Source organism: Cobetia sp. QF-1, assembly GCF_002213105.1.
GTDB lineage: Bacteria > Pseudomonadota > Gammaproteobacteria > Pseudomonadales > Halomonadaceae > Cobetia > Cobetia crustatorum.
Genome location: NZ_NBVS01000001.1, coordinates 171570 through 286912, shown reverse-complemented (window position 1 = coordinate 286912; position 115343 = coordinate 171570). Strand labels below are relative to the sequence as shown.

General features: G+C 57.4%; 94 protein-coding genes, 1 tRNA gene and 1 pseudogene (2 of these 96 cut by a window edge). 74 read left to right on the top strand and 22 right to left on the bottom strand.

Annotated elements, in window-relative coordinates:
• The 5 genes from CFN46_RS01270 to CFN46_RS17685 form a co-directional block, all read left to right on the top strand.
• Positions 1–2085: the 3' portion of a GldG family protein gene (locus CFN46_RS01270; protein ID WP_088742497.1), read on the top strand. Its footprint begins 606 nt before the window's first position; 2085 of the gene's 2691 nt are visible here — the last part of the coding sequence; the start codon falls outside the window, past its left edge; it ends in the stop codon at positions 2083–2085.
• Positions 2082–3326, top strand: a complete 1245-nt coding sequence (locus CFN46_RS01265; RefSeq protein WP_088742496.1) for a DUF4340 domain-containing protein — start codon at positions 2082–2084, stop codon at positions 3324–3326. Before CFN46_RS01270 ends, CFN46_RS01265 begins: the two co-directional genes overlap by 4 nt.
• Before the next feature lie 133 nt (positions 3327–3459).
• Positions 3460–4344, top strand: a complete 885-nt coding sequence (locus CFN46_RS01260) for an alpha/beta fold hydrolase (protein ID WP_088742495.1) — start codon at positions 3460–3462, stop codon at positions 4342–4344.
• Positions 4341–5279 (top strand): alpha/beta fold hydrolase, encoded by a 939-nt coding sequence (locus CFN46_RS01255; protein WP_088742494.1) that lies wholly within the window; start codon positions 4341–4343, stop codon positions 5277–5279. Before CFN46_RS01260 ends, CFN46_RS01255 begins: the two co-directional genes overlap by 4 nt.
• Positions 5280–5347: 68 nt before the next feature.
• Entirely contained in the window at positions 5348–6652 is a 1305-nt protein-coding gene (locus tag CFN46_RS17685; RefSeq protein ID WP_246116402.1) for a patatin-like phospholipase family protein, read from the top strand.
• A 108-nt stretch (positions 6653–6760) separates the two neighbouring features.
• Here CFN46_RS17685 and CFN46_RS01240 read toward each other — a convergent pair whose 3' ends face one another.
• Positions 6761–7606 (bottom strand): transporter substrate-binding domain-containing protein, encoded by an 846-nt coding sequence (locus tag CFN46_RS01240; protein WP_217897768.1) that lies wholly within the window; start codon positions 7604–7606, stop codon positions 6761–6763.
• Positions 7607–7678: 72 nt separating this feature from the next.
• Positions 7679–8284: a Smr/MutS family protein gene (locus CFN46_RS01235; protein ID WP_024950727.1), complete on the bottom strand. Its 606-nt coding sequence runs from the start codon at positions 8282–8284 to the stop codon at positions 7679–7681.
• 208 nt (positions 8285–8492) lie between these two features.
• On the opposite strand from CFN46_RS01235, the gene prmB reads away from it, so the two are divergent.
• From prmB to CFN46_RS01205, 6 genes and pseudogenes are all read left to right on the top strand, one after another.
• Positions 8493–9455 carry a 50S ribosomal protein L3 N(5)-glutamine methyltransferase gene (gene prmB, locus CFN46_RS01230; protein ID WP_088742493.1) on the top strand — a complete coding sequence of 321 codons (963 nt, stop codon included), beginning with the start codon at positions 8493–8495 and terminating at the stop codon, positions 9453–9455.
• A gap of 87 nt (positions 9456–9542) precedes the next feature.
• Positions 9543–10634, top strand: coding sequence for a chorismate synthase (aroC, locus tag CFN46_RS01225; protein WP_088742492.1), 1092 nt, complete (start codon positions 9543–9545; stop codon positions 10632–10634).
• Between the two features lie 253 nt (positions 10635–10887).
• Complete coding sequence (locus CFN46_RS01220; RefSeq protein WP_088742491.1) at positions 10888–11400, top strand: DUF6489 family protein; 513 nt, start codon at positions 10888–10890, stop codon at positions 11398–11400.
• 178 nt (positions 11401–11578) lie between these two features.
• Positions 11579–12043, top strand: coding sequence for a phasin family protein (locus CFN46_RS01215; protein ID WP_176426390.1), 465 nt, complete (start codon positions 11579–11581; stop codon positions 12041–12043).
• Between the two features lie 540 nt (positions 12044–12583).
• Positions 12584–14314: pseudogene (gene phaC, locus CFN46_RS01210) on the top strand (class I poly(R)-hydroxyalkanoic acid synthase); the annotation flags it as partial.
• Between the two features lie 865 nt (positions 14315–15179).
• On the top strand, positions 15180–15920 hold the full coding sequence (locus CFN46_RS01205; RefSeq protein WP_088742488.1) for a hypothetical protein: 741 nt from the start codon (positions 15180–15182) through the stop codon (positions 15918–15920).
• A gap of 27 nt (positions 15921–15947) precedes the next feature.
• Here the strand turns inward: CFN46_RS01205 and CFN46_RS01200 are convergent, their stop codons facing one another.
• Positions 15948–16832, bottom strand: a complete 885-nt coding sequence (locus tag CFN46_RS01200) for a LysR family transcriptional regulator (protein ID WP_088742487.1) — start codon at positions 16830–16832, stop codon at positions 15948–15950.
• A gap of 321 nt (positions 16833–17153) precedes the next feature.
• On the opposite strand from CFN46_RS01200, the gene leuC reads away from it, so the two are divergent.
• The 15 genes from leuC (at position 17154) to CFN46_RS01125 (ending at position 35689) form a co-directional block, all read left to right on the top strand.
• Entirely contained in the window at positions 17154–18605 is a 1452-nt protein-coding gene (leuC, locus tag CFN46_RS01195; protein ID WP_088742486.1) for a 3-isopropylmalate dehydratase large subunit, read from the top strand.
• 11 nt (positions 18606–18616) lie between these two features.
• On the top strand, positions 18617–19270 hold the full coding sequence (gene leuD / locus CFN46_RS01190; protein ID WP_088742485.1) for a 3-isopropylmalate dehydratase small subunit: 654 nt from the start codon (positions 18617–18619) through the stop codon (positions 19268–19270).
• A gap of 112 nt (positions 19271–19382) precedes the next feature.
• Positions 19383–20465: a 3-isopropylmalate dehydrogenase gene (gene leuB / locus CFN46_RS01185; protein ID WP_088742484.1), complete on the top strand. Its 1083-nt coding sequence runs from the start codon at positions 19383–19385 to the stop codon at positions 20463–20465.
• Between the two features lie 195 nt (positions 20466–20660).
• The gene (gene asd / locus CFN46_RS01180) at positions 20661–21782 is read left to right on the top strand and encodes an aspartate-semialdehyde dehydrogenase (protein WP_088742483.1); all 1122 of its coding nucleotides are present in this window, start codon (positions 20661–20663) and stop codon (positions 21780–21782) included.
• A gap of 464 nt (positions 21783–22246) precedes the next feature.
• Complete coding sequence (locus CFN46_RS01175; protein WP_176426389.1) at positions 22247–24973, top strand: FimV/HubP family polar landmark protein; 2727 nt, start codon at positions 22247–22249, stop codon at positions 24971–24973.
• Complete coding sequence (truA, locus tag CFN46_RS01170; protein WP_024950715.1) at positions 24973–26067, top strand: tRNA pseudouridine(38-40) synthase TruA; 1095 nt, start codon at positions 24973–24975, stop codon at positions 26065–26067. Before CFN46_RS01175 ends, truA begins: the two co-directional genes overlap by 1 nt.
• Positions 26068–26107: 40 nt before the next feature.
• Entirely contained in the window at positions 26108–26737 is a 630-nt protein-coding gene (locus CFN46_RS01165; RefSeq protein WP_024950714.1) for a phosphoribosylanthranilate isomerase, read from the top strand.
• Between the two features lie 272 nt (positions 26738–27009).
• Entirely contained in the window at positions 27010–28044 is a 1035-nt protein-coding gene (gene accD / locus CFN46_RS01160; RefSeq protein ID WP_024950713.1) for an acetyl-CoA carboxylase, carboxyltransferase subunit beta, read from the top strand.
• A complete protein-coding gene (locus tag CFN46_RS01155) occupies positions 28037–29494 on the top strand; it encodes a folylpolyglutamate synthase/dihydrofolate synthase family protein (RefSeq protein ID WP_088742481.1) in 1458 nt (485 codons plus the stop codon). The genes accD and CFN46_RS01155 overlap by 8 nt, the downstream gene beginning before the upstream one ends.
• A 49-nt stretch (positions 29495–29543) precedes the next feature.
• The gene (locus tag CFN46_RS01150) at positions 29544–30212 is read left to right on the top strand and encodes an SPOR domain-containing protein (protein ID WP_088742480.1); all 669 of its coding nucleotides are present in this window, start codon (positions 29544–29546) and stop codon (positions 30210–30212) included.
• The gene (locus CFN46_RS01145; protein WP_088742479.1) at positions 30209–30946 is read left to right on the top strand and encodes a CvpA family protein; all 738 of its coding nucleotides are present in this window, start codon (positions 30209–30211) and stop codon (positions 30944–30946) included. Before CFN46_RS01150 ends, CFN46_RS01145 begins: the two co-directional genes overlap by 4 nt.
• A gap of 203 nt (positions 30947–31149) precedes the next feature.
• Positions 31150–32664, top strand: a complete 1515-nt coding sequence (gene purF / locus CFN46_RS01140) for an amidophosphoribosyltransferase (protein ID WP_088742478.1) — start codon at positions 31150–31152, stop codon at positions 32662–32664.
• Positions 32665–32857: 193 nt separating this feature from the next.
• Entirely contained in the window at positions 32858–34072 is a 1215-nt protein-coding gene (locus tag CFN46_RS01135; RefSeq protein ID WP_088742477.1) for an O-succinylhomoserine sulfhydrylase, read from the top strand.
• Positions 34073–34484: 412 nt separating this feature from the next.
• Positions 34485–35027, top strand: coding sequence for a cytochrome b (locus CFN46_RS01130; RefSeq protein WP_088742476.1), 543 nt, complete (start codon positions 34485–34487; stop codon positions 35025–35027).
• Between the two features lie 62 nt (positions 35028–35089).
• Positions 35090–35689, top strand: coding sequence for a YceI family protein (locus tag CFN46_RS01125; protein ID WP_024950709.1), 600 nt, complete (start codon positions 35090–35092; stop codon positions 35687–35689).
• 111 nt (positions 35690–35800) lie between these two features.
• Here the strand turns inward: CFN46_RS01125 and CFN46_RS01120 are convergent, their stop codons facing one another.
• Positions 35801–36418, bottom strand: coding sequence for a LysE family translocator (locus CFN46_RS01120; RefSeq protein WP_024950708.1), 618 nt, complete (start codon positions 36416–36418; stop codon positions 35801–35803).
• Positions 36419–36605: 187 nt separating this feature from the next.
• Between CFN46_RS01120 and dkgB the strand changes: the two genes are divergently transcribed.
• Positions 36606–37427 (top strand): 2,5-didehydrogluconate reductase DkgB, encoded by an 822-nt coding sequence (gene dkgB, locus CFN46_RS01115; protein ID WP_088742475.1) that lies wholly within the window; start codon positions 36606–36608, stop codon positions 37425–37427.
• A gap of 254 nt (positions 37428–37681) precedes the next feature.
• Here dkgB and CFN46_RS01110 read toward each other — a convergent pair whose 3' ends face one another.
• Positions 37682–38548: a 2OG-Fe dioxygenase family protein gene (locus tag CFN46_RS01110; protein WP_024950707.1), complete on the bottom strand. Its 867-nt coding sequence runs from the start codon at positions 38546–38548 to the stop codon at positions 37682–37684.
• 449 nt (positions 38549–38997) lie between these two features.
• On the opposite strand from CFN46_RS01110, the gene CFN46_RS01105 reads away from it, so the two are divergent.
• Positions 38998–41013 carry a bifunctional diguanylate cyclase/phosphodiesterase gene (locus CFN46_RS01105; protein WP_254918371.1) on the top strand — a complete coding sequence of 672 codons (2016 nt, stop codon included), beginning with the start codon at positions 38998–39000 and terminating at the stop codon, positions 41011–41013.
• A gap of 433 nt (positions 41014–41446) precedes the next feature.
• Here CFN46_RS01105 and CFN46_RS01100 read toward each other — a convergent pair whose 3' ends face one another.
• Positions 41447–42433 carry a LysR family transcriptional regulator gene (locus CFN46_RS01100; RefSeq protein WP_254918370.1) on the bottom strand — a complete coding sequence of 329 codons (987 nt, stop codon included), beginning with the start codon at positions 42431–42433 and terminating at the stop codon, positions 41447–41449.
• Between the two features lie 251 nt (positions 42434–42684).
• On the opposite strand from CFN46_RS01100, the gene trpB reads away from it, so the two are divergent.
• Positions 42685–43926, top strand: a complete 1242-nt coding sequence (gene trpB, locus CFN46_RS01095) for a tryptophan synthase subunit beta (RefSeq protein ID WP_024950704.1) — start codon at positions 42685–42687, stop codon at positions 43924–43926.
• Positions 43927–44036: 110 nt separating this feature from the next.
• On the top strand, positions 44037–44885 hold the full coding sequence (gene trpA, locus CFN46_RS01090) for a tryptophan synthase subunit alpha (protein ID WP_024950703.1): 849 nt from the start codon (positions 44037–44039) through the stop codon (positions 44883–44885).
• Positions 44886–45010: 125 nt separating this feature from the next.
• Here the strand turns inward: trpA and CFN46_RS01085 are convergent, their stop codons facing one another.
• On the bottom strand, positions 45011–46042 hold the full coding sequence (locus CFN46_RS01085; RefSeq protein ID WP_088742474.1) for an alpha/beta fold hydrolase: 1032 nt from the start codon (positions 46040–46042) through the stop codon (positions 45011–45013).
• Positions 46043–46399: 357 nt separating this feature from the next.
• Between CFN46_RS01085 and CFN46_RS01080 the strand changes: the two genes are divergently transcribed.
• The 3 genes from CFN46_RS01080 (at position 46400) to CFN46_RS17545 (ending at position 49443) form a co-directional block, all read left to right on the top strand.
• Positions 46400–48751, top strand: coding sequence for an EAL domain-containing protein (locus CFN46_RS01080; RefSeq protein WP_141103613.1), 2352 nt, complete (start codon positions 46400–46402; stop codon positions 48749–48751).
• A gap of 67 nt (positions 48752–48818) precedes the next feature.
• Positions 48819–48895: transfer RNA gene (locus tag CFN46_RS01075), tRNA-Arg, on the top strand.
• Between the two features lie 392 nt (positions 48896–49287).
• On the top strand, positions 49288–49443 hold the full coding sequence (locus CFN46_RS17545) for a hypothetical protein (RefSeq protein WP_176426388.1): 156 nt from the start codon (positions 49288–49290) through the stop codon (positions 49441–49443).
• Positions 49444–49841: 398 nt separating this feature from the next.
• On the opposite strand, the gene CFN46_RS01070 is transcribed toward CFN46_RS17545, so the two are convergent.
• Positions 49842–50975, bottom strand: coding sequence for a glycosyltransferase (locus tag CFN46_RS01070; RefSeq protein ID WP_176426387.1), 1134 nt, complete (start codon positions 50973–50975; stop codon positions 49842–49844).
• A gap of 562 nt (positions 50976–51537) precedes the next feature.
• On the opposite strand from CFN46_RS01070, the gene CFN46_RS01065 reads away from it, so the two are divergent.
• Together CFN46_RS01065 and CFN46_RS01060 are read left to right on the top strand one after the other, a co-directional pair.
• Complete coding sequence (locus CFN46_RS01065; RefSeq protein WP_024950699.1) at positions 51538–52380, top strand: methyltransferase domain-containing protein; 843 nt, start codon at positions 51538–51540, stop codon at positions 52378–52380.
• Between the two features lie 81 nt (positions 52381–52461).
• Positions 52462–53517: a methyltransferase gene (locus tag CFN46_RS01060; RefSeq protein ID WP_024950698.1), complete on the top strand. Its 1056-nt coding sequence runs from the start codon at positions 52462–52464 to the stop codon at positions 53515–53517.
• Between the two features lie 23 nt (positions 53518–53540).
• Here the strand turns inward: CFN46_RS01060 and CFN46_RS01055 are convergent, their stop codons facing one another.
• Positions 53541–54080, bottom strand: a complete 540-nt coding sequence (locus tag CFN46_RS01055) for a GreA/GreB family elongation factor (RefSeq protein ID WP_084487911.1) — start codon at positions 54078–54080, stop codon at positions 53541–53543.
• Positions 54081–54258: 178 nt separating this feature from the next.
• Here CFN46_RS01055 and CFN46_RS01050 point away from each other — a divergent pair, with 178 nt between their 5' ends.
• The 6 genes from CFN46_RS01050 to cysN all read left to right on the top strand — a co-directional run bounded on the left by CFN46_RS01050 (position 54259) and on the right by cysN (position 60076).
• Positions 54259–54942, top strand: coding sequence for a hypothetical protein (locus CFN46_RS01050; protein ID WP_024950696.1), 684 nt, complete (start codon positions 54259–54261; stop codon positions 54940–54942).
• A gap of 165 nt (positions 54943–55107) precedes the next feature.
• On the top strand, positions 55108–55746 hold the full coding sequence (locus CFN46_RS01045; RefSeq protein WP_024950695.1) for an NUDIX domain-containing protein: 639 nt from the start codon (positions 55108–55110) through the stop codon (positions 55744–55746).
• 280 nt (positions 55747–56026) lie between these two features.
• A complete protein-coding gene (locus CFN46_RS01040; protein ID WP_024950694.1) occupies positions 56027–56473 on the top strand; it encodes a DUF1249 domain-containing protein in 447 nt (148 codons plus the stop codon).
• A gap of 119 nt (positions 56474–56592) precedes the next feature.
• The gene (locus tag CFN46_RS01035) at positions 56593–57327 is read left to right on the top strand and encodes a metallophosphoesterase (RefSeq protein WP_088742472.1); all 735 of its coding nucleotides are present in this window, start codon (positions 56593–56595) and stop codon (positions 57325–57327) included.
• A 270-nt stretch (positions 57328–57597) separates the two neighbouring features.
• Entirely contained in the window at positions 57598–58509 is a 912-nt protein-coding gene (gene cysD, locus CFN46_RS01030; RefSeq protein ID WP_088742471.1) for a sulfate adenylyltransferase subunit CysD, read from the top strand.
• Between the two features lie 115 nt (positions 58510–58624).
• A complete protein-coding gene (gene cysN / locus CFN46_RS01025) occupies positions 58625–60076 on the top strand; it encodes a sulfate adenylyltransferase subunit CysN (RefSeq protein WP_088742470.1) in 1452 nt (483 codons plus the stop codon).
• 181 nt (positions 60077–60257) lie between these two features.
• Here cysN and CFN46_RS01020 read toward each other — a convergent pair whose 3' ends face one another.
• Entirely contained in the window at positions 60258–61460 is a 1203-nt protein-coding gene (locus CFN46_RS01020; RefSeq protein WP_088742469.1) for a globin domain-containing protein, read from the bottom strand.
• A 261-nt stretch (positions 61461–61721) separates the two neighbouring features.
• On the opposite strand from CFN46_RS01020, the gene norR reads away from it, so the two are divergent.
• Entirely contained in the window at positions 61722–63476 is a 1755-nt protein-coding gene (gene norR, locus CFN46_RS01015) for a nitric oxide reductase transcriptional regulator NorR (protein WP_088742468.1), read from the top strand.
• A gap of 29 nt (positions 63477–63505) precedes the next feature.
• On the opposite strand, the gene cmoB is transcribed toward norR, so the two are convergent.
• Together cmoB and cmoA are read right to left on the bottom strand one after the other, a co-directional pair.
• Positions 63506–64534, bottom strand: coding sequence for a tRNA 5-methoxyuridine(34)/uridine 5-oxyacetic acid(34) synthase CmoB (gene cmoB / locus CFN46_RS01010; RefSeq protein WP_088742467.1), 1029 nt, complete (start codon positions 64532–64534; stop codon positions 63506–63508).
• A 32-nt stretch (positions 64535–64566) separates the two neighbouring features.
• Entirely contained in the window at positions 64567–65313 is a 747-nt protein-coding gene (cmoA, locus tag CFN46_RS01005) for a carboxy-S-adenosyl-L-methionine synthase CmoA (RefSeq protein WP_088742466.1), read from the bottom strand.
• Positions 65314–65517: 204 nt separating this feature from the next.
• Here cmoA and pgi point away from each other — a divergent pair, with 204 nt between their 5' ends.
• The 6 genes from pgi (at position 65518) to CFN46_RS00975 (ending at position 74315) form a co-directional block, all read left to right on the top strand.
• Entirely contained in the window at positions 65518–67224 is a 1707-nt protein-coding gene (gene pgi, locus CFN46_RS01000; protein ID WP_088742465.1) for a glucose-6-phosphate isomerase, read from the top strand.
• A 156-nt stretch (positions 67225–67380) separates the two neighbouring features.
• Positions 67381–68115 carry a YqiA/YcfP family alpha/beta fold hydrolase gene (locus CFN46_RS00995; RefSeq protein WP_088742464.1) on the top strand — a complete coding sequence of 245 codons (735 nt, stop codon included), beginning with the start codon at positions 67381–67383 and terminating at the stop codon, positions 68113–68115.
• A gap of 133 nt (positions 68116–68248) precedes the next feature.
• On the top strand, positions 68249–70129 hold the full coding sequence (gene parE, locus CFN46_RS00990) for a DNA topoisomerase IV subunit B (RefSeq protein WP_024950686.1): 1881 nt from the start codon (positions 68249–68251) through the stop codon (positions 70127–70129).
• Between the two features lie 106 nt (positions 70130–70235).
• Entirely contained in the window at positions 70236–72497 is a 2262-nt protein-coding gene (parC, locus tag CFN46_RS00985) for a DNA topoisomerase IV subunit A (protein ID WP_088742463.1), read from the top strand.
• Between the two features lie 91 nt (positions 72498–72588).
• Positions 72589–73800 carry a phosphoserine phosphatase SerB gene (gene serB / locus CFN46_RS00980; protein ID WP_024950684.1) on the top strand — a complete coding sequence of 404 codons (1212 nt, stop codon included), beginning with the start codon at positions 72589–72591 and terminating at the stop codon, positions 73798–73800.
• 266 nt (positions 73801–74066) lie between these two features.
• Positions 74067–74315, top strand: a complete 249-nt coding sequence (locus tag CFN46_RS00975) for a TIGR02647 family protein (protein WP_024950683.1) — start codon at positions 74067–74069, stop codon at positions 74313–74315.
• A gap of 174 nt (positions 74316–74489) precedes the next feature.
• Here CFN46_RS00975 and CFN46_RS00970 read toward each other — a convergent pair whose 3' ends face one another.
• Entirely contained in the window at positions 74490–74849 is a 360-nt protein-coding gene (locus CFN46_RS00970) for a 5-carboxymethyl-2-hydroxymuconate Delta-isomerase (protein WP_024950682.1), read from the bottom strand.
• Positions 74850–75024: 175 nt separating this feature from the next.
• The gene (gene epmB, locus CFN46_RS00965) at positions 75025–76131 is read right to left on the bottom strand and encodes an EF-P beta-lysylation protein EpmB (RefSeq protein WP_088742681.1); all 1107 of its coding nucleotides are present in this window, start codon (positions 76129–76131) and stop codon (positions 75025–75027) included.
• A 93-nt stretch (positions 76132–76224) separates the two neighbouring features.
• Between epmB and efp the strand changes: the two genes are divergently transcribed.
• Both efp and epmA read left to right on the top strand, forming a co-directional pair.
• The gene (gene efp / locus CFN46_RS00960; protein WP_024950680.1) at positions 76225–76791 is read left to right on the top strand and encodes an elongation factor P; all 567 of its coding nucleotides are present in this window, start codon (positions 76225–76227) and stop codon (positions 76789–76791) included.
• A 110-nt stretch (positions 76792–76901) separates the two neighbouring features.
• A complete protein-coding gene (gene epmA, locus CFN46_RS00955; protein WP_088742680.1) occupies positions 76902–77957 on the top strand; it encodes an EF-P lysine aminoacylase EpmA in 1056 nt (351 codons plus the stop codon).
• A gap of 446 nt (positions 77958–78403) precedes the next feature.
• On the opposite strand, the gene asd (CFN46_RS00950) is transcribed toward epmA, so the two are convergent.
• Positions 78404–79279: an archaetidylserine decarboxylase gene (gene asd, locus CFN46_RS00950; RefSeq protein ID WP_088742462.1), complete on the bottom strand. Its 876-nt coding sequence runs from the start codon at positions 79277–79279 to the stop codon at positions 78404–78406.
• A 173-nt stretch (positions 79280–79452) separates the two neighbouring features.
• The gene (locus CFN46_RS00945; protein ID WP_088742461.1) at positions 79453–80328 is read right to left on the bottom strand and encodes a sulfurtransferase; all 876 of its coding nucleotides are present in this window, start codon (positions 80326–80328) and stop codon (positions 79453–79455) included.
• A 327-nt stretch (positions 80329–80655) separates the two neighbouring features.
• Here CFN46_RS00945 and CFN46_RS00940 point away from each other — a divergent pair, with 327 nt between their 5' ends.
• Entirely contained in the window at positions 80656–82005 is a 1350-nt protein-coding gene (locus CFN46_RS00940) for an NCS2 family permease (RefSeq protein WP_088742460.1), read from the top strand.
• Positions 82006–82136: 131 nt separating this feature from the next.
• On the opposite strand, the gene rsgA is transcribed toward CFN46_RS00940, so the two are convergent.
• Positions 82137–83147 (bottom strand): small ribosomal subunit biogenesis GTPase RsgA, encoded by a 1011-nt coding sequence (gene rsgA, locus CFN46_RS00935; RefSeq protein WP_024951741.1) that lies wholly within the window; start codon positions 83145–83147, stop codon positions 82137–82139.
• A 184-nt stretch (positions 83148–83331) separates the two neighbouring features.
• Here rsgA and orn point away from each other — a divergent pair, with 184 nt between their 5' ends.
• Positions 83332–83904 (top strand): oligoribonuclease, encoded by a 573-nt coding sequence (orn, locus tag CFN46_RS00930; protein WP_088742459.1) that lies wholly within the window; start codon positions 83332–83334, stop codon positions 83902–83904.
• A 14-nt stretch (positions 83905–83918) separates the two neighbouring features.
• On the opposite strand, the gene queG is transcribed toward orn, so the two are convergent.
• Positions 83919–84989, bottom strand: a complete 1071-nt coding sequence (gene queG / locus CFN46_RS00925) for a tRNA epoxyqueuosine(34) reductase QueG (protein WP_088742679.1) — start codon at positions 84987–84989, stop codon at positions 83919–83921.
• Between the two features lie 299 nt (positions 84990–85288).
• Between queG and CFN46_RS00920 the strand changes: the two genes are divergently transcribed.
• The 19 genes from CFN46_RS00920 to CFN46_RS00830 all read left to right on the top strand — a co-directional run bounded on the left by CFN46_RS00920 (position 85289) and on the right by CFN46_RS00830 (position 108520).
• Positions 85289–87097: an NAD(P)H-hydrate dehydratase gene (locus tag CFN46_RS00920; protein ID WP_088742458.1), complete on the top strand. Its 1809-nt coding sequence runs from the start codon at positions 85289–85291 to the stop codon at positions 87095–87097.
• On the top strand, positions 87078–87563 hold the full coding sequence (gene tsaE, locus CFN46_RS00915) for a tRNA (adenosine(37)-N6)-threonylcarbamoyltransferase complex ATPase subunit type 1 TsaE (RefSeq protein WP_024951737.1): 486 nt from the start codon (positions 87078–87080) through the stop codon (positions 87561–87563). The genes CFN46_RS00920 and tsaE overlap by 20 nt, the downstream gene beginning before the upstream one ends.
• Positions 87564–87702: 139 nt before the next feature.
• The gene (locus CFN46_RS00910; protein WP_254918369.1) at positions 87703–89151 is read left to right on the top strand and encodes an N-acetylmuramoyl-L-alanine amidase; all 1449 of its coding nucleotides are present in this window, start codon (positions 87703–87705) and stop codon (positions 89149–89151) included.
• Positions 89152–89294: 143 nt separating this feature from the next.
• Entirely contained in the window at positions 89295–91553 is a 2259-nt protein-coding gene (gene mutL / locus CFN46_RS00905) for a DNA mismatch repair endonuclease MutL (RefSeq protein WP_088742457.1), read from the top strand.
• 246 nt (positions 91554–91799) lie between these two features.
• Positions 91800–92783, top strand: a complete 984-nt coding sequence (miaA, locus tag CFN46_RS00900; protein WP_024951734.1) for a tRNA (adenosine(37)-N6)-dimethylallyltransferase MiaA — start codon at positions 91800–91802, stop codon at positions 92781–92783.
• Positions 92784–92898: 115 nt separating this feature from the next.
• Complete coding sequence (gene hfq, locus CFN46_RS00895; RefSeq protein WP_024951733.1) at positions 92899–93147, top strand: RNA chaperone Hfq; 249 nt, start codon at positions 92899–92901, stop codon at positions 93145–93147.
• A gap of 15 nt (positions 93148–93162) precedes the next feature.
• Positions 93163–94533: a ribosome rescue GTPase HflX gene (gene hflX, locus CFN46_RS00890; RefSeq protein ID WP_024951732.1), complete on the top strand. Its 1371-nt coding sequence runs from the start codon at positions 93163–93165 to the stop codon at positions 94531–94533.
• A gap of 277 nt (positions 94534–94810) precedes the next feature.
• Positions 94811–96052 carry an FtsH protease activity modulator HflK gene (gene hflK, locus CFN46_RS00885; protein ID WP_088742456.1) on the top strand — a complete coding sequence of 414 codons (1242 nt, stop codon included), beginning with the start codon at positions 94811–94813 and terminating at the stop codon, positions 96050–96052.
• Positions 96049–96930 carry a protease modulator HflC gene (hflC, locus tag CFN46_RS00880; protein WP_024951731.1) on the top strand — a complete coding sequence of 294 codons (882 nt, stop codon included), beginning with the start codon at positions 96049–96051 and terminating at the stop codon, positions 96928–96930. The genes hflK and hflC overlap by 4 nt, the downstream gene beginning before the upstream one ends.
• A 362-nt stretch (positions 96931–97292) precedes the next feature.
• Positions 97293–98477, top strand: a complete 1185-nt coding sequence (locus CFN46_RS00875) for an ATP phosphoribosyltransferase regulatory subunit (RefSeq protein WP_024951730.1) — start codon at positions 97293–97295, stop codon at positions 98475–98477.
• 114 nt (positions 98478–98591) lie between these two features.
• Positions 98592–99887: an adenylosuccinate synthase gene (locus CFN46_RS00870; protein WP_024951729.1), complete on the top strand. Its 1296-nt coding sequence runs from the start codon at positions 98592–98594 to the stop codon at positions 99885–99887.
• A gap of 379 nt (positions 99888–100266) precedes the next feature.
• Positions 100267–100794: an SUF system Fe-S cluster assembly regulator gene (locus CFN46_RS00865; RefSeq protein WP_024951728.1), complete on the top strand. Its 528-nt coding sequence runs from the start codon at positions 100267–100269 to the stop codon at positions 100792–100794.
• 108 nt (positions 100795–100902) lie between these two features.
• Entirely contained in the window at positions 100903–102345 is a 1443-nt protein-coding gene (gene sufB, locus CFN46_RS00860; protein ID WP_024951727.1) for a Fe-S cluster assembly protein SufB, read from the top strand.
• A 77-nt stretch (positions 102346–102422) separates the two neighbouring features.
• Entirely contained in the window at positions 102423–103172 is a 750-nt protein-coding gene (gene sufC, locus CFN46_RS00855) for a Fe-S cluster assembly ATPase SufC (protein WP_024951726.1), read from the top strand.
• Positions 103172–104584 carry a Fe-S cluster assembly protein SufD gene (gene sufD / locus CFN46_RS00850; RefSeq protein ID WP_024951725.1) on the top strand — a complete coding sequence of 471 codons (1413 nt, stop codon included), beginning with the start codon at positions 103172–103174 and terminating at the stop codon, positions 104582–104584. The genes sufC and sufD overlap by 1 nt, the downstream gene beginning before the upstream one ends.
• Positions 104581–105825 carry a cysteine desulfurase gene (locus tag CFN46_RS00845; protein ID WP_088742455.1) on the top strand — a complete coding sequence of 415 codons (1245 nt, stop codon included), beginning with the start codon at positions 104581–104583 and terminating at the stop codon, positions 105823–105825. Before sufD ends, CFN46_RS00845 begins: the two co-directional genes overlap by 4 nt.
• A gap of 169 nt (positions 105826–105994) precedes the next feature.
• A complete protein-coding gene (sufT, locus tag CFN46_RS00840; protein ID WP_024951723.1) occupies positions 105995–106570 on the top strand; it encodes a putative Fe-S cluster assembly protein SufT in 576 nt (191 codons plus the stop codon).
• Between the two features lie 255 nt (positions 106571–106825).
• A complete protein-coding gene (locus tag CFN46_RS00835; protein ID WP_024951722.1) occupies positions 106826–107431 on the top strand; it encodes a YceI family protein in 606 nt (201 codons plus the stop codon).
• A gap of 168 nt (positions 107432–107599) precedes the next feature.
• Positions 107600–108520 carry a vancomycin high temperature exclusion protein gene (locus tag CFN46_RS00830; protein WP_088742454.1) on the top strand — a complete coding sequence of 307 codons (921 nt, stop codon included), beginning with the start codon at positions 107600–107602 and terminating at the stop codon, positions 108518–108520.
• Between the two features lie 122 nt (positions 108521–108642).
• Here the strand turns inward: CFN46_RS00830 and CFN46_RS00825 are convergent, their stop codons facing one another.
• The 4 genes from CFN46_RS00825 to CFN46_RS00810 form a co-directional block, all read right to left on the bottom strand.
• Positions 108643–109101, bottom strand: a complete 459-nt coding sequence (locus tag CFN46_RS00825) for a hypothetical protein (protein WP_088742453.1) — start codon at positions 109099–109101, stop codon at positions 108643–108645.
• Positions 109102–109355: 254 nt separating this feature from the next.
• Positions 109356–110264: a 30S ribosomal protein S6--L-glutamate ligase gene (gene rimK, locus CFN46_RS00820; protein WP_088742452.1), complete on the bottom strand. Its 909-nt coding sequence runs from the start codon at positions 110262–110264 to the stop codon at positions 109356–109358.
• Positions 110265–110459: 195 nt separating this feature from the next.
• A complete protein-coding gene (locus CFN46_RS00815; RefSeq protein WP_088742451.1) occupies positions 110460–110969 on the bottom strand; it encodes a RimK/LysX family protein in 510 nt (169 codons plus the stop codon).
• A 519-nt stretch (positions 110970–111488) separates the two neighbouring features.
• The gene (locus tag CFN46_RS00810) at positions 111489–112613 is read right to left on the bottom strand and encodes a DUF3549 family protein (protein ID WP_088742450.1); all 1125 of its coding nucleotides are present in this window, start codon (positions 112611–112613) and stop codon (positions 111489–111491) included.
• Between the two features lie 880 nt (positions 112614–113493).
• Here CFN46_RS00810 and CFN46_RS00805 point away from each other — a divergent pair.
• The 3 genes from CFN46_RS00805 to CFN46_RS00795 all read left to right on the top strand — a co-directional run.
• Positions 113494–114201, top strand: coding sequence for an amino acid ABC transporter substrate-binding protein (locus tag CFN46_RS00805; RefSeq protein WP_246116424.1), 708 nt, complete (start codon positions 113494–113496; stop codon positions 114199–114201).
• Positions 114202–114441: 240 nt separating this feature from the next.
• Positions 114442–115116, top strand: a complete 675-nt coding sequence (locus CFN46_RS00800; RefSeq protein WP_024951716.1) for an amino acid ABC transporter permease — start codon at positions 114442–114444, stop codon at positions 115114–115116.
• On the top strand, positions 115113–115343 hold the 5' end (the start) of the coding sequence (locus CFN46_RS00795) for an amino acid ABC transporter ATP-binding protein (protein ID WP_024951715.1). The gene runs 534 nt beyond the window's last position; 231 of the gene's 765 nt are visible here — the first part of the coding sequence; it begins with the start codon at positions 115113–115115; its stop codon lies off the right edge, out of view. Before CFN46_RS00800 ends, CFN46_RS00795 begins: the two co-directional genes overlap by 4 nt.

The window sequence follows — 115343 nt, the reverse complement described above, 5'->3', positions numbered from 1 at the left end:
TTGCCGGCTCACCTGACGCCCTTTAGTGAAGGTCGCCCTGCGCTGATCGATGCTGGCTACTTTGTACTGCTGGCTGTTGCCGGCCTGATATTGCAGGCGCGTGGTCTCAAGCAGGAACGCCACGCTAGCGGTCGCGCGCCACAGTGGCTGGCGACGCTTGCCGTGGCGTTCGGCATGATAGCGATTCTGCTGGCATGCCAACGACTTCCGACCATGTTCACGCCGAATGGGCAGAACCCTCTGAGGGCCGCTCATGATCTGACCGAGACTCGCCAGCACAGCTTGAGTCCTGCCAGCCGTCTGTTGCTGTCACGGCTCGATGCGCCTGTCACATTGACCTTTGCCTATAGCGAGCGCTTTGCCGCCGACTTGCCACAGCTACGTGAACTGGCAGCACGCATCGAGACACGCCTGGCCGCTTTCGGACGCCAGCCACAGGTGCGTCTGCGTCGTCTTGACCCTGAGCCGGACAGTGACGGCTTTGCAGACCTTGAAGCGCAAGGGTTGACGGCGTTGTCACTGCCGGGCGGTGAGCGGATGCTGTTCGGCCTGATGGTGGATGGCCCTTATGCTGAGCGTCGTGCCATTGCGCTGCTCAAGGCGGCCGATATCAATGGGCTCGAAGCCCATGTTGCACGCTTGATTCAGGAAGTCTCGCGAACACAGCCACCACGTTTGGGGGTGCTCTCCAGCCTGCCAGTGATGGGGCAGCCCAGTCTTGAGCAAGGGCGGGCGCTGGGTAGCTGGGGGCTGATGGATCATCTCAATGCCCGCCTGCGTATCGACTGGTTATCTGGCGGCGATGACCCCGCGCGGCCTATCAAACATCAGGATGCACTGTTGGTGATCGCACCACGCTTGCTGCCGGGTGCCACGCTTGAGGCGATCAGCGACTATCTGGATCGCGGCGGACGCGTACTGATGCTGCTTGACCCGCTTCCTGAGATGCTCGATCAACCAGCGCCTGCTTCACAAGCGCTCAAAACGCTGTTGGCACGTGCAGGTGTGCGCTCGGAGGCTGGTCAGATCGTGGCGGATTCGCAGCTGGCACTGCCGATTGGTTTGATGGATGGCACTCGAGCATTGAGCCCAACTCTCCTGAATGTGGGGGCGGGGCAGCTTTCCGATGCCGCGCTCAACCTGAATGTCGATCAGCTGGTGATGTCGAGTGCTGGCTGGCTATCGCCGCTCGCACCTACTGCAAAGGCCACCCGAGAGGCTCAGCCGTCAGCTCCCTTGCAGTGGCTGATTCGTGGCACTGACAGTACGCGCTTGCTGCCAGCTGAGCGTGTGTATACCAGCCGCATGGACCCACGCCCGCTGTCTGGATTGACAGGAGAGAGGGTTGGTGAGGGTGGTCTCGCAGTTCTCGCACGCTGGCCAGATGCCACGCTACCAGCGCACAAGGCCACGGCTCAGGAGTTGGACAAGGCCGCCACGGGCGGGCAGTTGCTGATAGTCAGTGATGTGGACATGGCCAGTGACCGCCTATGGCGACGCGAGGCAGCCGATGGCAGTGAACGCGCATTGAATGCCAATGCTCGCTGGCTGGAAAATGCGATTGACCTGCTCGCCGGTAGTCCAGAGCTGGTAGCGCTACGCGCACGGGCCCATCAGGTACGTGAGCTGACGCGCTTGCACACCTTGGCAGACCGTCAGTCCGCGGTTGAAACACAATTGCGTAACGATTGGCAGGCGCGGTTGAGCGCTCGTGGGGCGGAACCTGCTGAGGGCAAGGCTGCCGTTGCAGAAAAGCGCGATGCACTCGATGAGATGCAGAGAGCCTTTGATGCCGAGCTCTCACGACAGCAACGTCAAGCGACCGCCGAACGCGATATTTTCTATCGTGAATTACGCCTGTGGACACTGCTGGCGCTGCCGCTGGTATTGAGTGTGCTAGGAGGATTGATCTGCTGGCGCCGCAAGCGTCTTGGTCGTCGTCAGCCCAGTCGTCCGCTGGGTCATCAGCAGCCCAGTCGTCCGCTGGGTCATCAGCAGCCAGGCCTGCGCTCTGGAAGGCGTTTGTCCGGCCATCATCAGCCCAGTGCTCAACATTCCATTCCCGGTCGCGGAGGTGATGCATGAGCGGCTTCAATCGATGGGGCTGGTCGTTGGCAGCAGTGGCATCACTGCTGGCGGCTGGCGTACTGACGCTTGGGCCACGGGCGTTGGGCATGGATGAATGGCAGGCGTTACTGGTCCGCGAAGATGAGGGGCTGTCTGAAAGTACTGTCGATACGTCGCCCAATAGCGCATTAGGTACGCTGCCGTTGATTTCACGCATTACGCGCCAGGCCCGCGAAATCCGGATTGAGCATGCTGATAGTCACACGCAAAGCCAAGGGCAGGATCAACACCTGCGTCAGCCAGCCTGGTTGAGCCTGTCACATGATGCGCAGGGGCATTGGAAGATCACCTCTTTGGCTGATTGGCCAGCACGTCAAGACAAGGTGACGGCACTGCTTGGTGCGCTAGCCGAAGCGCAGCTGCGTGAACGTAAGCCGAGCACTGACAAGACATTGGCGGCACTCGGCCTCAATGACAGTGCACCGATATTGACGGTGGCCAGCGCCAGCGGTGAGATACGTTTGCAGCTAGGCGATAAACCCAGTGCTGCTCCCGTCGCCCATAGTGCTGGTGCAGCAAAAGCACTGCCAGGTCGTTATGTTCGCTGGCTATCGTCAGAGGATGCACCAGTACTGGAGCTATCACGAGACATCGGGCTGCCAGATTGGCGTGGCGGCATGGCAACCTCACAGGTAATAGATCTAGCGACATTGCGTCCATTGGCCGTGAGTCGAATGGAAATTTCGATGGCGGCTCAGGCTGCTATTGGCATGGCAGCGATGACACGTGGGCTTGCCCCGGATAGCGCTGTGGCCGATCACTTGGTGGCAGCGCTATCACCGCTGAAACAGAATGATCTGCGTCTACGGTCTGACGGCGACGATTGGCAAGCTGCTGTAACACTCAGGCTGCACTGGCCGCAATTGCAGGACCACGATCAGCAACAACTGACCCTTGCCATTGAGGCGGGTAGCAAGCCTTGGGCACGCCTGACACTGGTCGGTTCTGGCTGGCCGGTTCCGCTCGCCAAGCGGCTTAGGGCTGTCGAAATACAGGTCAATGGCGCACTGCGCGAACAGTTGATCGCGCTAGTCGCAGTGGTAGAGCCACCAGCGCCACTATCTGAGGTTGCCATTGCAGCTGCTCTTGGCGTTGTCACTGCTATCCCTTCTGCATCTACCAGCTCTTCTGTTGCCGACGCCATAATGATGAATGATGAGTCGGGAGCGCTAAAAGGAGCAGTGAAAAGAGAGGAGTGAGGCGCAGAGAGCGGCGAAGGGAGCATAGCGTGCAAGCTGCAGCGCTGGCATGCTGCTGGAAAGAATTTAAACAACTGTTTGTTTCGGGGTGCAAGGTCTGGCACGGACACCCCCGTTGTGAGGAGAGCCAGCGATGACCACATTACCTGCTTCCGACCCCGTGACGGTTGATCGGCTCGCTCAACTTCCGGGTGCTGAGCGTCCGACCTTGGCCTTTGCGCATGCCAATGGCTTTACGGGCGCCTGCTATACCAGTCTGCTGGCCCCGCTGGCGGCTCAGTTTGATCTGCTGCCGGTAGACCGACTGGCGCATGATCCGGCTTACCCGGTTGGGCGCAACCTGACAGCGCTGCGTGATGAGTGGCTGGCATGTCTCGACACTGCACTGGGGCCGGTGACTGCCAGCAGTCATCGCAAGGTGATCGGCGTCGGCCACTCGCTGGGCGGTGTGCTTAACTACATGGCTGCGCTCAAGCAGCCGGAGCGTTTTCACTGCGTCATCCTGCTCGATCCGCCATTGATGCTGGGCCGTGATGCGATGGGCCTCAAGATCGCCAAACGCTTCGGTTTCATTGATCGTGTCACACCAGCAGGCCGAACCCGTGGGCGCCGTGCCCGCTGGGATTCACGTCAGGCGATGCACGACTATCTACGTCGCCGCTCGCTATTTTCACGCTTCACCTCCGAGGCGCTGGATGACTACATTGATCACGCCACACATCGCCACGACGACGGTAGCCTGTCGTTGAGCTTCGATACTCGCCATGAGGTTGATATCTTCCGCCATCTGAGTGACCACCTGACAGGCTCGCCAGCACGCTTGGCAGTCCCGGCATTGATTCTGGCCGGCGAGCACTCTGATCTGTTAACCGCGCCACGGCAGACGCGTCTGCGCCGTGCAGGACTTGAGGTACTCACCGTACCAGGCGGGCACATGTATCCCTTCGAAAATCCTGAAGAGACGCGCGTGGCCTTGCTCGCCGCGATTGAGCAGCTGATGCCGCAGGTGCTGGCATGAGTCCCTTGGCGTTGAATCTCGCCCGGCGTAGCGGCGGCACTATTGCAGCGCTGGAGTGGACTCCACCCACGCTCGCACCTGCGAGGGGAGAGGTAGCAAGTCTCGCTCGTCCGCCGACCTGGTTGGCGCTACATGGCTGGCTGGATAATGCAGCCAGCTTCAGCCGTCTGGCACCATTGCTGTGCGCGCGGCTGGGTATTCGCATCGTCGCGATCGACATGGTGGGGCATGGCCATTCCAGTCCGCAGGGACCAGAGGGGGACTACGCCGTCTGGGATTACTGCCACGATGTGGTTGAGGCTCTGGATGCATTGCGTCTGGCGGGTATGGGAGAGGGGCCGGTGACGGTGCTGGCCCATTCACTCGGCGCCGCAGTGGCAGGGCAAGTAGCGGCAGCGCTACCCGAGTACGTGAATCGGCTGGTGTTGATTGATGGCATCGGCGCACTGTCAGTGCCAGCGTCTGATGTCGTGTCTCAGCTACGCCGTGGCCTGTTGGCACGTAATGCCAGGCCAGTCAGTCGCACCACGCGCCGTGCTCACTACCAGAGCATTGATGATGCCGTGGCGGCACGTGTCGCAGGAGGGGTGACGCCGATTGATGCCGACACGGCACGACCTGTTGTCGAGCGCAATCTGGAAGCACTTGAGGACGGCGGTTGGCGGCTCAGAAGTGACCGCCGCCTGCTACGTCCCTCGTTGATGCGCTATACCCCGGAGCAGGTGCTGGCGCTGCTGGCCTCTCTACAACAACCGGTACTCTTGGTGGAAGGTGAGCAGGGAATTCTCAGAGAGTTGGCTGAGGCACAACAGGCGCGTGCTGCCGTCAATGGGCTTGAGCGTCGTGTGTTGCCGGGTGGCCATCATCTTCATCTGGAGCCAGCGCGTGTGGCAGCAGTTGCAGACAACATTATCGAGTGGGTTTCGCTCAGTTAAGGCACCATGGCGTCCTGCTGGATTCATTCTTTTTTTAACGATTTCATTTGATCACCAGGAGTCATGTCATGGCCAAGCGCAAGACAATCGCCCTGGCACTCGGTAGTGGTGGTGCTCGGGGTTATGCCCACATCGGTGTTATCGAAGAAGTGCTGGCGCGCGGCTACGACATACGCGCCATCTCTGGATGCTCGATGGGCGCGCTGGTCGGGGGTGTCTATGCCGCTGGTCAGCTCGACGCCTATCGTGATTGGGTGTGCGAGCTGGATTATTTTGATGTGCTGCGGCTGATAGATGTCACCTGGAGCCCGATGGGCGCCATTCGGGCCCGCCGTATCATGGATGAGCTGGAAGCCTTGATTGGTGATATCCGCATTGAGGATTTACCGATTGCGGTCACGACAGTGGCCACTGACCTGATTGCGCAGAAGGAAGTGTGGTTCCAGAGCGGCAACCTGCTTGAGGCGATTCGTGCCTCCATCGCCGTACCGGGAGTGATCACGCCGGTGCAGCGTGATCGCAAGGTGCTAGTGGATGGTGGCCTGATGAATCCGTTACCGATCACGCCGTTGGTCGCCGCGCATGTGGATCTGGTGCTGGCGGTGAACGCCACTGCGCACTCGCCGCGCAATCAGACGCTTGAGCAGATGCTGCCGCCGGCCGAGGCCGCTGAAGAAGAAGCGCGTGAAGCCGCGCTGGAAGCGCGTGGTGGTGGCTTCAATAGCTGGCTGAGCGGTATTCGTCGTAGTGCCGAGCGCATGTTCAGTGCTGAGAAAGACCAGGAGTCGGAAGAGAATTCTCCCACGCACGCCAGTCCGATTGGCGGGGTGCCGCTGCCTCCGGGGGGCGCTGCGCGTACGCAGCTTGATGCCATGCAGGCACCAGATGAGGCAGCAAGTCGCGCCACGGTCGCGGTACCTGCCGGTGAGACGCTTAACGATGCATTGCATAAAGCAGTCAGTGATGAGCGTACCAGCGCCCAGCATGAAGCCTTTGAGGGGACTGCTGCAGAAGGGGGGGCGGCAAAGAGCTCGTCAGCCAAGAAGGCGATCTTTGAGCATCCGTGGAGTGCGCCAGCCGCCTCCAATGAGCTGCAAGTGGGGGATGAGCAAAATGGTGGCTCGCATCAAGCTGAGGAGAACGCACCAGAACTGGCCTGGGGCAAGCTTGACATGATGATGCGTTCTTTCGACATCACTCAAGCGACGCTGGCCAAATACAAGATTGCTGGTTATCCGCCAGACATCCTGGTCGAGATACCCAAGACGGTCTGTGGTGCCTATGAGTTCCATCGTGCCGAGGGCCTGATCAAGCTTGGAAGGCATCTCGCTGCTGAAGCGTTGGATCGCTATGAGAAGGGCATGGACGGTTAGTGTGTTTCGTACCTGAAGAAGTAAAACAAAAAGACCCCGCCAATTGGCGGGGTCTTTTTGTTTCTGACACTTGGTTTGCGTCACTTTAGCGCGTAGTACGAAAGACGCTTAGCCCTTGATCCACTTGTCGAAGATGGCGGCCTGCTCGCCGGTGCCTTGCATCTGGGTCAGCCACTGATCGACATAGGCCTTCCAGATGTTATCGCCCAGCGGCAGCAGATAGCCTTTCTGGGAGAAGGTGAAGGGTGATTCAGGATGTACGCTACACAGTTCGGGATGGCGGCTGGCCTGTAACTGGGTTTCGATGGCATCCGTCACCATTACGTCGGCGCGATTCTCGATGATGTTGTTGAAGATGGTGCGATTGTCGCCGTGCGCTACGCGTGTGGCCTCGCTGAGGAATTCGTTGGCGAAGCGTTCGTTGGTGCCGCCGGGATTGACGGTGATGCGCACGTCAGGGCGGTTGATCTGATCGACGGTCTGATACTTCTTGACGTCATCACAGCGCACGATGGGTGTCTTGCCGCCGGTTTGATATGGCAGGCTGAAATAGGCCTGCGCCTGACGGTCAAGCTTGACCGAAATGCCGGACATCGCGATATCGCATTTGCCGGAAGTGAAGTCTTCCATCAGCGTTGGCCAGCTGGTCGCCACCGTTTCGACGCTAGCGCCAAGATGCTTGGCCAGTGAGGCAGCCATGTCGATGTCGATACCTTCAAACTCGCCGTTATCTTCACGATGACTGAAGGGCGCGTAGTCACCCGTAGTGCAGACTTTCAGTACTTGGCTTTTTTGTACGCTGGCCAGTGTGCTATCAGCGAGCGCATCGCTGGCGTTGGCCGGCGATGCGCTCAGTGCCAGCACCAATGTCGCGGCTGAGACGCTGGTAAGGGCGGCGGTCAATGGTGTGAAGCGTGAGGTATCACGAGCCATGTGTTCAGCGTTGGGTGTCATCGGGGTGTTCCCTTGTCGTTATGGTGGCAGGCTCTTTATAGAGCCTTTTCTAGAGTCCTGCGCCTGTCAGCATCAGTCCAGCAGCGTGTCGCGGCCCTTGCTGCGTAACAATACATAAACTGCGCCGCTGCCGCCGTCCAGTTCGAGCGATGAGGTAAAAGCCAATACGTCGGGCCACTGCCGCAGCCAGGTGTTGACGTGACTCTTGATCACCGGATAGTCGGCCATGCCGGTCCATGCCTTGCCATGCACCACCAGCACGCAGCGCGAGCGGCGTGCGATGGCATCATCGATAAAGGATTCGAGCTCGATACGCGCTTGTTCCAGCGTGTAGCCGTGCAGGTCCAGTCCAGCCTCCCAGGGGATCTCGCCGCGTTTCAAACGTTGGCGCTGGCGATAGGGTAGATCGACGACGGAGAAATCCAGCAGCTGGCTAGGTGTGACGGGTTCTACGTGACCATCCGTCGTGCGCGAGGGTGCACTTAGGCTGTCAGGATTGGCTTCACTGGCCGCAGCACGCCGGGCGGCGAGACGTGCCTGCTCCTCACTGCTGACCGGTTTGCGGCCGGGGTCAGCGCGATTGGTGGTGATCCTGCGTACACCGGCCTGCTTGAGGGCGGCGCGGAAGGCGCTGATATCGTCGCCGTTATCCGTGCTGTCGTCGTGTCGGGGTGGCATGGCGGGGCTCCGCAGGCAATAAATGACAAGGCGCGCAGTATAGCGTGCCTGTTGTCACTGTGAAGATCTTGCGTGCGCCCCTTGGCGAGCTGGCCGGACGTCAAGGGTCGCCGCCACGCTTCGTGAACGCTACAATGCCCACGCGATGCGCAGCTCGGTGAATTGTCGTGACTGCGCGCGTTGTCTCTGTCCGCTTACAGGAATCACCGTGTCCACATCTTCCGCGTCCGACCTGCGCCATCCTTCCAGTCTCAGTGAGCCGGATTCCCGTCTCGTTGAGGAGCTGGTGACACTGCGCGACCTGATTCGCTGGGCCACCAGTGAGTTCCACGCGCATCGCCTACACTTTGCCCATGGCACCGATTCTGCCTGGGACGAGGCCGTCGCGCTGGTACTGGGCGCGCTGCATCTGCCGTGGGATACGGACCCATCGGTGATTGATGCCCGTCTGTTGACGCTGGAGCGTACGCGCATCGTGGCGCTGGTACGTGAGCGCATTACCACCCGCAAGCCGTTGCCGTATCTATTGGGCGAAGCCTTCTTCACCGGCGTGCCGTTTGATGTCGATGAGCGCGTGCTGATTCCGCGCTCGCCCATTGCTGAATTGATCGAGGGTGGTTTCGAGCACTGGTTCCCGGAGCTGCCACCGTCACGCGTGCTGGATCTGTGCACGGGGTCGGGTTGCATTGGTATCGCCACGGCGCTGGTCATGCCGACTGCTGAGGTAGACCTGGTCGATATCAGCACGGACGCGTTGGAAGTCGCGCGCAGCAATATCGAGCGTCATGACGTGGCGGGCCGTGTGATCGCGGTGCAGTCGGATCTGTTTGCCGGTGTCGCTGGCAAGCGTTACGACCTGATCGTCTCCAATCCGCCGTATGTGGATACCTTCGATCTGGCCAACATGCCGCGCGAATTCGGCCATGAGCCATCATTGGCACTGGGTGCCGGTGATGATGGCCTCGATATCGTGCGCCGTATCCTGCGTGAAGCGCGCGACTATCTGACCGACGATGGCGTGCTGATTGTCGAGGTGGGCAACTCCGAGCGTCATCTGGTCGAGGCGTACCCGGATGTTCCCTTCTTGTGGCTCGAGTTCGAGCGTGGCGGCAACGGTGTCTTTGCCCTTGATGCTCAGACGCTTGAGATCTGTGCCCCGGAATTTGCGTAACCGTTCGCGCTTGTCGTCATAGCGCTTCATTACCCATACCAGACAGCCGTCGGTCATGACCGGCGGCATCGCCTGAGGACCCCCTGAATGTCCGGAAATACCTTCGGCAAGCTGTTCACTGTCACTACCTTCGGCGAAAGCCACGGCCCGGCGCTGGGCGCCATTGTCGACGGTTGTCCGCCGGGCATCGAGATCTGCGAGGCAGACCTGCAGATCGACCTTGATCGCCGTCGTCCTGGTACTTCGCGCCATACGACCCAGCGTCGTGAGCCGGACCAGGTGCGTATCCTGTCGGGTGTTTTCGAGGGCCGCACCACGGGCACCTCGATTGGTCTGCTGATTGAGAATACTGATCAGCGCTCCAAGGACTACGGCAAGATCAAGGACCAGTTCCGTCCGGCCCACGCCGACTACACCTATCACCACAAGTACGGCGAGCGCGATTATCGTGGTGGTGGCCGTAGCTCGGCGCGTGAAACCGCGATGCGTGTCGCAGCGGGAGCGATTGCCAAGAAGTACTTGGCGACCCAAGGCGTGCAGGTGCGCGGTTATCTGTCTCAGCTCGGCCCGATTGAGCTTGAGGTCAAGGACTGGTCGCTGGTCGACACCAACCCGTTCTTCTGTGGCGATGCTGCCCGCCTTGAAGAGCTGGAGCAGTACATGGACGCGCTGCGCAAGGAAGGCGATTCCGTGGGTGCCAAGGTGACGGTCGAAGCGACGGGCGTGCCGGTGGGGCTCGGTGAGCCGGTATTTGATCGCATTGATGCAGAGCTCGCGCATGGCCTGATGAGCATCAATGCCGTCAAGGGTGTCGAGATCGGTGACGGCTTCGCTGTCGTCAGCCAGAAAGGCACCGAGCATCGTGACGAGATGACGCCGCAAGGTTTCCTCTCCAATCATGCCGGTGGCGTGCTGGGTGGTATTACCAGCGGCCAGACGATTCGTGCCAGCATTGCGCTCAAGCCGACGTCCAGTCTGCGCTTGCCGGGCCGCAGCATCGACGTCAATGGCGAGGCGGTCGAGGTGATCACCACTGGCCGTCATGATCCGTGTGTCGGCATTCGCGCGACGCCGATTGCCGAGGCGATGGTGGCGCTGACACTGATGGACCACCTGCTACGGCATCGTGCCCAGAATGCTGACGTCAAGGTTGAGACGCCGGTACTGCGCGAGGCCTGATCGACGCGTCGAGCAGCCGCTCAGTCGATAGCAGAGCGCCAGTCATATACACCTGACGCCCCGTCATTGGACTGATCCTTGTGATCAGCTCGATGGCGGGGCGTTTTACGTGAGGCGTGCAGGTGTGGCGCCCGGACTGATGTAACGTGCGAACTGTGTGCTGAGCGGCAGCGCTGCTAGACTCGAAAAGCACGCATGCGAGTGACCCCACACGCCACGGCGCTCGCTGGGGACCAACACAAGGAATCCTGCCATGAAAATCAACGTTGAGTTCGACCTCACTCCTCAGGAATTTCGTCAGGCGATGGGCCTGCCAGATGTGGAAGCTTTTCAGCAGGAATTGATGGAGCGCTTTCGTCGTCAGATGGAAGCCGGTGTTGAAGGTTATGACCCTATGAGTTTGCTCAAGCCGCTGATGACGCCGGGAGCAGGTACCCCCTTTGCCAAATTCATGCCGCCGGGGATGGCCGATAGTATGGGTGCAATGGGAGGCACTGCAGGAATGGGTCCGCAGGGGAGTGCCGGTAGCCAGGGCGGCTCTTCAAGCGAGATGGGGGAGAGCATGGCGCAGGGCATGGCGACGTTTAATCAGTATCAGAAGATGATGCTCGATACGTTGCATCAATTTGGTCAGCAGAGTGCCGAGGCGGATAGCGACGGCCAACAGAAGGCAACAAAGACTGCAGATGCCAAGCGTGATGCTGCTGCCGATAAGCCGGACAGTGGTGCTTCCGCGAGTGCGCGTTCACGCAGCAAGAAAAGCTAAATGACAACGGCTTGGCAGGGGCATCAAGGAGTAAAAGCAACGTGCAATTACGGTCATGGGATTGCAACCGCTTTCGGGGCAGACTAGTCTTTGTGCAGTGCAGCATAAAGCTGCGCTTCGCAGGTGGCGCAGAGTGTTTGCGCGTATCTCCGGTACGGAATCCATGGGAGGAACCGTCATGCAGCAGGATCAAATGTTCAATGCCTTTACCGAGCAGGCCCGCAGCTTTTACCAGCCGATGCGCAAGTTCAATGCGTTGATGCTCGACCAGATGAGCAAGGTTGCCGAGTATCAGATGGATGCTGCCAAGCGCTACACCGAGACCGGTATCGAGCGCGCCCGTGCTGCCACTGAAGTCAAGGATGCAGAGGGGCTTGGCGAGTTCAGCAATCGTCAGCTGGAAACGGTGACCGAGCTATCTCAGCAGATGATGGATGATTCCATGAAGCTGGCTGAGATGGGTAACGAGATGCGTACCCAGCTCGAACATGCCTACTCTGATGCTGGCAAGCAGGGGGCGGGTAGCTTCGGTGGCGCCGGCAACTCCGGCACCGGCAAATCTGCTTCTGCAGGGTCTGCCGCTACCAGCGCGCCCGCTAGCAGCAAGCCGGCCAGCGCTAGTAGCCGTGCCAAGCAGGGCTGATATATTCGAAAGGCTGGCGCCCGCGTCAGCCTTTTTTTATGCCGCGTTCAGGGATTGCCTCCGCGACAGGTACGGGCGCATGCTGAAAGTGTCATGCTGCGAGTCGCGTTCGGGGTTTTGCTAAGGTATCGCCAAAATGTATTAGCCCGTTTTGCCAGCGTGTTCGAATGGGCCATCGCCTGATTCGAGCGTATTGGAAAGCGGACTGCCATGTTCAACATGGTGAGTCATGGCGTGCCTTCGATGATCATGAAGGTGTGCAGTCACAGTGCAGGTCGCCAATGATGGCAACCGGCCAGCATGTTTGGCCCCTGCACTGTCACGGGACGGAAGGATTCGGTTCGATTCGATTGAATAGCGCATGTCGGCATTCGTCCGACAGCCATGCTTCGATAGCCAATGACAAGGAGGAAGGGCGATATGCACTCGGCCCAGCAGCAGGCGTTCACTCAGGCCTTTTCCAGCCTGTTTCCCGAGGGCGCTGACAGTGGCGAATGGACCAGTGTGGTCCAGGAAGCCAGCGCTCAATATCAGGCACTGATGAGTGACATGCTGGAGCGGTTATGGCCCAGCGCCGCCGCCTCCACCATCTACGATGAGATGGGCAGTTGCTTCAAGGCCGGTGCTGAAGCACTGGCACGTGATCCGCAGCTATTGATGTCGACTCAGTCTCGCTTGTTCCAGGACCAGGTGGCTCTGCTGCAAGGCACGCTACGCGAGATGAGCGGCGAGACCGTAGAGCCAGTGATTTCGCCTGCGCGCTCCGACCGTCGCTTTCGTGATGAGGCGTGGCAGAACGAGCCCTATTACCACTTCCTCGTACAGCAATACCTGCTGTTCTCGCGTGCCGTCAACGAGATGCTGGATGGCATTCAAGGCCTACCGGCCGAGAAGAAGCGCAATCTTGAGTTCTATGCGCGCCAGTATGTCAGTGCCTTCTCGCCCTCCAACTTCGCTTCTACCAACCCGGAAGTGCAGCGCGCCACGCGCGAAACAGGTGGGCAGAATCTGATCGACGGCCTTAAGCGGCTGCGTGATGACCTGGCCAACTCCGCCGAAGGCATTAATGTCGCGATGACCGACACCGAAGCCTTCCGTCTGGGCGACAATATCGCCGTGACGCCGGGTGATGTCATCTTCGAGAACGAACTGATTCAGTTGATTCAATATCGCCCGGCGACCGAAAAGGCCTTCACCACGCCGCTATTGGTTGTGCCGCCGTGGATCAACAAGTACTACATTCTCGATCTGCGTCAGGACAACTCGATGGTGCGCTGGCTGGTCGAGCAAGGCCACAGCGTGTTCCTGATCTCCTGGCGCAATCCCGGGCCTGAGCAGAGCGATCTCACCTGGGCCGATTACATGCAGATGGGGCCGCTTGCCGCGATGGATGCCATCGAGCAGGCCACCGGCGAGAAGCAGACCAACATACTCTCCTATTGCATCGGCGGTACGCTGACGGCCAGTACGCTGGCGTATCTTGCTGCCGAAGGTCAGGCGGAACGGGTGCGCTCGGTCAGCTATATGGCCACGCTGCAGGACTTCTCCGATCCCGGTGAAATCGGTGTCTTCCTCAACGAGCCGGTGCTGCAAGGGCTAGAGAAACAGATGGAGAAGGACGGCTATCTGGATGGCCGCGTGATGGCGTTCTCTTTCAATCTGCTGCGTGAGAATGATCTTTTCTGGTCGTTCTATGTCGCCAACTACCTCAAGGGCGAAGCGCCGACGGCGTTTGATCTGCTGTACTGGAATACCGATGGCACCAACCTGCCGGCCGGTACGCACGCATGGTATCTGCGTCACATGTATCTGGAAAACCGCCTGATTCAGCCCGGTGGTATCGAGCTGGATGGCGTGGCGATTGACCTCTCGCAGATTGAGACACCGTGTTACTGGGTCTCGGCACGCGAAGATCACATTGCCAAGTGGCAGACCACCTACACCGGCACTCAGCTGCCGAAAGCCTCCATCAAGCGCTTCGTGCTGGGCGGCTCTGGGCATATCGCCGGTATCGTCAATCCGCCGCACAAGAACAAGTACGGCTATGTCACCAATGACAGCTTGCCTGCCTCTGCGGATGCCTGGCTTGAAGGCGGGGAAGACCACGAAGGCTCGTGGTGGAATGACTGGCAGTCCTGGATGACGGACAACGGCTTCGTGGATCCCAAGAAGCAAGTTGCGGCCCGTGTGCCGGGTAAAGGCAAGCTTGCGGTGATCGAAGAAGCACCGGGTCGTTACGTCCGTCAGACCATTCCTGAAGTATTGGGTCAGGCGGTACCGAAAGAAGTCACCAGTGCTGTTGAGGCTCAACTCAAGGGTGTGCGCGACGTGCAGCAGACGGTCGAGAAGACCATGACTGACGCGGTCAAGCAGGCTACGCTGCCGCTGGATGACGTGGTGGCAGCGATGGCGGGTAATGCCACCAAACACAAGGCTTCCGCTACCAAGACATCGACTGCCAAGCCAGCAGCATCGAAGGCTGCACCTGCTGCTGATACAGCGAGCACCACGAAAACTGAAGGCAAGCCAACACCGCGCAAGCGGGCGGCTGCCAAGACTGTTGCTCCCCAGCCAGCAGCGCCCAAGCCGACCACGGAAGCGGCTGACGGTAATTCTGCATCTGCCAGCACTGCCAAAGGCACTACGGCAGCGGCAAAACCAGCGGCCTCAAACACGGCAAAAAGCGGCACTACGGCAGCGGCAAAGCCAGCGGCCTCAAGCACGGCAAAAAGTGGTACTGCGACTGGCAGCACAGACAAAGCGCCGGCCGCGAAAAAGCCCACCGCACCGCGCAAGACTGCGGCGAGCACGGGCACTTCAAGTAAAACCACTGCAAGCAAGAGCACTGCTGCAAGCAAGCCCGCTGCCAGTAAAACAGCCACCAGCACAGCCAAAACTGCAAGCAGCAAAGACAACACCAGCGAAGCTCCCAAGCCTCGCCGTGGCCGTCCCTCCAACGCCAGCAAAGCCGCCGCCACCAAGACAGCGGAAGAGGCCAAGAAGGACGACGCCAAGCCTGCGGCCAGTAAAACAGATGATTCGTCTAGCGGAACGAAGGGGCCTGCTAAGAGCTGAAATCTGATTTTATGGTAATGATATAATAAGCCAGTTCTATATAGGAACTGGCTTTTTTCTCATGGGTTGGCATTATATGAAAAAATATTTAGGCAGGTTTTATAAAGTAGAGCAGTTGCCACATCTGATGTGTGCTACTTCGCTGGTTGTTCTTATCTTTAGTGAGATGCAGTTTGAGCTATATGAGCCTCTAAAAGGGACGCTGATTGGTAATATTTTAGTAAATGAAGCTGCGCCTAGAATTGCTGCAGGTCTTTCGCTGAGCATAGTTTCGGCATACCTTTTTTATCTCATTGTTGATGTTGTGCCTAGGAAGAGAAGGCAGAGGCAAACCTTAGATGTTCTTAATTTTCTTCTCTCTTCCGTACTCCATTCATACGATAATTGCCATATTTTTGGCCATTCTATAGCTATAAATAGAATAGAATCATATGCATCTAATGAGGAGCGGCTCTCAGATACAATGGAGAACTTAAAATGTTTAAAATCGGTAACGGATGAGCAGGCTGAAAAGCTAGTATGCGCAATGCAAACTGCAGATTCCAGATCTTCAGATTTTAACCAAGCATTAGTATTAGCAGTTAATTTGTCGCCTGTATATGCTCTTCAGTGGCTCGTCATTACCGATAAGGTTAAATTGCTTGCTAGTTATTATGGAAGAGATCCTTATGCGCTAAGACAGGAGTTGGATGAGGATGTGACGGATGAATATTTATTGGATAATTATAGGTCTAGCATTTGTTTGCACTTTCTTGAGTTTGTAGAAGAGGTCGTTGTTTGGAGAAAAATGGTTGTTAGTTAATTTTATTTATTGTTAATTTAATTGGTTTTACCTCGACGCCGCATCCCTTGCCCCTTCCAGCAGCTCGATCATGGCGCTGGCGGCGTTCGAGAGGGTGCGGTTGTTGTGATAGAGGTAGCCGAGTTGGCGTTCGATAGGGCGGTGGTCGATGGGCAGGATTTCGATATCATCGTCGATCATGCTTTCCGGCAGTACGCTCCAGCCAAGACCGATGGCGACCATCATCTTGAGGGTCTCGAGATAGTTGGTGGACATCGAGACTTCGACTGACAGGCCATCGCGGGCGAAGGTGTCGATGACGATGCCACGAGTGAAGGTCAGGTGGCCCGGCAGCACGGCGTCATGCTCTGAAAGTGCTGACAGCGGCAATGCCTTATGACCTGCCAGCGGGTGATCGCGTCCGCAGACGAAGCGCATCTGGTCCAGCCATACCGGCACGACTGTCAGGTTGGGGTCACGATGCGGCGCCAGCGTGACGACTGCCAGTTCAAGCTCCCCATCCAGTACACCTTGATAGGCCTGCTCCGAATCCAGAAAGCGCATATCCATGCGTACCTCTGAATGAGCGAGCGTGAAGGCCTTCAATAGCGGCGGTAGGCGATGCAGCCCCACGTGATGACTGGTCGCCATCGTCAGGCTGCCTTTTACCTCCCCCGACAGATTCCTCAATGCTCGCCGCGTGTCATCGTGCATCACGAGAATGGCGCGTGCCCGCGGCAGCAGGATATTGCCCGCCTCGGTGAGCGTGACGCGACGCCCGATACGGTCAAACAGACGTGCGCCGTGCAGCTGCTCCAGGACGGCAATACGCTTGGAGACCGCAGGCTGCGTCAGGTGCAGCTGCTCCGCGGCCAGCGAGAAGGACGCCGCTTCGGCCACGGCCACAAAAGCCTGTAAAGAGGGTGTGTCCATGACGAAGCGCTATCCTTGTTGATATCGGGTCGCCGCTCGACTTCGTGAGAAGCTGCCAGCACGTTGACGCGGAAGTGATTGGTATTCCTGAAAGGAATCCAAAGCATAAAAAAGATGAATTGGTTTTATGCTACCGCGACGCGTACTCTGAATCCATACCAGACGGGGCTGAACGTCGGAGTGAACGCTTTCTTTCACGCGTGACCCTTCGCCCGCCACGTCGCCATCAGCACTGGACGACACACCCTCATCAAGGGGCCGTTACGAGCCCCGAGGCAGCAAAAAGCGCCGCACCGCGTGCGCAACGAGGAGACCTGACACATGGCCAGCCAGACCCTTTATGACAAGTTGTGGGACCAGCACTTGGTCAAGCAACGTGAAGACGGCACTGCACTTATCTATATCGACCGTCACCTGCTGCACGAAGTGACGTCGCCGCAGGCATTCGAAGGGCTGCGTCTGGCCGGTCGTAAGCCGTGGCGTCTGGATGCCAACCTGGCAACGCCGGACCACAACGTTCCGACCTCTTTCAAGGAGCGTGCTGCCGGTATCGCGGGTATCGAGGATGAAACCTCACGTATTCAGGTGCAGACCCTCGACGATAACTGCAACAGCTTCAATATCGAGCAGTTCACCATCAATGATGCGCGTCAGGGCATCGTGCACGTCGTCGGACCGGAGCAGGGCGCAACCTTGCCGGGCATGACCGTGGTGTGTGGCGATTCTCACACTGCCACCCACGGTGCCTTTGCGGCACTCGCGCATGGTATTGGTACTTCCGAGGTTGAGCATGTGCTTGCCACCCAGTGCCTGATCCAGCGCAAGATGAAGAACATGCTGGTGCGCGTCGATGGTCGTCTTGGCACCGGTGTCACCGCCAAGGATGTCGTGTTGGCCATCATCGGTGAAATCGGCACGGCCGGCGGTACTGGTTACGCGATTGAATTCGGCGGTTCCGCGATCAGTGACATCTCGATGGAAGGTCGCATGACCATCTGCAACATGGCGATTGAGGCTGGTGCACGCGTGGGTCTGGTGGGTGTCGATGACATCACCATCAACTATCTGCGCGATCGCCCGTATGCACCGACCACCGCACAGTGGGACGCAGCCGTCGCTGACTGGCGCGAGCTGACCTCCGATGCTGATGCCGCGTTCGACAAGGTGGTCGTGCTCAAGGCCGAAGATATCGAGCCGCAGGTCACCTGGGGCACCAGCCCGGAGCAGGTCACCAGCATTCACGGTGTCGTACCGGACCCGGCCGCCGTCAGCGATGAGACTGAAGCACGTGGCATCGTGCGTGCACTCGAATACATGGGCCTCAGCGCTCAGCAGAAGATCACCGATATCAAGCTGGATCGCGTCTTCATCGGCTCTTGCACCAACTCGCGTATCGAAGACTTGCGTGAAGCGGCGCGCGTTGCCGAAGGCCGCACCGTGGCGGCCAGCCTCAAGCAGGCGATGGTGGTGCCGGGTTCTGGCCTGGTGAAGGCGCAGGCGGAAGCCGAAGGGCTGCACGAGATCTTCCTTGCGGCAGGCTTTGAATGGCGCGAGCCGGGCTGCTCCATGTGTCTGGCGATGAACGCCGACAAGTTGGGTGCCGGTGAGCATTGTGCTTCGACTTCCAACCGTAACTTTGAAGGTCGTCAGGGCTTCGGTGGGCGCACGCATCTCGTTAGCCCCGCCATGGCCGCTGCGGCCGCGATTGCCGGTCACTTCGTTGATGTTCGTGACTTCGCCCCCATTCCTACTTCCAACACCAACGCAGCCTAAGGAGGCCCGACATGGAAAAGTTCATTCGCCAGCAGGGCCTCGTGGCACCGCTCGATCGTGCTAACGTCGACACTGACTTGATCATTCCCAAGCAGTTTCTGAAGTCGATCAAGCGTACCGGTTTTGGCCCGAATCTCTTCGATGAGCTGCGTTATCTCGATGAAGGTTATATCGGTCAGGACGTCAGCAAGCGTCCGCTGAACACCGAATTCGTGCTCAACCAGCCGCGTTATGCTGGTGCAAGCGTACTGCTCGCGCGTCGCAACTTCGGCTGTGGCTCCTCGCGTGAACACGCCCCGTGGGCGCTGACTGATTTTGGTTTCCGCGTGGTCATCGCGCCGAGCTTCGCCGATATCTTCTACAACAACTCGTTCAAGAATGGCCTGTTGTTGATCACCCTGGATGAGGCGACGATTGAGCGTCTGTTCACGGAAGCCGCGGCGGTGGAAGGCTATCGGCTTGATGTCGATCTCGCCGCACAGACGGTCAATACGCCGGCAGGGGAAGCGATTGCCTTTGAGGTGGATGGTTTCCGCAAGCATTGCCTGATGGAAGGCCTCGATGATATCGGCCTGACCCTCAAGGATCAGGACGCCATCGACAGCTTCGAGGCGCGTCACCGCACTGAACGCCCGTGGTTGTTCCGCGATGGCCAGCCGGTCTGATTGCCAGCGTATTCTTGTCATGACTCGCCGCTATCATATGCGGCGAGTCCCGTTTTAATTCTGGCGGTGAACCGTCAGTGTTGCCGGAGGTTTCCGGCCCAAGGAGTTCCAGATGAGCCGCAATATCCTGATCCTGCCTGGCGATGGCATTGGCCCGGAAATTACTGCTGAAGCAGTCAAGATTCTGGAAGCTGCGCGTGACGGCGGTCTGGACGTCGCTCTGACTGAAGGCAAGGTCGGCGGCGCCGGTTATGACGCGGCCGGTCATCCACTGCCCCCCGCGACACTGGATGCCGCCAAGGCGGCTGACGCCATTCTGCTTGGCGCTGTCGGTGGCCCGAAGTGGGACAAGATCGAAGACATCTCGCTGCGTCCGGAGCGTGGTCTGCTGGGGTTGCGCAAGGAGCTTGAGCTCTTCGCCAACCTGCGTCCGGCGATTCTCTACCCGCAGCTGGCCGAGGCCTCAAGCCTCAAGCCGGAAGTGGTCTCTGGCCTCGACATCATGATCGTGCGCGAGCTGACCGGCGGCATCTATTTCGGCCAGCCGCGCGGCATCGAGACGCGTGACGGCCAGCGTGTCGGCTACAACACTTACGTCTACTCCGAGTCAGAGATCGAGCGGATCGGGCGCACTGCCTTTGAGTTGGCGCAGAAGCGCAACAAGAAGCTGTGCAGTGTCGACAAGGCCAACGTGCTGGAAGTTACCATGTTGTGGCGTGAGGTGATGGAGCGCATCGCTGCGGACTATCCCGATGTCGAGCTGACTCACATGTACGTCGATAATGCCGCCATGCAGCTGGTACGCGCGCCGAAGCAGTTTGACGTGATGGTGACGGGCAACATGTTCGGCGACATCCTGTCGGATGAGGCCTCCATGCTGACCGGTTCCATTGGCATGCTGCCGTCCGCGTCACTGAATGCGGATGGCAAAGGCATGTACGAGCCGTGTCATGGCAGCGCGCCGGATATCGCGGGGCAGGGCATCGCCAACCCACTGGCGACCATCCTCTCTGTTGCGATGATGCTGCGTTACACCTTCAATGAAACAGCGTGGGCCGAACGTATCGAGAAGGCGGTCGGAGTGGTGCTGGATGAAGGCCTGCGCACGGCTGATATCGCTTATGCCGGGACGCGCAAGGTAAGCACCTCCGAGATGGGGGACGCTGTGCTGGCGGCTTTCAAGGCACAGCTCTGATCACGAATGGCAGTCATTGAGGAGCATGGCGTGCGTCGTCATGCTCCCATTTCAGGGCCTACGGCTGGAGCGCCGATTCGTTCAACAACGCCTGAAATCTAAAGAGGCGGGACGGGTGTGCTCGCAGTGGGTCATCTTGCAGATGATGGAGTGTGATACCTCTCATCAGGCTGCACATGAACAAGGAGAATAAGCATGTTGAAGGTCGGATTCGTTGGATGGCGTGGCATGGTCGGTTCTGTGCTGATGCAGCGCATGCGTGACGACAATGATTTTGCGGGCATCGAGCCGGTATTCTTTTCCACCTCTCAGGTCGGTCAGCCCGGTCCTGATGTCGGTACTCCGGTGCCTGCGTTACAAGATGCGACCGATATCGCGTCTCTGAAGGCGCTGGATGTCATCGTGACCTGTCAGGGAGGCGATTACACCAAGCAGGTCTTTGGTCCGCTTCGCGCGGCTGGCTGGAAGGGCGATTGGATTGATGCAGCATCTACCCTGCGCATGGATAAAGACGCGGTGCTAGTGCTGGACCCCGTCAACCGCCATGTCATTGATCAGAAGATTGGCGCGGGTGCTAACACCTTCGTCGGCGGTAACTGCACCGTCAGTCTGATGCTGATGGGGCTGGGCGGCCTGTTTGAAGCTGGCATGATCGAGTGGATGACCTCCATGAGCTATCAGGCAGCGTCCGGCAGCGGTGCGCGCCATATGCGTGAGCTGCTGACTCAGATGGGCCAGCTCAACGGCAGTGTGGCTACTGAGCTTGCGGACCCGGCCAGTGCGATTCTGGATATTGATCGCAAGGTGACGGCTACCATGCGCGGCGATGATTTCGCGACTCAGCAATTCGGTGCACCACTGGCTGGCTCACTGTTGCCGTGGATCGATTCCGAGATGGAGTCTGGTCAGACCCGTGAAGAGTGGAAAGCGGGCGTCGAAGCCAACAAGATTCTCGACAGCCAAGGCAATCCGATCGTGATCGATGGCCTGTGTGTGCGTATCGGTGCGATGCGCTCTCACTCCCAGGCGTTCACCATCAAACTCAAGCAGGATGTGCCGCTGGATGAGATCGAAGACCGCATCGCCAAGCACAATGATTGGGTCAAGGTGGTTGCCAACACCAAGGAAGACAGCATCAAGCATCTGACGCCTGCTGCTGCGACTGGCACGTTGACAGTGCCGGTCGGTCGTCTGCGCAAGCTGGCGATGGGCGGTGAATACCTGTCCGCCTTCAGTGTGGGTGATCAGTTGTTGTGGGGGGCTGCAGAGCCGCTCAAGCGCATGCTGGGCATCCTGCGTGAGCATCGCGGCGCCTGATGGCACCCGCGCTGGCATAGCGCATCGCAGAGCTTCCGGGTTCTCGATGATTCAACGATAAACACGACGCCCTCGGTTCTCACTAGAATCGGGGGCGCCGTGTTTTTCACATGCATGGCGGTTAATGTGCCAAGATGATTGTCAATTTACGCATCAAAGCATGACTATTTTCATGCTTTGTAAGCACTTTTTTTGTGATTTTGACTGCTGCTTTTCATGCATGATGGCGAGTATTAGTTTTTTGTGGGTATTGTTACAAAGGTGTCGGCGAACTGGTCACTCGAGATGCCCCGCCTGTTCGGCCTGTTCTCGAATCCCACTGGGCCAGCAGCGTTGAAACTTTGCCGGTGTCAGAAGCGTCTTCTCCAATTCTCGAAGCGGACTCTCTGGTATCTTGTATGTAAGAATACGTAACATAATGAGCAGACCGAGCAATGATTCGGTCGCATACGAAGGGACACTCAATGGGACGCAAGCTTCCTCTCGCACTGGCGGTCTCGTTCGCCGTCTTCAGTGCACAGGCCTTGGCAGTCGGCATGGAATCGCCACGGTTGCGTTCAAATCTGAACCAGCCGCTCGATGCACGTATCGGCCTGACGGATACCTCGGGTCTTGACGCAAGCCTGATCAAGGCCAATGTGTCTGACGCCGCCTCTTTCACGCGTGCTGGAGTCGATCGCAGCTATGTCAGCGACGACGTCAAGGTCACCGTCAAACGTCAAGGCAGCCGTTACTATCTTCAGCTGACAACCAATGGGGCAGTACGTGAACCCTATGTCGACCTGTTGCTGGATGTTGAGTGGCCCAATGGCAAGCTGCAACGCCAAGTGACGTTGCTGTTTGATCCGGCGGGTTATTCGAGTCAACCGTCATTGGTGGCTGCAGCGGGTGCGCGCTCGCGTCCTCTGGCGACCAATGACTCGACACCGACGCGTTCGGTGGTCTTCCGTGATAATGGTCAGTCTGGCCAGTCAGGGGCACCAACACGCAGCACCTCTTCAAACAGTTCTTCTGGCACATCTCCGTCGAGTATCAAGGTGCGTAGCGGTGATTCGCTATGGACGATTGCCCGCCGCGTGCGCCCGGACGCCAGTGTCAGCATTCGCCAGGCGATGCTGGCCATTCAGGCGGCCAATGAAGACGCGTTCCCCGGCGGTAATATCAACAAGCTGCGGGCAGGGGCCGTGTTGAAGGTGCCAGATCGCGACGCCATGCTGGGTCGCTCGCGTAGTACTGCTGACCGTGAGATTCGCGAGCAATATCAGAAGTGGGTTGCGGGTGCCCAGGGCAAGACGATTCCGGCACCCGTTGGCAAGGCGGCTAGTGCCTCCTCTGCTACTGGCGGCAAGGCTGATGCCGCTTCATCGACCGCAGCCAAGGCTAATACCCAAGGGCCGGCCACTGCCGGTGCTGATGGCAAGCCACGTCTGACGCTGATCGATGAAGACAACAGCAAGTCGAGCAGTGCCGCTGGCAAGGCTCAAGTCTCGGTGGGCAGTCAGCAAGCCATTGATGAGCTATCCGATCGTCTTGAATCGCTGGAAGATCAGTTGCTGACCAATCAGCAGCGTCTCGATCAGCTCGAGAAAGAGCGTGATGACTTGCGCGGTGAAGTTGCATCTCTGCGCAGTGAAGTTGGGCAGCTGCGCGCTTCGCTGTCAGAGCGCACAGAACAGTTGGAAACTGCCAAGATGCTGCTGGCCAAGCAGAACCGTCTGCTCGTCAACAGTGGCATTACGCCGCTGACGCTGCCGGAGAGTCTGGTCGCAGCAGGCGTTGATCTGGGGCAGCCACGTGATGGTGAGGGTAATCTGGTACTGCCGGAGCAGCCGTGGCCGCAGGCGACCTGGAAATGGCTGCAGGATAACCTGGTCATTGTGGGAGGCATCGTTGGCGCCGGGCTGTTGCTGCTATTGCTATTGATGCGTCGACGCTCCAGTCCGAAAGGTGATGAAGGCATGAGCTTTGCCGATGCCGTGCGTAGCAAGGATGAACCTGCAATGGATAATGCGCGGGCATTCCCGGATACCTTTGCGGCGTCATCCGTTGCTGCACAGCGCGACACGCAGTCCACGGATAAAGTGTCTTCTTCGGCGCGTCGTGGCTCTCATAACATCGAGCCACTTTCACAGCCTGAATCTGCTGTTATCAGTGAGGCGGACATCTTTATCGCCTACGGGCGCTTTGATCAGGCTCAGGCACTGCTGGAAGCCGGTTTGGCAGAAGACTCTGCACGTCAGGACCTGCGTTTGAAGCTGATGGGCGTACATGGCGAGCTGGGCAATGTTGATGGGCTGCATCTCGAAGGCGAGCAGGTCATGGCGGCTGGAAGCGAAGAAGAGCGCGAGGAAGCTCAAGGACTGATGAGTCGCTACAGCAACGTTGGTAGCGCATTGCGCGCTGTGGCGGGTGGTGCGATGAGTCAGTCGGGCCGCAAGGTGTCGCATCTCTCCGGTGTTGTGAATCAATCTCCCCAGTTCGCGCCCCCGGAGTCGAGTGGCGATACACCCGCAGTGGATGCCGATGAGCTCGAAAATGCAGGAGAGAGCGACGGTCTTGACAATTCGGATGCTGACTGTGCTACTGACGGCCATGTCGAGGAAGATCAGGGGGTGGCATTCGAGTCGGGTCTTGCAGGGGCTAATGCCGAACAGAGTAAGCCGGCACATGACTCAAGCACCTTCAGTGACAATGTCATTGATTATCAGGCACCCGAACTGACCTTGAATACATCAGACGCTCCGGCTGTGACTTCCATGCCTGAAAAAGCCGATGGTGAGCTCAGAGGTGAATCGGTTGAATTTACCTCTCTGCATGTAGGTAGTGATGTCGAAGAGGATTCAGTCTCGTCACAAGAGATGGGCTCAAACGATGAGTTGCCGTCGCTGGACAGCATGACGATCGAGGAAGTTGAGGTGCCGCGTCGCGATATCTCAGAATTCGAGGTCGAGGAAGTGGCGTTCGAGTCTGGGGATCTGGATAATGCCGGCTATTCCTCTGCTGACATGGCAGAGACAGGGGCTGGCGCCCAGGATGCCAAAGCTTTCCAGCAATTAGAGGAAGCCCGTCAGTTGCTAGTGGATGGTGATGATGAACAGGCTGCAGCGTTGCTTGAACCTCTCGCATCTGCCAGTGATGAGATGATCCGTGAAGAGGCGCTAGCGTTGATGGAGCGCTTTGGTCTGACCTAATGCCCTTTTTTACACCGCTGGATGATAATGAAAAACGCCCAGGGCGCATTGCTCTGGGCATTGAATATGATGGCACTCGCTATTGTGGTTGGCAGCGTCTGAGCCATGCACCTTCGGTGCAGGAATCTCTCGAGAAGGCGCTGTCGAAGGTGGCGTCGACCCCCATTACGGTGCATTGCAGTGGCCGCACCGACTCTGGTGTGCATGCCGTGCGTCAGGTTGTGCATTTCGATACCCCTGTAGGCCGTAGTCGCAAGGCGTGGCGCATGGGGGGGAATGTCAATCTTCCTCCCGATATCGGGATTCATTGGGCCGTGCCGGTGCCCGGTGATTTCCACGCTCGTTTCAGCGCTATTGCGCGGCGCTACCGCTATATGATCATCAACCAGCCTTTTCGGCCGGTGATGGAGCGTCACAATGTCACCTGGTGTCGTGAGTCGTTGGATGTCTCGGCCATGCAGGCTGCCGCCGCCCATCTGGTCGGTGAGCTCGATTTTTCCGCGTTTCGTGCAGCAGGGTGCCAGTCGCGCTCTCCGCGTCGTCACGTGCACTTCATCGAAGTCAGCCGTCACGGGCATATGGTGATGATTGATCTGCAGGCCAATGCTTTCCTGCATCACATGGTACGTAACATCGCGGGCACCTTGATGGCCATCGGGCGGGGTGAGAAACCGGTTGAGTGGATTGTCGAGCTGATGCGTGGTGGTGATCGCACGCGCTCAAGCGCGACGGCATCGGCCAGTGGTTTGCACTTCGTTGATGTTATCTATCCGCCACGCTATCAGTTACCTAAAGAGCCGCTGGGCCCTGGGTTGGTGGCGCATCTGGGCGAGTGGACCGGCGAGCGGCCGTTGCCCGATTGCCCGATGGCGCGTTCTCGCATTGCACGTGCTGAAGCGGAGGGTGCCGAAGAGGCACGGGCCGCGGGCCAGCTAAGCGAGATCGAGGCGATCCGCATGGCTGATGCCGCGCGTGAAGCCGAGCGCATCAGTCGCGAGCACGAACAGGCCATTCCTGCCGCAGGCACCTCTGTGACAGGCACTTCTGTGGCAAGCAATCCTGCGACAGACAGTCCTGCGACAGATGTCTTGTAGACGAATCACGTTGAGCGGAGAAGAGTGCATGACCGATACGATGTCCTCGGGGAATCGCCGTACGCGCATCAAGATCTGTGGTCTGACGCGTGAGCAGGATATTGCCGCTGCCGTGGCTGCTGGCGCCGATGCACTGGGCTTCGTGCTGTGGGCGGGGAGCAAGCGCGCAGTGAATGTTGCACGCCTGGCTGAGCTGTCGCGCCATGTTCCGGCCTTCGTGACGCGTGTCGGCCTGTTTGTGGACGCCAATGAGACTGAGGTTATCGCCGCTGCGCCTTATCTCGATCTTTTGCAGTTTCATGGTAATGAAACGCCTGAGATGTGCCGTGCGTTCGGTCGTCCGTATATCAAGGCGTTGCGCATGCGCGATGGAATTGATCTGGCAGCAGAGGTGTTGCGTTACCACGATGCGCGAGGAATATTACTGGATGCCTATCGTCCAGGCGTGCCTGGCGGTACTGGCGAGACGTTTGATTGGTCGCGAATTCCTGCAGGGCTACCTCTGCCGGTGATACTGGCAGGTGGGCTTGAAGCACACAATGTGGCCACTGCAGTGGAACAGGTGACACCTTACGCGGTCGATGTCTCTGGTGGCGTCGAGTCTGCGCCCGGTGAAAAGGATGTTGAGCGTATGCAGGCATTCTGTCGTGAAGTGCTTTCTCGCATCTGAGCGCACGCTTGTCGCGGAGTCGCTGCAACGCTCAATTGGTATCTCGCACTACCCGCAGGGGGGGCGAAACCGCTACAATGATTCCCAGAATTTGGAAATTGGCCGTACGACCAATGGGTTGCACGGACTTTTTCTTTGGCGCTGCCCTGTGATGGCAGCTGCCCGCCATATTGTCGAAGGCGTTATTGCCCGAGAATATGTGCCAACTCGCATGGCCGCCGGCACTTGCCGAGCGGTGCCCAGAACAGCAGCAAAACGGAAGCCTCCCCACCATGAGCTGGCTTGACAAGATTGTGCCGTCAATGAGCCGTATCCAACGCAAGGATCGGCGCACCTCCATTCCTGATGGCCTGTGGCGTAAATGCCCCAAGTGCGAAGCAGTCCAGTACCTGCCGGAGCTGACCAAGCACGACAACGTCTGCCCGAAGTGTGACCACCATCTGCGTCTCACTGCGCGTGCGCGTTTGTCCTGGTTCCTGGACAGCGAAGGTCGCGAGGAAATCGCGGCAGATCTCGAGCCGGTCGATCGTCTCAAGTTCCGCGATTCCAAGAAGTACAAGGACCGCCTGAGCGCTGCCCAGAAGCAGACCGAAGAGAAGGACGCGCTGATTGCCATGCGTGGTTCCCTCGAAGGTCAGCCGCTGATCGCGGTGGCCTTCGAGTTTGGCTTCATGGGTGGCTCCATGGGGGCCATCGTCGGCGAGAAATTCGTGCGTGCGGCAGAGCTGGCGCTGGCCGAGAATGTCCCGCTGGTGTGCTTCGCGGCCTCTGGTGGCGCGCGCATGCAGGAAGCGCTGTTCTCTCTGATGCAGATGGCCAAGACAGCGGCTGCGCTCGAGAAGCTCAAGCAGGCGGGCGTCCCCTACATCAGCGTGCTGACAGACCCGGTCTTCGGTGGTGTATCAGCGTCGCTTGCGATGCTGGGCGACTTGAACGTCGCTGAGCCGAATGCTCTTATCGGCTTTGCCGGTCCGCGTGTCATCGAGCAGACCGTGCGTGAGAAGCTGCCGGAAGGCTTCCAGCGCTCCGAGTTCCTGCTTGAGCATGGCGCTGTCGACATGATCATCCATCGCCGTGACATGCGTGAGCGCTTGTCCAGTATTCTGCTTAAGTTGCAGGGCATGCCGATGGTCAAGGTAGATGAGGCTGCCACTGAAGCACCGCAAGTCACCGAGGAATCTGTTGCGGCTGCGGCAGACGTCGTCGAAGGTGATGTCGTCAAGGAAGAGCCACGCTCTGCGGTGGAAAGTGTGCTCGACGAGACGTTCTCAAGCGAACAGCCGAAAGGCGAGCGTCGCGATGGCTGAGCAGGGCACCGCCCCGGCAGGCTGCAGTGCGTCTGATGCACTGCAGCCGCTCAGCCTCTCTTCTCTGCATGCCGCCGTGCCTCGTGGCCTCACACTGGCCCAATGGTTGACACGTCTTGAGTGTCAGCACCCTGTCAGCATTGATATGGGCTTGTCTCGCGTGCAATGCGTTGCGAGACGACTTGGACTTGTCGGCCCTGATGCCCGCCGCCTTGGCGGGCGTGTCATTACCGTTGCTGGTACGAATGGCAAGGGGTCCACGGTGGCCATGCTTGATGCATTGGGTCGCGCGCATGGCCTGACCACGGCCACTTATACCTCTCCCCATCTGCTTCACTACAACGAGCGCCTGTCCGTCAATGGCCAGAACGTGAGTGATGATGCGCTGATCACTGCCTTTGAGCAGATCGATTCAGCACGTCATGTCGATGAGGACGATGGTGAGGGCATCGTCAGCCTTACCTATTTTGAAGCCGGTACGCTTGCGGGGTTGTGGTTGATTGCTCAGCAACAGCCTGCGTTGGCGATTCTGGAAGTTGGCCTGGGCGGGCGGTTGGATGCCGTCAATATCATCGATTGCGATGTGGCAGTGATTACCACGGTGGCGCAAGACCATGCGGCTTTCCTGGGCACGGATCTTGAGAATATCGGTTTTGAGAAGGCCGGTATTCTGCGTGCTGGGCGCCCAGCAATCTTTGGTTCTGATTGTTTGCCTGCCAGCTGCACTGCACATGCGCAGACGCTCGCTGTGACACCCCAGGTGTTGTGGCAGGATTTCTGTTGGCAGTCAGCAGTAGGGCAGGCTGAAGGTACGAACAATGCGACACATGAAGCATTACCTGAAGCGCTGCGCTGGACATGGCAGCGTTTGATCTCACCGCAAATGACACTTGAAGCGCTGCCGGATCCTGGCTTGCCGCGAGATAACGCTGCTACGGCCTTGTCGGCATTGATGGAGGCGGGTGTGACGCTGGACGAGAGTGCGGTGCGTCATGCACTGGCGACCGTCAAGCTCAAGGGACGGATGCAATGGCTCACGCGTCATGCTCGTGAATGGTGTCTGGATGTCGGTCACAACCCGCATGCCGCTGCCTATCTGTCGCAGCGCTTGGCAGCGCGCGATCAGCGCAGCGGTCGTGACGCAGCCACGCAGCCACGTTGGGCACTATTGGCCATGCTGGGTGACAAGGACGCGCACGGTGTCATTGAGGCATTGGCGCCCGTGGTGGACGGTTTTGTCGTGGCGACACTGGAGGGCGAACGCAGCCGATTGGCCAGTGAGCTGGCATCGGTCGTGCGCGCGAGTGGCGGTAGGGTGCTTGCTGAGTGTGACACCGTCAGCGCTGCTGCCCAGTGGCTAGTCGAAGATGCGATCGTCGGTGAGGTGTTGGTGTGTGGCTCATTCTTCACGGTAGGCGAAGCATTGACGTGGCTCGAGGCTGACGTCTGATGTCAGGCAACCTTCGGGTCATGGAATCCGGGTGCAAGGAGATGGCACGATGAAATATGGCAAGCGAGAGCGGATAAGTGGTGCGGTCATTTTGCTGGCATTGGGCGTGATTTTCATCCCCATGTTATTTGATGAGCCCCCCGCCCGTGATGAGCGCCCTAGTCCGGTCATGACGCTAGGCAAGCCAGTGGATATCGATCGCTCGGCTGTCGAGACGCCCCAGCCGCCCAGCGAGCTGAAAATTGGCACAGATGTGCCCATCACCTTCGTCGATAGTAATGGCAAGGTGCGTGATAGCACGGCTTCCAGTGCGCCTGACAGAAATCAGAGTCGTGTGGCCGAGGCTGAGCAGCTCGCTGCGCCAAAGGTGACACCTTCCAAGCCCGTACAGAAGCCGGTGGCCAAGGCTGAGCCGACATCAGCACCCAAGACAGCGCCGACACCAGCAGCGCCTGCACCCGCCAGTGCACCTTCTTCCTCGGCCGGTGGCTGGGCAGTGCAGGTCGGTAGCTTCGGTGAGCCAAGCAATGCTGCGCGTCTTCAGCAGGAGCTGCAGGGCAAGGGCTTTGCTGCTTATCGTATCGCGCGTGGCAGCAAGCTGACGGTCGTGTTTGTCGGGCCCTATAAAAGCTCGGAGATTGGTGAATCAGCACGCTCTCGTCTACAGGAGCAAGTCAATATCAAGGGCTTGCTGGTACGTCGGAAGGAGGGTGAGTGAACGACCTGGTCTGGATTGATTGGCTATGTCTTGGGCTGATCGGCATTTCAATTCTGTTGGGCTTGATGCGTGGCTTGCTCAGTGAGGCACTGGGACTGGCCGGCTGGCTGGTGGCGCTGGTCGCTGCCCGTCAATTCGGCGCTGAGGCGGGAGGGCTGTTTGAAGAGATAATTCTCTCGCCAGGTATCCGCACCGCTGTTGGCTTCGTGCTGGTCGTCATCGGCACGGTGCTGCTGTGGGGGCTGATGCTGAGGCTGCTGGAGCGTCTGGTGCAGGCAGTCGGCATGGGCGGTTTCAATCGCCTGCTGGGCGGGGTGTTTGGCGCTCTGCGCGCGAGCGTGATTCTAGTGTTGATCACTGCGGTTGTCGGACTGACACCCTTGCGCGACAGCGCCGACTGGCAAGCCGCACAGTTCAGACCCATGCTCGAGCAGCTACGTGATTGGTCGCTGGCGCGCTATCGTGAATGGGATTCCGGTGGTGAGTGGGGGCCGATCAAGCAGCCACATCAGAGAGTACGCTCTGCCAGCCAGGATTCTGCCAGCAAGGATTCTATTGACGAGAGTGCTGACAGTCACTCGCTGGGTCAACAAGCTGGTCGCTTGTTTGAGAGCGCACGACGTGAGGGCAGTGCACTTACGGAGAGCCTTGGGAAGCAGGCGGTGCAGCAGTTTACGCGTCAGCCACTCGCGCAGGAGTCTCAAAATGAGACGGGCGTGAAGGCATCACCATGACGCTATTGGACGCCGGGCATTCTTGCCCGGCGTTGTCGTTTTAGTAGCTTGTCACTCCTGACTTATCGGTCAGGTGTTGCCTGCTCTGTGGGCAGGCCTGACAATTGCGGTGTGTTAGCACTCATGTTGCCATGTGGACGGGCGCCGGCCCTTGCCAGCGTGCGCTTCCCTATCCAAGTGTGTATTAGTGAGGTAATGACGGGATGTGCGGGATTGTAGGTTTGATGGCCAACGCCTCGGTAAATCAGGCGCTGTATGACGCGCTGACCGTATTGCAGCACCGTGGGCAAGATGCCGCGGGGATGATGACCTGGCACGAAGGGCGCTTCCTGCTGCGCAAGAGCAATGGTCTGGTGCGTGATGTGTTCCGCACCCGTCATATGCAACGTCTCAAGGGCAACATGGGTATTGGCCATGTTCGCTATCCGACCGCTGGCTCGTCCAGCGAGGCGGAGTCGCAGCCGTTTTACGTCAACTCGCCTTATGGCATCACGCTGGCGCACAACGGCAACCTGACCAACTCTGATCAGCTCAAGCAGGAGTTGTTTTCCTCCGACTTGCGTCATATCAATACCAGCTCTGATTCTGAAGTGCTGCTCAACGTCTTTGCTCATGAGTTGGGCAAGCAGGGTATGCGTCTGGGTGCTGGTGATGTCTTTGATGCGGTACGTCGTGTGCATCGTCGCTGCAAGGGCGGTTATGCGGCAGTGTCGATCATCAATGGCACAGGTCTTGTCGCTTTCCGCGACCCACACGGCATTCGTCCGGCCTGTTTCGGCAAGCGTGAAGCTGCTGAAGGCGTGGAGTACATGATCGCGTCCGAATCCGTAGCACTGGATGTGGCGGGTTTTGAGCTCATTCGTGATATCGCACCGGGTGAGGCTGTGTTCATCGATATGGAGCGTCAGTTGCATACTCTGCAGTGTGCCGATGATGCCGTGCTCAAACCGTGTATCTTTGAACACGTCTATCTGGCGCGTCCTGACTCCTTGCTCGACGGTGCCTATGTCTACGGCACGCGTATGCGGATGGGCGAGAAGCTGGCCGACAAGATCGTGCGTGAATGGCCGGAGCAGGATATCGACGTCGTCATTCCGATTCCGGATACCTCGCGTACCTCGGCACTCGAACTGGCGCAGCATCTGGGAGTGACGTATCGCGAAGGCTTCATGAAGAATCGCTATATCGGTCGGACCTTCATCATGCCGGGCCAGACGCTGCGCAAGAAGTCGGTGCGTCAGAAGCTCAATGCCATCGATATCGAGTTTGCAGGCAAGAATGTACTGCTGGTGGATGATTCCATCGTGCGCGGCACGACCTGTAACGAGATTATCCAGATGGCGCGCGAAGCGGGCGCAAAGAATGTTTACTTTGCCTCTGCTGCGCCTGCAGTTCGCTACCCCAACGTCTATGGCATTGACATGCCAGCGGCGGAAGAACTGATCGCACATGATCGTACCGAGAAAGAGATTGCTGATCTCATCGGCGCGGATCGCCTGTTCTATCAAGATCTGGGTGATCTGAAGGATGCTTGTCGTGAAGTTAACCCGGCGCTCGACGAGTTCGATTGCTCCGTGTTTGATGGCGTCTACGTGACCGGCGATATCGACGAAGCCTATTTGAACGATCTGCGGGCCTCTCGTAATGATGGCGCCAAGAACGCTGGCGAGACTCACGCGGTAGTGGATCTGCACAACGATTCGGAAGATCTCGACTGACAGCAGGCTTGCCATTAGGCAACAGTGTGATCAGTGACGTGCAACGGGCTCCGGAGAAATCCGGGGCCCGTTGCACGTTTAAAACCGGTAATATTGGTTATTCTCCCCCACGAAGAGGGGCTGGCACGGCAGTGCGTGAAAAAGACAGCGTATTTGTAGCCGGCAGAATCTTACAGAACAGGTACTGGACACCATGCACGAAGATAATCTTTCCCGCGCCGACCTCTCCCGTGATGAGCTGGGTCTCGAGACGCTCGCCATCCGCGCAGGCCACCTGCGTGGCGCAGAGCAGGAACACGGTGAGCCTATCTATACGACGTCCAGCTTCGTCTATGGCAGTGCTGCCGAGGCGGCTGCCAAGTTTGGTGGTGATGAGGCTGGCAATATCTATTCGCGCTTCACCAACCCGACGGTGCGCTTCTTCGAAGAGCGCCTGGCGGCGATGGAAGGCGGTGAGCGTTGCGTCGCGACCAGCTCAGGCATGGCCGCCATCATGTCCACGGTGTTGGCGCTGCTGGAATCTGGTGATGAAATTGTCGCCTCGCGTTCCATCTTTGGTTCCAGTGTCAGCTTGTTTACCAAGTATTTCGGCAAGCTTGGCATCACCACACGCTTCGTTGAACTGGGAGATCTGGATGCATGGCGCGAAGCCATCACGCCAGCCACCAAGCTGCTGTTTGCCGAGACGCCGTCCAATCCGCTCTCCGAGATTGGTGATATTGCGGCACTGGCTGAGATCGCGCATGAGCACAATGCCTGGTTAGCCATTGATAACTGTTTCTGTACGCCGGCACTACAGCGCCCATTGACGCTTGGGGCGGATATCGTCATTCATTCGGCGACCAAGTATCTGGATGGCCAGGGCCGTACGCTGGGTGGCGCAGTGGTTGGCAGTCATGCGTTGATGGAAGAGGTGTTTGGTGTGGTGCGTACTTGTGGTCCATGCCTGAGTCCTTTCAATGCATGGGTATTCCTCAAGGGGTTAGAGACGCTCAACATCCGCATGCAGGCACACTGCGCGCGTGCATTGGATCTGGCGCATTGGCTTGAAGTGCATCCGGGCGTGGAGCGGGTGCATTACTCGGGGCTTGAAAGCCATCCGCAGCATGCCTTGGCCAAGCAGCAGCAAAAGGCCTTCGGTGCTGTGCTGGGCGTGGTGATCAAGGGGGGGCGTGAAGGCGCCTGGTCAGTGGTAGATGCCACACGTATCCTGTCGATCACCGGTAATCTGGGCGATGTGAAAACGACCATTACACATCCGGCCACCACCACTCACGGGCGTCTTAGTGACGAGCAGAAAGCCGCCGCGGGTATCGAGGAAGGAATGATTCGTATCGCAGTGGGCCTGGAAGATCTCGAAGACATCAAGCGTGACCTGGCGCGTGGTCTTGATCGTTTGGTGGATTGAAGAAAAAAGGCTTGCAAGCAAGCGTTAGAGCGTAGCAGGTATCGGACAGTCATCACGGACTGTCATCAAGAGTCCCCGAGTGGAGGCAGTTCAAGGCGTTGTAAAGCGTCTGGTCTGCCTTCACTTCGTTGTGGGAGTCGATCACATCAGGGCATGCCCTGTGTTTACCTGCTGCTGTCTGTCGGGCATTGCCGCAAGACTAGGGGCACACGATAGCGTTGCCTTCTGATATAAACACCCAGTCATGCTCGGCGTTTGTGCGTCTAGCAAAAATGAACGGTTCACTCACCTAAGGCTTGGCGTCACACTAGCCACTGGTTAAGCTCTCGCTTAATGAAGTAACAATAAGGCTGACGGAGATCTCCGCAGCACTGATCGGTAGGCGTAGATACGCAAGAGGCGGGAGCTAAAAATGTGGCGTAATTCTCGACGTGGCTGGGGTTGGCCGGTCATCGTGATGCACTGGCTATCGGCCTTGGCCATCTTCGGGCTGTTTGCCCTTGGTTGGTGGATGACTTCTTTGGGTTATTACGATTCCTGGTACAAGCTTGGCCCCTGGTGGCACAAGTCTGTGGGTATCAGTCTGTTTGCATTAACGGTATTGCGGCTAGTCTGGCGCCACCTACAGATAACACCACAGGCGCACGGCACTCGTAATGAACAGCGCGCTGCCTTCGTGGGTCACGTATTGCTCTATGTGCTGCTGCTGGTGGTTATGGCATCAGGCTATCTGATTTCCACGGCTGATGGGCGAGGCATTAGTGTATTTGGCCTTTTCGAGATGCCAGCACTGATCACTGGTCTCAAAGACCAGGCAACGCTCGCTGGTGATGTGCACTGGTATGCCTCCTGCGGTCTTGTCATTTTGTCTCTTGGACACGCAGCCGCAGCCTTCAAGCATCATCTGTTGGATGGACAAGATACGTTGCGGCGCATGATCTGGCCGCTGCGATGATGAAAGAGGGCGTCAATGCCATTGGGCGCCAGATGTGACGAATCCACTCAAGGAGTATCAACATGAACAAGACATCCTTCCTCGGCCAGTCACTTGTTGCAGGTGTCATGGCAGCCTCTTTGCCGCTGATGGCCGGACAGGCTCAGGCCTCTGATTACACCATCGATACTGAAGGCCAGCATGCCTTCGTCCAGTTCAAGGTCAGCCATCTGGGCTATTCCTATATCTTGGGTGAGTTCAAGGAGTTCAGCGGCGACTTCAGCTACGACGAAGGCAAGCCAGAAGCCTCCAGCGTCAATGTGAAAGTGGATGTCGATAGTCTGGACAGCGCGCATGCCGAGCGTGACAAGCACCTCAAGTCCGCTGATTTCCTGGATGTGTCCCAGTATCCGACCGCCACCTTTGCCTCCACGGGCTTTAAAACGACGGGTGATGGTGCAGGGAAATTGACCGGCGATCTGACGTTGCATGGCAAGACCCAGCCGATCACTATCGACGTCGATCACATCGGTGGTGGTGAAGATCCATGGGGTGGATATCGTCAGGGTTTTGAGGGTACCACGACCCTGAAGCTTGCTGATTATGGCATCGATACGTCCAAGCTGGGCCCGACGGCTGCCACGGTTGACCTGTATCTGGTCATTGAAGGGATTCGTCAGTAATAAGTGTCAGGTGCAAGTCGTGAAAACGCCCCTGCCAATTTGGCAGGGGCGTTTTCGTGGCGGGTTGGTTCATGGATGCTAGCGTGAACATCAGCCAGACATGACGTCAGATCAGCCGCGCAAGGCCAGGTAGCTGCCGGCCCCGATCATCAGGCTACCCGCTCCACGATTGAGGCGGCGTATCGCTTGCGGCGAGCGCAGGTAACGGCGAATGCGTCCCGCCAGATAACCGACAGGTACCACGCCGATCAATAGAGCGCTCAGATTGAGGGTGGCGGCAATCACGATATCGCTACCGGTGAGCTGGGTGATATCCATGAAGGTGGGCAGGAAGGCGATGTAGAACAGAATGACCTTGGGGTTGGAGGCCGAGATCAAGAAGCCTTGAATGAACCCCCGCCACCAGTCGCCACGCACGCGCATTGCCGGAGCATCATCAAGTGTCGGTGAGCTGGTCCATAGCTTGTACCCCAGATAGAACAGATAGGCTGCCCCCAGAATACGGATGACCGTGAACAGCTCGCTCCAATGGGTTGCCAGTGCCGAAAGCCCAAAGACGGCGGCCAGCATATAGCAGACATCGCTGAGACTCATGCCGACGGCCAGCGGGACACAGGCGTTGCCGCCCTTGCTCATACCGCGTGCCAGTAATGCAAGAATGCCGGGGCCTGGAGTGATGCCAAAGATGAAGATGGCAAGGAAGAAGGTTAGCCCGGTTTCAATGGTCATGATGATTCCCTGATACGGTGAGGGCGTATGGAGTTTCGGCTCATTCATCGATAGCCGAGTATCTCCCTGCGATGTTAGTACAGTAACAGTGCAATGCCGTTTATCGACCCTTTAACTATGGACGGGTATTTCCACATCTCTTGATAGGCTAAACAATGATCTGTGTGAAAGATGCAAAAGAGACGATATGGCTACCCCTACAACTTCAGTACTGCCGGCAATGGGCTTTGGCGTTTTCCGTTATGAAGAGCAAGCTGCCACGGACGCAGTGACCAGTGCATTGTCACTGGGCTACCGTCACATTGATACGGCACAGTTCTATGGCAACAAAGTGGCTGTCGGTCGTGCTATCCGTGAAAGTGATGTGCCGCGCGATGATATTTTCCTGACCACCAAGGTCCGGCATGATCGTCTGCATCACGATGACCTGATTGCCAGCCTGCGTGAGAGTCTCGATAAGCTTGGGATCAAGCAGGTAGATTTGGCGCTGATCCGCTGGCCATCGCCTGAAGATGAAGTGCCCATGGCGGAATACATTGCTGCGCTCAATGAAGCGCGCGAACTTGGATTAGCGCGTCATATTGGAGTATCCAACTTCACGATTGCCCAGATTGACGAGGCATTATCACTGCCAGGTGGTGAGCATATCGTCACCAACCAGATAGAGGTACACCCCTTCCTGGCCAATCGTAAGCTGGCAGAGCATTGCGCTGACAAGGGGATTGCTGTCACGTGGGTCATGCCATTGGCAGTTGGCAAGGTAATGGAAGATGAGACACTCAAGAGCATTGCAGCCCATCACGAGATCAGTGCTGCGCAGGTTGCACTGGCTTGGGTTTCAGCGCATGGGATCAACGTCATACCCTCCTCAACCAAGCCGCGCAATCAGCAGTCGAACCTTGAAGCATTGGATGTTCGTCTCACCCCTGAGGATATACAGCGTATCGATGCACTGGATCGTGGTGAGCGAATCGCCAATCCGGATTTTACGCCGAATTGGGATGAGTGAGTGTCATGATATGTTCGCCAGTCTTGATGCAGCTAACGTGTCAGGCACAGTACTGATGTAAGTGTTGGCGGCACTAAAGCTGACACCCAATAACAAAAAAACCAGCCGGGAAACCGGCTGGTTTTTTCTTGTACGCCTCAGTAATCTGTCATGCCGCTAATGCAAGGCTTCAGGTGATGGCAATTCGGAATCTACCGAGCCGTCTTATTGCAATGACCAACACAGGGACTGGCTAACTGTCACCAGATTATCGATTACTTGCTCTCATTCAGTACGGCGCCCGGGAAATGACGACGCAGCATGCGGTTCTGGAACTCATCAATGAATGCGCAGTTGATAATGATGATGAAGCGCTCGAAGTGCTGGCCGGCGTTCTCCTGCGAGATTGAGCTGACGCTATGGAATAGCTGATCATCATGGATATGAAGGACCTCTCCTGGTGCCAATTCTGTTGTGGACAGCAATTCGCTCCCCGCCTTGTCCCGGTAGAGCGTGTTGATGGCGCCACTGACATTTTCACGGTTGACTACCAGGATGCTTAGATACTTGCAACCATCCGCATGAATCCCTTGGCCTTGAAGCGGATCAATGGTGCCATCTCCGCGGACCCCAGTGATTTGCATCAGGATGGGCTCGCGCGGGCCGATGCCCCACATGTCAGCCCACGCCTTTACAAAGGCGCGTACATCTTCACGCTCAGTGAATGACTCTTCCAGCGGTGCATAGTATCTCAGGCGATCGGCCATGCTGGCAGCGTCATTGAATCGCCCTCCCTGAGCCATCGGACACTCTCCAAGGGTCTCGACTTCGTGCTGGTCATTGAGGTGCAGCCAAGACATGCGCTTCCAACGGGTGTTGACGTAAGGGTCGCGCGGGAGATCTTTCAGGAAGCCCTGCCAAGCATTCAAGTCAATATGCGCCGAGATGGAAGACTTGCTCCAGTGCTGGTGCTTCAATTCCTCATGTACTGCTTTTGGCCAATACTGGGATGTCAGCGGGAGGTGCAGTGTTGTGCCATCGGTGGAGTGGGCTGGATAATGCTCTGCTAGGCTGCTTTGCTCCAAAGTCAGTTTGCGGGAAGAGTCGGCCAGCTGACGTACGCCACGATTTGCGATGTTCATGTAAAATTCCTCGACGTTATCTGCGCTTATGCGCTTGATGGAAGGCGTTGCATTAGCAACGTCGAGGAGAATGGAAAGATGCACGTGGCATAGTCAAACCCGTACATTGTCAGTAACGCGCTAATATCGCGTAAGTATCATCAATATGGGTAGTAGGTCATCGCTACGACATGGCTAATCTGATCGCCTAGTATTATGTAATCCATTAGCGCTATTCTTCACCCTGTCACTAAGGTCGGGTTGCTGTGTTTTCATACAGTTCTTCATGAGAAAACGTTGAGTGTGCGGAAGCCGAAAGGGCGTCAGGCGCTGGGTTTCTGCGCGGCAAACATATAGATTTGACCAAGGCAATGAATGCGTGGCCTCCCGAGTGCCGAATACGCAATTGATGCACTCTTCGTCGGTGTTCGGCGAGTAGGAACAAGATGGTAGTGGAGGTGTCCTTCATCATGACAAACGGGTTCCGTCAGGCCGGTAGTGCCGCCGGAATGTTGCGCTCCAGTCCAGCCATTATTGCCGTGGCGATGTTACTCATGGCAGTGCTGGTGGCGGGGGAGGGTATGATCGGCCGCTGGCTAACCGCGATGCTGATGGTGATTCTTGGCGCAACTGCGGGCATCATGCTAGCTCGTAAGCGTCAGGTGTTACATCATCAGCACACGCAGGAGGCGGTCATGCAGACGAGTATGGTTGGCCCCTCGACCAGCAAGGGACTTCCCGTCAGCGATCAACGATTTCGAGAGCTGTTGGAAAGTCTGCCACGCGTTGCTGTCCAGGGGTATGACAGTCAGCGCCGGGTCATCTACTGGAACGAGGCCAGTGAGCGGCTATATGGTTTCAGTGAGCAGGAAGCTCGCGGACGATGTCTGGAATCCTTGTTGATTCCGGAAACGATGGCAGGCGTTGTAGTGGAGGCGCACCATGCATGGGTTAGCAAAGGTGTCGAGATCCCTTCCAGTGAACTTGAGCTAAAGCACAAGTCAGGGGCCCCTGTGCCTGTGTTTTCTCACCATGTCATGCTGGGGGAGCGCACGGAAAACCCGTTAATGTTCTGTATCGACATTGATCTGACGGGGGAGCGTAAGGTTCAGCGTGAGCTGGATTACATGACGCGCTTTGATCCTTTGACTGAGCTGCCCAATCGGCAGACCTTTGAGAGCGAACTCGAGCAGTCACTGAACGAGTGCCAGCGGCATGGCGATACGCTGATGGTGCTATTTCTCGATATCGATCATTTCACCGAAATCAACGACACCTTGGGATATGAGACGGGGGATCGGGTCATTCGCAGTGTGGCGTCACGTTTACAAGGCTTCCAGCGAGGCCAAGACCTTCTGTCGCGCTTTGGGGGTGATGAGTTTGTATTAGCCATGCCGCGTCTGGATTACGAAAGTGATGCACTGGCAGTGGTCGAGCGTATTCGTGAAGACTTCCAGCGCCCCTTCACTATTGATGGGCGCGAGCTATTGTTGCGCTTGAGTATTGGTATCAGCTTGTATCCCGAAAATGGCAGCGATGCAGCAGAATTGGTGCGCAATGCCGACGTCGCGAAGCACCGTGCCAAGCAGGCAGGTCGTGATGGCTATCAATTCTTCAACCAGGAAGTCCGTAATGAGATGCTGCATCAGCATCATCTGGCTGGGCGTCTGCAAGCACTGTTGAATCAGGATGGTGGCGGCGAGCTTTCTTTGCACTATCAGCCCCAGGTAGCCGCCCGTAGTGAGCGGATCGAGTCTGTAGAGGCGCTGATGCGTTGGCACGCGCCGGAAGGCAATATCCCCCCCTCTGATTTTATCAAGGTGGCAGAGCGCACCAATCTCATTGAGCGTCTGGGAGACTGGGTTATTCGTCAGGCATGCCGTCAGCAGGCGGAATGGCATGCACTAGGCCTCAAGGGCTACCGCATCGACATCAATATTTCGGGACGGCAGGCGACGAACTCTGACGTTTTTCAGCGTCTTGAAGACTGCGTTGCGGAATACGGATTAACGCCACGCGATATCGGTATAGAGCTAACCGAGAACGTCTTGCTCGAAGCAGACGTTAAGGTGCGCGATAGCTTACGGGCCTTGCATGATCGTGGTTACAAGATCGCGATTGATGACTTTGGGACAGGATATTCCTCGATGAGCTATCTCAAGATGCTGCCAGTCACAGCGCTCAAGATTGATCGCTCATTCGTGACGGAGTGTGCTCATGAACCGAAGGATCGCGCGATCATGGAAGCAACCGTCTTCCTGGGTCATCGCTTGGGGCTGGAGGTGGTGGCTGAGGGCGTGGAGAATATTGAGCAGCTTGAGCTGTTGCGTGAGATGCGTTGCGACCTCATTCAGGGCTATTATTTTTATAAGCCCATGGCGGCAACCGATATCCAGCGTTTGCTTTTGGGTGGTAATAATCCGCCGAGTCACCGCGTAAGTACTGGGCATGGCGAAAACGGTACCGCAGCGCCAGAATGCCATTGAAGCAGCGTTGGTTCGGTGCCACAGCAGCATGGGACTGTTGCTGACAATGTGCTTTTTTGTTCGCGGGCTAAAAGATATGATGCTTGCAGTTGAAGCGGGATAGGCTGTCATTTTCATCGGTTGATGAAGAGTTGCAGTCTGTTACGGAGTTGTTGAGTCGAGCATGTTGTGACTCCTCGATGACGCCTGCCGAGGGTGGCTGCGTCGTTCAATGCGCAGAGTTGTTCGCCCACTCTCGCTTCCGACCTGCTTGGCAGGTTGCGATGGTTCCTTGAGCGGATTTAACGATCTTTCTGGCAATATCCTCTGGATATAATGGCCGGTCAGGCCAGTCCTTGTGACTGGCCTTTTTTATGCCCGATTGTTGGAGGTGCGGGCATCTTTTGCCACGTAACGTCTTTGGTCAGTCTCTCTGCTTGGTACGCTCGTGGGTCTACTGTCCAGCATGTGGAGCCGCCGCCAGTTCTTGTGCTAGCCAGGCAGACAGTACATCGGCATACGGGTGACGGCCTCGAGCACGTCCGGCTTCGGGCAGTGTCAGGGTCAGGCATGCTTGTGTCTCGACAAAGCCCCACGGGGCTATCAGGCGCTTGCTGCGTAAATCTTCTTCCACCAGATAGTCAGGCGCGATGCCCACTCCAAGTCCGACCAGAGTCGCCTCCAGTAGATAGTTGAGGTGCTCAAACCCCTGCGCATAATGCAGCTGGTCACTGGGTAGTGACTGGCGAGCACACCAGTCAGGCCATGCCTGAGAGCGTGATCGGGTGTGCAGTAATGGCAGGTCTAGCAGCACAGCTGGCGAGGGGGGAGTCTCATTGGGTAACCAGGCGGCATCGGGACGTAGTACGGGGCCGATGCGTTCCTTGCCGAGAACACGTGTCTCTTGGCGTTCTGTCTCCTTGAAGGGCGGCATCTGGAAGCGCAATACACCATCTATCCCCGGTCTGAGCGTGTCAGCTTCATCGCTGGCCGTCAGATGCAGCTCCAGCTCTGGGAGCGATTGCTTGAGCGCGCCGAGTCGCGGGATACACCAGCGTGCGAGAAATGATCCGGGGCAACTGAGGACAAATGGTGCGCGTGCATCTCGACGTGTCAGTTCTGAACAGACCCGTGCCAACCCGCCCAGGTGATGGCGAGTCGCCGTTGCCAGTTCATGTCCGGCCTGAGTCAAACGCAAACCGCGCCCGACACGCTCGAATAATTGTGTTCCCAGTGTCTCTTCCAACTGACGAATCTGACGACTGACTGCTCCATGTGTGACATGCAGGGCTTCTGCAGCGCGTGAAGCGCTTTCAAAGCGTGCTGCTGCGTCAAAGGCACGAAGGGCGTTGAGGGGCGGCAGCATGGGCAGATTCAGGTCACGTCCAGATGAAGCCGTCAATGGCGAATCATCGGAAATCGGCAAGGTCTTATGGGCCAATGGATAGCCTCCTTGATGATGAATGAGGGTAAAAGCATGACCGGGCGCAACAGAACTCTGTGAGGTGATCGGTCGTAGTCAATATAGAATGTGTGAGAATAACTCACAGATGTAAGCGGATATATCGTTTTTCTTCCTGAGCTTGGGGCGCTAGGATGATCAGCATACCGTCGGCCTCGTTGATCAATCGCTCTGTGTTTTGGAGCTGGACGTTAGAGGCCAACCACCGACACGATTTCGAGGAGTTCAACATGAGCCAGTCGACTGCCACAGCCAGCCTTCGCCAAGGCCCCGATGCCAAGGGCTTCTTCGGTGACTTCGGTGGGCGCTTTGTTGCCGAAACTCTGATGCCGTTGATTTTGCACCTGCAGCGTGAATATGAAGCTGCTCAGCAGGATCCGGCCTTTGCCAAGGAGCTGGCAGGTTTATCCGCTGATTACGTTGGCCGCCAGAGCCCACTGTATTTTGCTGAGCGGCTGACCGAAAAGCTGGGCGGCGCCAAGGTCTATCTCAAGCGAGAAGATCTGATGCATACCGGCGCTCACAAGATCAACAATGCACTCGGACAGGTACTGCTGGCGCGTCGCATGGGCAAGCAGCGCATCATCGCTGAGACGGGTGCCGGCATGCATGGCGTAGCGACTGCGACCGTTGCAGCGCGCTTTGGTCTGGACTGTGTGATCTACATGGGCTCTACCGACATTCACCGCCAGCAGCCCAACGTGCAGCGCATGCAGCTGCTGGGCGCCAAGGTCGTGCCGGTCACGGCAGGCGATGGCACACTGAAAGACGCCATGAACGAAGCGTTGCGTGACTGGGTGACCAATGTCGACGATACCTTTTACATCATCGGCACCGTGGCGGGCCCGCACCCGTATCCGCAGCTGGTACGCGACTTCCAGTCCGTCATCGGCAAGGAAGTGCGCACCCAGATTCTCGAGAAGGAAGGGCGCCTGCCAGATTCACTGGTCGCCTGTATCGGTGGCGGCTCCAACGCGATGGGTCTGTTCCACCCCTTCCTTGATGATGAGAGTGTCGAGATCATTGGCGTGGAAGCCGCTGGTGAAGGCCTCGATACGCCACGCCATGCTGCCAGCCTCAAAGGCGGAAAGCCGGGCGTACTGCACGGTAACCGTACCTTCCTGCTGCAGGATGAAGAAGGACAGATCGGTGATGCTCATTCCATCTCGGCTGGGCTCGACTATCCGGGTATTGGTCCTGAGCATGCCTGGTTGCATGACATCAAGCGCGCAGAATATGTCGCTGCGACAGATCAGGAAGCATTGGATGCCTTCCAGATGCTGTGCCGTCTGGAAGGCATCATTCCGGCACTCGAGTCTGCTCACGCACTGGCGGAGGTCATCAAGCGCGCGCCCGAACTGCCGAAAGATCACCTGATGGTCGTTAATCTCAGCGGTCGTGGTGACAAGGATATGGCCACCGTCACGCATCATCTTGCTGATGAGCTTGGTTTGAATCCTGACGCCGCTTGAGTCTTGTTATTTCTTGAATCGTGCCTTGAGTTGCATCTCGATCGCCTTTTGCCCTTTTATGCCTGTGTGCGCTGACGGCGTGTGCAGGCCAGGAAATTCGGAGTCTACCGATGAGCATTTCCGCTACTGATACCGACAAGGCTGCGACTGACAGCCGTCTTGACCGTCGCTTTGCCGCTGTTCGTGCTGAAAGTCGTGCTGCACTGGTCACCTATATCACGGCCGGTGACCCAGGCTATGACGCTAGCCTAGCCACATTTCTTGGCATGGCAGAAGCTGGTGCCGACGTGATTGAGCTGGGCATGCCTTTCACCGACCCGATGGCGGATGGCTTGGCAATTCAGCACGCGACGCAACGGGCGCTGAAGGCTGGTCAGACAATGGATCGTACTCTTGCGATGGTCAGTGAGTTCCGCAAGCAGGATCAGGATACGCCGATCGTGCTGATGGGTTACTACAATCCGATCTATCGTCGTGGTGTGGCACGTTTCCTTGAGCAGGCGAGTGACGCCGGTGTTGATGGCTTGATTGTGGTTGATCTACCGCCTGAGCATGATGATGAGCTCTGTTTGCCAGCAGCACAGGCGGGCATCAGCTTCATCCGTCTTGCTACGCCGACGACCAATAGCGAGCGTCTACCGAGTGTGCTGGCCAACACGTCTGGCTTCCTCTATTACGTATCGAGCAATGGCGTAACCGGTGGCGCAGCGCCTACCGCTGAGAAGGTCGAGGCTGAAGTGGGGCGTATCCGCGAGCATACCGATATTCCTGTCGCAGTAGGTTTCGGTATTCGCACTGCGGAGCAGGCCGCGCGTATCGGGCGTTTTGCTGATGGTGTGGTGGTGGGGTCTGCATTGATTGATCTGCAAGCCAATGCAGAGACGCCAGAGCAAGGTACGCATGATGTTCATGCGTTGACGCGCGAGCTGGCCGATGCACTGAGATCCGCACGCAAGTGATGGGTTGCTATTCTGCGTAATGATCACCAGTAGTATTTAATACGACAACGCCCCAGCCTTTTCAGGTGGGGCGTTGTCGTGTATGGGCGTCTTGTTCGTGCTGCTGAAGGCACTCTCCTTCAGCGTCAGAGAGCCGGCAGTTGTGTCTCAAGCCAGTCATGTAACAGCTCGCGTACTTTTGCCTCATTGCTCCATTGCAGGATCAGGTGAGGGGCATCAGGCAGGTAATGCACCTCTAGAGTGGGGCGTGACATCTTGGGCCAGTCATTGACCAAACGCTTAATTGCCACACGAGGAACCGTCGTATCGCTACCGCCATGCAGTAGTAAGGTCGGCGGCAGAGTCGATGTGTGTGGGTTGCTCCCTGGATCATTATCCGTGCCACTTCTCGTGCCCCTATTCGACAGCATGGTGACACTGTCACTGGCTCTGTCCGTGAAGCGGATCAGACCATAGTAGGCATCAAAGCGCACCTCGTGGATGACGCGTGAATCATTGCTCAAGCGCGCCGCTGAAGTCGGCAGTAGCTCATGTGCAGGGTATTGACGCGGTACGCTGAGTGTCTGATTTGGTGCCAGGTGTGCTGTCAGCCATAGGCCAGCATTGTAGAGGTAGCGCAGGCGGATACCGCCTCGTACGCCGGGTGCTGCCAGTATTGCTCCACGCACATCAAGCTCAGGATGCTCGGCTAACGCCGTCAGTACCACCGATCCCCCCATGCTCTCGCCAGCCAATATCAATGGCAGCTCGGGATGGCGCTGGCGAAGCACCTGGGTTGCATCGATCAGATCATTGATCAGCAGTGCGCCTTCGGGCCATAGCCCTTTGTCATCAGATTCACCAAATCCGCGTTGGTCATAGGCGTAACTGACGATGCCTTGCTGGGCAAGCCATGGCCCTAGTGGCGCATACGCTAGTCGGAAATCTCCGTAGCTATGTAGCCCCAGCAGCATGGCGCGAGGAGGCATGTCTGCCACGGGGTGCCATGTTTGCCACGCCAAACGAGTGTTGTCGCGTGTGATCAGGGCTGTATTGCCATCTTGTTCGATAAGATGAGGCGTCGTTGTGATATTGCCAGGCGCCAGATAGTGCGGCAGGCAAGCACTGATGAGTGGGAGACAGCAGGTACCGGCCAGCAGCAGGTGGTGATATTTCATGTGCCGCAGGCCTCATGATCAGAATAGGAGAGGATAAGGTTGGACGAGCCGCAGGAGGTTCCCAATAGAAATAGATGCAGAAGCGGTCTTCGAGACGCTCTTGGGGTAGACAGGTTCGAAATCGATCGGCGCCCGAGCGTCAGCGTGGACCAGTAGCATGACAGCCTCTAGCTCTGCCATCTTTCAACGCAACGTGTTGCGGTACTATCACTCTAGGAAAAGCTGATATCGAGTATCAGGCATCAAATGCCAGGTATCCATGTTGCAAGATGTACGGCGCCCTTATCTTGCGACAATCGCCGGTAGCGTCGCGCGAGATACCGAAAGCACTTGTCGCTTTTTCGGGAGGAGATAGCATTGAGTCATTCGACATTAACTACCGGCTTATCCAGCATGACTTCTCTTCCTGTCGGGGAGGAAGAGCTAGAGAGCCTACGATTGGTGGTTCAGCACACGACTAACGGGGTGTGCTGTTATGGCATGGACGGTCGCATTCGTTGGGTCAATCCCGCCTTCGAGCTGCTGACGGGTTATACCGCCGCTGAACTGGCAGGTAGGGTACCTAGCGAGATGTTGATGGGATCTGAATCAAACCCTCTCGTTATTGCCCGGTTGCGTGAACAGCGCAGTCGTGGCGAATCCAGCGATGAAGAACTGGTGCACTACCATTCCAGCGGTCGCTCGCTGCGGCTACGTTTGCGCTGTATTCCGCTGCTGGGGATAGACGGTACGCCGGAAGGCTATCTTGGGCTACAGACCGATGTGACGCAGACGCGTCAGGCGCAAGCGCTCAGTCAGTCTCAGTTGACACTGCTGGAGGCCGTGGCCGCAGGGCAGCCCCTCGAACAGACCTTGATGGAATTGTGTATCGCGATTGAGAGTGCGGCCACACATGTTCATTCATCGCTACTGCTTCTTGATGAGGCGGGAGAGTACATCGTCTCAGGGGTGTCTCCACAGTTGCCTGAAGGTTTCATGTCTGCTGTGCGTGGTTTGCGTATTGGGGAGGGGGTCGGCACCTGCGGTACGGCCATGTGGCGGCGAGAGTGTGTGTTGACGAAGACACTGGCGACTGATCCCGCCTGGGAAGGATTTCGACACCATCCTCTGGCTTTGGGGCTTGAGGCATGCCTGTCGATGCCTGTTCTCGATAGTGCCGGAAACCCTATGGGTAGCTTTGCCTTTTACAGCGAGTCGAGAGAAGCGCTTGATACTGGTCATCAAAGCTTGCTCGAGGTGGCGGTGAACGTCGCTGGCCTTGCCATTGAGCGACATCGTCGTGATCAACAGCTGACTCATCAGGCGCTGCATGATGCTCTGACTGGCCTCCCCAATCGACGTCTACTGCGCCGCCATCTTTCGATGTTGGCTGATCAGGCGTTGGAAAGCGGAGAGGTCGGTGCTCTGATGTTGCTTGATCTTGACCACTTCAAACGCCTTAACGACGTGCTTGGGCATGATGCGGGAGATCGTGCCTTGATCCAGATTGCTTCTCGGCTTGAACAAATCATAGAGCCGGGTGACATGCTGGCTCGTCATGGTGGTGACGAATTCATTGTTCTACTGGCACCCCGCTCGGGCTCAATGCTTGAGGGAATGACAAGAGCTCGGCAGATGGGTGAGGTCATGCTTCAGCGATTGCGTGAACCGCTCGTATTGGAAGGGCGTACCCACCAGCTCTCCGGTTCGCTGGGAATCAGCCTATATCCACAGGTAGGCGGCGGATATCCTTCTCAGTCAGGCTCAAATGAAATCGACGAATGTGATACTTGGGGGCATTTGTTGCACGAGGCGGATATCGCCCTTTATGAGAGTAAAAGCGCAGGACGTGCTCGTTTGTGCTTTTTTTGCCCCGAGATGCGGCATCAGATAATCGCTGCTACCCGTATGGAACAGGCGCTGCGTCATGCGTTATCACGCCAGCAATTGAGCGTGCACTTGCAGCCTCAGTTCATGCTACCTGCTACTGGTGCGCCGTATCTGGTCGCAGCGGAAGCGCTGCTACGCTGGAATGACCCGACACTGGGCAATGTCTCGCCTGCGACCTTTATCCCTATCGCCGAGGAGTCTGGACTGATCGTCGAGCTAGGCCATTGGGTGCTGGAGCAGGTTTGCATGGCATTGGCTGATATGACGGTCAAGGGGCGTACTCTCCCTATGGCTGTGAACGTGAGCCAAGTACAGTTTCGGAATGCTGATTTTGTACCTCGTGTTGCCAGCCTGCTGAAGCGCCACATCTTTTCATCTGATTTGCTGCGTATCGAGTTGACTGAAAGTCTGGCGTCCGAAGATGAAGATGACGTGCTGGACAAGATTGATCAGCTGGCGGCGCTGGGGCTAAGCTTCTCGATCGATGACTTTGGTATTGGCTATTCCAACTTGGCGCGCCTACGACGTATGCCGCTCAGTGAGCTCAAGATAGACCGTAGTTTTATCAATGATCTGGTGAGCGAAAGCGATGTGGTAGATGCGCGAGTCCATTCCGTGCCTGGTAAAGTGGTAGTGAGTCATGGCAATGAGATAGTACGTGCCATGTTAGTCATGGCCCAAGCGCTGTCATTGGAAGTCGTGGCAGAAGGAGTCGAGGAGGAGTACCAGCTAGAGGTGTTGCGTCAGCTGGGCTGTCAGCGTGTTCAGGGGTTCTTGCTTGGGCGCCCTCAGCCAATGGAGAAGCTGATTCAGGCGTTCGAGGCAAGGGAGCTTGCTTAATGAATGGCATTAGCACGGGACTCGGGTTTATCTCGCGAGTTCAATGGCTTATAATCCTTCCCGCTTCGCCCTCTTAGCTCAGCTGGATAGAGCGGCCCCCTCCTAAGGGGCAGGTCGCAGGTTCGACTCCTGCAGGGGGCACCAGCAGTGCCTTTCCTCGTTTCTCTTATTTTTAGATGTTTTAGCTATCAATTAATGCATGGTTAATTATATACATTGGCTAAATGATTTGTGGTGTCGATATTTAAATGTATTTATAAAGCATCTTGCTGATATAGGTCTGTTTTCCATATTAATTGCTCATCTATCAATATAGAGAAGTGGTCTTAAGTATTGTTGCCGATGTTTCAGATTGTCTATCGGTTGGCATATGCGCGACGACGATGCATCTGCGCTTATAGAGAATTAACCACTATCTTGGATAACATTCTTGATCAGCCAGTCTCTGAACAGGACTGCAGCAGGGGATAGCGAGTGGTTATCAGTTGCGTACGTTTTTTGCTCTACGGAGCTTTCGCTTTCATGATCGTTACCCCATGCGCGCAGCTCATTTGGCTCTTCGCGAAAAGCTGTTGCTGCTCGAGTTGGCGCTCACTGGCAACGTTGCATACTTCATTCTTCTGGCATTGGCCGTGCCGTTAGCCGGAGTGGCGGTGGCAGCTTTGATCAATGGCCTGGTTTGCTCTGCGTAATGCTAGGCAACTCAAGGGCGAGAGTTTCTCTTCGCGCGAATGGTCAACACTGCTAGGTGTTGCAGCCGCAGTGGTCACCGCTGGAGCTTCCAGCTGAGCGCCTGTGGTTCTTTTTCGTGGCGGTGTTATCTGGACGATTCGCTCTGAAGAACGAACTTCGCGAGAGGCTTTTAGCGAGTATAAGGCGTGAGTGAGTACCTGAAGCGCTGGCTTTGATGCAGTGCGGCGCTCGCATAGAGTTTGTGTCGGTCGTGATTGCGTACTTGCCAAGGCGAAATTCCGAGCCTGCCTGCATATGGAGAGTACCTTCCTTATGCAGGCATTTCTATCTCGCTGATAGAGAGAGGAAGCTGCTTTTCTATCAATGGTAAATGATGACTCCAGGTAGTGCTGGGGAGTCACTTGTCCGTCGGCAGTGATAAAAATGCTTCCATTATCCTGGTATCGCGGAAGCGCTCGATTAACTCCGGATCTGAATCAATGACAGGCGGGTTGGCTAATCCTTCTCGTATCTTGGCTGCCAAGCCCTCAATACTATCTTCGGAAATCAGGCGCGCCTGATCATTGATCAGTACATTGCGAACACCGCCAGGTACATCGGGCGCAACGCATGGTGTGCCGCAGCACATGCTTTCGACGAGGACTATTCCAAAGGCTTCACTGCGAGAGCTGAGCACGAACAACCGCGCATGCTTCATCCACGGATAAGGGTTGAGGCGACTACCAATCAGGTGAACTCTGTCCTCGACACCGAGCTCCTTGATCAGATTCTCGATCATTTCCCGCTTCGGTCCATCGCCGACAATGACGAGATCTTCCTCTATCTCGGCTGCCAGGTAGGCTCTGATCAGCACATCCTGACGCTTTACATCCGATAGACGGCAGACCTGTACCACAAAGGGGCGCTTGGGAAGCTCGACAGATTCGTTAGCCATTTCTGCAATGGAATCCAGGTTACAGACATTGCCGATCGTGGCTAATCTACGCGGTGAAATATGATGTTGGGCGAGCAGACCTTCGAGTTGGAGGCGTACGTTATCGGTATTGCAGATTATTTGCTTATTGGCATATAAACGGCGGAGTAGAAACCGTTGACGCCAGCTGTCCTTGTTCTGCCCGGGCCAGGAGACGGTGACTTGCCAAAGGCGAGAGTCTTGCAGCGCCCAAACCGTTTCGAATGCTCCCTGTCCGCGCATGATGATGCGGTCGATAGGACCATGGCGATCTTCCAGCTTCTTGATGAAGCTGCGTAAGTAGTTCCCGCCATATAGCCCACGCCATACGAACCCTGAGCCCTTGATCAAGGGGGTCAGTAGCGCTCGGGTGAATATGTCGTAGACAAGGCCAATGCCTGTCTTTCGAAAGGCTTTGTCAAAATCGACTTGATGTAGATGTACGCCAGTGTCAGGCACAAGCTCTAATTCACCTTTGAGGACGAGCACATGAACTTCATGTCCCTCACGGTGCAATACGTTGGCAAGGTTGACGGTGTTGCGCTGAATGCCGCCAATATTGAGCTTGCGAACGACCAACAGGACGCGCTGTTTCATAGCAGGTTTCTATATCAGGAAGTGTCGGAGGATATGCGTATCCTACGCTGATCCTCAGAAAGGAGGAAATAGTACTCCTTCGCTGGTTTCTCTTGATGCAAAGCAGCATAGACGCTATTCCTACTGCCCTTATGTCTCTGAATTCTTGTTGTCAAGAGAGCATGACATGCTAGTGCCTATAAGCAATGGCAGTGATGTTTTATTTGTGACCGATGTTCGCTTTATTATCTGAGAAGCCTAAATATTATGAATGTTCTTATATTAAATATCTGAGATGTTTATCTTTCCCTCCTTGAAATCCAAAAGTTCCATGCTGGCTTATGGCTCGGCTAGCTTGCATTCTGTCGATGATGGGGTAGCCTACTCGCGCTTTACTGGTTGAGAGTCCCACCGTGTTCGAAGCTTTTGAGTGCACTGGCAGTTTGTGCCCCAGCCTTGGCGGTGAAGGCATTGAGCTGTCATTGGCGCCTTCGCAAGGATGTGATGGGCGTTGTCTGCCCATCACATCATTTGATGTCATTTCAAACCTAAGAATCCCTCCTGTATGCCTGATCAATCTCTGCCTTCTTCGTCTCGCGTGCGCCGCGCAACAGCAGACCGTCATTTTGATGGGCTAGCTGACAAGTTCGAGCGCGGATTTTATTCTACCGAGCGTGGACAGGTTCGCCTCGAGTTGACGCGACGGCTGCTGGAAGAGCGCTTTGCGAACCTGCCCGCCAGTGAAGTGCTGGAAATTGGCGCTGGGCTTGGTCAGACCGCACTCTGGTGGCTGACGCATGGACATCAGCTCACACTGGTTGAGCCATCAGGTGAAATGCGTGAGCGTGCGCAACAGCGGCTTGCAGAGTCGGCTGAGCAGGGTGTTCTGACAGAATCTGCTCTGGCTCGCCTGGCATGGTCTGGCGAGGACCTGCAGGGCTTTTCGGGCCGCGCCAAGCGCCAATGGCCGGTGGTTGTCTGTCATGCTGTGCTTGAATGGCTCGTCGCGCCACAACAGGGGTTTGCGCTATTGGCAGGCTTGTTGGCACCTGGTGGGGTCATGTCGCTCAGCGTCTTCAATCGTGATGCTCTGGCATTCTCGAATGTGACCAAGGGCAATTTCGACAAGACGCTGGAGGATCGCCTGGCGGGCTGGGGAACCGGCAAGCGCTTGACGCCTATCTCGCCACTGCGTGACGCCGAGATTCGTCAGTGGGCCAGTGATGCAGGACTTGAGGTCCGTGAACTTACCGGTCTGCGCGTTTTCCATGATTATCTGCGCTCGCGTGAACCACTGAGCAACACTGACATGCAAAAGCTGCTGGAGCTGGAGTGTCGTCACTGGCGTACGGTGCCCTTTGTCTATCTGGGGCGTTATCTGCACTACGAGCTAGTGCGTCCCGCCTGATTGACTGCTGTCTCGTTTGAATATGCTTCATAGCCGCACCCTTATTTCTGATCCCCCCTTTTTTACCCCGCTGGAGTCACCATGACCGCCCAAACCCCCGCCTGCCAGTTGCTTGAACGCCAGGATAGCGACTTTCGTGATTGGCTGTGGGTCGCGCCCCCTCGTGATGACTGGTGGTTGGCGGCTGATCGTCAACGCCGTGTATGGGGGCACGATACCGGTATCCTCAACGCCGCACGCGATGCTGAGCATCGGGTAAGCCATGCTGTCGCTTTTGCAGAGGCGCGTGCAGATGACGCCATTGCACACGCCGCCGGTGCTTTGTTGTTCTGGCCCAAGGCACATGCGTTGGGTGAGTGGTGGCTGGTGGCACTGTGTCATGTGCTACCCGCGGGTACGCCGATCAAGGTCGTGGGGGAGGTCAATGGTGGCATCAAGCGCGCCGAGCGCATTCTCAAGGCGCTCGGCATGGTGGCACGCAAGGATGATACGGCGCGGCGCTGTCAGCTGTGGTCGTCCACGACTCGTGAGCTCACTCCTGATCTGGCGGCGAGCGCAGACTCACCTCTCGCCGTCGAAGGGCAGTGGACAGAGGGCTGGGGCGAGTTTGAAGCCTTGGATATGCGCCTGACTAGCCATCCCGGTCTTTATGGCAATGCCAAGCTGGATCCGGGCACTGCGCTTCTACTGGGTAGCCTGCCGACGCGTGGTTACAAGCGTGCGCTGGATATCGGCGCTGGCGACGGCGTCATCAGCTGCTGGCTAGCCAAGCATGGTGCTCGTGTGATGGCAGGTGACGTGAGTGCCTTTGCGGTGGAGGCCACTCAGCGCAGCCTGGCGCTCAATGGCCTCGAGGGAGACGTGCGCCTCAGCGATGTCTTCTCGGCCTTTGAAGGAGAGCGTTTTGAGGCGATCGTCGCCAATCCGCCATTTCATCATGAGCGCGATATCGACTATGGACCTGCCGCACGGCTGATTCGTCAGGCGTCGGATCACCTGATGCCCGGCGGAACGCTGACGCTGGTCGCCAATGCCTTCCTGCCGTACCCGGACCTGCTTCAGGCCGCTTTCGGTGAATTTGAAGTGCTCGCTGATACGCGGCAGTTCAAGGTCTATCGTGCCCGCAAGGCGCGCTGATACTCGTATCACTCTAGAGTTGGTCACTCCTCCGATGATTGATAGCGGATAGCCGTGACGATATAGATCGTCTTTCCGCCCGGCGCTGTCACGCTCACTTCATCATCCAGCCCCTTGCCCAGCAATGCCTTGGCAAGGGGGGCATCGACGCTGATCCAGCGGCGAGGATTGTCGGTCTCATCGGGGCCGACGATACGAATCTCCATTTCTTCTCCTTGTGCATCCTCCAGTGTCACGAACGCCGCGAAATACACCTTGTCCTGATCTGCCGGTAGGCGATCCACTACCGTCAACTTATCGAGGCGTTTTTCCAGATAAGCGATACGCGCGATCGTCTGATTGAGCGCTTTCTTGTTGTACGTATAGTCCGCGTTCTCACTACGATCGCCCATGGCGGCAGCTTCACCTGTCTTACGTGAGAGTTCCGGTCGTCTCACGCGACGCAGATGATCGATAAGGCCTTTCATGTGCGCGTAGCCTTGCGGGGTGATCACGTTGCTCTTCTTTTCCTGGCGCGGGTCAGTCTTGGGATCGCGCCAACGCGTCATGTTGCGGCCTTGCATGAGCCTCTCCAGAGTTTATGCGATGGTCCGGTCTGCGTTGAGGTTTGCGACCAAGGAGTATTGGCAACTAATTCAAACGTTCGTTACAGTTTTGACATGCCTGTCGAAGAAGCTATCTCACATGCCATGTGCTTGCCATGCAATTCCACTAACAATAACGAATGCTAGGGAGCTGTCCATGCTGTCATCTCAATCAGGTTCACGTCGTGCCACACGTCATCTGAGTCATCTGCTGATATCCGGAAGTATGGCGCTGAGTATTACGCTGGTCGGTATGACTGGTGCCTATGCTGCAGAGGGTGATGATGCTGTTTTTCCGCTCATGAAGCGTTGGGCTCAGATCAACTATCAGTCTACCGGCGATGCGCAGGAAAAGGGCATGGAAGGGCTCGGCAAGGAGGCCAGAGCGTTGGCGGACCAGTACCCAGGCAACGCCCATGTATTGACTTGGGAGGGCATAATCTTGGCCTCTTGGGCCAAAGCGCGAGGCGGCCTGGGTGCGCTAGATCTTGCCAAGGAAGCAAAAGCCACGCTTGAACAGGCCATCACGCTTGATCCGCGCGGTGATAATGCTTCGGCTTATGTGACGCTTGGGGCGCTCTATGACAAGGCGCCGGGGTGGCCGGTCGGCTTTGGTGATGATGAAAAGGCTGGTGAGGTGCTGCGCAAGGGGCTTGAGATCAGTCCAGATGGCATGGATACCAACTTCTATTATGCGGACTATCTCGCGTCCGAAGGCGAGGATGCCAAGGCGCTCGAGTACGCTCAAAAGGCGCTCAATGGTCCGGCGCGCCCTAATCGCGAGCTGGCAGATCAAGAGCTAAAGAAGGAAATACAGGCGTTGATCACGCGACTGAAATAATCTTCACAACAGCCACGAACATGTAGACTTTCTTGCTGCCCGAGCGGACTTTCCGCCCGGGCAGCGTCGTATTGGCAAGATGTGAGGTGAGTCTCTGACGTCGAGGTGCGGGCTGGTCAGCGCTGTCAGTGGTCGGGATAATGGCGCTTCAGCCAAGGAGGATGCATGAGCGATAGGCAAGAGCACGTGGCAGGTGAACAGGTATTCGCGCATGCGGATGTCGAAAATGTCGAAACCAAAGTACTGCAGGAAGGTTTCTTCCGACTTGAGCAACGTCAGTTGCGTCATAGGCGCTTCAATGGTGGCTGGAGTGATGTCATCAATCGCGAAGTGCACGTACGCCATGATGCCGTCGGTGTATTGCCCTACGACCCCGTGCATGATCGCGTGGTGTTCGTCGAGCAGATACGTGCAGGCATGCTCGACGATGAGCGGACTCCCTGGAGTTTGGAGCCGATTGCCGGTTTGGTAGATAAAGACGAGAGCGCTGCCGAAGTGGCGCGCCGCGAAGCAGACGAAGAGGCTGGGTGCGAGCTCTCAGAGCTGATTGAGCTGTATCGTTATTATCCCAGTCCAGGTGCCTGTACTGAACAAGTCACCCTGTTCATCGGGCTGTGTGACAGCAGTGGGGTGGGCGGTGTGCATGGGTTGGCTGAAGAGAATGAGGACATCCGTGTTCACGTCCTCGACTTTCAGGCAGCGGTGGATCTACTGGAACAGGGCCGCCTCGGTAATGCCATGGCCATCATGGCAATGCAGTGGTTGCTGAAAGAGCGCGCCTCTCTTCGCGTGATGAAAGCTTGAGCCGTGCTGACTGAGCCACACCACTTGATCGGCGTCTGGCAAGCCCTGCTGGCTCACGCTGTGAATCTGGCCGACGCCAGAAGAGCTGCTATCCTTGGCTTCATCTCGAGAGAGGCTTCATCTTTGAGGCGCCTGAGTAAAGAGGGCAGGTGCACAAGGTGTAGGTTCGAGGCTTGAAGTTGAAAAGGTTGACCTCAAGACAGTGCACTTCACTCCATATCTTCTCCTGCCACGAACCATTACCGTGGCAGAAGACAACAGGTTCGCAAGGAGCTCGCCCATGCAGGTCAAGAAAGCCTATGTGGCTGACCTTAAAGCACTCCATGCTGAGTGCGGGTCCAACTATCTACGCCTTACACGTATCCTCGGTAAGGTTGAGGCCGGTGACAGCTTTGCCTTTCCGTTATCTGGCAGCCAAGGCGATTTCGGCACCTTGCTGTTGGAAGTCGTCGAGTGCGCGCCTTACACCACCATGGTGACGGTAGCCCAGACGGGCGTACTCGATCACATCATCGATTCACCTCGCATGAGTGTGCATCTCTATCACGATGTCCGCATGGCGGAAGTCACTGACTTTCAGCGTCAGCGTCATTTCGAAGGACGTAATCGCTATCCTAATCCACGCATGCATCAGCCGGATGAGAAGCTTCAGCTCAATCGCTTTCTGGGAGAGTGGCTGACTCACGTGCAAGCCTTCGGGCAGGCTGATGTCCCCGAGTTGCCCTGATGCTTGTTGAGCCGTGTTGCTAAACTGGTTGGTTACTGATCCCCTTGCCATGACAACGCCGCGATGGCTTTGCTGTGCTGGTGTTCCTACACCTCCTGCCCCGTCTGCTCGAGAGACTGATGCGACTGATACAGATAAGTGACTGCCACCTGCGCGCTAATCCTGAAGCGCGTTCACGACTGGGTTTTCCGTTACATCAGCTGGAGTCAGTGATAGCGCATGCTGCGAGCCTGCGCCCGGACATTCTGCTGGTGACCGGCGATGTCAGTCAGGATGAGAGCCCTGCCTCTTATCGGTTAGCCGCTGGCGCCTTTGATAGCGTCGGTTGTCCGTGGTTCTGGTTTGCGGGTAATCACGACCATCCTGATTTCATGCAGGAGCTGCGCCCCTTTCACTCCGAACTGGACCTCGGTGACTGGCGCCTGCTGTGCCTCGATTCGCGTGTTCCAGGCCAGGCCGGTGGTGAGTTAGGGAGTGATCAACTGGCCGAGCTGGCGCTGTCATTGGAATTGTCGCTTGAACAAGATCCGCGGCCGATCCTGCTGGCCATGCATCATCATCCGCTGCCGATTGGATCGACGTGGATGGATGCGTTGGGGCTGGCCGACCGTGATGTCTTCTGGGAGACATTGAGCGCTTATCCGCAGGTCAAGGCTGTGCTGTGTGGACATATCCACCAGGCATTTGCCAGTGAGCAGGGCAATGTGGCCGTCTATGGCGTGCCTTCCACCTCGGACCAGTTTGCACCTCTCAGTCATGACTTCGCGGTTGACGAAGCGGCTCGCCCGGGCTTCAGAGTCGTGGACCTCGACAGTGAGCGACTCGAGACCTGGGTGGAGCGTGTCAGCTTGTGAACGGCAGCGTGCTGCGCGTCGCAGGGGTGACATGCGCAGGCGATGGTGGATTAAATATGCCTTTTTGGTCTTAAAAGATAGTTTCTGATTCTTTGACGTTATCAAGGTCGTGCGGTTACCGTGTCAGTATTCAGCATGTTCCGTGGGCGGTCTGTGAGAGTGAGGCGCTGGATCTACCTGCTCGATCGACCTGACCTGCGGGCACGCCCACTGATTGTCACGGGCCGCCTTTCGGGGCGACTCCCAGCGCTCACGAGGTTGCCGCACGCGATGCTTACCCCCGAACGTCAGACCCACCTCAAGCAGCTCGAGGCCGAGTCCATCCACATTATCCGTGAGGTGGCGGCCGAGTTCGCCAATCCGGTCATGCTATATTCCATCGGCAAGGACTCTGCGGTGATGCTGCACTTGGCACGCAAGGCTTTTGCGCCGGGCGTTCCGCCGTTCCCGCTGATGCACGTCAACACCACCTGGAAATTCCAGGAAATGATCAAGTTCCGCGATGAGATGGCCGCGGAAGTGGGCATGGAGCTGATCGAGCACATCAATCAGGAAGGGGTTGCTGCGGGTATCAATCCGTTTGATCACGGCAGTGCCAAGTACACCGACATCATGAAGACTGCTGGTCTCAAGCAGGCGCTCGACAAGTACGGCTTTGATGCCGCCTTCGGTGGTGCACGCCGTGATGAAGAAGCCTCGCGTGCCAAAGAACGTGTCTACTCCTTCCGTGACCAGTACCACCGCTGGGACCCGAAGAATCAGCGCCCGGAGCTGTGGAACATCTACAACTCCAAGATCAACAAGGGTGAGTCGATTCGTGTGTTCCCGCTTTCCAACTGGACCGAGCTGGATATCTGGCAGTACATCTATCTTGAATCCATCAAGATCGTGCCGCTGTACTACTCCGCCTTGCGCCCAGTCGTGAAGCGCGATGGTCTCGACATCATGGTTGATGATGACCGCCTGCCGCTGGCCGAAGGCGAAGTGCCGGAAATGAAGTCCGTGCGTTTCCGTACCCTGGGCTGCTACCCGCTGACCGGCGCCGTGGAATCCACTGCCGCGACCCTGCCGGAAATCATCCAGGAAATGCTGCTGACGCGTACCAGCGAGCGCTCCGGTCGTGCGATTGATCACGACCAGGCGGGCTCGATGGAGAAGAAGAAGCGCGAAGGCTACTTCTAAGCCAACACTCGTTTTTCTGAATTCATTGAATATCGTCTAATGAGCAGGCTTGTAGCCTCATATTACGAAGGCTCGCCGATCTCATCAGGCGCATGACAGCGGCAAGGAGAAGACTGTGTCCCACGCGTCAGACAAGATTTCCGCGGATATCGAAGCCTATCTGCAAGAACATGAGCAAAAGGATCTGCTGCGTTTCATTACCTGCGGCAGTGTCGATGACGGCAAATCGACCCTGATTGGGCGCTTGCTGTTTGATTCCAAGTTGATTTATGAAGATCAGCTCGCTTCCATTACTCAAGCCTCCAAGACCAGCGGTACCACCGGTGACGAAGTCGATCTGGCGCTGCTGGTCGATGGCCTGCAGTCCGAGCGTGAGCAGGGCATCACCATCGATGTGGCTTACCGGTTCTTCTCTACCGACAAGCGCAAGTTCATCATCGCTGACACCCCGGGGCATGAGCAGTACACCCGCAACATGGCAACGGGTGCATCCTCCGCGAGCCTGGCGATCATCCTGATCGATGCTCGCTACGGTGTGCAGACCCAGACGCGCCGTCACAGCTTCATCGCCGACCTGCTGGGTATCCAGCATCTGGTGATCGCGGTCAACAAGATGGACCTGGTCGAATACTCCGAGGCGCGCTTTGACGAGATTGTCGCTGAGTATCAAGAATTTGCTGACAAGTTGAATGCACCGGATATCCGCTTCGTGCCGATGTCTGCGCTCAAGGGTGACAACGTCGTCAATCGTAGCCCGTCACTGGACTGGTATACCGTCGATGGCCAGGCAGGCCCCTCCTTGCTGGAAGTGTTGGAAACCGTCGAGCTGACGCAAGACCAGAATCTCAGCGATCTGCGCTTCCCGGTTCAGTACGTCAACCGGCCCAATCTCGACTTTCGTGGCTACTGTGGCACGTTGGCGGCAGGTGTGGCGCGTCCCGGTGACAGCATCAAGGTGTTGCCGTCAGGCAAGATTTCGACCATCGAGCGTATCGTGACATTCGACGGGGATCTTGACGTGGCCTATCCGGGTCAGGCCATTACGCTGACCCTGAATGACGAGATCGATATCTCGCGTGGTGACTGGCTGGTGGCGGCAGATGCCGAATTGCCTATCGCCAATGCGTTGGAAGCCGATGTCGTCTGGATGCATGAGAAGCCGCTGGAAGCGGGCCGTCAGTACGATATCAAGCTGGCAACACGCGATCTGACTGGCCAGGTCAGTGCCATCGACTATCTCTACGACGTCAATACACTTGAGCATCACGTTGGCGAGAGTCTCGCGCTCAATGCCATCGGCCGCGTTCAGATTGAACTGACGCAGTCCGTGCCGGTGGATGATTACCGTTCAATTCCGGGTACTGGTAGCTTTATCATCATCGACCGTTTGAGCAATGTCACTGTCGGCGCAGGTATGATTCGTGGCGTCGGCCGTGCGGCAGGACAGCAGTCATCTCGCCAGACCGATTGGGCTGCTTTTGAGTCTGATCTCAATGCGCTGGTGCGTAAGCACTTCCCGCACTGGGAAGCGCGCGATATCCGCGAGTTGCTGGGCCGGGCTCATTGAGCAAGGTTCGTTAAGCGAGATACGAGATAACAATAACGCTGGGCACGCAATAACAACACGGCTTGTACGATAGGAAGCTGGTGATAGAAAAAGCCCCCATGACCGTAAGGTCATGGGGGCTTTTTATCGAGGTGTTTTTGGTCACCATTCGCTCAGGATTATCCACCTAAGCGAGCTTGTATCAGGCGATAGCAGGCTCAGCGGTGATCGTGATTGACGGCCCGAAGTGCTCGTAATGGCAGTGAGAGACCGGTACGCCAAGAGTCGTCAGCGTTTTGATCATGGCCTGCATGAAGCCATGTGGGCCGATGACGAAGGCTTCAAGTGCTTCTGCGCTGACATTGTTGTCTACGAGCTGTCTGGCCAGCCAGTCGCGCTCGATCACTCCCAGGTGGGCGTGTCTTGGCAGAGTGTCAGCCTGCTCGTAGCACACTTGATAGTGCAGCTGGTCAGGATGTTGAGCAGCGAGTGCTGTCAGGGAGGCATCGAAGGCATGAACGTCAGGATTACGCGCAGCGTGCAGGTAGATGATCTGACGGCCAGCGGCCAGTGCGGCGTCCAGTAGCGGCAACATGGGCGTCTGGCCAACCCCCGCTGACAGCAGCAATACCGGGCCTTGGTGGTCGCCGAGCGTTAGCTCACCACCCGGCGGCAGCAGATCAATTTCGTCGCCGACCGTCAATGAATGCAGGTAGTTGCTTGATTGGCCATGTGGTTCGCGTTTGACCGAGATGCGGCAGAACGCATCGTTAGGCGTATGTGACAGGCTGTAGTGGCGATGAATGGCGCCGTTAGGTGTCACCAGGCGCATGCCGATGTACTGGCCCGGCGTGAAGGAGAACAGCGGGCCCTCCAGAGGTTCCAGATACAGCGAGCGGATTTCGCTGCTTTCATCGTGCAGGCGAGCGATGCGGAAACGACGCAACCCTTGCCAACCGCCACGCGTCGCGGCAAAGCTGTCGTAGCGACCTTGCTCGGCAGCAATCAGTACGTCCGCCAGTTCACCGTAGAGTGCGCCCCAGGCATCGGCGATTTCCGGCGTCACGGCGTCACCCAGTACTTCACCGATAGCCGCCATCAGACATTCACCGACGATGGGGTAGTGCTCCGGCAGAATGTTGAGCGACACATGCTTGCTGATGACTGGCGCGAGCAGGCGATTGACTGCTTCGCGGGAATGACGGGCACCAACATACGCCAGTACTGCACCCGCCAGGGCGCGAGCTTGCCCACCACTGGATTGGTGCGTCTGGTTGAATAGCGGCTTGACCTCAGGATAACGCTCGAACATCAGCGGGTAGAAACGCGCGGTGATGGTATTGAGATGCTCAGCTACCACGGGAGCAGTGGCGGCGATGAGGTCTTCCTGGGCGATGGTCAGCATGGCGGTACCTTGTCGTAGAGAGAAGCCGAGATGAAGTCTGGCGTAAAGGCACTCCTATACAGCAAATAGCGTGCCAACTATTGGCAGTATTGATGCCGCGGCTTGGTTAGAGATGATGTGTTTAGTACACGCATTCGAGTTGTGTGTTTTTTACACGATAGATGTGATAATGACATCATTTTTGATGCGTCCGGCATTGTCTTGGATATTGCCGGGCGCGCTGCCAGATATCCTGACGCTGCTGCGTGATGTGAGGTTTTGATGCCTGATGAGCGTTTCCCCGAGTACGATCACCCTATTGCCGCGTTGGCCGATTGGCTGGCCGTGCACCTGGCTGATGCCAATAAACTGACGCAACGGCCATTGCCATGGTCACGTCTACTGACAGCAATCATGCATCAGGTGCCTGGTGAGGCGGCGACGCTGATGCGCTATCTACCCGAGCGTGATGAATTGGTGCCGCTCGCCATATTCGGGTTGCCTGCCGAAGTGCGAGGACGTCGCTTTCCGCTGGCTGAGCATCCGCGCCTCAAAGCGATTGCTGGGCATAAAGGTGTCTATCGTTTTGCAACGGATTGTGACCTGCCTGATCCCTTTGATGGCCTGCTGGGTGAAGCGCATGAGCATCAGACGGCTGACAATGCAAAGCATGATCTGTTGGTGCACGACTGTGCCGGTATCGCACTGCGTGATGGTGACATCCTGCTGGGGGTGATGACCTTCGATGCGCTGACGCCCGGTGTTCTTGCGCCACTGGCACAGGTGGAGTCACTAGAGCCTCTGGAAATGCGCGAGCCATCGTTCAGCCAAACGCCAGAGTACGCTGAATTGAGAGGGTTGCTGTCGTTGCCACTGCGTTGCCTGATGTTGGTACGTGAGCGTGAAGCCACGCATACGCAGGGGCTTGTGCCACGCCCACAGGCGTTGTCACCGGTGACACTGATGAGCTGTCCGCAACGCGGGCCGGCGATGGCACGATTGGAAGCTCAATTGGAGGCCGTCGCCGATACCGACATGACGGTGCTGGTTCAGGGCGAGACGGGTGTAGGCAAGGAGGGTGTGGTTCAGCGCCTGCACGACGCATCCCGTCGTGCGGCCAGACCTCTGGTGCGTATCAACTGTGCGGCATTGTCACCAGATCTGGTCGAGAGTGCATTGTTCGGCCATCGCCGCGGTGCCTTCTCAGGGGCGACGCATGACCATCGTGGCCACTTCGTGATGGCCGATGGCGGCACCTTGCTGCTCGATGAGATCGGGGAGCTACCGCTATCACTGCAGCCCAAGCTGCTGCGAGTGCTACAGGAGGGCGAGCTACAGCCGCTGGGTAGTGATCGGGTCGTCAAGGTAGATGTGCGCGTGGTAGCGGCAACCAACCGTGACCTTGAGGCCGAAGTCGCTGCTGGGCATTTTCGCGAAGACCTCTATCATCGTCTGAGTGTCTACCCGCTGCAGGTGCCGCCGTTGCGCGAGCGCGGGCGTGGCGACCTGCTGGCGTTGGCCGGTACCTTTCTTGAACACAACCGCACCCGTCTCGGGTTGGGCAACTTGCGTCTGACACCGGGGGCAGAGCGGGCACTCTGTGAGTATCCGTGGCCGGGGAATGTGCGTGAACTGGACCATTGCGTGAGTCGCGCCGCACTGCATGCACGTCTCTCTCAGGCTCCCAAGTCGCGCGCCGACGGTCGGCAGCTGGTGGTGATCACACCGGAGCTGTTGGCATTGGAGGTCGGATCGACGTCGCCAGAGCGCGCGGAGAGTGCAGGCTCAGCCTCGCGAGCGCAAGGTAAGCTCGGGGAGGCGGTGGCAGGCAGCGATGACGTATGCCAGAAGAGGCAGAGTGCCGTGTATGTGCCCACACAAGAAGCCGGTCTTCGCGATGCGACTGAAGGATTTCAGCGTGAGCACATTCGTCAGATATGGCAGGACTGTGAGGGCAACTGGGCAGAGGCAGCACGCCGCCTCAAGGTCGATCGCGGAAATCTGTATCGTCAGGCTAGGCGCCTTGGAGTGATATAGCACTGCCTATGCATGATGCCCGCGCCGGATCAGGCGCGAGTGGCAATCAGTACGGCACGACGCGGCGCGGGATGGCCTTCACGGGTCAGGCTGGGGTCATCCGGATCGAGAAAATCACTCAGTGAGTGATAGGCCATCCAGTCGGTGGCGCGCTGCTCATCAAGCGTTGTCATGGCTTCATCGACGATACGCACGTCCTTGAAGCCAGCGCGTTCACACCAGTGAGCTAGCGCCTGAGAGGACGGCAGGAAGTAGACGTTGGGCATCGCGGCGTAGCGCTCGCCGGGCATCAGTACCGTCGTCACGTCACCTTCCACCACCAGGGTTTCCAGCACCAGTTCTCCGCCGGGGCGCAGGGCATCGCGCAGCTGGAAGAGGTGATCCATCGGCGAGGGACGATGATAGAGCACCCCCATCGAGAACACGGTGTCGAAGGCAGCCATCTTCGCGGGGACGTCCTCGATGCCCACCGGCAGGAAGTGCAGATTGCGCCCCTGGGGGTGGTCCGCGCCGATGAAGTGACGCACGGCATGGAACTGGCAGTAGAAGCGCGGGGAAGGGTCGATCACCAGCGTGAAGGCAGCACCAGCGCCGACCATGCGCCAGCCGTGGTAACCATTGCCGCCCCCGACATCCAGCACGCGACGGTGAGTGAGGTCCGAGAGATGCGGCGCAAGGCGCTGCCACTTCCAGTCGGAGCGCCATTCGGTGTCGATATAGAGCTCGTCGAGCTGATAGGGGCCTTTGCGCCACGGCATCATGGCGCGTAGCAGATTCTCGCTCTGGCGTTGCTGGCCCGTGCTCAGGCCTGTCGGGAAGCGAGCGCCCACGCGGTCGGCGTCCAGCTGCACCTCGCGTTCGATGGGTAGCGTCGGCAGCTTCTCCAGTGCCCCATGCCAGGCCTTGAGGTCAGCGTGACGTTTGCGATCCAGGCCTTCCGTCAGCTGAACGGGCAGGGCGCCCAGCCAGCGAGCAAAGCCGTCGCCGATGGCGCCCGGTTCGCAGGCAAGCTCAGTGAAGGCGCGGTAAAGATCACGATCGTAGGGGGAAATACTCATGCGGCAGGTCTGGTCCATGCAGGGCGTGACAGTCAATCAGCAGCTTTGAAAGCGACCATCGAGGCGAAATTCAGATACTGGAGCCAGGTATGGCTACGTACGAAGCCGGCGCGCGCCAGGCGGGCATGATGCGTGTTCAGGCTGTCCGGCTTCATCACATCCTCCAATGCCTCGCGCTTCTGCGAAATCTCGAGATCCGAGTAGCCATTGGCGCGTTTGAAATCGTGGTAACGCTCGATCAGCCAGGCATTCTCGACGGGATCATCGCTGATGATCTTCTCAGAGAGGATCAGCATGCCGCCGGGCTCCAGCGTCGCGTAAAGCTTGTCGATCACGGCGTCACGGTCTTCTGGCGGCAGAAACTGCAGCGTGAAGTTGACCACGATCATGCCGGCCGGCTGATAGTCGAGAGTGCGAATATCTGCCTGGTTGACGTTGATGCGATGCTCGGGGAAGGCCTCGGCCAGCTCGCGACTGGCGCGCTCGACCATTGGCGCAGAGAGGTCAATTGCCTCGATCTCGATATCCTCTGGTGCCATCTCGCGGGCCAGTGCCATGCTGGCAGCGCCCAGTGAGCATCCCAGGTCATAAACACGCGCGCCAGGGCGCAGATGAGCCCGTGCCATCAGCCCTAGCATGGCGATGATCTGACCGTACCCCGGCACCGAACGGCGCAGCATGTCCGGGAAGCAGCTGACGACCTGTTCGTCAAAGGAGAAGCTGGCAACACGGTCAAGGGGTGTCGTAAATATCGCGTCACGGTAAGATGCATCACTCATGGATCAAGGCTTCATCGGGCTATGGGCCTGGGCGACATGCCAGTGGCCGTGGAGCGGCTGGGCTGAGCGCCCCGCTGGGCCCGCCATTCTACGCACTCAGGGCGCGTGACGCACCCGTCGCGATAGATCGATGATACCTCCATCAACCGATTTCAGGCCGGGCCATGCAGGGCCGGTCGATACACTTCAAGGAGAGAGGTGGCCATGTCCACTCCATCGTCAGCACGTTCTGCCCGCCGCAACAGCCAGGCCTGGCAGGCCCTTGCACGCCATCACGAAGAGCAGATGGCTGACGTGCACCTGAAGGACCTGTTCGCGGATGATGCCGCGCAGGGTCGCGACCGGGTGGCCATGTTCACGCGTTCGGCGGCAGGTCTGCGCCTGGATCTCTCGAAGCAGCGCCTCACCGGCAAGACGCTTGAGCTGCTGCTGGAGCTGGCGCGCGAGACGGGTGTCGAGCAGGGCATCAAGCGTCTGCTGGCCGGTGAGCATGTCAATCGCTCGGAAGACCGCCCGGCCCTGCATGCCGCACTACGCCTGCCACGCTCCGTCAGTCTGGAAGTGGATGGTGAGGACGTCGTGCCGGCCATCCACGAAAGCCTCGAGCATCTGGCCGAGATGGTGGAGACCTTTCACAGTGGCCAATGGCGCGGCGCCACGGGCAAGCCGATCACCGATGTCGTCAATCTCGGTGTGGGTGGCTCGGACCTCGGCCCGCTGATGGTCTCCAGTGCGCTCAATGATTGTCGTCCCAAGGGCATCCATGAGATCGGTGTGCACTTCGCGTCGACCATGGATGGCTCCCAGCTGGCGGATTATCTGGAGTCACTCAGCCCTGAAACGACCCTGTTCGTGCTGTCCTCCAAGTCGTTCTCCACCATCGATACGCTATCCAACGCGCGTACCGCACGTGACTGGCTGAGATCGCGCCTTGATCCTGAAGGACGTCTGGAAGCGCTGATCAATCGTCAGCACTTCATTGGCGCCTCCGCCAAGCCGGAGAAGATGAGCGAGTGGGGCATCGCGCCGGAACACCAGCTGCTGTTCTGGGACTGGGTCGGTGGGCGTTATTCGCTGTGGGGGACGATTGGCCTGCCTATCGCGCTGAACGTTGGCATGGATAATTTCCGTCGTTTGCTGGCCGGTGCGCATACGCTGGATGAGCACTTCCGTACTGCACCGCTGGAAGACAATCTGCCGGTATTGCTGGCGCTGGCCGGTATCTGGAACAACAATTTCCTGGATATTCGTGCCCACTCCATTCTGCCCTACGACGGACGCCTGGAATATTTCGCCAGCTATCTCGAGCAGCTGGAAATGGAATCCAACGGAAAATCCGTCACCAATGACGGTGAGATGATCGATTACTCCACCTGTCCAGTGCTGTGGGGGCAGTTGGGGCCGAATGCTCAGCACGCCTTCTACCAGCTGCTGCATCAGGGGACCCAGGCGGTCGAATGTGATTTCATCGCGCCGATGTGTCGTTATGATCACATCGAAGATGCTGAAACTCGCGGGCACCTCAAGGCGCAGCATCGTCTGACGTTGGCCAACTGCTTTGCTCAATCACGCGTATTGATGCTGGGTGATGATGCTATTCCAGGTGACGAAGAACAGCCGAATCACAAGCGTTATCGTGGTAACCAGCCGTCGACGACATTGTTGCTCGAGACATTGACGCCGGAAACGCTGGGCGCATTGATTGCACTGTATGAGCAGAAGGTCTTCGTGCAAGCCACTATCTGGGACATCAATCCCTTTGATCAATGGGGCGTGGAGCTCGGCAAGCAAATTGCCACGGCGACGGAAGCCACCATGACCAGTGGCGAAGGCTTCGGGAGCCTCGATGCCTCTAGTCGAGCACTGATCGAGGCGATATGGACGGCGCAGGGACAAGATCCGCGACGTTGAGAAGTGCTGTATTGAAGAGTCTCGGTATCTGTTGATTTATACAGTATTCTCGCTATCCTATAAGCGAATCAATCGTTTACACTAGACAGCATGACGTGGGCCAAGAGTGATCTCCATGGAGAGGCCTCTTGAGCCCGCGTGGTGTCGGGAGTACTGATGGCCAGTCCCCAATCCCCCGTGAGTACAGCACCCGTCAGGGGCTTGCTCTACCTGCATGGCTTCAACTCGGCCAATTGCTCTCCCAAGGCCAGGTTGATGCAGCGTGCAGCTGAGCAGTTCGGCTTGCCCTGCGTAATGCCGGATATTCCGCCAGAGCCCATAGCGGGTCAGGCAGCCGTTGATACGGCTTATCATGAGCTGTGTGTGCAGCTGGCGCTGGACCCTGCTGATCCTGTCTGCGATGACGCCATCATGGTGATCGGCAGCTCGATGGGAGGCTTTCTGGCTACCTGGCTGGTGGCGCGTGAGGCAGCGCGCCTCGACGGCCCAGCGGGCCCACAGCAGAGCGTGCTGCGACAAGGGCCACGCAGTGTGCTGATCAACCCGGCAGTACGCCCCACTCGATTGGTCAGCGCCTGGCTTGGTTCGACACATGCCAATCCTTATACCGGTGTGACCTTTACGGTCACCGAGGATTTCGGTCCGGGTCTGACAGCATTGGAGGCCGGTCCTGTGACGCCACAGCGTACATTGGTGCTGTTGGCCACGGCCGATGAGACATTGGACGTCAACGATGCCGCAGGGCTCTATCAAGAGTGCCGATTGGTGATTACCCCGGGCGGTGATCACGGCTTTGCGCAGCTGGCGGAGTATCTGCCAGCCATCATGGCGCACGGTGGTTATCGGCTGGCACCGGATGTCGCGGCCTCGCTGCATGTCGCACCGATCTGAGGGCCGGCTAGTGCATCTGCCCAATCAGTATCTCGACATCACACTCTTCAGGAATCGGGTTCATTTCTCAGCTATCGGCTTTGCTGACAATGAGAGATGAATCGGACGTCAACACCAAGGACACAAGGCTGCGATGAGTCAGTACAGCGCCAGTTCCATCGAGGTCCTCTCCGGCCTCGAACCGGTCCGCAAGCGGCCCGGTATGTATACCGATACGTCTCGGCCCAACCATCTGGTTCAGGAAGTCATCGATAACTCCGTCGATGAGGCGTTGGCCGGCCACGCGAAAGAAGTGCGCGTACGTCTGTTGGAAAACGGCGGCATCGAAGTGGCAGATGATGGTCGCGGCATGCCCACCGATATTCACCCTGAACATGGGGTCACCGGCATCGAGCTGATCCTCACCAAGCTTCATGCTGGTGGCAAGTTCTCACAGGACAGCTATCGCTTTTCTGGCGGTTTGCACGGGGTCGGTGTGTCGGTAGTCAACGCGCTATCCAGGCGGCTGGAAGTTGAGGTCTGCCGTGATGGCCAGCGTCAGCGCATCGCGTTCGAGAAAGGTGAAAAGGTCGAAGAGCTGGCCGTCATTGGCACCGTCGGCAAGCGCAACACCGGCACCTTGGTTCGCTTCTGGCCCGATGATAGCTACTTCGACAGCCCTAGACTTGCAATCGCACGCTTGCGTCATCTGATGCGTGCCAAGGCGGTGTTGTGCCCGGGGCTCAAGGTCGTGTTGACCGAGACGGATGGCAACGAGACGACCTGGTATTACGAGGATGGTCTACGTGACTATCTGCTGGGAGCGACTGATGGCTTTGAGCGTCTGCCGGAATCGCCGTTCATTGGCCATTTCGAAGACGATGAGCATGGCGTTGACTGGGCGATCCAGTGGTTGCCGGAAGGCGGTGAGCTGGTACAGGAACCCTACGTCAATCTGATTCCCACGCCGCTGGGCGGTACGCACGTCAATGGCATGCGTTCGGGCCTACTGGAAGCATTGAAGGAATTCTGCGACTACCGCAGTCTGTTGCCTCGCGGTGTGAAGCTGAGTGCCGATGACCTGTGGGAGCGTGCCGCCTTCGTGTTGTCGGTGAAGATGCTCGACCCACAATTCGCCGGCCAGACCAAGGAGCGACTGTCCTCGCGCAGCGTGGCGGCCTTTGTGTCTGGCGTGGTCAAAGATGCCTTCTCGCTGTGGCTCAACCACCATGTTGACCAGGCTGAGGCATTGGCTGAGCTGGTGATCTCTGCTGCTCAGCGCCGCCTCAAGAGCGCCAAGAAAGTTGCGCGCAAGAGGATTACCTCGGGCCCAGCGCTGCCGGGTAAGCTTTCTGACTGTGCGAGTTCTGATCCCGCCGACAGTGAACTTTTTCTGGTCGAGGGTGACTCTGCTGGCGGGAGTGCCAAGCAGGGCCGCAACCGCGAAACGCAGGCAATACTGCCGTTGCGCGGCAAGATCCTGAATACCTGGGAGGTGGAGTCTCACGACATCTACTCCTCACAGGAAGTTCATGATATTGCGGTCGCTATCGGGCTGGACCCGGTCTCGGAAGATCTCTCCAAGCTGCGCTATCACAAGGTCTGCATCCTCGCTGATGCTGATTCTGATGGTCTGCATATCGCGACCTTGTTATGCGCGCTATTTGTGCGTCACTTCCCGGCGCTGGTGGATGCGGGCCATGTCTTCGTCGCCATGCCGCCGCTGTATCGCATCGATTTGGGCAAGGAAGTGCACTACGCCCTGGATGAGAGCGAGAAGGCCCACATCCTCAAGCAGCTGGAAGGTAAGCGTGGTACGCCTAACGTGCAGCGCTTCAAGGGTCTGGGTGAGATGAACCCGCTGCAGTTGCGTGAGACGACCATGGCGCCAGATACGCGCCGTCTGGTGCAGCTGACACGCAGCATGGATGACGGCACTCACGAGATGCTCGACATGCTGCTCGCCAAGAAGCGTGCCGCCGATCGCAAGAGTTGGATCGAAGCCTACGGCAACATGGCCGATCTTGAGGTGTGACGCTGAGCGATCGGTGTCGTGAACCCTATTGGCTGTCGTGATGACATTTTTCGGGAGAGTCGCATGACTTTCCCCGTTTTACGCTCGTAATCAAGGTCAAGCGCCCATGAGCATGGATATTCAGGTAGCGGAGGGCGACGTCGAACGTCTGGCCCTGCGTGACTACACCGAAAAGGCGTACCTCGACTACTCGATGTACGTGATTCTCGATCGTGCACTGCCGCACGTCGGCGATGGTATGAAGCCGGTGCAACGCCGCATCGTGTATGCCATGCGCGAACTGTCACTGACGGCCAATGCCAAGTACAAGAAGTCGGCGCGTACCGTCGGCGATGTACTGGGTAAATTTCACCCGCATGGTGATAGTGCCTGTTACGAAGCCATGGTGCTGATGGCACAGCCGTTCAGCTATCGCTATCCGCTAGTCGACGGGCAGGGCAACTGGGGTAGCCAGGATGACCCCAAGTCCTTCGCGGCCATGCGTTACACCGAATCGCGGCTATCGAAATATTCCGAGGTGCTGCTGTCGGAGCTCTCTCAGGGAACGGTCGACTGGGTGCCCAACTTCGATGGCACCATGAACGAGCCCAAGGTGCTACCGGCGCGCCTGCCCAATGTGCTGCTCAACGGCACGACTGGTATTGCGGTCGGCATGGCGACGGATATCCCGCCGCATAACGTGCACGAAATCGTGGCGGCGACACGTCACCTGCTGCGTCATCCGGACGCTGACAGCGATAAGCTGATGGACTTCCTGCCGGCACCAGACTTCCCCACCGAAGCGGAAATCATCACGCCGCGCGCAGACTTGGCCAAGCTTTATCGCACCGGTCGTGGCAGCGTGAAGATGCGTGCTCGCTATGTGATCGAGGAGGGTGACATCGTCATCACCTCGTTGCCGTACCAAGTGTCTGGCGCCAAGGTGATCGAGCAGATCGCTGCCCAGATGCAGGCCAAGAAACTGCCGATGGTGGCGGATTTGCGTGATGAGTCAGATCACGAGAATCCGACCCGTCTGATGATTCAGCCGCGTTCCAATCGTATCGACATCGAGGGGCTGATGGCGCATCTGTTCGCCACGACCGATCTCGAGAAGAATGCGCGCGTCAACATGAATGTCATCGACCTCAAGGGGCGCCCGCGCGTCATGGCGCTGCACGAGATGCTCTCTGAATGGCTACTTTTCCGACGCGCTACCGTGCGACGTCGCCTTGAGCACCGCTTGGCCAAAGTCGAAGATCGTCTACATCTGCTGGAAGGCTTGCTGGTGGCCTATCTGAATCTCGATGAGGTGATTCGCATCATCCGTGAGGAGGAAGATCCGAAGGCCAGCTTGATCGAGACCTTCAAGCTATCCGAGCGTCAAGCTGAAGCGATTCTTGAGCTGCGTCTGCGTCATCTGGCGCGCCTTGAGGAGATGAAACTTAGAGGTGAACAGGATGAACTCAATCGGGAGCGCAAGGCGCTCAAGCACCTGCTGGGCAATGATGCCGCTCTGACCGATCTGATTGACGGCGAGCTTGAGCAGGCAGGTATCGATTTCGGTGATGCTCGTCGTTCACCGCTGGTGGAGCGCGAGGATGCACGTGCCTTGTCTGAGGTTGAGTTGATGGGGGCTGACCCGATCACGGTAGCGCTGTCTGACAAGGGCTGGATTCGGGCTGCCAAGGGCCACGATATCGACCCTGAAGGACTGTCTTACAAGTCCGGTGATAGCTTCCATCTTGCGACGCGCGGCAAGACCAATCAGCCGCTGGTACTGCTGGATGACACCGGGCGTGCCTATACGCTGGCTGCCCATAATCTGCCGAGTGCACGTGGGCAGGGCGAGCCGATTACCGGTCGCATGAATCCTGCGGCCGGTGCCGCGATGATTGGTCTGCTGCTGGATGAGCCGACGGCGCGCTACTTGTTGGCTTCTGACGGCGGCTATGGTTTTGTCACGACGCTTGAACAGCTGACCGGCAAGAGCAAGTCGGGAAAGGCTGCGCTATCACTCCCGCGTGGCTGTGCCGTGTTGCCGCCAGTCGCCTTGCCGCTCAGTGATCAAGGCGTTGCGCTGGAAGTGGCCGTGGTCTCCAATGAAGGGCGCTTGCTGGTCTTCCCGCTAGCCGATCTCCCTGAGATGGCGAAGGGGAAGGGCAACAAGATGTTGTCGATCCCGGGCGAGCGAGCCGCCAACCGTGAGGAGTTCGTGCGCTCCCTGGTCGTGCTGCCAGCAGGGGCAACGTTGGTAGTGCATGCTGGTAAGCGCAAGACGTTGCTCAAGGGCGCCGATCTTGATTACTACCGTGGTGAACGTGGCCGCCGTGGTAGCAAGCTGCCCCAAGGCTTCCAGAAAGTCGACCGCCTGGCGGTCGATGGCTGACAGTCGTCCATGGTGGATGGCTGCTGAAATGCCCTTGCATGATTTTGATGATCACGATCTTGATGACCCTCTGCTCAGGAATGATTTTCCGATGACACAACGCATATTGATTCGCGCTACTGGTGTAGCGCGTCCGGGCCAGCTGGCCGGGCTCGGTCAAGCGCTGGCGCGAAGCGGCGCTCGCCTGTTGGATATCAATCAGAGTGTGACCTTCGGGCTGGTATCACTGGAAGCGCTCGTCGCACTGGGTGCCGAGTCCGAGCTTGAAGCAGCGCTTGCCGCTGCTGGCGAGCAACTGGGGCTGGACGTGCAGGCAGTGCAGATTGGTGCCGAAGAATATCTGCGCTGGAGTCATCAGGCAGAGCGTCCGCGTTGGATCTTGACGCTGCTGGCGCCGCGTCTACCCGCAGGCATCCTGGCGGAAGTGGGTGGCTTGACGGCTGAATTCGGTATCACTGTTGAACTCATGCACCGCCTGTCCGGGCGTGAGCCATTGGATGGCGAGTCGCCTGCAGAGGGTGCCTGTGTTGAGTGTTGGTTGCGGTTGCCAGAAGGCGAGATCAACATCGCTGCGCTGCGTGAGAAGGCATTGGCGCTGGGCGCACTACACGGTGTTGATATTGCGATCCAGGAGGATGATATCTGGCGCCGTCATCGCCGCCTGATCTGTTTCGATATGGACTCGACATTGATCCAGACGGAAGTGATCGATGAGCTAGCGCGTCGTCACGGCGTCGGTGAAGAAGTATCTGCCGTCACTGAGCGTGCCATGCGCGGTGAGCTGGACTTCAAGGAAAGCTTCCGTGAGCGCATGAGCAAGCTCAAGGGGCTGGATGAAGCCGTGTTGGCGGATATCGCTGCCAATCTGCCGCTGATGGACGGTGTTGAGCGGCTAATGGCGAATTTGAAAGTGCTGGGTTATCGCACCGCGATTCTGTCCGGTGGCTTCACCTATTTCGCGCGCCATCTGCAGGAACTGCTGGGCTTCGATGAGATCCATGCCAATGAGCTGGTGATCGAAAACGGTAAGGTGACTGGTGAGGTGCGCGAGCCAATCGTTGATGCTGAGCGCAAGGCGCTGTTGCTGCGTGAGATTGCTGCGCGTCATGGCCTGCGCATGGAGCAGACCATTGCTGTCGGCGATGGTGCCAACGACCTCAAGATGCTTGCCGAAGCGGGGCTGGGGATTGCCTTCCGTGCCAAGCCGCTGGTGCGTGAGCAGGCACGCCAATCGATTTCCACGCTGGGTCTGGATGCCGTGTTGTATCTAATGGGCTATCACCATCAGGATCTTGAGCACTGAGTCGCACGTTATTGTCGTCAGAACGCTAAAACGCAGGGACAGTTGATCTGTCCCTGCGTTTTTTTGTGGCGATACACACTGTAATTTCAAGGTCTGTATATATGGCGAAAGCAGCAGAGCGTTTGTCATTCCTTGAGCTAGACTGCAATCGAGAGAGGCAATGTGTGTCGCTATTGTTGACCTCTTTCAATCATTGCCAATCGCTGTCTAGTACTGCGTTATTGCTGATGTCTCACTACACACGCCATGCCGTCAGGAGTCCGTCCATGCCGTCACCCTATGACGATGAACTGCATCTACTGTGCCTGTTTCCGCAAGACGCCGCCCTCAAGGGACTCAAGATTCGACACGATGCTAGCCCCGACATGGTAGCTGCCGCTGAACGGCTGCATACCAAGGGATTAACCACGTTGCCTGATGGCGGTTATCTGACCTCATTGGGGCGTGAAGCTGCTGATCACGCTCACCAGCTCAATAGCCTGATGCATGCTCCGCTGGCGATGACGGGAAGCTGAGTCTGCCCTTTACATGACGACGGTAGGGCCATCGCTGAAAATAGAAGTTGAGCAACAGAAACGCCCCGCAGGGAGATGTCTGCGGGGCGTTTCTGTTGTTCTATATAAAATGTTGCGCAAACCCACTCGGCTTAACACGGTAGTGAGATAGGGGAAGCCGAAGCGCGATGCCTATCAGACCTTGTGCTTGCGGTAGGTAGCACGCGTGATCTCGACAATCTCGACGCTCACCTCACGTGCAGCCTCGCAATGCGGTGTAAGTGCCGCGATCAGGATGTCAGCTAGACGTGACTTGTCTTCTTCACTGCGGCCTTCCAGCTGATGGCAATGCAGATTGACGAAGCCATGCTTGTGAGAGAGTGGTGCCTGGTTACCTGCCAGTCGCCAGTGGCGCCAGCTTTCGGCACGCACCTTGATGTCGGTTTCCTTGAATAGTCCACTGGACATGGCAGCTCTGTGTAGGTCGTCCATGATGGCATCCATGTCGAGGCTCGGCGCCAGGCTGTCGGCATAGTCGATGACGAGATGGGGCATGTGATGGGCTCCTTGGCTTCGGCCACGCCTCTCGGGACGCATGCCGATGATGAAAATCGACCCGCGATAGTCGCGAAATTGGCCCGCGATAGTAGCAAATTTTGTCGCGCCCGCCGTGAATTGTTGTCGGTAGCATTCTCATGCTCATATTTACATGCTGAGAAAGGCGTGAGAATCAGACGCTGGCGATGACGGAAACATGCGATGCGGCGCTGCCAAGCGGAGTTTTCGAACCTCGACCGGGGATTTCACGTACCAAGCGTGGCATCAGGAAGCCGGGTAGATGCTCCAGCAGCGCCTCCATCAAGGCACAGGCCTCGGTATCACTGACAGTGAAATGTGCTGCGCCCTGTACAGGGTCAAAGGCGTGTAGGTAGTAGGGCAGCACGCCGCATTCAAATAACCGCTCAGCGAGAGCTGTCTGGGTCGCGACCGTGTCATTGATACCGCGCAGGATGACGCCTTGATTGAGCAGCGTCACACCAATCGCCGCCAGGCGGCTCATGGCGGCTGCGACATCGTCATCCAGCTCGTTGGCATGGTTGGTATGGATCACGACGATCTTCTGCAATCGTGTCGCACCCAGCCAGCCCAGTAACTCGTCATTGATGCGATCGGGAATGACGACGGGCAAGCGGGTATGGATACGTAAGCGCTTGAGATGCGGGATCTCACCAAGGGCTTCTACCAACCAGCTCAGGCGTTTGTCGGTGGAGACCAGTGGGTCGCCACCCGAGAGAATGACTTCATGAATGCGTGTGTCAGCCCGCAGGTAGTCGAGGATATCGCGCCACTGTTCACGACTAGGTTGATGATCCTCATAGGGGAAGTGGCGGCGGAAGCAGTAACGACAGTTGATCGCACAGCCACCGCTCGCCATCAGTAACACACGGTTGGTGTACTTGTGGATCAGGCCGGGCAGGGGGGAATGGTCAGCCTCTTCCAGTGGATCATTGACGTAGCCGTCCACGACATCCATTTCGGCGTCCAGCGGTAGTACCTGACGCAGCAGAGGATCGTTCGGGTCGTCTGTACGTATGCGACTGGCATAGGCCTGCGGCACCCGAATGGAAAATAATGCGTGACCATCGCGTATACCGGGCAGCAGGGTGGCGGGTAGGTCTAGCTGCTCCAGCAGTGCTTGTGGAGTCCGAATGCAGTCGCGCAGCTGAGCACGCCAGTCACCGCGTGCAGTGGGAGGTTGCTTGGAAGCCCCAGAAACAGGGCTTTCACGCTGCTCGTGCGCGATGGTATGCAAGGGTGCAGGGGTTCGGGTTATCATGCACATCACTTCTAGTCATGGTTGCAGCCCATTGCGACTGCAATCTGGAATTCATGGCGGGCAAGACCCGTTAACGAGTCGAGAGCGAGCAAGATGGCCAACTATTCTACCAACGAATTCAAGTCCGGTCTGAAAGTGATGCTGGATAATGATCCCTGTGCCATCGTCGATAATGAGCTGGTCAAGCCAGGCAAGGGGCAGGCCTTCAATCGCGTGAAGTTGCGCAACCTGAAGACTGGCCGTGTGTGGGAGCGTACTTTCAAGTCCGGCGAGAGCATTGAGGCAGCCGACGTGATGGATACCGAGATGGAGTATCTCTACGCCGACGGCGAGATGTGGCACTTCATGAAGACTGACGGTACTTTCGAACAGTATGCTGTTGATGGCAAGGCATTGGGCGATAGCACCAAGTGGCTGAAGGAGCAGGTGACCTACATCATCACTCTGTGGGACGACAACGCGATTGCCGTGACACCGCCAAACTTCATCGAGCTCGAAGTTATCGAGACGGATCCTGGCCTCAAGGGTGATACCGCCAACGGCGGCTCCAAGCCGGCGACGCTGTCTTCGGGCGCAATGGTCCGTGTGCCGCTGTTCATCAATCAGGGTGAAGTACTCAAGATTGACACTCGTAGCGCCGAGTACGTGTCTCGCGCCTGAGTTTCTTGTATGACTATGGTGCTGACCTGCTCCCTGATGCCTCGCCTTGTGCGGGGCATCATCGTGTGTGGTTCTTGATCAATGTTGATCGCCTTCCAGACGAGTTTACGATGTCTCCTAATGCTTCCCCTGATACGCCTCTACTCGATGATTGGGCACCGACGGCCACTCGGCAGCGATTGGCGCAGCGCGCTCGTCTGATGGCTGAGGTACGCGCCTTCTTTGCCGAGCGCGAGGTATTGGAGGTCGAAACACCGGTGCTTGGGCATGCGGGCTCCACCGACGTGGGCCTGGCGTCGCTCTCGCTGATGGCTCAGTTACCTGGTGAGCGCGCACGTGTGCAGATGTGGTTGCAGACCTCGCCGGAATTCCACATGAAGCGTCTGCTGGCGGCAGGAAGTGGATCGATCTTTCAGATCGCACGGGCGTTTCGTGATGGAGAGGTTAGCCGTCGCCACAATCCCGAATTTTGCATGCTGGAGTGGTACCGGCCGGGGATGAGTCTAGAGGGTTTGATGGAGGAGACTTGTGAGCTGATCCGTCGTGTGATGGCGTTAGGTGCTACGTTGACCGGCCAGCCATCGCGACTACCTGCTGGCGGTAGCTCAACTGATAAGCCGAGCTGTACGTCATATCGGGCATTATTTCTCCAGCAGCTAGCGTTTGACCCTTTCACAGCCCCTTTGAATGAGTTGCAGGCTGCTTGCGTACGCGAGTGTGAGGTGGTGGCTAGTGAGTGGTCACGAGAAACGTGTCTAGATGCATTGATGAGTCTGGTAGTTGAGCCGACGCTTGGGCAAGGTAAGGTCGAACTGATTACTGAGTATCCGGCGGCGCAGGCGGCGCTAGCCCGCAAGCATCAGGATGCGCAGGGTGATTGGGTCGCTTCACGGTTTGAGGCCTATGTGGCGGGAATCGAGCTGGCCAATGGTTACGACGAGTTGACAGATGCCACTGAGCAAGCGGCACGCTTTGCAGCAGATAATGCTGCACGAGTGCGTGAAGGGCTTGAGAATGTGGTGGAAGATCAGCGCCTGGTGGCAGCATTGGCAGCCGGTATGCCTGATAGCAGTGGTGTTGCTCTGGGGATGGATCGCCTGATCATGCTCGCACTGGGAGAGCGCGATATTGCTTCAGTCATCGCCTTTCCAGCACTGCGTGCTTGAATTGAGGTGGTAGGCGCATAAATCGCAACATAATGCGTTTATTGCTGACACGCTAAAGAAATGTCAGTGGACTAGACTGAGCGAGTCAGACAGGAAGCCTGACGTCGCAGTGTCGACAGAACATGACCAAGGGAGTGATAGCGGTGGGTCTTCTCTCATCGGGCATGATGAAGGAGGGCGACAGGGTGTCGTGACGAGCTTTCGGAGCCGTTCGTGACGTCATCCGGCAGTAGCACCGTGAGAGTGCTACGCCTGTCAGGGAGGACATCTCGCAGTTGGACGAATAGGTACGTCTCATCGCGATGGACGAGTTCCATCGTATCGCAGAGGGTGACGGTAATTGCCGGTGCTCACTGTTGAAAAGGGAAGCCCTAGGGCTTCCCTTTTTTTATCCCGACGCTTATCGAGTCATCTGTCTGTCGATAGGCCCGCGTATTGGACGCTTTTTATGCCATGGGCTCCGGCGTTTGTGCCATGCCGGACTTGGTAGCGCACATGCCCAGAGACTGCCCCATGCTGACAGACTGACCAAGCGTCAAGGCATCATCAAACTCGACATTCTCGGGGAAGCACATGACTACCGTCGAACCCAGCTGGAAGCGGCCCATCTCTGCGCCGCGCGCCAGCTCGATCAGTTGGTTGAAGTGCGTCGTTTCGACAGAGCCTGACAACGGCGTTACTTGTCCGCTCCAGACTGTCTTGATCGCAGCGACAATCATGGCGCCGACCAGCACCATGGCCATTGGCCCGTGTTCGGTCTCAAAGATGCACACCAGGCGCTCATTGCGTGCAAACAGTCCTGGCACATGCTGAGCGGTGGCTTCATTGACCGAGAACAAGCGGCCCGGTACGTAGGCCATTTCTATCAGGCGCCCCGCCAAGGGCATGTGTACGCGGTGGTAGTCCTTGGGGGACAGGTACACGGTGGCGAAGCGGCCGTTGCGGAAGGGGGCGGCACGCTCCTCGCTACCGCCGAGCAACTGAGTCAGCGAGAAGACTTGGCCCTTGGCCTGCACCAGCGTGCCATGTTCGATGGCACCAAACTGTGACAGTACGCCATCCGCGGGTGACACGAGCCCTTGGCCTATGGGACGTGCCTCCGGCTTGAGCGCACGCGTGAAGAAGTCATTGAAGCAGGCGTAGGCGCGCGGATCTTCTTCTAGCGCTTCCCCCATGTTGACGTCATAGGCCTTGATGAAACGCTCGATGAAGGTGTTCTTGACCCACGAATTATCGCAGGCGGCAACACGGCCGATAACACGCGAAATCAGATGCTGGGGGAGCGTGTACTGGCTCAGGGAAAACAGCTTGGCGCGATCCACAATGTTGATCCTTGCAAGAAAGAGGAGCCCGCCCTTCTTTGAGGCGGGTGCTGACCAACGATGAGCGATGGTCAGTAGTTTGGCAGCACCTTAGCCCATCGCTAATAGCGGCTCAAGCGTGTGGATCACTGCAGCGGTTGGCTGGATGATGGAGGAGAGCGTTGCTAGCTGGCTCAGCGCTCGATGGGCGTATCGTCCCGATTGCCCCATTCTTTCCACGAACCCGGATACGCTCGGATATCACTGAAGCCCAGTGCGCGACCGACTAGCCAGGTAAGGCCCGAGCGATGATGGCTCTGGCAGTGGGTGACGATGTGCTGATCAGGATTGATACCACGCGCACCTAGCTCGGTGATTAGCTCGGCGTAGTCGCGGATACGCAGATTGCGCTCGCGATCCATGGCCTCTGTCCATTCAAAGTGCACCGCCCCGGGAATGTGCCCCAAACGTGCATTTTGTCCCTTCTCGCCACGATATTCCTCGACGGAACGTGCATCCCACACCACGACCTTGTCTTCAGGGGCGTCGGCGGCCAGACGATCCAGGATATCTTCGCGGGTCGCCATCACACTGGTATCGACGTACGCCGCGCGGTATTCACTGGGTTGCCACTGTGTAACAGTGTCGACTAGTGGCAGGCCATCGCCTTGCCAAGCATGCAAGCCGCCGTTGAGATAGCTGAAGCGGGTATGACCCAGTAGTGCCAGCGTCCATAGCAAACGGCCAGCCCAGCCGCCGCCTTCGTCATCATAAGCAACAACATGGCTGTCACGCGTGATGCCGAGTGCAGAGATCACCGCTGAGAGTGTCTCTGGACTCGGAATGCCGGGAATCTCGTCATCATTGCTGCCGACCAGCTGTTTGAAATCCAGCAAGCGTGCCCCGGGAATGTGCTGCGCGTGGCTCTCGGCCTTCAGCGGGACATCGACCAGGACGAGATCGGGATGTTCCAGCAGCGGGATGAGGTGTTCTGGCTCGACAATCAAGGGCAGCAGATTAGCCTCGGAGCTGTCGGGTGTCCCCGCAGTATGCAAAGTGTCATGAGACATGGCGTGATCCTTGCTTTGACGAGTAGGAGATGCTGTATCACTCATGATGGCACGCTGGCTGGCAGTAACGTCAAGTGCGACATGACACGGTATGAGTGTTTACGTGTAAGGCAGATTTTATGCATCAGATTTCATGCGTCGATCATGACATCATGCCGATAATTGGCGGATATCGCATGCTTGACTGACTCGATAGCGCGGTATTTCCGTTTATAATGTTGGCGGTCACATGAAGGGCGATCCTTGTGAGTGATGCGCACGTGCTGTCTGTCGCGCAGGCTCGTCTGTGACTACCGCTGACCCGCTCAATCAAATGCTACACCATCCATGGGAGTCATCACCTTGCTCGAGCGCTGCTTCTCACTTCGTACTGAAGGCACTACGACGCGCACGGAAGTATTGGCTGGTATTGCCACCTTCCTGGCCTCGATGTACATCATCGTGGTCAATCCGGGCATTCTCTCCGCCGCTGGCGTGCCCTTCAGCGCCGCGCTGACCGCTACAGTGCTGGTCAGCTTCTTTGGTAGCTTGATGATGGGCCTATATGCCCGCAACCCGATTCTCGTTGCACCGGGCATGGGCATCAACGCCTTGTTTGCCTACACCATGGTGCTGGGAGGCGGCATGAGCTGGCAGGTCGCATTGGGCTGCGTATTCTGGGCTGGCGTCATCTTCGCCGTGCTGGCGATGTTCAATGTGCGTCGCCTGGTGATTGATGCGATTCCTGCTCAGTTGCGCTATGCGATTGCCTGCGGCATTGGCCTGTTCATCACTGTCATCGGGTTGGTGAATGCCAAGCTGATCGTTTCCAATCCGGTTACGGTGGTAAGCGTGGCACCGATGACTCCGGCACTGGTGATCTTCATGCTGGGTCTGGCGTTGACGGCCATTCTGGTTGCTCGCCGTGTGCACGGTGCGTTGATCATCGGCATCATTGTTACCACTCTGATGGCCAGTACGATCGGACGTCTGTGGGGGGACGGCACGGTTTACTTCCCGCCGGAGATCGCCCAACCGACGCTGGTCAACTTTACAGGCATCTTTGCCGCCCCGGACTTCAGTGGTTTGCTGGCATTGGACCTGATGGGCTCGCTCAAGATTGCCTATGTGCCGTTCATCTTCGTGATTCTGTTCACGGTGTTCTTCGATGCACTATCGACCTTCATGGCTGTCGCCGAAGCCGGTAATCTCAAGGACGAGAAGGGTGATCCGCGCAATATTCGTCGTTCAATGATGGTCGACGCCTTCTCTGCGCTCGTGTCTGCACCGCTGGGGACCAGTCCTGCGAATGCCTACATAGAATCTGCTGCTGGTATCAGCCAGGGTGGACGCACGGGATTGGTCGCCGTTGTCGTCGCGCTGTGCTTCCTGCCGTTCCTGTTCCTGGCGCCGCTGTTATCACTGGTGCCGGCGATTGCGACCGCTCCCGCGCTGATTCTGGTCGGGGTATTCATGATGGAACCGATCCGCAAGATTCACTGGCATCAGTTTGATGATGCCATTCCGGCATTCATCGCGATGGTGATGATTCCGCTGACGTACTCCATTACTCATGGCATCGTGTTTGGCTTCTTGAGCTTCGTGGTGATCAAGCTCGGCGTCGGCAAGGCACGCGAGATCCGTCCCACCATGTGGGTGCTGTTTGCGTTGTCCTTGCTGCTGCTTCTTGAAGGCTGATCGAGATGTCTTCCGGCCGCGCTGAAAAAGTCGGCAGCCCGAGGTAAAAAAGCCCCGCCAGTCATCGCGACTGGCGGGGCTTTTTCCATTGATGTTGCGGAGGCGCTACTGGTGTGTCGACTAGTGTTTGATCAGCTCTCGGTCAGCGAGACGAGAATTTTCTTGTAGCTATCAAAGCGCACACGCCCGATTTCGCCATCCTCGACTGCCTTGAGCAGGGCACAGCCTGGCTCTTTCTCGTGCTTGCAGTCACGGAAGCGGCACATGCCAAGATACTCGTGGAATTCACGGAAGCCATCGGTCACCTGCTCCGGTGTCAGGTGAACCAGACCAAACTCACGGATGCCCGGGGAATCGATCAGATCGCCGCCGCCAGGCATGTGATAGAGCCAGGCGGTGGTGGTGGTGTGCATGCCTTGACGCGATTCGGTCGAAAGCGGACCGACGCGCACCTCTTCTTTCGGCAGCAGTATGCTGATCAGCGATGACTTGCCAACGCCACTCTGGCCGACGAAGGCAGAGGTGCGATCACTCAGCTGGGCTTTAAGGGCATCGAGGCCTGCTTCACCGAGTGTGGTACAGGCGACTACCTCGTAGCCGAGCGCTTCGTAGCGCGCCAGCAGGTCACGCAGCTCACCTCCGCTTTCAGGCAGCAGGTCGACCTTGTTGAGCACCAGCACCGGTGTGATACCGGTCGCTTCGGCAGCGATCAGATAGCGATCAATCAGGTTAGGCTGTGGCGCAGGCTCGGCGGCAAAGACGATCAGAATCTGGTCGATATTGGCTGCCACTGGCTTGAGAACACCGCGCATGTCAGGGCGTTCAAGCTCAGTGGTGCGAGCGCCGCGCGCGACGACAACGCCGCTGGCATCGCTGGCTTCGCGCCAGATGACACGATCACCGGTCACCAGGGTTTCGAGATTGGCGCGCAGATGGCAGCGATGCAGGCTGCCAGATTCGCTTTCCACTTCCAGGCTGCGCCCGTAGTGGGCGATGACGCGCCCATGCTGTTCTGGGCCGTATTCGCCGGCGTCGAGCTTGTCGCGATCCTGAGATTCGCGTTTCTCTGCACGCTGAGTGCGCTCGGCCTGAACCTTCTCGATCCGCCATTGTTGCTGGCGGCTTAGCTTGCGTTTGCTCATGCTTGGCTGGTGACTCCGGTCGCCGTTCGTTCGCCAGGGACGGGAGAGACTTCCCCCGTTTGCGGCGCGATTGTACCCTTTGCGCCCTCGGGTGTCGTCTGATGCCCTTGGATGGCTCTGCATGTCGTGATTATTTTAGCGGCAGTGAGTGTTGTCCCTTATCTGTTCAGCAAGGAGTTGACTCATGACAAATCCCAACGCGCAGGCTGATCGCTTGATCTGGATCGATCTCGAAATGACCGGTCTTGATCCGGCACGCGAGCGCATCATTGAAGTTGCCACGCTGGTCACCGATGGTGATCTCAATCTGATCGCCGAAGGCCCGGTGCTGGCCGTTCACCAGTCAGATAGCTTGTTGGAGGCGATGGACGAGTGGAATACGCGTACGCATGGTGAGTCAGGACTGGTGACGCGCGTCAAGGAAAGTACGGTGGATACTGCGGAAGCCGAACGCAAGACGATCGAGTTTCTGGCCCTCCACGTGGCTGCAGGTGCATCGCCGATGTGCGGCAACAGTGTGCATCAGGATCGCCGTTTCCTGCAGCACGAGATGCCAGAGCTGGAAGCTTTCTTCCATTACCGCAACATTGATGTCTCGACGCTCAAGGAGCTGGCGCGCCGTTGGAATCCGGCAGCACTGGATGGTTTCAAGAAGCGTGGAACTCATCAGGCGATGGACGATATCCGCGAATCCTTGGCGGAGCTCTCGCACTATCGCAAGACCTTCCTCAAGCTGACCCAGCAGGGCATCGTGTAAGTCTGAATGGTCTTCTAGAGTGCGGTGGCCAAGCGGGCGCCGCGCTTGAGCGCCTGTTCCTTGAGAGACCAGCGTACGTGCTCACGTAGCGCTTCGCTGGGATAGGGTAGGCGCGCACGTAGGACGTGCTCGACACGCTCCGACCAGGGCGCATTGCCGAGTGCGATGGCAATGTTGGAGAGCCACTTCTCATAGCCGATGCGTCGAATGGGGCTGCCTTCCGTCTTGCTGAGGAATTCGCTCTCGCCCCAGCAGAACAGGTCGAGCAGCTCGGCGCGGTCAAGATCATGACGGGGCGAGAAGTCGGGCTCCTGACTGGCCTTGGTAAAACGTGTGAAGGGACAGAATAGCTGGCAGTCGTCGCAGCCGTAGATGCGGTTCCCCATCTTGCGGCGAAATTCTTCGGGAATGGCGCCGGAAAGCTCGATGGTAAGATACGAGATGCAGCGCCGTGCATCGACGACGCGGTCTGCGACAATCGCATCGGTAGGGCAGGCGACCTGACAGGCATTGCAGCTGCCGCAATGTTCCTTCTCGAAGGGCTTGTCCACTGGCAGTGGCAGGTCGGTGTAGAGTTCTCCAAGGAAGAATAGAGAACCAGCCTTTTGATTCATCAGCATGGCATTCTTGCCGAACCAGCCGATGCCGGCTTTCTGGGCCAGCGCGCGCTCCATCACTGGTGCTGAGTCGACAAAGGCGCGGTAGCCGAACTTGCCTACCTCGCCCTCTATCTGCTTGGCCAGGCTGGCTAAACGCTTGCGCATCAGCTTGTGGTAGTCACGCCCGAGTGCGTAGCGTGAGACATAGGCACGCGTTGGCTGACTCAACACCTGAGTGGTTTCAACTTCTGGCGGCAGATAGTCGAGACGCACGCTGATCACGCGTAGCGTACCGGGCACCAGCTCCTCAGGACGAGTGCGTTTGGTGCCGTGCTTGGCCATGAAGTTCATCTCGCCGTGATAGCCATTGGCCAACCAGCGCTCGAGATAGGCTTCATGAGCCGAGAGGTCTACATCGGTGATGCCGACCTGCTGAAAGCCCAGCTCTCGCCCCCAAGTCTTGATGCGTGCTGCCAGCTCGGCCATGGACTGCGCTTCCTGATGTGCTTTCGCTTCCGCTGATGAAACGTCTTGCGCATCAGCATGTGAAGTCAGGTCAGTGGCGTAAGGATATGAAGCAGACATGGATGTTCCAGCGAGACAGGGAATTCAGAAGACAGGGCGGCATGGGGCGAAAGACGGCGCCACCTTAGCGTAACTTGCCCGTTTGCCCAAGTATGGTCGAGATGCAGGGGGCAGGCTGATTTGTCGGAGCGCTGTACGTGCTAGACAACGCACGTTGATGACAGCGCGCGTTGCAAGATTATCAGACAAGGAGTTCATGCATGGCGGCGAGTCAATCCACTTCATCGTCAACCTCGGTAGCAAATGCATCGCCTGCCACTGTGAGTATCTGGCGATCGGTCAACTGTTTGTGGCCAATAGCGGCACTACGGGATCTTGAACACTGGATGCTGGCCGAAGAAACAGTCGCTGAGGGTAGCGGTTTGTCTGAGGCGCCGGTGGAAAGACGCTTGATGGGGCGTGCAGCTCAGTCAGCCTTTGATCTGTTGCGTCAGCGTTGGCCTGAGACCCGCAAGCTATGCGTGCTGTGTGGGGGCGGGAACAATGGTGGTGATGGCTATTTGCTTGCCCGTTTGGCGTTATTGTCTGGCTTTGAAGTGCAAGTCGTTGCACTGAAGCCAGAGGCATTGCTGAGCGGTGATGCTCAGTTGGCGGCAGGCGCAGCTCGTGAGACTGGCGTTGCAATCGAAGCGTGGCCTGCGGATGACGCTTCATCGGAAAAGGCGCTGCTCAGGGGGTGGCCATTACTGGTGGATGCTCTGGCCGGAATTGGCCTGAAGGAGGCTCCGCGAGGCGCACTGGCGCATGCCATTGAACAGATCAATCAGTGCCATGAAAGTGGGGCACATGTAATGGCGTTGGATGTTCCTTCAGGACTGAATGCGACAACTGGTGCAGTCGCAGGTGTCGCAGTTGAGGCTGACGTCACCCTTACGTTTCTGGTCGATAAACCGGGTCTGCATACTGGGCGTGCCGAGCTACATGCAGGCCAGGTTAGCTTGGCGCGTCTTGGCGCAGCCCGCGTGCTACCAGAAGTGGTTGTCCAGGCCAGAACAGCAGCTTTGCTCACCGCTGGGGCCGTGAAGCGGCTGACACCGCGTTGGCTTGAGGGCGAGTTGGTACCGCGCTCGCCACTGGCCCATAAGGGCGATGCTGGCAGTGTGCTTGTCGTCGGTGGCGGGCCGGGGTTGGGTGGTTCTGTGCTGCTGGCCAGTGAGGCTGCCGCGCGTGCTGGTGCCGGTAAGGTTGCGTTGCTTACTGCGCCGGAGCATGTCAGCGCCAGTCTGACTCGCTGCCCTGAGGTCATGGTGCGCGGCCTCAAGAGCGGGCCTGAAGGGAGTAACCACGATGGTTTCGCGGTGTTGGAGGCGCAACTGGCCATCGCCAGTGTCGCGCTGGTTGGTCCGGGGCTGGGCACTGATGAGCATGCAACCATGTTGTGGGGGCGTGGAGGATTACAGCGAGTACTAGAGGCAGGACAGCCGCTAGTCGTGGATGCCGATGCACTGAGCTTGCTGGCATGGCGAGCAAAGCAAGGCGAGATCGTGCACCGTGACGACTGGGTGCTGACACCGCATCCCGGTGAGGCGGCACGTTTGCTTGACTGCTCGGTTGAGGAGGTCGAGCGTGATCGTCTTGCCGCGGTGCGTGCCATGCAGAAGAAATATGGCGGTAGTGTAGTGCTCAAGGGCGCTGGCAGTTTGATAGCGAGCCCTGCTGGCGTGCTTGACGGGCCGAATGTGGCGCTATGTCCGTATGGTAATCCTGGTATGGCTAGCGGAGGTATGGGCGATGTGTTGGGCGGTATCATTGCCGGGCTTGCGGCTCAGTCGCTGATGGGCGGCTTCGATGCTCGTCAGTCGCGAGCACCACTGGACGCTGCGGCACAGGCGCAGCGCGTGACACTCAGCATGGCTCAGGCGGCCAGGCTTGGCGTGCTAGTCCATGCGCTGGCGGCAGATAGAGCCGTGCAGGAACGTGGTGAACGTGGCCTGCTCGCGGGTGATCTGGCATCCTATATGCATTTACTGCTCAATTCACGGGCCCGAGATGCGCATATTCCTGTCTGATGAAAATGCCCAGGTTGCCTTCGGCAGCCAGCTGGGCGACGTGTTTGCCGGCCACGGGCTGGTATTTATGGAAGGCGAGCTAGGAGCTGGCAAGACGACGCTGACGCGCGGTGTGCTGCGTGCTTATGGCCACCAAGGCGCCGTCAAGAGCCCGACCTATACGCTTGTCGAACCCTACGTGTTACCGCGTACGGATGGCGGGGAATGGCACGTCAATCACTTTGACCTCTATCGGCTCGCTGATCCGGAAGAGCTTGAGTTCATCGGTGGGCGCGATCTGCTCGCCGATGACAGCCTTGCGTTGATCGAGTGGCCAAGCTGCGGTAGAGGATTTTTACCGGCCCCCGATCTGCGGGTTATGCTCTCGGTGCTTGATGAGGGTCGTGAGGCTGAGCTTACTGCGCATACGCCGCGCGGCGAGCGCTGGCTCGTGACACTGGCCGAGTACTTGGCGCCTCAGGCATGATGACGCGCAGGGGTGAATCTGTATCTCGCCAACACGCTCAGGTGCCTGACATTGTTATTCGTTATCTTCATCCATGTTCCTTCTGTCTGGGTCATCCTTACTGATGCCTGAAATTGTGTCTGACTCCCCTCGTACGCGCGTGACGCGCCGCCTTCGTCGCTGGCTGGCGGGAGGGATTGCCTGCTCGCTGGTAAGCTTTGTCTTTGCGCCACAGGCGCTAGCTGCCAAAGTAGAAAATCTGCGTCTGTGGACGGCGCCGGATCACACTCGTTTGGTGTTTGATCTCGACAGTGCCGCCGCGGCCAAGATCTTCAGTCTCGATAATCCTGAGCGCCTGGTGATTGACCTTGCGGGTAGCGATGTAGCGAATGCTGCGGTAAGTCGCAAGTTCGAGAAGTTGAATCTCGAGGGCAGCGCCGTGAAATCGATCCGCACTGGTCACCAGGGTAATGATTTGCGTGTAGTGCTCGACCTGACCCGCAAGGTCAATCCCAAGGACTTTACGCTGGCACCCAATGCCAAGTACGGCAATCGTCTGGTCGTTGATCTTGAATTCCCCGGAGAATCGGCGGTGGAAAACCCCATCGATCCGATCGAGGCGCGTATTCGCGAGCAGGAGCAGCTGGCGGCCAAGCGTAAGTTGAAAGGTGAGCCGGTTGCTGCGGCGCCGAATATCAAGGCCTCTACGCATCCCAAGCGCGATATCATCATCGCCATTGACCCTGGTCACGGCGGGGAAGATCCTGGTGCCAGCGGCCCCGGTGGCACCAAGGAAAAGGATGTGGTGCTCAAGATCGGCAAGCGCCTCAAGCGCATGTTTGATGCTCAGCCAGGATTCAAGGCCATCCTGACGCGTAACAGCGATTACTATATTCCGTTGCGCAAGCGCACCGAGATTGCGCGTGAGCAGAAAGCTGACTTCTTCGTCTCGATTCATGCTGATGCCTTCAATAGTCCGCGTCCGCATGGCAGCTCGGTGTTTGCACTGTCCAGCCGTGGCGCCACCTCGGAAACCGCCCGCTGGTTGGCAGCGACTGAAAACCGTGCTGATCTTATCGGTGGCGTGGATGGCAATCTCAGTTTGAATGATAAAGACGAGATGCTGCGCGGCGTGCTGCTCGATTTGACCATGACCGCAACGCTCAATGACTCGCTGGCGGCCGGTAGTGGCGTGTTGGCCAATCTCGGGCGCATGAATACTCTGCACAAGCGGCGCGTCGAGCAGGCCGGCTTCGTGGTGCTGAAGTCGCCAGACATCCCGTCATTGCTGGTCGAGACAGGTTTCATCTCCAATCCCAAGGAAGAGCGCAGTCTCAACAGTGCGGCGTATCAGGAGAAGCTGGCACGCTCCATTTTCACGGGCCTTGAGAACCACTTTGAACGTAATCCACCGCCGTCCAGCCTGCTAGCCTGGAGGCGCGACCAAGCGCGTGGTGGCAAAGGAGGGGAGTATCGCATCAAGAGCGGCGATACCCTGTCAGAGGTCGCGCAACGCCATAGCGTGAGTGTCAGTGCACTCAAGCGTGCCAACGACATGAGCGGGAATACCCTGCGTGTGGGTCAGGTCCTCAAGATCCCGCGTGGCTAGTCCGCGATTGGTCAGTGTTGATATTTATTCGTCCGCCAGGCCCTCTTCTCGTGAATGAATATTCGCTGGCAAGAACGCTTGGTGGATTACTCTGTTTGATGCCAAACAGAGTGTTTACTCGCTTTTGATTCAGGAGTTCATCCATGGCTGACGATCTGTCTGCGCCGGATACTGCCAGCACTAGCGATCGCCGCATTCGTATCCTCAATCCGCGACTGGCTAACCAGATTGCGGCTGGTGAGGTGGTGGAACGTCCGGCTTCTGTGGTCAAGGAATTGGTCGAGAACGCCATTGATGCGGGCAGCACGCGCATTGAGCTGGAATTGGAAGGCGGCGGCGCGCGGTTGATTCGCGTGCGCGACAACGGTTGTGGCATCACAGAGGAAGATTTGCCGCTAGCGCTTTCGCGACATGCCACCAGCAAGATCGAAAGTCTGGATGACCTGGAAGGTGTTGCCAGTCTTGGCTTTCGCGGTGAGGCGCTGGCCTCTATCAGCTCGGTGTCACGTCTTGAGCTGTTCTCGAATGTTTCTGATGAGCCAGCCAATGGCTGGCGTGTCGTCGCTGAAGGTCGCGAGATGGCACCACGTGTCTCCCCGGCACCGCATCCGCGAGGCACCAGCGTCGCGGTGCGTGATCTGTTTTTCAATACGCCAGCACGGCGCAAGTTCATGCGCACAGAGAAGACTGAGTTCGGGCATGTTGAGGAAAGCTTCCGGCGGCTAGCACTGTCACGTCACGATATTGGCTGGACGCTGCGCCACAATCAGAAGGTGGTGCATCAGCTGCGCCCCGGCGATGACACGCTGACGATTGAGCGTCGTATTGGCGCACTGCTGGGGCGTAATTTTCTTGAGCATGCGCTACATCTGGATATCGAGGCGTCCGGGCTCAGGCTTTCGGGCTGGGTGGGCTTGCCGACGCACTCACGTGCACAGGCAGATCAGCAGTACTTCTTCGTCAATGGCCGTGTCGTGCGTGACCGCCTGGTTGCTCACGCGGTACGTCAGGCATATCGCGATGTGCTGTTTCATGGTCGTCATCCAGTGTTTGTGCTCTATCTGGAGCTTGATCCGACAGTAGTCGATGTCAATGTGCACCCGACCAAGCACGAGGTGCGCTTCCGTGATGGCCGTTTGGTGCATGACTTCCTGTTTTCCAGCCTGCACAAGGCTCTGGCACAGGTGCGCCCCGGCGACAGCAGTGCTGCGCCGACTGAAATGGCCGGGCAGGCGCAGGAAAAGGCCGAAGATCCCGGCTGGCAGCAACAGGGTATGCGGCTTGGGCGGCAGGAGCAGGATAGGCAGGAGCAGGATGCTCAGCAGCAAGGCAGTGGAGCACAAGGCAGCCCTTCGACGAACGGAGGGGCTGGGCATGACGAAGCAGCTCATGCAGGAGAGGCGGCGTCAGTCGCTCGCTGGCAGCCTTCCTCCCAGTTGCCACCTGCCGGTGATGGCCGTTCCAGTGAGAGGCTGAGCGCCGAGCGCGTGCGTCAGTTCATGGCGGGTTACCGTGCTCTGCATCCCAGCGAAGATCATCTATTGACGCCGGGCGGCGGTACGGCCACGTCTGACGCTGCTCAGGGCATTCATCAGGATCCGGCGGCAATCGCCAGTGCCGAGCGTGAGGCGAGGCGTGTCCCGCGTGTGACGTTGGGTGAGGCAGCGAGCGGCGTTGCTGAAGCCGCTGCTGCATGGCAGGTGACCGATGAGCCTGCAGCCAGTACTGATGCCGCTCTCAGCACGACAGCAGAGAGTTCTTCAGCTTCAAACGTGATCATGCGTGGCTTGCCAGCGCAGACCGTCGATGATGATACGCCGCCATTGGGCTACGCAGTGGCTCAGCTACACGGTGTCTATATTCTGTCTCAGACCTCGCGCGGGCTAGTGATGGTCGACATGCATGCCGCCCACGAGCGCATCACCTACGAGCGCATGAAGCAGCATGTGCATGGCGGTGGCCACCTGGAGGCACAGCCGCTACTGGTGCCGGTATCGTTGGCAGTCAGTTCGCGTGAGATGGGCACCTTCGAGCGCGAGCCAGAGGCCTTTACGCGACTTGGCGTTGAGCTGGACGCTGCCGGTCCCGAAACGCTATTGGTGCGTCAGGTGCCAGTGGTGTTGGGCAACGCCGATGTAGAACCACTGGTACGCGGCATGCTGGAGGATCTCGAGCGTTATGGGCGTAGCGACCGCATGGAGGCGCACATGAATGAGTTGCTGGCCGACATGGCGTGTCGCGGCAGCGTACGGGCCAATCGCCGTCTGACGCTGCCCGAGATGAATGCGTTGCTGCGTGATATGGAGCGCACTGAGCGCTCGGGGCAGTGCAATCATGGCCGCCCGACCTGGACTGAACTCTCCATGAATGAGCTGGATAAGCTGTTCCTGCGCGGCCAGTAGCCACATTCTCAGTATGTCCCGCAACGCGTGGTAGGCTATCAAGCTTGCCGCGCGTTGTTGCAATGATAGTGGCAATGTTGAGTGTTGTTCATGAGGCTCTTGCGCGACATGTCGCCGTGAAAGTGGAGCAAGGCAGGCCATGATTCAGCTCATTAGATTCTTGAAAAATTCCGGAGCACAGGCGCAATGACTCATTGTTGCGTTTTGGTTCACCCCCGATTCACCTCTTAGCTCCGACAATAGGCCATGACTCAGATTCAGCTCTCTGATACTTCATTCCGTAGCACGCTTTCTGAGGCTGACAAGCCGCCAGTTATTCTGCTGATGGGACCGACTGCCTCTGGCAAGACCGACCTTGCGATTCGCTGGCATGAGGAGCAGGGCGCGGAGTTGGTCAGTGTCGATTCAGCGCTGATCTATCGTGGCATGGACATCGGTACGGCCAAGCCGACTGCAGCAGAGCTAGCACGGGCTCCGCATCGGTTGATCGATTTCCTTGATCCACTGGAAAGCTATTCCGCGGCCGAGTTCCGTCACGATGCGCTGGCACACATTGCCGAGATTCAGTCGCGGGGCAAGCTGCCGCTGCTAGTCGGTGGCACGATGATGTACTTCAAGCGCTTGCTGGAAGGCGTGGCGGACTTGCCCGCGGCGGATCCTGCACTACGGGCAGTGCTCGAGTCGCGTATTCAGGCAGAGGGTCTTGAGGTGCTGCACAGTGAATTGTCGCGACTTGATCCGGCATCTGCGCAGCGAATTCGTCCCAGTGATCCACAACGTCTAACGCGTGCACTGGAGGTGTGTTTGATCAGTGGTCGTTCCATGAGCGAGCTGCTGGCGGAGCAGCCGAAAGTAGCGCTTCCGTTCCGGCCGATACCGATCGCACTGGCGCCCCACGATAGAGCCGTGTTACATGAACGTATCGAGACGCGTTTTGATCAGATGTTGGAACAGGGATTCATTGCCGAGGTCGAAGCGCTGAAGGCGCGTCCGGAGTTGCATGCCGGACTGCCGTCGATTCGCTGTGTGGGGTATCGTCAGGTGTGGGATTATCTTGAGGGTCGTCTTTCGCGTGATGAGATGCGCGAGCGTGGCATTATTGCGACGCGTCAGCTTGCCAAGCGTCAGCTGACCTGGCTGCGTAGCTGGAAGGGCATTCATCAGATAGATTCGATGGGTGTAAATCCTTACAGTGAAACCTTGAAAATCGTGCGCCAGACCAGCACTTAGCGTAACATGAGCGGTCACGACCAGCGCCCGTGAAGCCCCCTCAAGAGGGCAACCCGGAGTGCTGGCGAACATAACCATACTTACCTCGAACGAGATATTTTTTACGGAGAGTCACATGTCCAAAGGTCAATCACTCCAGGACCCGTACCTGAACATCCTGCGCAAGGAACGTATTCCGGTCTCGATCTTCCTGGTCAACGGTATCAAATTGCAGGGTCAGATCGAGTCTTTCGATCAGTTCGTCATCCTGCTGCGCAATACCGTTTCCCAGATGGTCTACAAGCACGCTATCTCGACCGTGGTCCCCTCGCGCAATGTGCGCTTGCCGGCCCAGGATCCGAGCGTGCCGTCCACAGAAATCTGAAGTTAGAGGCGCTGATTGTTCTTCGAACGACCCGAAGCCGGTGAAACGGCCGTCCTGGTACACGTTAATTTCCGGGACGAAAAAGAACGCGAGGACGCCGGAGAGCTCCTCGAACTCGTACGTTCAGCAGGCGCTGTGCCGGCAATCCTCCTTGAGGGTAGTCGGCCACGTCCTGACTCACGTACGTTCATCGGAGAAGGCAAGGTTGAGGAAGTGCGTGAGGCCCTGGCCGAGCACGAAGCCGAACTTGTCATTTTCAATCATTCACTGAGTCCTTCTCAGCAACGTAACCTCGAAGCCACGCTTGAGTGTCGCGTGATCGACCGTACTGGTCTGATCCTCGATATCTTTGCTCAGCGAGCGCGGACCCACGAGGGCAAGTTGCAAGTGGAGCTCGCACAGCTCGAATACATGTCTACCCGCCTCGTGCGGGGGTGGACTCACCTCGAGCGCCAGAAAGGCGGCATTGGTCTACGTGGCCCGGGGGAAACCCAGCTCGAGACTGACCGTCGTTTGCTACGTGTGCGTATCAAGTCGATCCACAAGCGCCTTGAGAAAGTACACAAGCAGCGCGATCAGAATCGACGTGCACGTTCGCGTGCCGAGATTCCCAGCCTCTCGCTGGTCGGCTATACCAATGCGGGCAAGTCGACGCTGTTCAATGCGTTGACGACCTCTGATGTCTACGCCGCTGATCAGCTGTTCGCGACGCTGGATCCGACGCTGCGTCGTTTGGAGCTTGAAGATGTTGGTCAGGCAGTACTGGCCGATACGGTGGGCTTCATTCGCCATCTGCCGCACAAGCTGGTCGAGGCGTTTCAGGCGACCCTGCAGGAAGCTGCTGAAGCGGATCTGTTGGTGCATATCATTGATGCAGCCGATCCAGAAAATGACCGCAATACTGAGCAAGTCAATCAGGTGCTCAGTGAGATTGATGCTGGTGATGTGCCGCGCCTGCTGGTCATGAACAAGATCGACCGACTCGACATGGCGCCACGTATCGAGCGTGATGGCTTTGGACGTCCGCTGATCGTGTGGCTGTCGGCGCGTGACGGCAAGGGGGTGGAGCTGCTGATGCAAGCCTTCTCTGAGCTGCTAGCCGATAACGTTATCTCTACCCGGCTGACACTGGGGCCAGAGAAGTCTCGCCTGCGCGCTGGCTTGCATGAGTTGGATGCCGTCAAGGACGAGAGCTATGACGAGCAAGGCAATGCGCTGCTGGACATTCGGCTTGAGAAGCGCGATTTTCTGCAGTTGTTGTCGCACCTAGGCGAGTCTTCTGAAGACTACCTTGGTGGCGAACACGATGACCTTGAAGATTGGCAGCGTGAGCTATCTGCCGAGCGTGCTGAAAAACATCGCGTGTCGGTGACGCACAAGACTTGAGCAGAAAAGACCTGAAGTAGAATACGGCATCTACATTCTTGCGCTATATCCAGAATGTAGATGCCCTCGCGCAGGTTGTGGCCTGCGCGTCAGAGCAATGGGCATCCAGCGGTTGAATGGCTGGATGCCGCTTGGCAGACGATGGCTGTCAGGCAGGGCCATGGCCTTCTCCCGCAAGGGACGCGTCGCCGTGTCGCAGGACAGAACCGGCAGCAAAGCCGGCATGGGCGGCGTCATCATAATGACGAGCGGAACATCGACTGAGTGGAGACGACGTATGGCTTGGAATGAGCCGGGTGGCGGCAACCAGCATGACCCTTGGAGCGGCGGTGGTCGCGGCGGGGACAAAAAGGGCGGCGGTAGCAATGGCGGTGGCGGCGGTAATGGTAATGGCGGACCGCCCGACCTCGATGAGGCGCTGAAGAAGTTTCAGGATAAGCTCAGCGGACTGCTCGGCAATGGCCGCAAGCGTAATGGCGGTAGTTCAGGTGGTAATGGTAGTAATGGTGGTGGCAATACCAATGCTTATGCACTGCCGGGCGTGATTGCGGTCGTGCTGGTGGCCATCTGGGCTGCCTCCGGCTTCTACCTGATTGATCAGTCAGAGCGTGGGGTTGTATTGCGCTTCGGCAAATACAACGACATCGTAGGTCCGGGTCTGCACTGGAATCCGCCGATCATTGATGACGTGCGTGAAGTCAACGTTACCAAGGTGCGTTCGCTCTCTCAGACCAAGTCGATGCTGACGCAGGACGAGAATATCGTCGAAGTACAGATGTCAGTGCAGTATCAGGTGTCCAATCCGCGTGATTTCATGCTCAATGTGCGTGCTCCCGAGATTAGTCTCGAGAACGCCATGGATTCCGCGTTGCGTCATGAAGTTGGCAGTGCCGACATGAATGACATCCTGACTTCTGGACGTGAGCTGCTGGCCAGCAATGTCAAATCACGCCTGCAGTCCTATCTGGATAATTATGGTGTCGGCCTGACGCTCCAGACCATCAACGTGGAATCCACGTCGGCGCCGGCGCCGGTGCAGGAGTCTTTCGATGATGTCATCAAGGCGCGCGAGGATCGTCAGCGTACGATCAACCAGGCACTGGCTTACGAGAACTCGATTCTCCCGGAAGCTCAGGGTCAGGCGCAGCGCGTCATCGAAGAAGCCGAAGGTTACAAGGAATCGGTTGTCGCCAAGTCGCAGGGTGAAGCCAATCGCTTCACGTCTCTGCTGACCGAGTACAAGAAAGCACCGGAGATCATTCGCGAACGCATGTATCTCGAGACGATGAGTGAAGTCCTCGGCAAGACCAGCAAGGTGCTGGTGGATGTCGAGAATGGTAATTCGCTCATGTACCTGCCGCTCGACAAACTGGCAGGCAAGTCCAATGCTGAAGCTGAAGACAGCAATGGCATGAGCCGCAGCGAGCTCGATCGCGTGTCACGTCAGGCGAGCGATGCGCTGAGTCGTAGCAACAGCACTGACAGTAGTAACCGCACCAGTCGGGAGGGTCGTCAATGATCAATAATCGCTCACTGATGGCCGTTGCTGGCTTGGCTGTAGTGGCCTGGTTCGCTAGTAACAGCCTCTATACCGTTGACGAGACCCAGCGTGCCATCAAGCTCAAGTTTGGTGAAGTGGTGGAAGACAATATCCAGCCTGGTCTGCACTTCAAGTTGCCGGTCTACAACACGATTCGTACTTTCGATACGCGCGTGTTGACGTTGGATGCTCAAGCGAGTCGTTATCTGACTCGTGAGAAGAAAGCCGTCATCGTAGACTCCTTCGTCAAGTGGAAGATCATCGATCCGAAGCGCTACTACGAATCGACATCTGGCGATGAGCAGATGGCCGAGCGTCTGATCGCACCGCGCGTCGATGAAAGTCTGCGTAACGAGTTCGGCAAGCTTGAGCTGATACAGATCATCTCTGAGCAGCGTGATGCGCTGATGAAGAAGCCGACTGAAGAGCTCGACGAAGTCATGCGCAAGGAGCTCGGGGTGTCGATTCTCGACATCCGTGTCAAGCGTATCGATTTGCCGGATGAAGTTTCCCAGGCAGTCTATGAGCGCATGAAGACCGAGCGTCAGCGTGAGGCACGAGAGTACCGCGCCCAGGGGCAGGAGCAGGCCGAGAAGATTCAGGCCAACGCCGATCGCCGTCGCACGGTATTGATCGCTCAGGCAGAAGAGCAGGCCCAGACACTGCGCGGTGAAGGCGATGCTTCGGCAGCGGCCATCTACGCGGGTGCCTATGGTGCTGATACGGAGTTCTTCCGTTTCTATCGTTCGCTGCAGGCTTATCGCGACAGCTTCAAGGGCGATGGCAACATGATGGTGATTCAACCAGATAGCGAGTTCTTCCGCTTCTTCAAGGACCCGCTCGGCAGCCGCAAGTAAGTTGTCAGCATTGCCTCCCTGCCTTTGGGAGGCACGCGAAAGATGGACCTCGCACAGCGTGTCGTGCGGGGTTCATCCCGCAAGAATTCATGCTAGACTTCTGTAACCGGGCACAGCCCGGTTTTTTTGTGGCCGCCTTTTACGTTGCGGCGACGCAGTGGTGAAGTCACGGGAAGCGCACGAGGCCTTCTCTTGCTTTGTACGAAGGTGTGGTCAGGCCACCAGTAACACCTTGTTTCATGGACTTTTCTTCATGAATCTTGTTGTCGGGAATCGACTTTCGGTCGTCTCATCGTCAGATGGGAAGTGGCGACCCGCGTCGCGAACCACCCCTTGTCATAAATTTCTTGCAGGATAGTGCAATGACCATCGCAGATCGCTGGCTCCTCCCGGATGGGATGGATGAGGTATTACCACCTCAAGCAACCCGTATGGAGGCGCTGCGCCGCGCGCTGCTCGACCTCTATCATCGCTTCGGCTATGACCTGGTGCTGCCGCCGCCCGTCGAATTTCTGGATTCACTGTTGACCGGTACTGGCACCGAGCTTGACCTGCAGACCTTCAAGCTGACCGATCAGATGACGGGTCGCATGATGGGGGCAAGTGCCGACGTGACACCGCAGGTAGCACGTATGGATGCACACTCACTGCGTCGTGAAGGGCCGGTACGGCTGTGCTACTGCGCCAATGTTCTGCGCACCAAGGCCGACAAGCATCAGGGTGGGCGTAGTCCCGTTCAGGTGGGTGCTGAGTTGTTTGGCCATGCTGGCCTGGAGGCCGATCATGAAATTCTGCACTTGGCGCTGACGAGTCTGGAGCAGGCGGGGGCAGATGAGTTGCATCTGGCGTTGGGGCATATCGGGATCTATCGTTCATTGATCGCCGAAGCGGGTATGAATACCGAGCACGAGCGTGAATTGTTTGCAGCCATCGAGCGTAAGCAGTATTCCGCTCTGGATGCATTGATTGAACGCGTGGTCGGTGACAAGGTGGTTGCGGACATGCTCAAGGCGCTGCCGCACCTGCATGGCGATGATGAAATTCTCGCACAGGCACGCACTGCCTTTGCTGGTGCACCGGTGGCCGTTTCCAGCGCGCTGGATCAGCTTGCTGCACTGAGCCAGGTTGTGCGTGAACGTCATCCGCAGGTTACGTTGTACTTTGATCTCGCAGAATTGCGTGGTTATGAGTATCACACCGGCATGGTGTTCGCGGCTTATGTACCGGGCTATGGTCAGGCACTGGCCAAGGGTGGTCGCTACGACGATACTGGACGTGTCTTTGGTCGTGCACGACCCGCCACGGGTTTCTCGATGGACCTCAAGCAGCTTGCCTCACTGGCCGTGCAAACACCGGCGTGTGATGGTATCTGGGCGCCGGCGCTCAATGAGAGTGCCCTGCGTGAGTGTGTTGATCAGCTACGTATCAGCGGTGAGCGTGTCATTGAAGCATTGCCTGGCCAGACGACTGGCGCTGATGCTCACCGCTGTAATCGTGAACTGGTGCGCTCTGACAGTGGTTGGCAGGTCGTCGCGTTGCAGGCCTGAACGACAGACAGCAGACAGTAGGGGCCACTGGGTCCCGAAGCACAGCTGCCCTTTGGCAGCTGTGCTTGTGAGTGGGTTTTCACCGACGGTTATTCACCGAAAGAGATAGGAACCATGGGCAAGAATGTAGTCGTGCTCGGCACCCAATGGGGTGATGAAGGCAAGGGCAAGGTCGTTGACCTGCTGACCGAATCTGCCAGCGCCGTCGTGCGCTTCCAGGGTGGCCATAACGCGGGCCACACTCTGGTGCTGGACGGCAAGAAGACCGTTCTTCACCTGATCCCGTCCGGTATTCTTCATCCGGGAAAGACCTGCGTCATCGGTAACGGTGTCGTGCTGTCTCCGGAAGCCCTGATCAAGGAAATACGCGAGCTTGAGTCCAATGACGTGCCGGTACGTGATCGCCTGCGTCTGTCACCGGCTTGCCCGCTGATCCTGTCCTATCACGTGCGCCTGGATCAGGCTCGTGAGAAGGCGCGCGGTGTCGCCAAGATTGGCACCACGGGTCGGGGTATTGGTCCGGCCTACGAAGACAAGGTCGCACGTCGTGGCCTGCGCCTGGGTGACATGCTGCACCGTGAGCGTTTTGCCTCCAAGCTGGGCGAAGTGCTGGATTACCATAACTTCGTGCTGCAGCATTATCACGGTGAAGCGCCGGTCGACTTCCAGCAAGTGCTGGACGAAGCCATGGAAATGGCCGAAGAGCTGCGTCCGATGGTCTGCGATACCGTGGATCTGGTCCATAAGGTCCGTAAGGCCGGCGAGAACATTCTCTTTGAGGGTGCTCAGGGGTCGCTGCTGGATATCGATCACGGTACCTATCCGTACGTGACCAGCTCCAACACCACTGCCGGCGGTACTGCGACGGGTTCTGGTGTGGGTCCGCTGTATCTGGATTACGTGCTGGGTATTACCAAGGCCTACACCACGCGTGTCGGTTCTGGCCCGTTCCCGACAGAACTGTTTGATGAGTTCGGTCGTCATCTGGCTGAGCGTGGCCACGAATTCGGTGCTACTACCGGTCGTGCACGTCGTTGTGGTTGGTTTGATGCTGTTGCACTGCGTCACGCTGTACAGATCAACTCGGTTAGCGGCATCTGCTTGACCAAGTTGGATGTGCTTGATGGCCTCGAGAATATCCGTGTCTGCATTGGCTACCGCAGCAAGGATGGCGAAGTGCTGGACAATCCGGTTGACTCGGAAGGCTATGAAGCCATCGAGCCGCTGTATCAGGACCTGCCGGGCTGGACTGAGTCCACGATTGGTGTGCGTGATGTTGAGAAGCTGCCCGCTAATGCGCGTGCCTACATCAGCTTCATCGAGGAGCAGGTCGGTGTGTCTATCGATATCATCTCCACTGGCCCGGATCGCAACGAAACTATCGTGTTGCGTAACCCGTTCCACGGTTGATCGCCTCGCGTAGACTTTTTTGAGCTTGTGTAGAAAAAAACACCCCATCGGGTTTTCTCGATGGGGTGTTTGCATATGTCGATATCAAAAGTTGAGAGGGGAGAGCCGAGAGAGGAAAAGTGACCGGCGCAAAAATGTCGGATCGGCGGGAAAGCCATGAATGGCAGGAAGTGTTGTGCAGGATGCGAACAGAAAGTTGGACTGCGCAGTAAATATTTTAAATGGGAATGATTGTTATTTTTGTTGTGATCGGCGGCTATCATGTCGGCAAACTGGTTGCCCAGGTCGCAATTTGGCGTTTTCAGGGCGGTGGTGTCTTCACATCGATCTGATACAGGACTAAAATGGTCCTCAATCAATATCCGTGGTGGAGGCCTGTATGCTGAAGCTTTCCAGAATGACCGATTACGCTGCCGTGGTGATGGCGCGCATTGCGCGTGAGCCGGACTCGGCACATGCCGCGATTGATCTGGCTGAAAGTGTGCAGTTGCCACATCCCACCGTGAGCAAGACGCTCAAGGCGCTGGTGCGTGCTGGGCTGTTGGAGTCTCGTCGTGGGGCGCAAGGCGGCTATCGCCTAGCACGGCCCGCCAGCGAGATTACGGCCAGCGACATCATCAGTGCTATCGAGGGGCCGGTTGCAGTGACCGAGTGCAGTCACGCCGACGGTGATTGCGAGTTGGTCAATACCTGTGGTGTCGCTGATAACTGGCAGCGTGTTTCGCGCGCGATTGGAGAGTTGTTGGGCAGCGTGACGCTGGCGCATCTGGCCTCTACTTCGCCGCTGCGCATGCCAGTTCAGCTCCCTATTCAGGCCATCAGCCTGTATGGCGAGGATAGCCACAACCGCAGCTATGAACATGACCTCCATTCACAGCCGTCGGTAGTGCGTGGCCACAAGGCCTGATTGAGCACCACGCGATCAGACAGAAAATATTAGAGGCTTCGCTGCCGTTCGGGCGGAGTGACCAAGAATATGAACAGACTCGGAGTCACTCCGAGAGAGGAGACCAGCATGGCGAGCCAGGAGATGGAGCAGCTTGTACAGCGCGAGTATAAGCAGGGCTTCGTGACCGATATCGAAAGCGATACCATCCCACCGGGACTGGACGAGAGCGTGATTCGTTTCATCTCGGCCAAGAAGGGCGAGCCGGAGTGGATGCTGGAGTGGCGTCTGGATGCCTATCAGCAGTGGCTGAAAATGAAGGCACCCTCCTGGGCGCATCTGAATTATCCGGACATCGACTATCAGGCGATTTCCTATTTCAGCGCGCCCAAGAGGCCAGAAGATCGCCCGCAGAGTCTCGATGAAGTGGATCCCAAATTGCTCGAGACCTATGAGAAGCTTGGCATTCCGCTTCACGAACGTGCAGCGCTGGCCGGTGTCGCGGTCGATGCGGTGTTCGATTCTGTCTCCGTCACCACCACTTTCAAGAAAGAGCTCTCCGAAGCTGGCGTGATCTTTTGCTCGATCTCTGATGCCATCAAGGACTACCCGGACCTGATCAAGCAATATCTTGGTTCCGTAGTACCCAAGGCGGACAACTACTTCACTGCACTGAATGCTGCCGTCTTTACCGATGGATCTTTCGTGTTTGTACCGGAAGGCGTGACTTGCCCGATGGAACTGTCCACTTACTTCCGCATCAATGCAGCCAACACGGGGCAATTCGAGCGCACGCTGATCATCTGTGAAAAGCAGGCGCAGGTGTCGTATCTGGAAGGCTGTACGGCCCCTCAGCGTGATGAGAACCAGTTGCACGCCGCAGTGGTTGAGCTGGTCGCACTGGAAGATGCCTACATCAAGTACTCTACCGTCCAGAACTGGTATCCGGGCGATGAAGATGGCAAGGGCGGCATCTATAACTTCGTCACCAAGCGTGCCGATTGCCGTGGCGACCGTTCCAAGGTGTCCTGGACTCAGGTCGAGACCGGTTCCGCGATCACTTGGAAGTACCCGTCATGCATCCTGCGCGGCAAGGACAGCGTCGGTGAGTTCTACTCCGTCGCTGTCACCAATGGCCGTCAGCAGGCGGATACCGGCACCAAGATGATCCATATCGGCGAGGGTACCAAGTCCACCATCGTCTCCAAGGGTATCTCCGCTGGTAACTCCGAGCAGTCCTATCGCGGCTTGGTCAAGATCGGCCCACGGGCCAAGGGTGCGCGCAACTTTACTCAGTGTGATTCGCTATTGATCGGCGACCGCTGTGGTGCGCACACCTTCCCGTATCAGGAAATCGGCAACGCTACCGCGACGGTGGAGCACGAGGCAACGACCTCCAAGATCGGCGAAGATCAGCTGTTCTACTGCCGTCAGCGTGGCATCAGCGAAGAAGATGCGGTCAACATGATCGTCAACGGCTTCTGCAAGGACGTCTTCCAGGAGCTGCCGATGGAGTTCGCTGTCGAGGCCGAAGCCCTGCTTAACGTCACCCTTGAAGGGGCAGTCGGCTAACGCTCGCATTGTTTACTGCAACGTCATCCCACTCTTGAGGGTCGCTTGCGGGCGGCCTGTCAGCAAAAGGTATCAACATGCTCGTAGTCAAAGATTTGCACGTTTCGGTTGAAGGCAAGGAAATCCTCAAGGGGTTGGACCTGACCATCAACAAGGGCGAAGTCCACGCCATCATGGGCCCGAACGGTGCCGGGAAGTCCACGTTATCTTCCGTGATCGCAGGCAAGGACGGCTATGAAGTCACCGCCGGAACCATCACCTATAAAGGTGAAGACGTGCTGGAAATGGCAGTCGAAGAACGCGCGCGTGCCGGTCTGTTGTTGGGCTTTCAGTACCCGGTCGAGATTCCGGGAGTCAAGAATGTCTATCTGCTGAAAGCGGCGCTGAATGCCAAGCGTGAAGCTGAAGGCTTGGGCGAGATTCCAGCGCCAGAATTCATGAAGTTGATCCGTGAGAAGTTGGCTTTCATGCAGATGGATGCCAGCTTCCTGCAACGTGCGGTCAATGAAGGTTTCTCTGGCGGAGAGAAGAAGCGTAACGAAATCTTGCAGATGCTAGTGCTGGAACCGAAGCTTGTGATGCTTGACGAGATTGACTCCGGTCTTGATATCGATGCGCTCAAGGTCGTAGCCAAGGGCGTCAATTCGCTGCGCAACGAAGATCGCGCCGTATTGATGGTAACTCACTACCAGCGTCTGCTTGAGCACATCGTGCCGGACCATATCCACGTGCTGATCGACGGTCGCATCGTCAAGTCTGGTGACAAGTCACTGGCGCTTGAACTTGAAGCTCATGGTTATGACTGGCTGCAGGAGGAAACTGCGTAATGACAGCACTTGCTACCGCGCCCGTTCCCGGCAGCGAAGCCTTCACAAGCGAATTCGCTGCCCGTAAACCGCGATTTTCCGCTGATCCGAGCTGGATGGCCGCTCGTCGTCAGGCGGGTATTGCACGCTTCGAAGCATTGGGCTTGCCAACCCGCAAGGTGGAAGCCTGGAAGTACACTGACACCCAGTCTCTGGGGCGTCAGGCCTATCAGCTGGCTGACGATGCCACGCTATCTTCTGCCGTGATGGATGAGCTGGCACTGGCGATTGATGCTTATCGTCTGGTGTTCGTCGATGGTCTCTACAACGCTGAGCTGTCTGACGTGGCGGGGCTGCCGGACACGGTGCGTGTCGTGCCACTTTCTCACGCCATCCTCCATCAGCCGGAAGTGGTCGGCGGTTCATTGAATCGTCTGACCGGCATCGACTTCACGCCGTTCGTGGCGTTGAACTCCGCCTTCACTGAGGAGGGGGCGGTGATTCAGGTCGGCCCACGCACTGTACTCGACAAGCCGGTCTATGCGCTGTTCATCTCGCGTGCCGCCGTCGATGGCCAGCCGGTGACCATGAGCCACCCGCGTCTGCTGATGCAGCTGGGCAGTCGTGCCGAAGCCAGTGTGATCGAGCATCACATCGGAGAAACAGGCGCAACCAACTTTACCAACCTGGTCGCGGAAGTGATGTTGGAGCGTGGCGCTGTGCTCAATCATTACAAGCTCGGTGAAGCTGCCACTGGTGAGACTCATATTGCCTCAGTGCAGGTTGAGCAGCCGCGAGATAGCCAGTATCGCTCCGTCAATCTCAATACTGGCGGCGGGCTTGTACGTAATGACATCGTCTGTGATCTGAACGGCAACAATGCTCACGCACGCCTTGATGGCTTGTTCTTCGGTCGTGATCGTCAGCACGTGGATACTCACACGCTGGTCAATCATAACGAAGCGCTGACGTTCTCCGACGAGAACTACAAAGGTATTCTCGCGGACCGTGCGCGTGGCGTGTTCAATGGCCGCGTGCTGGTCAAGCGTGATAGTCAGAAGATCGAGGCGCATCAGAACAATGCCAATCTTCTGCTGTCAGATCGCGCTGAAATCAATACCAAGCCGGAACTCGAAATCTACGCCGATGACGTCAAGTGTTCTCATGGCACTACGACAGGTCAGCTGGACGAAGGTGCTGTCTTCGCACTGCGTGCTCGTGGCATCGATGAGCAAACCGCCCGTGGTCTGCTGACGTTGGCCTTTGCCAATGAAGTCATGACGGGCCTCGGTATCGATGCCATTGCTGAGCGTATCGAGCGCAGTGTGGCGGGCCGTTTGCCATCACGCTTCCATCTCGATGAGCTGGTTGACCTGAGCGTCGAGCTTGCCGGCGGTACAGTGGCCGTGGCGCGCGATGAGGACTTCGCATGAGCGCGCTCGATAATTTGATGTTGGATGTGGTGCGGGTTCGCGAAGATTTTCCAATCCTCGAGCGTCGTGTACACGGTGATGTGCCGCTGATCTACCTGGATAGCGCAGCCACCAGCCAGACACCGACCGCCGTCATCGATGCGATGAGCGCCTATTACCGCACCATCAATTCCAATATTCACCGTGGCCTGCACAGCTTGGCAGACGAAGCGACAGCGGCGTATGAAGGCTCGCGTGAGAAGGTACGCAACTTCATCAATGCACGCTTGACGCGCGAAATCATCTTCACACGTGGCACCACGGAGGCGATCAACCTGGTCGCCAACAGCTGGGGCGCCAACTGGCTGAATGCCGGTGACGAAGTATTGATCTCGGTGATGGAGCATCATGCCAATATCGTGCCGTGGCAGCTATTGGCAGAGCGCCTCGATATCACGCTCAAGGTCATTCCTTGTGATGACGATGGCGTGCTGGACATGAATGCCTACCGCGACTTGCTGGGTGAGAAGGTGCGACTGGTCTGTGTCAATCATGTCTCCAATGCGCTGGGTAGCATCAACCCAGTCGCCGAGATGGCACGTCTGGCACATGAGCACGATGCGTTGATCCTGATTGATGGCGCTCAGGCAGTGCCGCACCAGCAGGTCGATGTGCGTGCAATTGATGCCGATTTCTATGTCTTCTCTGGCCATAAGATGTACGGCCCGACGGGTGTCGGTGTGCTCTATGGCAAAGAGGCGCTGCTTGAGGCCATGCCGCCTTGGCAAGGCGGTGGAGAGATGATCCGCACGGTGTCGTTTGAGAACGGCACACTGTTCGCTGATCTACCGCACAAGTTTGAAGCTGGCACACCGGCCATCGCGGAAGTCATTGGGTTGGGCAAGGCCATTGATTGGCTGGGCTGTACCCATATGGGCTTGATCACGCGCTGGGAACAGCAGTTGATGACGCATGCGACTGAGCGCATGTTGCAGGTCGATGGCTTGCGTATCATCGGTAACTCGCCGAACAAGGCGGGTGCGATTTCCTTTGTGGTTGATGGCGCTCATGCGCAGGATATTGGCCTGCTGATCGATCAGCTCGGGGTGGCCATTCGTACTGGTCACCATTGTGCTCAGCCGGTACTGCGTCGCTTCGGCGTCGATGCTACCTGTCGCGCCTCGTTCGCTGCCTATAATACGCCGGAGGAGATCGACCTGTTTGTCGATGCCCTCGAGCGTGTACTGACGATGGTTCGCTGATCGAGGGCATGACAAGCTGGCGAAATAGCGCAATGAGGCTCGCCGTTGGCGGGCCTCATTCACACCACGGCGAGCATTCATTACTCACGCTTCAGTGGCATGCCTCGCTGATGGAGTTTTAGTTGGCAGGAGCCGATAGGCTTTTGCAGTACCTGTGCAAGGAGAGGGCATGAGCCACATTAATGATCAGCTGGCTAGCCTCGGCAAAGGTCAGAAAATGCCGTTGCAGCGTGATGTGGAAGGCATCTCGGTGCCGTTCGGCAAGTCAGTGACACTGCATGAAGATGCGGTGGTCGAGGTCATGCAAGCCAAGGGGAGTACGGTCAGTGTGGCCTTTGAAGGTCGCATGTATCTGATCGAGAGCTTCAGCCTTGATGCATTGGGCCTGGACGCCGTGCCACGCCCACACTTGGCGGCTGGCCAGACAGATGCTGATATCGAAGCATTCGTCTGGGGGCAGCTACGTACCTGTTTTGATCCGGAGATCCCGGTCGATATCGTTGAGTTGGGATTGGTTTATGGCTGCCGGATCGACACCTTGATCAGTGGCGAGAAGATGGTCAATCTCAAGATGACACTGACCGCGCCCGGGTGTGGCATGGGCAACGTGATTGCCGAAGATGCCAAGCGCAAGATTCTGGGCGCTGATGATGTTTCCAAGGTACATGTTGAAATCGTCTTCGCACCGGCCTGGTCGCGCGAGATGATGAGTGAAGATGCTCGTCTCGAACTGGGTATGTTCTGAGTACTTTGAGCTGAGCTGGCAGTCACTGTCAGCGTGTAGAGATAATGATGTAATGCAGTGTCGGCGAGAGAGCGACGGCGCTGATGCTGCGTTCCGTCGATGAAGGTCAGGGTTGCCGAATAAGCGGGAACCTCTTGGCTATTGTGTTTTCCAACTCGTGTTGATGATCGCCTGGCCATGACGTTGCCGTCGGCGTGCATTGTCACGTGTGTATGACTGTTTCCCGCCCCACCTGCCTGCAAGGAAGACTCTCTGATGCGATTCCAGACTGCGCTACGTTATCTGACTGCCACCCTGATCATGAGTACTGCTGTCAGTGCTCAGGCGTCATGGAAGCTGGATAGTGATGCCTCGCAGCTCACCTTCCAGACCACCAAGATGGCCAAGACCGGTGCCAGCACGGTTGAGACTCATACCCTTGATTCTTGGCGTGCTCGCGTCAACGACAAGGGGCAGCTCTCGGTTGAGATCGATCTGGATTCCGCCAAGACTGGTATCGAGATTCGCGATCAGCGCATCAGCGAGAAGCTTTTTGAAGCAGGCACTTATCCGTTGGCCGTAATGACTGCGACTCTCGACATGCCAACATTGGATGTCATGGAGCCTGGTGATACTCAGGAAATGGATATTGATGGCCAGCTGACGCTTCACGACAGCACCCAGTCATTGCCCATGAGTTTGCAGGTGACTCGCCTGAGAGGTGAACAGTGGTTGGTGCAAACCGTCAAGCCAGTAATGGTTGACGCCGATAAGTTCTCGCTGGTAGGCGGAATCCGCACCCTACGTGATCTTGCAGGCTTGGGGGATATTGCCACCCAAGTGCCAGTGGCAGTGAAGGCCGTGATGATCAAGGAAGAGTAATATCAATAATCAATACGCACTGGCCCACGTTTAGAGGGGATTGGTCGTGTAGTACTGATGATGCAGTACTAGCGATACGCCAATCGCTTGGGTAGGCTGGGCGCTCATGCCTGCGTGACGTGACAGGTAACGGCGGGAAGAGTTGGCAGGGATGGGCGTGGGGAACAGATGCAGCGAGTGATCAAGCAGGTCGGCCTGGTGATTATCGCCTTGCTGGCCGTTAGTGTGATGGTACTGATCGGGCTCAACTTGTGGGTTGTGATGGCGACTCGCGATCGTATCGCTGCGTCTCCGCTCACCTGCGAGAGTCGTGAGGTTGGTATCGTGTTTGGTACTTCTCATGGCTTGGTGGGTGGCGGGAGCAACCCTCACTATCAGGCTCGTCTCGATACGGCTGCTCAGCTCTACCGGTTACATAGAGTCTCCAACCTATTGTTGTCGGGGGATAACCGCACCCGTTACTACAATGAGCCGATGACCATGTGGCGGGATTTGCGGGCGCGCAATGTGCCACAGCAATTCATGACACTGGATTACGCCGGATTCTCTACCTTTGATACGCTAGTGCGCGCACAAAAGGTGTTTGGCGTACGCGAGGCAGTACTGGTGACGCAGCCGTGGCATTTACCACGTGCGCTATTCATTGCGGATGCCGTCGGGCTTGAAGCCACTGGTTGCCCTGCGATTTCCGAGAGCCAGACATCGAATATCCGATTGACGATACGTGAATGGCTGGCGCGTGCTGCCACCGTAGGCGATCTCTATCTATGGGGCCGTGCACCACGTTTCCTCGGTCCGCCGGAAAAGTTGCCCACGCCGGTGTTATCACCATCGTTACCGGTTAGCACATCGTCGAAAAGCTCACCGGCGGATACTCAGACACCTGATTGGCACGCTTGGCCCTTGCTGCAGTCTCATGCTGTTTCGCATATACCAGTGCCATTAAAGCCAGTGCCGTTGGTATCGGCATCACTGAAGGTGGTGCAGAGAGAGGAAGAGGGCGTGATGCCCATGAAAACATTGTTGCCAAGTGTCAGTCAGACCCTCTCTCTATTGCTGCATGACAGCACTGTTATCTCGAAAGACTGAAGGTCGTGACATAAAAAGCCCGCCTCTCATGCCATGAGAGGCGGGCTTTTTATGTCAGTACTAAAAGAATTTTTCAGTACTGATGATCAACTTATATCAGGGCATACATGCCCTATGAACAATTAGACTGCACGTCGCCGCGCGGCCTGGCCCATCTGATGACGGTAGAGTTCACGGATCAGGCTACGGCAATTGCTAAAGCAGCCTTCGAGCACTTTCTCAATGCTGTCAGGCAGCGGGTGGGTGAAGGCTGTTGAACAGCCCTGCATCAACACGCGCTCTTGCTCTAGTAGTTCATTGATCAGCACCTGATTGTCATTGCTGACAATGCTTTTCAGGCGACTCCATAGCCACATGTAGTCGTCGCGCTCGACGTCAGCGTCACGCGGCATCAGGCTGAGATGCTTGCGCGTCTCAGTCTCGAGTGCTTGCTTGAGCTCCACGCGTCGGGCGTAGAAGGGTTCAAAGGCCTTCAAGAGCCCGGGACGCAGCCGCTCGGCATTATCCTCGAAATAATCAAGACTATCTGCCAGGGCTTCCTGGACGCTATCCATCGCCACTTGGCGATTATCGAGAAACATGTGCGGTCACCTCCTCCGTCAGGAGAGATTGTGCGGGTGAAAACAGTGTTTTTCTACCCCTTGGGTGCAGAAAGACCCGATATTTATTTTTCCGTGATCAATTTGGCTAGTTTACGACAATTGCGTGGCTTTTATGTGACACATATCAGCAACAATAGACGCTGTCGTGATACCAACAAGAATGGGTGCGCCGTTGTCGGACGCACCCATTCTTGTCTCCCGCAGGAGGTCATGCCGTATTTTTATGCCAGCCTTCAGCCCTTGGGCTTGGGGGGGATCTTCTTGGCAGGCGCAGCGCACTTGGTAATATGGTCGATAATCAAGCCAGCGATATCCTTGCCGGTAGAGGTCTCGATGCCCTGCAGGCCAGGCGAGGAATTCACCTCCATGATCACCGGGCCGTGGTTGGCGCGTAGCAAATCGACGCCTGCGACTGACAACCCCATCGCCTTGGCAGCACGGATAGCCGTAGAGCGCTCTTCCGGTGTAATGCGAATCTCACTGGCGGTACCGCCACGGTGCAGGTTGGAGCGAAACTCGCCTTCGGCCGCCTGACGCTTCATGGAAGCGACGACCTTGTCACCCACTACCAGGCAACGGATATCGGCGCCACGCGCTTCCTTGATGTACTCCTGCACCATGATGTTGGCTTTCATGCCCATGAATGCCTGAATTACGCTCTCTGCGGCCTGATTGGTCTCGGCGAGTACTACGCCGATGCCTTGGGTGCCTTCCAGTAGCTTGATGACCAGTGGCGCGCCTTTGACCATGGTGATCAGGTCAGGGATATCGTCAGGAGAATGAGCGAAGCCGGTGACCGGCAGACCAAGGCCCTTGCGTGACAGCAGCTGTAGCGAACGCAGCTTGTCACGTGAGCGCGCGATGGCAACCGAGTCATTGACGACATAGGTGCCCATCATCTCAAATTGACGCAGTACTGCGCAGCCGTAGAAAGTGACTGATGAACCGATCCGCGGAATCACGGCATCGAAATGCTCGATTTCAGCGCCCTTGTAATGAATGGATGGGCGATGTGACGCAATGTTCATGTAGCAGCGTAGAGTGTCGACCACGCGTGCGGTATGACCACGGGCTTCTGCTGCCTCGATCAGGCGACGGGTGGAGTAAAGGCGTGAATTACGCGACAGGATACCGATATGCATGAAATCCTCCAGAGCCGAAATGGGCAGGCAGGGGTAAGAGCGAATACAAGAGATGGGCTGACGTGATGCCCGTCAGGAGGCTTTGCTACTGAGTGTCGCGCCAGCCAGAGTTGCTGGATTGGCGTGTCTATATCTTTGGGCGATCACCTCTTCAGAGGTGGCGCCGTATTAACCGTGTCTGTAGATGACAGGTCGTCAGGGCTCGCCATGCAAGTAGGCAGCACCCGGTGCGACCAGTAATCGGCGTAGGGCGCGACGCCCTAGCAGAATTGGGTGACGCATTTGAGAGCGATCTACCAGTGTCATGTCTATATCGTAGTCGAGGCCAGCCAGACGCATGCGTGAGCGAATCACATAGCGCCACTGTGCTTGCCCATTGGATGATCTTACCCGGCGGCGGTCATGTACTTGCGTCTCTACCGTATGCGGAGGCGAATCACTGCCTCCAGTACGTGTGATGAAGCGCACGCACAGCTCATCATTCTGCTCAAAGACTTCAATGCTCTCGGCATGTAGCGCACTGGAATGAGCACCGGTATCGATCTTGGCATTGAGGTGCAAGTGCAGTTCAGGCAACTCGATCAGTTCGCGTCGTCCGACGACGGCGCGTGGCTGAAACCCCAGCAGATCATGATTCAAGCTTTTTAGATCAAGCGGCTGAGGTTTGTCGGTGTGATGGCGTGAAGCAGGCTTTTGATGCGACATGTTTCATCCTGAATCAGAGGGCGTGACCGAGTGTAGACATCGGCTCACGGCATGAAGGGTACCGAGCGGCTAAAGGCACCGATCAGAAAACCAAGAAGACGATGAGTGCCCGTGCATTCGAATGTTCTGGCCAGACGGGCGCGCAGCATAGTCACTTACCGAACCGACAGCAATCCTTGCTGACACCTCTTTGCTCGAGTGCTTGCGAGCCAGTGCGATGGCGCCACACAGGGCATGCCATCGCTGAGTTTGTGGATGAAGATTCAATGCCAGGATTCATAGCCAAAACAGCAAGTGGTCTTTTGGGTTATCGCCAGCCATTGCCGTATTGGCATTCTTTACAGAATGCTTTACATGAGCTTTTGCATGGCACTGTACTGATGAGCCTGCACTGATGACCTTATACCAAGTGTCGTGGGTTATGCGCATGATCTCAAGGACTCTTCCACTTGTTCTCTGACGCACTACGAGCATGGCACCGGTAATACTACGTGGGCCGCGTACCAGGGTACTTATGCATCAATGCCGTTTCATGGCGCTTTCAACAGACGCTTGTTGAGTCAAGGCGCTCAGCGCCCTCCCCAGGGCACTGTCGGGGTTGGCATTACGCAAAGTCATCAGTACTGGCAAACGTAGGCGAGGTATCAATGCGAGGTCGCGTGCCAGTGCGCCGAAGCTGGCCTGTGGGCAACTTGCCAGGCGCGTGAGGAAGACTGGCAGACGTTCGGCATCCTCAAGGTGAGCATATCCACGCGCGGCAATTGCCACCAATACATCGACGTTCGCGGCATCGTCATCTGCCAAGAGTGCATCGATCCACCGTGATGCCGCCGGCAGCGGACTTGCCGACGACGCGCGTAAGCAGGCACACAGGGTTTCCAGGTCGCCTTGCTCTCGTGCGTTCTGGCCACGTTGAATAAGCACCTCCAGCAACGCCGCTTCCTGCGCTGTCTCCAGCGCACTTGTAAGATGCGTATGGGCTGGCGGTGCCTGCTCCAGACACAACGCGATTGCACGCAGCGGTGTAGCCGGTAGTGCTGCGATACGCGCGGGCAGGGCTTCAGCAAGCAGTGGTTCCAGCGTACCGCGTCGTGTCAGTACATCGGCAATGCCCTGCAGACCGAGCGAAGGCCAGTCATCCAGTGGCAACTTGGCCCCCAGATATTGCTCTGCCAGCGCATGATGTTGGCTGGTCGGTCGCTCGCAATCCAGGCTGGCGCGCGCATGGAGCATGGCACGCAGCGTATCATCTGGCGTAAACGTCAGTGGATTGTCCTGCATCAGATTGTCGATCTTGGCGGCTTCGGCCACTTGAATATTATTTCGCCCCACACTGAGTGCTGTCTGGCCCAGTGTCGTGATCAGGCGCTCAAGGAAGGCATCACGTTGAGCCGGTGACAGGCGCCCCTCTTCATCCAGTGGCATGGCTAGAAACCATACCAGCGGGTCTTCGATGCCTGAGGGGCGGAAGACACAGGCCAAGCGTGCCTGGCCTTTGAAGGGTTGCTCCCAAGGCTGCTGTGTTGTCTCGAAAGCCTCAAGTTGTTCAAGACTTAGCGGTATAAGGGTGCGCCCTAGATGATAAAGGTGCAGTTCGGCGCCGGTGCGGGTGAAAAAGCTGCTCAAGGAGGAGAGAGGGATCATGAAGCTCACCGCTACTGTGGAGCTCGACAGGTGCAAGACGAATCGAGGTTACTGAAAAGAAGTTGTCGAAGAGAAGGGCGCTGTCCAGCCAAGGAATGCACCACGAATGGCAGCGACTTTAGCGACTCACTCGTCTGCATGCCACCCGCTCAGCCGACAAGGGCGCGTATCTCTCATAAAAGCGCCATATATCTCTTGGATCAGTGACTTTTCGGTAGCTGTCGTCTGGCCTGTCGATTGGATAGCCAAGCCCCGTTACGCCACGGAGCTCTGTCTCTCGTTGCGTGTCCAATGCCCCGTATTCAGGCTGCCTTGGGTGAGTCATTGCTTCATGCCTCCTCATCTACTGTGAATAGTTGTACGGATGATGGATTTTTGATCAATTTTCGCAATGCCAGTAACGGCGTGGCTTTCAGCGTAACCACTGCAGGTTATCCACAGTGTCGTCCACGGCAGACGTGAATAACTGTCATGTGGCTGTCGTTACGATGACATCTTTATGTTGCGCAGCACGCAGCAGTATGCAGCTGGTCTGTATGAACAGGCGTGCTAGAATCTCGTTCATTGTCAAAGGCGGTGGTGTTATTCCTTTTTGTTCTTTCGATACGGTATGAAATGATTGGGAATATACGACTGGCCCGTTACTCTATAAAACTAAATCACATATAAACGCTTGTGCTTATGCCTCTTTCGGCTGTCGCTGACGAGTTGCGCAGTGATACATGCCGCCGCTGCCCGAGTCTGCCGAAAGCGACACCTTCCTGTCTAACCTTGCGATTATCGAGGAATCCCGATGAGTCATTCACGTTCGTTTGCAGCCGTCTTTTCTCCCTCTGTTTTCAAGGGCGCCGTATTGGCCGCCACCTTGAGTGCCGCTGCCATGGGTAGCCTGAGTGCGCAGGCGGATACCTTGAAGGTTGGTATGTCGGGCGGCTATTTCCCGTTTACCTTCGTCAAGCAGGATAAATTACAAGGTTTTGAGGTCGACGTGCTCAACGCCGTCGGTGAGATTACGGGTGATGATGTTGAATTCGTCACCATGAGTTTCTCGGGCCTGATCGGTGCGCTGGAAGCCGGCCGTATCGATACCGTGGCCAATCAGATCACCATCACCGATGCGCGCAAGGCCAAGTTCGCCTTCACGCAGCCGTACGTCTATGACGGTGCTCAGGTGGTCAAGCGTCGCGGAAACGATGAGATTACCGGCGTTGAATCACTCAAGGGCCATAGCGTCGCGGTCAATCTGGGCTCCAACTACGAGTCGCTGCTCAATGCGCTGCCGTATGCTGACGAGATCACTATCAAGACCTATGAGTCCAATCTTGAGCAGGACACTGCCTTGGGTCGTGTGGATGCCTTCGTGATGGACCGCGTGAGCGCCAGCCAGGTCATTCAGAAGACCCCGTTGCCGCTCGAACTTGCGGGTCAGCCGTTCTCCAAGATCGAGAATGCACTGCCGTTTCGTAATGACGATGCAGCCAAGGCACAGCGTGACAAGGTCGATGCTGCCCTGACCGAACTGAAAGACAATGGTCGTCTGAGCGAGATTTCCGAGAAGTGGTTCGGTAGTGACATCACCACACCGTAAGAGCAGTCTGAAGCAGTGATGCAAGGCAAGCGGGGTGACGGCAACGCGCCGTCACCCCGTTGTCGTCATGGAGCATGAACGACCTCTCTCAGGTATGCGTGATATGCCAATGAGACGTCGCAAGGGCATTGGCAGCGTCAGGCATTGCCATCATGGGCTGCGGCCCTTCATGCTTGCCTCCTTTGTCACGCTGAGGCCTTGGTGTCTCGCCTTCATATCCCCAGCCCGTCCGGATAACGAATGGATACTCTCAATATTGACTACATGCTCGGTCTGTTGCCGGTCATGCTCAAATATCTGCCCCTGACGCTCAAGATGGCGAGCATCGGCATGATTGCCGCGCTGATTCTTGCATCCTTGCTGGCAGTGGTACGGGTGCTCAAGGTGCCGGTGCTCAATGCGCTGACCATCGTGTTCATTTCCTTCTTCCGCGGTACGCCGTTGCTGGTGCAGCTGTTTCTGTTTTATTACGGCCTGCCGCAGGTCATGTCATTTCTGACTCAGATTGATGGTGTCACCGCGACGATTCTTGGTTTGACGCTGCATTTCTCCGCGTACATGGCCGAGTCGATTCGCGCCGCTATTGTCGGGGTGGATCGTAGCCAGACCGAAGCAGCATTATCGATTGGCATGACCAACCTGCAATTGATGCGCCGTATCGTGCTGCCACAGGCTGCACGCGTCGCAGCGCCGACGCTGATGAACTACTTCGTGGATATGATCAAATCCACCTCGCTTGCGTTTACGCTAGGTGTGACGGAACTGATGGGGGCGACTCAAAAGGAAGCCGCCAGCAGCTTTCTGTATTTTGAATCCTTCATCATGGTCGCTATCGTCTACTGGGTGATGGTGGAAGGGCTGTCATTCGTGCAGCGCTGGATGGAGAAACGTCTCAACAGGGCCTATCAGCGATGATTGCAGTCAGAAAACTGGTCAAGAAATTTGACGGTAACGCGGTACTCGACGGCATCACTCTTGAAGTGGAGCAGGGCGAGATCATCGTCGTCATCGGCCCGTCCGGTACCGGGAAATCCACGCTGCTACGCTGCATCAATTTTCTTGAGCAGCCTGATGGTGGTGAGGTCCAGATTGGCGACGTGAGGGTTGATGCCACACGTGCATCGCGCGCCGAAATTCTCGCA

Bases quoted from the DNA above. Each gene is read 5' to 3' on its own strand.
- CFN46_RS01265 (WP_088742496.1), top strand. From the start codon at position 2,082: ATGAGCGGCTTCAATCGATGGGGCTGGTCGTTGGCAGCAGTGGCATCA.
- CFN46_RS01260 (WP_088742495.1), top strand. From the start codon at position 3,460: ATGACCACATTACCTGCTTCCGACCCCGTGACGGTTGATCGGCTCGCT.
- CFN46_RS01255 (WP_088742494.1), top strand. From the start codon at position 4,341: ATGAGTCCCTTGGCGTTGAATCTCGCCCGGCGTAGCGGCGGCACTATT.
- CFN46_RS17685 (WP_246116402.1), top strand. From the start codon at position 5,348: ATGGCCAAGCGCAAGACAATCGCCCTGGCACTCGGTAGTGGTGGTGCT.
- CFN46_RS01240 (WP_217897768.1), bottom strand. From the start codon at position 7,606: ATGACACCCAACGCTGAACACATGGCTCGTGATACCTCACGCTTCACA.
- CFN46_RS01235 (WP_024950727.1), bottom strand. From the start codon at position 8,284: ATGCCACCCCGACACGACGACAGCACGGATAACGGCGACGATATCAGC.
- aroC (WP_088742492.1), top strand. From the start codon at position 9,543: ATGTCCGGAAATACCTTCGGCAAGCTGTTCACTGTCACTACCTTCGGC.
- CFN46_RS01220 (WP_088742491.1), top strand. From the start codon at position 10,888: ATGAAAATCAACGTTGAGTTCGACCTCACTCCTCAGGAATTTCGTCAG.
- CFN46_RS01215 (WP_176426390.1), top strand. From the start codon at position 11,579: ATGCAGCAGGATCAAATGTTCAATGCCTTTACCGAGCAGGCCCGCAGC.
- CFN46_RS01205 (WP_088742488.1), top strand. From the start codon at position 15,180: ATGGGTTGGCATTATATGAAAAAATATTTAGGCAGGTTTTATAAAGTA.
- CFN46_RS01200 (WP_088742487.1), bottom strand. From the start codon at position 16,832: ATGGACACACCCTCTTTACAGGCTTTTGTGGCCGTGGCCGAAGCGGCG.
- leuC (WP_088742486.1), top strand. From the start codon at position 17,154: ATGGCCAGCCAGACCCTTTATGACAAGTTGTGGGACCAGCACTTGGTC.
- leuD (WP_088742485.1), top strand. From the start codon at position 18,617: ATGGAAAAGTTCATTCGCCAGCAGGGCCTCGTGGCACCGCTCGATCGT.
- leuB (WP_088742484.1), top strand. From the start codon at position 19,383: ATGAGCCGCAATATCCTGATCCTGCCTGGCGATGGCATTGGCCCGGAA.
- asd (WP_088742483.1), top strand. From the start codon at position 20,661: ATGTTGAAGGTCGGATTCGTTGGATGGCGTGGCATGGTCGGTTCTGTG.
- CFN46_RS01175 (WP_176426389.1), top strand. From the start codon at position 22,247: ATGGGACGCAAGCTTCCTCTCGCACTGGCGGTCTCGTTCGCCGTCTTC.
- truA (WP_024950715.1), top strand. From the start codon at position 24,973: ATGCCCTTTTTTACACCGCTGGATGATAATGAAAAACGCCCAGGGCGC.
- CFN46_RS01165 (WP_024950714.1), top strand. From the start codon at position 26,108: ATGTCCTCGGGGAATCGCCGTACGCGCATCAAGATCTGTGGTCTGACG.
- accD (WP_024950713.1), top strand. From the start codon at position 27,010: ATGAGCTGGCTTGACAAGATTGTGCCGTCAATGAGCCGTATCCAACGC.
- CFN46_RS01155 (WP_088742481.1), top strand. From the start codon at position 28,037: ATGGCTGAGCAGGGCACCGCCCCGGCAGGCTGCAGTGCGTCTGATGCA.
- CFN46_RS01150 (WP_088742480.1), top strand. From the start codon at position 29,544: ATGAAATATGGCAAGCGAGAGCGGATAAGTGGTGCGGTCATTTTGCTG.
- purF (WP_088742478.1), top strand. From the start codon at position 31,150: ATGTGCGGGATTGTAGGTTTGATGGCCAACGCCTCGGTAAATCAGGCG.
- CFN46_RS01135 (WP_088742477.1), top strand. From the start codon at position 32,858: ATGCACGAAGATAATCTTTCCCGCGCCGACCTCTCCCGTGATGAGCTG.
- CFN46_RS01130 (WP_088742476.1), top strand. From the start codon at position 34,485: ATGTGGCGTAATTCTCGACGTGGCTGGGGTTGGCCGGTCATCGTGATG.
- CFN46_RS01125 (WP_024950709.1), top strand. From the start codon at position 35,090: ATGAACAAGACATCCTTCCTCGGCCAGTCACTTGTTGCAGGTGTCATG.
- CFN46_RS01120 (WP_024950708.1), bottom strand. From the start codon at position 36,418: ATGACCATTGAAACCGGGCTAACCTTCTTCCTTGCCATCTTCATCTTT.
- dkgB (WP_088742475.1), top strand. From the start codon at position 36,606: ATGGCTACCCCTACAACTTCAGTACTGCCGGCAATGGGCTTTGGCGTT.
- CFN46_RS01110 (WP_024950707.1), bottom strand. From the start codon at position 38,548: ATGAACATCGCAAATCGTGGCGTACGTCAGCTGGCCGACTCTTCCCGC.
- CFN46_RS01105 (WP_254918371.1), top strand. From the start codon at position 38,998: ATGACAAACGGGTTCCGTCAGGCCGGTAGTGCCGCCGGAATGTTGCGC.
- trpB (WP_024950704.1), top strand. From the start codon at position 42,685: ATGAGCCAGTCGACTGCCACAGCCAGCCTTCGCCAAGGCCCCGATGCC.
- trpA (WP_024950703.1), top strand. From the start codon at position 44,037: ATGAGCATTTCCGCTACTGATACCGACAAGGCTGCGACTGACAGCCGT.
- CFN46_RS01085 (WP_088742474.1), bottom strand. From the start codon at position 46,042: ATGAAATATCACCACCTGCTGCTGGCCGGTACCTGCTGTCTCCCACTC.
- CFN46_RS17545 (WP_176426388.1), top strand. From the start codon at position 49,288: ATGCGCGCAGCTCATTTGGCTCTTCGCGAAAAGCTGTTGCTGCTCGAG.
- CFN46_RS01065 (WP_024950699.1), top strand. From the start codon at position 51,538: ATGCCTGATCAATCTCTGCCTTCTTCGTCTCGCGTGCGCCGCGCAACA.
- CFN46_RS01060 (WP_024950698.1), top strand. From the start codon at position 52,462: ATGACCGCCCAAACCCCCGCCTGCCAGTTGCTTGAACGCCAGGATAGC.
- CFN46_RS01055 (WP_084487911.1), bottom strand. From the start codon at position 54,080: ATGCAAGGCCGCAACATGACGCGTTGGCGCGATCCCAAGACTGACCCG.
- CFN46_RS01050 (WP_024950696.1), top strand. From the start codon at position 54,259: ATGCTGTCATCTCAATCAGGTTCACGTCGTGCCACACGTCATCTGAGT.
- CFN46_RS01045 (WP_024950695.1), top strand. From the start codon at position 55,108: ATGAGCGATAGGCAAGAGCACGTGGCAGGTGAACAGGTATTCGCGCAT.
- CFN46_RS01040 (WP_024950694.1), top strand. From the start codon at position 56,027: ATGCAGGTCAAGAAAGCCTATGTGGCTGACCTTAAAGCACTCCATGCT.
- CFN46_RS01035 (WP_088742472.1), top strand. From the start codon at position 56,593: ATGCGACTGATACAGATAAGTGACTGCCACCTGCGCGCTAATCCTGAA.
- cysD (WP_088742471.1), top strand. From the start codon at position 57,598: ATGCTTACCCCCGAACGTCAGACCCACCTCAAGCAGCTCGAGGCCGAG.
- CFN46_RS01020 (WP_088742469.1), bottom strand. From the start codon at position 61,460: ATGCTGACCATCGCCCAGGAAGACCTCATCGCCGCCACTGCTCCCGTG.
- norR (WP_088742468.1), top strand. From the start codon at position 61,722: ATGCCTGATGAGCGTTTCCCCGAGTACGATCACCCTATTGCCGCGTTG.
- cmoB (WP_088742467.1), bottom strand. From the start codon at position 64,534: ATGAGTATTTCCCCCTACGATCGTGATCTTTACCGCGCCTTCACTGAG.
- cmoA (WP_088742466.1), bottom strand. From the start codon at position 65,313: ATGAGTGATGCATCTTACCGTGACGCGATATTTACGACACCCCTTGAC.
- pgi (WP_088742465.1), top strand. From the start codon at position 65,518: ATGTCCACTCCATCGTCAGCACGTTCTGCCCGCCGCAACAGCCAGGCC.
- CFN46_RS00995 (WP_088742464.1), top strand. From the start codon at position 67,381: ATGGCCAGTCCCCAATCCCCCGTGAGTACAGCACCCGTCAGGGGCTTG.
- parE (WP_024950686.1), top strand. From the start codon at position 68,249: ATGAGTCAGTACAGCGCCAGTTCCATCGAGGTCCTCTCCGGCCTCGAA.
- parC (WP_088742463.1), top strand. From the start codon at position 70,236: ATGAGCATGGATATTCAGGTAGCGGAGGGCGACGTCGAACGTCTGGCC.
- serB (WP_024950684.1), top strand. From the start codon at position 72,589: ATGACACAACGCATATTGATTCGCGCTACTGGTGTAGCGCGTCCGGGC.
- CFN46_RS00975 (WP_024950683.1), top strand. From the start codon at position 74,067: ATGCCGTCACCCTATGACGATGAACTGCATCTACTGTGCCTGTTTCCG.
- CFN46_RS00970 (WP_024950682.1), bottom strand. From the start codon at position 74,849: ATGCCCCATCTCGTCATCGACTATGCCGACAGCCTGGCGCCGAGCCTC.
- epmB (WP_088742681.1), bottom strand. From the start codon at position 76,131: ATGATAACCCGAACCCCTGCACCCTTGCATACCATCGCGCACGAGCAG.
- efp (WP_024950680.1), top strand. From the start codon at position 76,225: ATGGCCAACTATTCTACCAACGAATTCAAGTCCGGTCTGAAAGTGATG.
- epmA (WP_088742680.1), top strand. From the start codon at position 76,902: ATGTCTCCTAATGCTTCCCCTGATACGCCTCTACTCGATGATTGGGCA.
- CFN46_RS00945 (WP_088742461.1), bottom strand. From the start codon at position 80,328: ATGTCTCATGACACTTTGCATACTGCGGGGACACCCGACAGCTCCGAG.
- CFN46_RS00940 (WP_088742460.1), top strand. From the start codon at position 80,656: ATGGGAGTCATCACCTTGCTCGAGCGCTGCTTCTCACTTCGTACTGAA.
- rsgA (WP_024951741.1), bottom strand. From the start codon at position 83,147: ATGAGCAAACGCAAGCTAAGCCGCCAGCAACAATGGCGGATCGAGAAG.
- orn (WP_088742459.1), top strand. From the start codon at position 83,332: ATGACAAATCCCAACGCGCAGGCTGATCGCTTGATCTGGATCGATCTC.
- queG (WP_088742679.1), bottom strand. From the start codon at position 84,989: ATGGCCGAGCTGGCAGCACGCATCAAGACTTGGGGGCGAGAGCTGGGC.
- CFN46_RS00920 (WP_088742458.1), top strand. From the start codon at position 85,289: ATGGCGGCGAGTCAATCCACTTCATCGTCAACCTCGGTAGCAAATGCA.
- tsaE (WP_024951737.1), top strand. From the start codon at position 87,078: ATGCGCATATTCCTGTCTGATGAAAATGCCCAGGTTGCCTTCGGCAGC.
- mutL (WP_088742457.1), top strand. From the start codon at position 89,295: ATGGCTGACGATCTGTCTGCGCCGGATACTGCCAGCACTAGCGATCGC.
- miaA (WP_024951734.1), top strand. From the start codon at position 91,800: ATGACTCAGATTCAGCTCTCTGATACTTCATTCCGTAGCACGCTTTCT.
- hfq (WP_024951733.1), top strand. From the start codon at position 92,899: ATGTCCAAAGGTCAATCACTCCAGGACCCGTACCTGAACATCCTGCGC.
- hflK (WP_088742456.1), top strand. From the start codon at position 94,811: ATGGCTTGGAATGAGCCGGGTGGCGGCAACCAGCATGACCCTTGGAGC.
- hflC (WP_024951731.1), top strand. From the start codon at position 96,049: ATGATCAATAATCGCTCACTGATGGCCGTTGCTGGCTTGGCTGTAGTG.
- CFN46_RS00875 (WP_024951730.1), top strand. From the start codon at position 97,293: ATGACCATCGCAGATCGCTGGCTCCTCCCGGATGGGATGGATGAGGTA.
- CFN46_RS00870 (WP_024951729.1), top strand. From the start codon at position 98,592: ATGGGCAAGAATGTAGTCGTGCTCGGCACCCAATGGGGTGATGAAGGC.
- CFN46_RS00865 (WP_024951728.1), top strand. From the start codon at position 100,267: ATGCTGAAGCTTTCCAGAATGACCGATTACGCTGCCGTGGTGATGGCG.
- sufB (WP_024951727.1), top strand. From the start codon at position 100,903: ATGGCGAGCCAGGAGATGGAGCAGCTTGTACAGCGCGAGTATAAGCAG.
- sufC (WP_024951726.1), top strand. From the start codon at position 102,423: ATGCTCGTAGTCAAAGATTTGCACGTTTCGGTTGAAGGCAAGGAAATC.
- sufD (WP_024951725.1), top strand. From the start codon at position 103,172: ATGACAGCACTTGCTACCGCGCCCGTTCCCGGCAGCGAAGCCTTCACA.
- CFN46_RS00845 (WP_088742455.1), top strand. From the start codon at position 104,581: ATGAGCGCGCTCGATAATTTGATGTTGGATGTGGTGCGGGTTCGCGAA.
- sufT (WP_024951723.1), top strand. From the start codon at position 105,995: ATGAGCCACATTAATGATCAGCTGGCTAGCCTCGGCAAAGGTCAGAAA.
- CFN46_RS00835 (WP_024951722.1), top strand. From the start codon at position 106,826: ATGCGATTCCAGACTGCGCTACGTTATCTGACTGCCACCCTGATCATG.
- CFN46_RS00830 (WP_088742454.1), top strand. From the start codon at position 107,600: ATGCAGCGAGTGATCAAGCAGGTCGGCCTGGTGATTATCGCCTTGCTG.
- CFN46_RS00825 (WP_088742453.1), bottom strand. From the start codon at position 109,101: ATGTTTCTCGATAATCGCCAAGTGGCGATGGATAGCGTCCAGGAAGCC.
- rimK (WP_088742452.1), bottom strand. From the start codon at position 110,264: ATGCATATCGGTATCCTGTCGCGTAATTCACGCCTTTACTCCACCCGT.
- CFN46_RS00815 (WP_088742451.1), bottom strand. From the start codon at position 110,969: ATGTCGCATCAAAAGCCTGCTTCACGCCATCACACCGACAAACCTCAG.
- CFN46_RS00810 (WP_088742450.1), bottom strand. From the start codon at position 112,613: ATGATCCCTCTCTCCTCCTTGAGCAGCTTTTTCACCCGCACCGGCGCC.
- CFN46_RS00805 (WP_246116424.1), top strand. From the start codon at position 113,494: ATGGGTAGCCTGAGTGCGCAGGCGGATACCTTGAAGGTTGGTATGTCG.
- CFN46_RS00800 (WP_024951716.1), top strand. From the start codon at position 114,442: ATGGATACTCTCAATATTGACTACATGCTCGGTCTGTTGCCGGTCATG.